At 63.4% G+C, this 115,343-nt stretch carries 102 protein-coding genes, 1 tRNA gene, 1 other RNA gene, 3 pseudogenes and 2 riboswitches (1 of these 109 running past the window's edge); of the genes and pseudogenes, 45 read left to right on the forward strand and 62 right to left on the reverse strand.

Translation table 11 applies throughout. The annotated features are described in order from the left end of the window. Positions 1-285 precede the first annotated feature (285 nt). Positions 286-1,518, forward strand: coding sequence for an N-acetylglucosamine-6-phosphate deacetylase (locus tag IWX62_RS12285; RefSeq protein WP_196841714.1), 1,233 nt, complete (start codon positions 286-288; stop codon positions 1,516-1,518). 261 nt (positions 1,519-1,779) lie between these two features. Further along, positions 1,780-1,983, forward strand: coding sequence for a cold-shock protein (locus tag IWX62_RS12290; protein ID WP_019481284.1), 204 nt, complete (start codon positions 1,780-1,782; stop codon positions 1,981-1,983). Positions 1,984-2,069: 86 nt separating this feature from the next. Here IWX62_RS12290 and IWX62_RS12295 read toward each other — a convergent pair whose 3' ends face one another. From IWX62_RS12295 to IWX62_RS12350, 13 genes are all read right to left on the reverse strand, one after another. Beyond that, positions 2,070-2,501: a DUF2550 domain-containing protein gene (locus tag IWX62_RS12295; RefSeq protein WP_196841715.1), complete on the reverse strand. Its 432-nt coding sequence runs from the start codon at positions 2,499-2,501 to the stop codon at positions 2,070-2,072. A gap of 11 nt (positions 2,502-2,512) precedes the next feature. Next, positions 2,513-2,797, reverse strand: coding sequence for a F0F1 ATP synthase subunit epsilon (locus IWX62_RS12300; RefSeq protein WP_196841716.1), 285 nt, complete (start codon positions 2,795-2,797; stop codon positions 2,513-2,515). Positions 2,798-2,802: 5 nt separating this feature from the next. Continuing rightward, positions 2,803-4,266 carry a F0F1 ATP synthase subunit beta gene (atpD, locus tag IWX62_RS12305; RefSeq protein ID WP_171584210.1) on the reverse strand — a complete coding sequence of 488 codons (1,464 nt, stop codon included), beginning with the start codon at positions 4,264-4,266 and terminating at the stop codon, positions 2,803-2,805. An 84-nt stretch (positions 4,267-4,350) separates the two neighbouring features. Continuing rightward, positions 4,351-5,244 carry a F0F1 ATP synthase subunit gamma gene (locus tag IWX62_RS12310; protein ID WP_196841717.1) on the reverse strand — a complete coding sequence of 298 codons (894 nt, stop codon included), beginning with the start codon at positions 5,242-5,244 and terminating at the stop codon, positions 4,351-4,353. An 89-nt stretch (positions 5,245-5,333) separates the two neighbouring features. Next, positions 5,334-6,968: a F0F1 ATP synthase subunit alpha gene (gene atpA, locus IWX62_RS12315; protein ID WP_196841718.1), complete on the reverse strand. Its 1,635-nt coding sequence runs from the start codon at positions 6,966-6,968 to the stop codon at positions 5,334-5,336. 100 nt (positions 6,969-7,068) lie between these two features. After that, positions 7,069-7,884, reverse strand: coding sequence for a F0F1 ATP synthase subunit delta (locus IWX62_RS12320; protein WP_196841719.1), 816 nt, complete (start codon positions 7,882-7,884; stop codon positions 7,069-7,071). Then, complete coding sequence (locus tag IWX62_RS12325) at positions 7,884-8,429, reverse strand: F0F1 ATP synthase subunit B (protein WP_196841720.1); 546 nt, start codon at positions 8,427-8,429, stop codon at positions 7,884-7,886. The genes IWX62_RS12320 and IWX62_RS12325 overlap by 1 nt, the downstream gene beginning before the upstream one ends. Before the next feature lie 46 nt (positions 8,430-8,475). Next, entirely contained in the window at positions 8,476-8,679 is a 204-nt protein-coding gene (gene atpE / locus IWX62_RS12330; RefSeq protein WP_009356484.1) for an ATP synthase F0 subunit C, read from the reverse strand. A gap of 83 nt (positions 8,680-8,762) precedes the next feature. After that, a complete protein-coding gene (gene atpB, locus IWX62_RS12335) occupies positions 8,763-9,584 on the reverse strand; it encodes a F0F1 ATP synthase subunit A (protein ID WP_196841721.1) in 822 nt (273 codons plus the stop codon). 85 nt (positions 9,585-9,669) lie between these two features. Continuing rightward, a complete protein-coding gene (locus tag IWX62_RS16310; protein ID WP_333483398.1) occupies positions 9,670-9,996 on the reverse strand; it encodes a hypothetical protein in 327 nt (108 codons plus the stop codon). Then, complete coding sequence (locus tag IWX62_RS12340) at positions 9,989-10,492, reverse strand: hypothetical protein (protein WP_196841722.1); 504 nt, start codon at positions 10,490-10,492, stop codon at positions 9,989-9,991. The genes IWX62_RS16310 and IWX62_RS12340 overlap by 8 nt, the downstream gene beginning before the upstream one ends. A gap of 126 nt (positions 10,493-10,618) precedes the next feature. Beyond that, positions 10,619-11,635: an MraY family glycosyltransferase gene (locus IWX62_RS12345; protein ID WP_333483399.1), complete on the reverse strand. Its 1,017-nt coding sequence runs from the start codon at positions 11,633-11,635 to the stop codon at positions 10,619-10,621. Beyond that, positions 11,628-13,457 (reverse strand): polysaccharide biosynthesis protein, encoded by a 1,830-nt coding sequence (locus tag IWX62_RS12350; RefSeq protein ID WP_196841723.1) that lies wholly within the window; start codon positions 13,455-13,457, stop codon positions 11,628-11,630. The genes IWX62_RS12345 and IWX62_RS12350 overlap by 8 nt, the downstream gene beginning before the upstream one ends. Positions 13,458-13,626: 169 nt before the next feature. On the opposite strand from IWX62_RS12350, the gene IWX62_RS12355 reads away from it, so the two are divergent. From IWX62_RS12355 to IWX62_RS12365, 3 genes are read left to right on the forward strand one after another with little or no spacing between them, the layout of a single operon-like run. Then, positions 13,627-14,526 (forward strand): glycosyltransferase, encoded by a 900-nt coding sequence (locus IWX62_RS12355; protein ID WP_196841724.1) that lies wholly within the window; start codon positions 13,627-13,629, stop codon positions 14,524-14,526. Position 14,527: 1 nt separating this feature from the next. Next, a complete protein-coding gene (locus IWX62_RS12360) occupies positions 14,528-15,499 on the forward strand; it encodes a glycosyltransferase (protein ID WP_196841725.1) in 972 nt (323 codons plus the stop codon). A 2-nt stretch (positions 15,500-15,501) separates the two neighbouring features. Next, entirely contained in the window at positions 15,502-16,467 is a 966-nt protein-coding gene (locus tag IWX62_RS12365) for an NAD-dependent epimerase/dehydratase family protein (protein ID WP_196841726.1), read from the forward strand. Here the strand turns inward: IWX62_RS12365 and IWX62_RS12370 are convergent. The 5 genes from IWX62_RS12370 to IWX62_RS12390 form a co-directional block, all read right to left on the reverse strand. Continuing rightward, the gene (locus IWX62_RS12370) at positions 16,391-17,125 is read right to left on the reverse strand and encodes an L-threonylcarbamoyladenylate synthase (RefSeq protein WP_196841727.1); all 735 of its coding nucleotides are present in this window, start codon (positions 17,123-17,125) and stop codon (positions 16,391-16,393) included. The two genes, IWX62_RS12365 and IWX62_RS12370, sit on opposite strands and share 77 nt — an antisense overlap. 4 nt (positions 17,126-17,129) lie before the next feature. After that, positions 17,130-18,041: a peptide chain release factor N(5)-glutamine methyltransferase gene (gene prmC / locus IWX62_RS12375; protein ID WP_196841728.1), complete on the reverse strand. Its 912-nt coding sequence runs from the start codon at positions 18,039-18,041 to the stop codon at positions 17,130-17,132. 11 nt (positions 18,042-18,052) lie between these two features. Beyond that, positions 18,053-19,129: a peptide chain release factor 1 gene (gene prfA / locus IWX62_RS12380; RefSeq protein ID WP_196841729.1), complete on the reverse strand. Its 1,077-nt coding sequence runs from the start codon at positions 19,127-19,129 to the stop codon at positions 18,053-18,055. Between the two features lie 164 nt (positions 19,130-19,293). After that, on the reverse strand, positions 19,294-21,570 hold the full coding sequence (gene rho / locus IWX62_RS12385; protein ID WP_196841730.1) for a transcription termination factor Rho: 2,277 nt from the start codon (positions 21,568-21,570) through the stop codon (positions 19,294-19,296). Positions 21,571-21,972: 402 nt separating this feature from the next. After that, positions 21,973-22,548 (reverse strand): TetR family transcriptional regulator, encoded by a 576-nt coding sequence (locus tag IWX62_RS12390; protein ID WP_196841731.1) that lies wholly within the window; start codon positions 22,546-22,548, stop codon positions 21,973-21,975. Between the two features lie 134 nt (positions 22,549-22,682). Between IWX62_RS12390 and IWX62_RS16455 the strand changes: the two are divergent. Next, positions 22,683-22,985 (forward strand): annotated as a pseudogene (locus IWX62_RS16455) (hypothetical protein); the annotation flags it as partial. Here IWX62_RS16455 and IWX62_RS12400 read toward each other — a convergent pair. The 6 genes from IWX62_RS12400 to argS all read right to left on the reverse strand — a co-directional run bounded on the left by IWX62_RS12400 (position 22,980) and on the right by argS (position 30,127). Beyond that, entirely contained in the window at positions 22,980-23,432 is a 453-nt protein-coding gene (locus tag IWX62_RS12400; protein WP_196841807.1) for a hypothetical protein, read from the reverse strand. The pseudogene IWX62_RS16455 and the gene IWX62_RS12400 overlap by 6 nt on opposite strands. A gap of 139 nt (positions 23,433-23,571) precedes the next feature. Continuing rightward, the gene (gene thrB, locus IWX62_RS12405; RefSeq protein WP_333483400.1) at positions 23,572-24,564 is read right to left on the reverse strand and encodes a homoserine kinase; all 993 of its coding nucleotides are present in this window, start codon (positions 24,562-24,564) and stop codon (positions 23,572-23,574) included. Next, positions 24,557-25,681, reverse strand: a complete 1,125-nt coding sequence (gene thrC, locus IWX62_RS12410) for a threonine synthase (RefSeq protein ID WP_196841732.1) — start codon at positions 25,679-25,681, stop codon at positions 24,557-24,559. Before thrC ends, thrB begins: the two co-directional genes overlap by 8 nt. Further along, positions 25,682-27,001, reverse strand: a complete 1,320-nt coding sequence (locus IWX62_RS12415; RefSeq protein ID WP_196841733.1) for a homoserine dehydrogenase — start codon at positions 26,999-27,001, stop codon at positions 25,682-25,684. Between the two features lie 49 nt (positions 27,002-27,050). Then, positions 27,051-28,481 carry a diaminopimelate decarboxylase gene (gene lysA / locus IWX62_RS12420; RefSeq protein WP_196841734.1) on the reverse strand — a complete coding sequence of 477 codons (1,431 nt, stop codon included), beginning with the start codon at positions 28,479-28,481 and terminating at the stop codon, positions 27,051-27,053. Then, a complete protein-coding gene (gene argS, locus IWX62_RS12425) occupies positions 28,478-30,127 on the reverse strand; it encodes an arginine--tRNA ligase (RefSeq protein ID WP_196841735.1) in 1,650 nt (549 codons plus the stop codon). Before argS ends, lysA begins: the two co-directional genes overlap by 4 nt. A gap of 160 nt (positions 30,128-30,287) precedes the next feature. Here argS and IWX62_RS12430 point away from each other — a divergent pair. Next, positions 30,288-30,360: transfer RNA gene (locus IWX62_RS12430), tRNA-Arg, on the forward strand. A gap of 44 nt (positions 30,361-30,404) precedes the next feature. On the opposite strand, the gene IWX62_RS16315 is transcribed toward IWX62_RS12430, so the two are convergent. Together IWX62_RS16315 and IWX62_RS12435 are read right to left on the reverse strand one after the other, a co-directional pair. Then, positions 30,405-30,596 (reverse strand): hypothetical protein, encoded by a 192-nt coding sequence (locus IWX62_RS16315; RefSeq protein WP_333483401.1) that lies wholly within the window; start codon positions 30,594-30,596, stop codon positions 30,405-30,407. Further along, positions 30,574-30,975 (reverse strand): hypothetical protein, encoded by a 402-nt coding sequence (locus IWX62_RS12435; RefSeq protein WP_333483402.1) that lies wholly within the window; start codon positions 30,973-30,975, stop codon positions 30,574-30,576. Before IWX62_RS12435 ends, IWX62_RS16315 begins: the two co-directional genes overlap by 23 nt. 61 nt (positions 30,976-31,036) lie before the next feature. Between IWX62_RS12435 and IWX62_RS12440 the strand changes: the two genes are divergently transcribed. Together IWX62_RS12440 and hrpA are read left to right on the forward strand one after the other, a co-directional pair. Further along, positions 31,037-32,005 (forward strand): helix-turn-helix transcriptional regulator, encoded by a 969-nt coding sequence (locus IWX62_RS12440; protein ID WP_196841736.1) that lies wholly within the window; start codon positions 31,037-31,039, stop codon positions 32,003-32,005. A 14-nt stretch (positions 32,006-32,019) separates the two neighbouring features. Next, the gene (gene hrpA / locus IWX62_RS12445; RefSeq protein ID WP_196841737.1) at positions 32,020-35,976 is read left to right on the forward strand and encodes an ATP-dependent RNA helicase HrpA; all 3,957 of its coding nucleotides are present in this window, start codon (positions 32,020-32,022) and stop codon (positions 35,974-35,976) included. 8 nt (positions 35,977-35,984) lie between these two features. On the opposite strand, the gene IWX62_RS12450 is transcribed toward hrpA, so the two are convergent. Together IWX62_RS12450 and IWX62_RS12455 are read right to left on the reverse strand one after the other, a co-directional pair. After that, entirely contained in the window at positions 35,985-36,416 is a 432-nt protein-coding gene (locus IWX62_RS12450; protein WP_196841738.1) for an HIT family protein, read from the reverse strand. Positions 36,417-36,446: 30 nt separating this feature from the next. Continuing rightward, entirely contained in the window at positions 36,447-37,277 is an 831-nt protein-coding gene (locus tag IWX62_RS12455) for a sulfurtransferase (protein ID WP_196841739.1), read from the reverse strand. Positions 37,278-37,414: 137 nt separating this feature from the next. On the opposite strand from IWX62_RS12455, the gene IWX62_RS12460 reads away from it, so the two are divergent. Both IWX62_RS12460 and IWX62_RS12465 read left to right on the forward strand, forming a co-directional pair. After that, positions 37,415-38,497, forward strand: a complete 1,083-nt coding sequence (locus IWX62_RS12460; RefSeq protein ID WP_196841740.1) for a PLP-dependent cysteine synthase family protein — start codon at positions 37,415-37,417, stop codon at positions 38,495-38,497. 46 nt (positions 38,498-38,543) lie between these two features. Continuing rightward, a complete protein-coding gene (locus IWX62_RS12465; RefSeq protein ID WP_196841741.1) occupies positions 38,544-40,208 on the forward strand; it encodes an alkaline phosphatase D family protein in 1,665 nt (554 codons plus the stop codon). Here IWX62_RS12465 and IWX62_RS12470 read toward each other — a convergent pair. After that, positions 40,205-40,864: an MBL fold metallo-hydrolase gene (locus IWX62_RS12470; RefSeq protein WP_196841742.1), complete on the reverse strand. Its 660-nt coding sequence runs from the start codon at positions 40,862-40,864 to the stop codon at positions 40,205-40,207. The two genes, IWX62_RS12465 and IWX62_RS12470, sit on opposite strands and share 4 nt — an antisense overlap. A gap of 110 nt (positions 40,865-40,974) precedes the next feature. Here IWX62_RS12470 and IWX62_RS12475 point away from each other — a divergent pair, with 110 nt between their 5' ends. Beyond that, positions 40,975-41,412, forward strand: coding sequence for a Fur family transcriptional regulator (locus tag IWX62_RS12475; RefSeq protein ID WP_196841743.1), 438 nt, complete (start codon positions 40,975-40,977; stop codon positions 41,410-41,412). Here the strand turns inward: IWX62_RS12475 and IWX62_RS12480 are convergent. The 6 genes from IWX62_RS12480 to IWX62_RS12505 all read right to left on the reverse strand — a co-directional run bounded on the left by IWX62_RS12480 (position 41,409) and on the right by IWX62_RS12505 (position 48,489). Continuing rightward, positions 41,409-42,296: a metal ABC transporter permease gene (locus IWX62_RS12480; RefSeq protein WP_196841744.1), complete on the reverse strand. Its 888-nt coding sequence runs from the start codon at positions 42,294-42,296 to the stop codon at positions 41,409-41,411. The two genes, IWX62_RS12475 and IWX62_RS12480, sit on opposite strands and share 4 nt — an antisense overlap. Positions 42,297-42,298: 2 nt before the next feature. Further along, a complete protein-coding gene (locus tag IWX62_RS12485; RefSeq protein ID WP_196841745.1) occupies positions 42,299-43,144 on the reverse strand; it encodes a metal ABC transporter ATP-binding protein in 846 nt (281 codons plus the stop codon). Positions 43,145-43,189: 45 nt separating this feature from the next. After that, on the reverse strand, positions 43,190-44,173 hold the full coding sequence (locus IWX62_RS12490; RefSeq protein ID WP_196841746.1) for a metal ABC transporter solute-binding protein, Zn/Mn family: 984 nt from the start codon (positions 44,171-44,173) through the stop codon (positions 43,190-43,192). A gap of 99 nt (positions 44,174-44,272) precedes the next feature. After that, a complete protein-coding gene (locus IWX62_RS12495; protein WP_196841747.1) occupies positions 44,273-45,367 on the reverse strand; it encodes a hemolysin family protein in 1,095 nt (364 codons plus the stop codon). After that, positions 45,364-46,710 carry a hemolysin family protein gene (locus IWX62_RS12500; protein WP_196841748.1) on the reverse strand — a complete coding sequence of 449 codons (1,347 nt, stop codon included), beginning with the start codon at positions 46,708-46,710 and terminating at the stop codon, positions 45,364-45,366. Before IWX62_RS12500 ends, IWX62_RS12495 begins: the two co-directional genes overlap by 4 nt. Before the next feature lie 315 nt (positions 46,711-47,025). Beyond that, entirely contained in the window at positions 47,026-48,489 is a 1,464-nt protein-coding gene (locus IWX62_RS12505; RefSeq protein WP_196841749.1) for a GuaB1 family IMP dehydrogenase-related protein, read from the reverse strand. A 196-nt stretch (positions 48,490-48,685) separates the two neighbouring features. On the opposite strand from IWX62_RS12505, the gene IWX62_RS12510 reads away from it, so the two are divergent. From IWX62_RS12510 to IWX62_RS12520, 3 genes are all read left to right on the forward strand, one after another. Continuing rightward, positions 48,686-52,621, forward strand: a complete 3,936-nt coding sequence (locus IWX62_RS12510) for a multifunctional oxoglutarate decarboxylase/oxoglutarate dehydrogenase thiamine pyrophosphate-binding subunit/dihydrolipoyllysine-residue succinyltransferase subunit (RefSeq protein ID WP_196841750.1) — start codon at positions 48,686-48,688, stop codon at positions 52,619-52,621. A gap of 131 nt (positions 52,622-52,752) precedes the next feature. Beyond that, entirely contained in the window at positions 52,753-53,352 is a 600-nt protein-coding gene (locus tag IWX62_RS12515) for a GDSL-type esterase/lipase family protein (RefSeq protein ID WP_196841751.1), read from the forward strand. A gap of 85 nt (positions 53,353-53,437) precedes the next feature. Further along, entirely contained in the window at positions 53,438-53,641 is a 204-nt protein-coding gene (locus tag IWX62_RS12520) for a hypothetical protein (protein WP_196841752.1), read from the forward strand. 7 nt (positions 53,642-53,648) lie between these two features. On the opposite strand, the gene IWX62_RS12525 is transcribed toward IWX62_RS12520, so the two are convergent. After that, complete coding sequence (locus IWX62_RS12525; RefSeq protein ID WP_333483403.1) at positions 53,649-54,617, reverse strand: zinc-binding dehydrogenase; 969 nt, start codon at positions 54,615-54,617, stop codon at positions 53,649-53,651. A 137-nt stretch (positions 54,618-54,754) separates the two neighbouring features. Here IWX62_RS12525 and IWX62_RS16460 point away from each other — a divergent pair, with 137 nt between their 5' ends. Next, a complete protein-coding gene (locus IWX62_RS16460) occupies positions 54,755-54,829 on the forward strand; it encodes a 50S ribosomal protein bL37 (RefSeq protein WP_116778527.1) in 75 nt (24 codons plus the stop codon). A gap of 77 nt (positions 54,830-54,906) precedes the next feature. On the opposite strand, the gene rsrA is transcribed toward IWX62_RS16460, so the two are convergent. Then, positions 54,907-55,167, reverse strand: a complete 261-nt coding sequence (gene rsrA, locus IWX62_RS12530; RefSeq protein ID WP_196841754.1) for a mycothiol system anti-sigma-R factor — start codon at positions 55,165-55,167, stop codon at positions 54,907-54,909. Continuing rightward, positions 55,164-55,943 (reverse strand): sigma-70 family RNA polymerase sigma factor, encoded by a 780-nt coding sequence (locus IWX62_RS12535; RefSeq protein WP_196841755.1) that lies wholly within the window; start codon positions 55,941-55,943, stop codon positions 55,164-55,166. The genes rsrA and IWX62_RS12535 overlap by 4 nt, the downstream gene beginning before the upstream one ends. 185 nt (positions 55,944-56,128) lie before the next feature. On the opposite strand from IWX62_RS12535, the gene IWX62_RS12540 reads away from it, so the two are divergent. The 11 genes from IWX62_RS12540 to IWX62_RS12590 all read left to right on the forward strand — a co-directional run bounded on the left by IWX62_RS12540 (position 56,129) and on the right by IWX62_RS12590 (position 66,347). Continuing rightward, entirely contained in the window at positions 56,129-56,707 is a 579-nt protein-coding gene (locus tag IWX62_RS12540; RefSeq protein WP_196841756.1) for a DoxX family protein, read from the forward strand. A 16-nt stretch (positions 56,708-56,723) separates the two neighbouring features. Beyond that, the gene (gene aroA / locus IWX62_RS12545; protein ID WP_196841757.1) at positions 56,724-58,055 is read left to right on the forward strand and encodes a 3-phosphoshikimate 1-carboxyvinyltransferase; all 1,332 of its coding nucleotides are present in this window, start codon (positions 56,724-56,726) and stop codon (positions 58,053-58,055) included. A 1-nt stretch (position 58,056) separates the two neighbouring features. Further along, entirely contained in the window at positions 58,057-59,190 is a 1,134-nt protein-coding gene (rsgA, locus tag IWX62_RS12550; protein ID WP_196841758.1) for a ribosome small subunit-dependent GTPase A, read from the forward strand. Positions 59,191-59,292: 102 nt separating this feature from the next. Next, on the forward strand, positions 59,293-59,496 hold the full coding sequence (locus IWX62_RS12555; protein ID WP_019483099.1) for a cold-shock protein: 204 nt from the start codon (positions 59,293-59,295) through the stop codon (positions 59,494-59,496). Between the two features lie 165 nt (positions 59,497-59,661). Continuing rightward, positions 59,662-60,471 (forward strand): histidinol-phosphatase, encoded by an 810-nt coding sequence (gene hisN / locus IWX62_RS12560; protein ID WP_026552802.1) that lies wholly within the window; start codon positions 59,662-59,664, stop codon positions 60,469-60,471. A gap of 54 nt (positions 60,472-60,525) precedes the next feature. Beyond that, positions 60,526-60,639: riboswitch (SAM riboswitch) on the forward strand. Positions 60,640-60,674: 35 nt separating this feature from the next. After that, positions 60,675-62,039, forward strand: a complete 1,365-nt coding sequence (locus IWX62_RS12565; protein WP_196841759.1) for an aminotransferase class V-fold PLP-dependent enzyme — start codon at positions 60,675-60,677, stop codon at positions 62,037-62,039. Positions 62,040-62,125: 86 nt separating this feature from the next. Then, entirely contained in the window at positions 62,126-62,884 is a 759-nt protein-coding gene (locus IWX62_RS12570) for a class I SAM-dependent methyltransferase (RefSeq protein ID WP_196841760.1), read from the forward strand. A gap of 47 nt (positions 62,885-62,931) precedes the next feature. Further along, entirely contained in the window at positions 62,932-63,840 is a 909-nt protein-coding gene (locus IWX62_RS12575; RefSeq protein ID WP_196841761.1) for a metal ABC transporter substrate-binding protein, read from the forward strand. Continuing rightward, positions 63,837-64,649, forward strand: coding sequence for a metal ABC transporter ATP-binding protein (locus tag IWX62_RS12580; protein WP_196841762.1), 813 nt, complete (start codon positions 63,837-63,839; stop codon positions 64,647-64,649). The genes IWX62_RS12575 and IWX62_RS12580 overlap by 4 nt, the downstream gene beginning before the upstream one ends. Positions 64,650-64,660: 11 nt before the next feature. After that, a complete protein-coding gene (locus IWX62_RS12585) occupies positions 64,661-65,605 on the forward strand; it encodes a metal ABC transporter permease (protein ID WP_333483404.1) in 945 nt (314 codons plus the stop codon). A gap of 1 nt (position 65,606) precedes the next feature. After that, positions 65,607-66,347 carry a metal-dependent transcriptional regulator gene (locus IWX62_RS12590; RefSeq protein WP_196841763.1) on the forward strand — a complete coding sequence of 247 codons (741 nt, stop codon included), beginning with the start codon at positions 65,607-65,609 and terminating at the stop codon, positions 66,345-66,347. Here the strand turns inward: IWX62_RS12590 and crcB are convergent. Further along, complete coding sequence (gene crcB, locus IWX62_RS12595; protein ID WP_196841764.1) at positions 66,344-66,745, reverse strand: fluoride efflux transporter CrcB; 402 nt, start codon at positions 66,743-66,745, stop codon at positions 66,344-66,346. The two genes, IWX62_RS12590 and crcB, sit on opposite strands and share 4 nt — an antisense overlap. Continuing rightward, on the reverse strand, positions 66,742-67,236 hold the full coding sequence (locus tag IWX62_RS12600; RefSeq protein WP_196841765.1) for a fluoride efflux transporter FluC: 495 nt from the start codon (positions 67,234-67,236) through the stop codon (positions 66,742-66,744). Before IWX62_RS12600 ends, crcB begins: the two co-directional genes overlap by 4 nt. 53 nt (positions 67,237-67,289) lie before the next feature. Then, a riboswitch (Fluoride riboswitch) is annotated at positions 67,290-67,361 on the reverse strand. 127 nt (positions 67,362-67,488) lie between these two features. Between IWX62_RS12600 and IWX62_RS12605 the strand changes: the two genes are divergently transcribed. Then, positions 67,489-68,589, forward strand: a complete 1,101-nt coding sequence (locus IWX62_RS12605; RefSeq protein ID WP_196841766.1) for a carboxylate-amine ligase — start codon at positions 67,489-67,491, stop codon at positions 68,587-68,589. On the opposite strand, the gene IWX62_RS12610 is transcribed toward IWX62_RS12605, so the two are convergent. From IWX62_RS12610 to IWX62_RS12625, 4 genes are read right to left on the reverse strand one after another with little or no spacing between them, the layout of a single operon-like run. Beyond that, positions 68,586-69,077, reverse strand: coding sequence for a YdeI/OmpD-associated family protein (locus tag IWX62_RS12610; RefSeq protein ID WP_196841767.1), 492 nt, complete (start codon positions 69,075-69,077; stop codon positions 68,586-68,588). The genes IWX62_RS12605 and IWX62_RS12610 overlap by 4 nt on opposite strands. 22 nt (positions 69,078-69,099) lie before the next feature. Next, on the reverse strand, positions 69,100-70,851 hold the full coding sequence (locus IWX62_RS12615) for an alpha-glucosidase (RefSeq protein ID WP_196841768.1): 1,752 nt from the start codon (positions 70,849-70,851) through the stop codon (positions 69,100-69,102). Further along, a complete protein-coding gene (locus IWX62_RS12620; RefSeq protein WP_196841769.1) occupies positions 70,848-71,009 on the reverse strand; it encodes a hypothetical protein in 162 nt (53 codons plus the stop codon). The genes IWX62_RS12615 and IWX62_RS12620 overlap by 4 nt, the downstream gene beginning before the upstream one ends. Next, complete coding sequence (locus tag IWX62_RS12625) at positions 71,006-73,162, reverse strand: alpha-galactosidase (protein ID WP_196841770.1); 2,157 nt, start codon at positions 73,160-73,162, stop codon at positions 71,006-71,008. Before IWX62_RS12625 ends, IWX62_RS12620 begins: the two co-directional genes overlap by 4 nt. Positions 73,163-73,330: 168 nt before the next feature. Here IWX62_RS12625 and IWX62_RS12630 point away from each other — a divergent pair, with 168 nt between their 5' ends. Beyond that, positions 73,331-74,479: an ROK family protein gene (locus IWX62_RS12630; protein WP_196841771.1), complete on the forward strand. Its 1,149-nt coding sequence runs from the start codon at positions 73,331-73,333 to the stop codon at positions 74,477-74,479. Between the two features lie 3 nt (positions 74,480-74,482). On the opposite strand, the gene IWX62_RS12635 is transcribed toward IWX62_RS12630, so the two are convergent. From IWX62_RS12635 to IWX62_RS12675, 9 genes are all read right to left on the reverse strand, one after another. Continuing rightward, positions 74,483-74,707 carry a hypothetical protein gene (locus IWX62_RS12635; RefSeq protein WP_196841772.1) on the reverse strand — a complete coding sequence of 75 codons (225 nt, stop codon included), beginning with the start codon at positions 74,705-74,707 and terminating at the stop codon, positions 74,483-74,485. Between the two features lie 104 nt (positions 74,708-74,811). Continuing rightward, positions 74,812-75,182, reverse strand: a transfer-messenger RNA (tmRNA) gene (ssrA, locus tag IWX62_RS12640). An 88-nt stretch (positions 75,183-75,270) separates the two neighbouring features. Then, positions 75,271-75,645: a hypothetical protein gene (locus IWX62_RS12645; RefSeq protein ID WP_196841773.1), complete on the reverse strand. Its 375-nt coding sequence runs from the start codon at positions 75,643-75,645 to the stop codon at positions 75,271-75,273. Positions 75,646-75,648: 3 nt separating this feature from the next. Further along, positions 75,649-76,122: an SsrA-binding protein SmpB gene (gene smpB, locus IWX62_RS12650; protein ID WP_196841774.1), complete on the reverse strand. Its 474-nt coding sequence runs from the start codon at positions 76,120-76,122 to the stop codon at positions 75,649-75,651. Positions 76,123-76,210: 88 nt separating this feature from the next. Beyond that, the gene (locus tag IWX62_RS12655) at positions 76,211-77,674 is read right to left on the reverse strand and encodes a peptidoglycan DD-metalloendopeptidase family protein (RefSeq protein WP_333483405.1); all 1,464 of its coding nucleotides are present in this window, start codon (positions 77,672-77,674) and stop codon (positions 76,211-76,213) included. Positions 77,675-77,750: 76 nt separating this feature from the next. After that, a complete protein-coding gene (gene ftsX, locus IWX62_RS12660) occupies positions 77,751-78,665 on the reverse strand; it encodes a permease-like cell division protein FtsX (RefSeq protein WP_196841776.1) in 915 nt (304 codons plus the stop codon). Further along, a complete protein-coding gene (gene ftsE, locus IWX62_RS12665) occupies positions 78,662-79,366 on the reverse strand; it encodes a cell division ATP-binding protein FtsE (protein WP_196841777.1) in 705 nt (234 codons plus the stop codon). The genes ftsX and ftsE overlap by 4 nt, the downstream gene beginning before the upstream one ends. A 160-nt stretch (positions 79,367-79,526) precedes the next feature. After that, positions 79,527-80,645, reverse strand: coding sequence for a peptide chain release factor 2 (prfB, locus tag IWX62_RS12670; RefSeq protein WP_196841778.1), 1,119 nt, complete (start codon positions 80,643-80,645; stop codon positions 79,527-79,529). A 17-nt stretch (positions 80,646-80,662) separates the two neighbouring features. Further along, positions 80,663-81,829 carry a carboxylate-amine ligase gene (locus IWX62_RS12675; RefSeq protein ID WP_196841779.1) on the reverse strand — a complete coding sequence of 389 codons (1,167 nt, stop codon included), beginning with the start codon at positions 81,827-81,829 and terminating at the stop codon, positions 80,663-80,665. A 241-nt stretch (positions 81,830-82,070) separates the two neighbouring features. On the opposite strand from IWX62_RS12675, the gene IWX62_RS12680 reads away from it, so the two are divergent. Next, positions 82,071-83,195: an NAD(P)-binding domain-containing protein gene (locus tag IWX62_RS12680; RefSeq protein WP_196841780.1), complete on the forward strand. Its 1,125-nt coding sequence runs from the start codon at positions 82,071-82,073 to the stop codon at positions 83,193-83,195. Here the strand turns inward: IWX62_RS12680 and IWX62_RS12685 are convergent. From IWX62_RS12685 to IWX62_RS12720, 8 genes and pseudogenes are all read right to left on the reverse strand, one after another. Next, a complete protein-coding gene (locus IWX62_RS12685) occupies positions 83,142-84,707 on the reverse strand; it encodes an FG-GAP-like repeat-containing protein (protein WP_333483406.1) in 1,566 nt (521 codons plus the stop codon). The two genes, IWX62_RS12680 and IWX62_RS12685, sit on opposite strands and share 54 nt — an antisense overlap. Positions 84,708-84,823: 116 nt before the next feature. Continuing rightward, positions 84,824-85,297 (reverse strand): Tad domain-containing protein, encoded by a 474-nt coding sequence (locus tag IWX62_RS12690; protein WP_333483407.1) that lies wholly within the window; start codon positions 85,295-85,297, stop codon positions 84,824-84,826. Continuing rightward, positions 85,297-85,740, reverse strand: a complete 444-nt coding sequence (locus tag IWX62_RS12695; protein WP_196841782.1) for a hypothetical protein — start codon at positions 85,738-85,740, stop codon at positions 85,297-85,299. The genes IWX62_RS12690 and IWX62_RS12695 overlap by 1 nt, the downstream gene beginning before the upstream one ends. Then, a complete protein-coding gene (locus IWX62_RS12700; protein WP_196841801.1) occupies positions 85,706-86,065 on the reverse strand; it encodes a TadE/TadG family type IV pilus assembly protein in 360 nt (119 codons plus the stop codon). The genes IWX62_RS12695 and IWX62_RS12700 overlap by 35 nt, the downstream gene beginning before the upstream one ends. A gap of 55 nt (positions 86,066-86,120) precedes the next feature. Continuing rightward, complete coding sequence (locus IWX62_RS12705) at positions 86,121-86,315, reverse strand: hypothetical protein (RefSeq protein ID WP_442859259.1); 195 nt, start codon at positions 86,313-86,315, stop codon at positions 86,121-86,123. Between the two features lie 87 nt (positions 86,316-86,402). After that, entirely contained in the window at positions 86,403-87,344 is a 942-nt protein-coding gene (locus tag IWX62_RS12710; RefSeq protein ID WP_333483408.1) for a type II secretion system F family protein, read from the reverse strand. Beyond that, a complete protein-coding gene (locus IWX62_RS12715; protein WP_196841784.1) occupies positions 87,341-88,198 on the reverse strand; it encodes a type II secretion system F family protein in 858 nt (285 codons plus the stop codon). The genes IWX62_RS12710 and IWX62_RS12715 overlap by 4 nt, the downstream gene beginning before the upstream one ends. Beyond that, positions 88,195-88,509: pseudogene (locus tag IWX62_RS12720) on the reverse strand (CpaF family protein); the annotation flags it as partial. The pseudogene IWX62_RS12720 and the gene IWX62_RS12715, both read right to left, overlap by 4 nt. Positions 88,510-88,586: 77 nt before the next feature. Here IWX62_RS12720 and IWX62_RS12725 point away from each other — a divergent pair. The 11 genes and pseudogenes from IWX62_RS12725 to IWX62_RS12775 all read left to right on the forward strand — a co-directional run bounded on the left by IWX62_RS12725 (position 88,587) and on the right by IWX62_RS12775 (position 110,323). Then, positions 88,587-89,960 carry a recombinase family protein gene (locus tag IWX62_RS12725; protein ID WP_196841785.1) on the forward strand — a complete coding sequence of 458 codons (1,374 nt, stop codon included), beginning with the start codon at positions 88,587-88,589 and terminating at the stop codon, positions 89,958-89,960. Between the two features lie 486 nt (positions 89,961-90,446). After that, positions 90,447-90,641, forward strand: coding sequence for a helix-turn-helix domain-containing protein (locus IWX62_RS12730; protein ID WP_196841803.1), 195 nt, complete (start codon positions 90,447-90,449; stop codon positions 90,639-90,641). A 50-nt stretch (positions 90,642-90,691) separates the two neighbouring features. Further along, positions 90,692-91,315 (forward strand): DUF1819 family protein, encoded by a 624-nt coding sequence (locus tag IWX62_RS12735; protein WP_196841786.1) that lies wholly within the window; start codon positions 90,692-90,694, stop codon positions 91,313-91,315. Further along, the gene (locus IWX62_RS12740) at positions 91,312-91,920 is read left to right on the forward strand and encodes a DUF1788 domain-containing protein (RefSeq protein WP_196841787.1); all 609 of its coding nucleotides are present in this window, start codon (positions 91,312-91,314) and stop codon (positions 91,918-91,920) included. Before IWX62_RS12735 ends, IWX62_RS12740 begins: the two co-directional genes overlap by 4 nt. Before the next feature lie 2 nt (positions 91,921-91,922). Then, complete coding sequence (gene brxC, locus IWX62_RS12745; RefSeq protein WP_333483409.1) at positions 91,923-95,438, forward strand: BREX system P-loop protein BrxC; 3,516 nt, start codon at positions 91,923-91,925, stop codon at positions 95,436-95,438. Positions 95,439-95,450: 12 nt separating this feature from the next. Beyond that, positions 95,451-98,876, forward strand: a complete 3,426-nt coding sequence (gene pglX, locus IWX62_RS12750) for a BREX-1 system adenine-specific DNA-methyltransferase PglX (RefSeq protein ID WP_196841788.1) — start codon at positions 95,451-95,453, stop codon at positions 98,874-98,876. Continuing rightward, positions 98,873-101,371: a BREX-1 system phosphatase PglZ type A gene (pglZ, locus tag IWX62_RS12755; protein WP_196841789.1), complete on the forward strand. Its 2,499-nt coding sequence runs from the start codon at positions 98,873-98,875 to the stop codon at positions 101,369-101,371. The genes pglX and pglZ overlap by 4 nt, the downstream gene beginning before the upstream one ends. Positions 101,372-101,380: 9 nt before the next feature. Beyond that, positions 101,381-103,519, forward strand: coding sequence for a BREX system Lon protease-like protein BrxL (brxL, locus tag IWX62_RS12760; RefSeq protein WP_196841790.1), 2,139 nt, complete (start codon positions 101,381-101,383; stop codon positions 103,517-103,519). 567 nt (positions 103,520-104,086) lie between these two features. Beyond that, positions 104,087-104,571, forward strand: a pseudogene (locus IWX62_RS12765) (integrase core domain-containing protein); the annotation flags it as partial. Between the two features lie 851 nt (positions 104,572-105,422). After that, complete coding sequence (locus IWX62_RS12770) at positions 105,423-106,820, forward strand: hypothetical protein (protein WP_196841791.1); 1,398 nt, start codon at positions 105,423-105,425, stop codon at positions 106,818-106,820. A gap of 170 nt (positions 106,821-106,990) precedes the next feature. Then, positions 106,991-110,323 (forward strand): hypothetical protein, encoded by a 3,333-nt coding sequence (locus IWX62_RS12775; protein WP_196841792.1) that lies wholly within the window; start codon positions 106,991-106,993, stop codon positions 110,321-110,323. 880 nt (positions 110,324-111,203) lie between these two features. On the opposite strand, the gene IWX62_RS12780 is transcribed toward IWX62_RS12775, so the two are convergent. Then, positions 111,204-112,313, reverse strand: coding sequence for a DNA methyltransferase (locus IWX62_RS12780; protein WP_196841793.1), 1,110 nt, complete (start codon positions 112,311-112,313; stop codon positions 111,204-111,206). 177 nt (positions 112,314-112,490) lie between these two features. Between IWX62_RS12780 and IWX62_RS12785 the strand changes: the two genes are divergently transcribed. The 4 genes from IWX62_RS12785 to IWX62_RS12800 form a co-directional block, all read left to right on the forward strand. Further along, positions 112,491-112,811, forward strand: a complete 321-nt coding sequence (locus IWX62_RS12785) for a hypothetical protein (protein ID WP_196841794.1) — start codon at positions 112,491-112,493, stop codon at positions 112,809-112,811. Positions 112,812-113,176: 365 nt separating this feature from the next. Further along, positions 113,177-113,644: a hypothetical protein gene (locus IWX62_RS12790; protein WP_196841795.1), complete on the forward strand. Its 468-nt coding sequence runs from the start codon at positions 113,177-113,179 to the stop codon at positions 113,642-113,644. A 171-nt stretch (positions 113,645-113,815) separates the two neighbouring features. Beyond that, complete coding sequence (locus tag IWX62_RS12795; RefSeq protein WP_333483410.1) at positions 113,816-114,388, forward strand: recombinase family protein; 573 nt, start codon at positions 113,816-113,818, stop codon at positions 114,386-114,388. A gap of 229 nt (positions 114,389-114,617) precedes the next feature. After that, positions 114,618-115,343, forward strand: partial view of a helix-turn-helix domain-containing protein gene (locus IWX62_RS12800; RefSeq protein WP_196841796.1) — the 5' portion only. It continues 396 nt past the right edge of the window; only the first 726 of its 1,122 coding nucleotides appear in the window; the start codon lies at positions 114,618-114,620; the stop codon falls past the right edge of the window.

Consider the following 115,343-nt stretch of genomic DNA (forward strand, 5'->3'; position numbering starts at 1 on the left):
CTCTGCGAAGCGTGCAACCACACCAAAGAAACACCCGGCTGGACAGCACAACCACACCCAGCACCAGATCCGGGCCCAGGCTCAGGCTCAGGCTCAGGAATAGGGTCCAGACACACCTTCCGGATTACCACCCCCACCGGCCACACCTACGACTCCACCGCCCCACCTTTACCTGGTATGTCCAGACCAAGGGCAACCGTCGGAAGCGGCCCTGATAAGGGGGCTGGACCGGATAAACACCTCGGTCCAGGGCGACTGTGGTCCGGCTGCGCATAGAATCGGGCTATGGCCAGCAGCGAAGATCCGGGACAACCTACCGCGCGCTACATTCGTGGACGCATTGCCACTGAGTCGGGCATTATCGAGGACGGGGTCCTGGCCTACGACGGCGACCGCATTGCCTACGCCGGCCCGGCCTCAGGGTTTAGCGGCCTTTCCACGCCGGCGGAGAGGACCTTTCCACCCGGAAGTATCCTCCTACCCGGCCTGGTAGACACTCATTGTCATGGCGCCAACGGAGGAGACTTCGCCAACGGGGATGTTGCCGAGGCGCGACGGGCGATCGACTTCCTGCATCGCAGCGGCACCACCACAGCCCTTGCCAGCACCATGACCGCGCCGCGGGCGGATCTGTTGAAGGCCCTGACAGTCCTTGCCGGATTGGCCGATGAGGGCCTCATTGCTGGTATCCATGCCGAAGGACCCTTCGTTTCGACAGCGCGCTGTGGCGCCCAGAATCCCGATTTCATTGTCGATCCCGAACCGGAGTACGTGGCGGAACTGATCGAGGCCGCACAGGGTCGCATGAAAACCATGACCTACGCGCCGGAACTCCCCGGTGCGGATGCCCTCATCGATGCCCTGACCACCCATGGGATCACACCGTCGCTCGGACACACTGACTGCGACACCGAGACGGCGGTTGCGTCGTTGGCGCTGGCACGGGAGGAGATGGAATCGACCGGATTCGACGGCTACAGCGGTCGCCCCACGGTTACTCATCTGTTTAACGGCATGCCGCCCCTCCATCACCGCTCCCCCGGCCCCGTCGCTGCCTGCCTCCGGATAGCCAAAGCCGGCAATGCCGTCGTCGAACTCATCGCCGACAACGCCCACCTCGACCCGCAGACAGTCCTCACCGTCTTTGACCTCGTCGGAAGCGACAATATTTCACTGGTGACTGACTCGATGGCGGCCACTGGCCTTCCGGACGGCCCGTATCATTTGGGTCCGTCGGCCGTGACCGTCAGGGACGGAATAGCAACGCTCGACAGCACCGGTTCCCTTGCCGGTGGCACCGCTGTCCTGCTCGACGTCGTCCGTCGGACTGTCTCCGCAGGGGTAACACTGGACGACGCCGTGGCCTCGGCCACTGCCGTTCCAGCCAACGTGCTGGGACTCGCCGACGAACTGGGCAGCCTGAGACTCGGGCTGAGAGCCGATGCTCTGGTGGTCACCGCCGATCTCCACCTCCTGGCCGTCCTGCGTGAGGGCAACTGGCTCGATCCCCTGACATAAAAACCGACGCACCGCCAAGCCCGGATTCAGCAAACTTTCCCCCAGAATCCGGCGAAAGTCCGTTGACCAGATCAGACCCCTATGTGATGCTTATTTCAGTCTTTGTGTACGTGTTAGAGCATGCTCGCAAGACCGAGTTGCGAGCGTGTAACTTCCGAACGGAACTGGATTTTTCAGGTGCCGAAAGGTTGTTTCCGTGGAGTGACCCCGGGCCTACGCACGGTGTGTGGGCCTGAACATTTCATTATGGAGGAGAAACAAATGGCACAGGGAACTGTGAAGTGGTTTAACGCTGAAAAGGGCTTCGGCTTTATCACACCGGATGATTCAGACGGTGATGTCTTTGTACATTACTCCGAGATCCAGACCGGCGGATTCAAGACCCTCGACGAGAACCAGCGTGTTCAGTTCGAAATCGGTCAGGGAGCCAAGGGCCCTCAGGCTACCGGGGTTACCGCCCTGTAGCGATTGAGCTCTCAGCAGCTTAACGGCAGAGGCCCCCGCGTGAAACGTGGGGGCCTCTGTTATGCCGTGGGATCATACCTTGGGCGTTAGCGCCAGGTACCGATACCGATCACCGGTCCGGCCTCCAACCAGGAAGATAGCCCGGCGTAAACATCAAACTTCATGGCCAGCAGTATTTCCTGGCCCTCATAGTCGAGACACACGACCACGGCGCCCGGTTGAATGCTGCGCTTCTCGGCTTCAGTAGGCTGTCGCCATCCCTTGAGTTCGAGGGAGCTACGCAGGTACCGATGACGGGGACGCGGGCTCAACGATGCCATCCTGAGCCACTCCAGATGATGGTCCGTATAACGACAAACCCCCATCTGCCATCCCTCGGGAGGGAAGCAGATGGAGGCGTCGAAGGTTCCAAGCGCTCCGCGGAGCTGGAAACGGCGTAACCCAAAAGCCAGAATGGCGAGCACCAGCAGCAGAAATACTGCTGCAAGCGTGATGAAGGCTATACCGAGACCGTCCATCACCGAATCTGTCAGCGAGTCTCCGCGGACACAGAGCCGCCGATCTTCGCGTTGTCGGCGACAATGACCACCCGGTTACTGTCGACAGAGAAAAATCCTCCGTCAACCGACACCAGCAAACGTTCGCCGGATACGGGTTCGATAGCCATCTCGCCCTCGGCCAGGATGGCGAGCATCGGAGCGTGCCCGGGCAGGATGCCAATTTCGCCATCACTGGTGCGGGCCCTGACCATGGTCGCTGCGCCAGACCACACGAAGTGGTCTGCCGCAACGATTTCTACTTCGAGTTCTGCCATGAGAATTACTTCCCGGTCTGCTCTTGGATCTTGGCCCACTGGCGCTCGACGTCGTCAAGCCCACCAATGTTGAAGAACGCCTGTTCAGCAATGTGGTCAAGGTCGCCATTGGCGATGGCGTTGAAGCCCTCGATGGTGTCCTTGATGCTCACTGTCGAACCCTCGACGCCGGTGAACTGCTTCGCCGTGTAGGTGTTCTGTGACAGGAACTGCTGAATGCGACGTGCCCGGGAGACAACAATCTTGTCTTCCTCAGAGAGCTCGTCCACGCCGAGGATGGCAATGATGTCCTGCAGTTCCTTGTTCTTCTGAAGGATCTGCTTGACGCGAACCGCGGTGTTGTAGTGATCCTGACCGATGTACTGGGGGTCAAGGATCCGCGAGGTTGAGGTCAGCGGATCGATGGCCGGGTACAGGCCACGGGAAGCGATTTCACGGGACAGCTCGGTGGTTGCATCGAGGTGCGCGAAGGTAGCGGCGGGTGCCGGGTCGGTGTAGTCATCAGCGGGCACGTATACGGCCTGCATCGACGTAATCGAGTGACCCTTGGTCGAGGTGATGCGCTCCTGCAGGAGGCCCATCTCGTCCGCAAGGTTCGGCTGGTAGCCCACTGCCGACGGCATACGGCCCAGCAGGGTCGACACCTCGGAACCGGCCTGGGTGAAGCGGAAGATGTTGTCAACGAACAACAGCACATCCTGCTTCTGGACATCCCTGAAGTACTCGGCCATGGTCAGCGCGGACAGGGCAACCCGGAGGCGCGTGCCTGGTGGCTCATCCATCTGGCCGAAGACAAGGGCGGTGTCCTTGAGGACTCCTGCCTCTTCCATTTCAACCCAAAGGTCGTTACCTTCACGGGTACGCTCGCCAACACCGGCGAACACCGAGGTGCCACCGAAGTTACGGGCAACACGGGTGATCATTTCCTGGATCAGCACCGTCTTGCCAACGCCTGCACCACCGAACAGTCCGATCTTGCCACCCTTGATGTACGGGGTGAGGAGGTCAATGCTCTTGATACCGGTTTCCAGCATCTCGGTGGAACCCTCAAGCTGGGCGAATGCCGGTGGCTTGCGGTGGATGGGCCACCGTTCGGTGATCTCCAGCGAGGACTCCTCGACGTCGAGCGGCTTGCCCAGGACGTTGAAGATGTGACCCTTGACAACGTCGCCGACAGGTACCGAGATGGCACTGCCGGTGTCGTGGACAACGGTTCCGCGGACCAAACCGTCAGTGGCCTGGAGCGAAATTGCACGCACCAGGTTGTCACCGAGGTGCTGCGAGGTCTCGAAGGTGATGGTGTGCGTCTCACCATTGAGAGTGATCTCAGTGGTCAGCGCGTTATAGATTGCGGGAATGGCGTCAGCCGGGAACTCGACGTCGACAACCGGGCCAATGACACGGGCGATTCGACCTGTGCCGCCGGATGCAACTGAGTCACTACCGTGCTCAATAGTCTGGGCAGTCATCTCTCTCACTTCACTTACGTAGATGGCGTGGGGCTAAGTCTAACTAGGGTGGAGCAGGTTCAGAAACCTGGGTGATGCAACCGGCTAGGAAGCGCTGAGCGCGTCCGCACCTGCCACGATCTCCGACAGTTCCTGAGTAATCTCCGCCTGGCGCGCAGTATTGCGGAGCCGGGTGTACTTCTTGATCAGGTCCGTCGCGTTGTCGCCTGCGGACTTCATTGCCCGCTGACGGGCGGCGAGTTCGCTGGCTGCTGCCTGCAGGAGAGCCGCGAAAATCCGAGACTCGATGTAGCGGGGCAACAGTGCGTCCAGAACCATTTCCGGCTCCGGCTCGTACTCGTACAACGGCAGCAGATCCGATTCGGATACTGCTTCCTCTTCGACGACCTCGAGCGGAAGCAGACGGATCACCGTAGGTTCCTGCAACACCATCGACCGGAAGCGGGTGTAGACCACGTGGATCTCGTCGACGCCGCCGTCGTCGAACTCCGTGTTGAATTCGGCGAGCAATGCCTTGCCGATCTCACGCGCAGTTTCGAACTCAGGGGCGTCAGTTCCACCAATCCACACGTTCTCGAACGGGCGGTTGCGGAAATCGAAGTAGGCCTGAGCCTTTCGACCGACAAGGTAGGTCTTGACTTCCTTGCCCTCTTCCCGCAGGAGCTCGATGAGTGACTCGGCCTGCTTCAGAACGCTTGCTGAATACGATCCCGCAAGACCGCGGTCCGAGGTCATGACCAGAACCGCCGACCGGCGAATCTGCTCCGGCTCGGTGGTCAGCGGGTGATCGATTTCCGACTGCGATGCCACTGCTGAGACGGCACGGGTGATCGCATTGGCGTACGGCAGGGACGAGGATACTCGTGCCCTGGCTTTGCCGATGCGAGAAGTCGCGATCAGCTCCATCGCCTTGAAGATCTTCCTCATCGACGTGGTCGACGTGATCTTCTGGCGGTAGACCCGGATCTGGGCTCCCATACTTGTCCTTTCCTTCGTAGTCCACCTGGGGATTACGGCTAAGGCCGGGGTGGCACCGGGGCGCTAGACGCGCCCCGGTGCCGGTTTCCCTAGCGCTTCTGCTTGACGATCTTCTCCTGGTCGACCTCGTCCTCGGAGAGGGCGCTGTACTCTTCATGCCCTGCAACCAGGCCGTCGTGGCCCTCGCCGAAGAAGCCCTGCTTGAAGTCGGTGATCTGCTTCTTCAGCTCGTCAACGGTGGAGTCTTCAAGGAGGTTGGTTTCAGCCAGGGTGGTCAGCACCGATGACTTGTGGCGCAGGTGCTCAAGGAACTGGCCCTCGAACTTCCTGACGTCCTCAACCGGAACATCGTCCAGGTAGCCGTTCGTACCGGCCCAGATGGATACCACCTGATCCTCAATGGGGAATGGCGCATACTGACCCTGCTTGAGCAGTTCCATCAGGCGTGCCCCACGGGTGAGCTGCTGGCGTGATGCGGCATCCAGGTCGGAGGCGAACATCGCAAACGCCTGCATGTCGCGGTACTGCGCCAGATCCAGCTTCAACGTACCGGAAACCTTCTTCATGGCCTTGACCTGTGCCGAACCGCCAACGCGGGACACCGATACACCGACGTCCACTGCAGGACGCTGGTTGGCGTTGAAGAGGTCCGACTGCAGGAAGATCTGCCCATCGGTGATCGAGATAACGTTGGTCGGGATGAAGGCCGAAACGTCGTTGGCCTTGGTCTCGACGATCGGCAGACCGGTCATCGAACCCGCTCCGAGCTCGTCGGAGAGCTTTGCACAACGCTCCAGCAGACGGGAGTGCAAGTAGAAGACGTCGCCTGGGTAGGCTTCGCGTCCTGGTGGACGGCGCAGCAGCAGCGAAACTGCACGGTAGGCCTCAGCCTGCTTGGACAGGTCATCAAAGATGACCAGTACGTGCTTGCCGGCATACATCCAGTGCTGGCCGATGGCCGAGCCGGCGTAGGGTGCAAGGTACTTGAACCCTGAGGGGTCAGACGCTGGTGAAGCAACAATCGTGGTGTACTCCAGGGCTCCCTTGTCCTCAAGGGTCTGGCGAACAGCAGCGATCGTTGAGGCCTTCTGGCCGATAGCAACGTAGATGCAGCGAACCTGCTTCTTGACGTCACCGGACTCCCAGTTGGCCTTCTGGTTGATGATGGTGTCCACCGCGATAGCCGTCTTGCCGGTCTGGCGGTCACCAATGATCAGCTGACGCTGGCCACGGCCGATCGGAATCATTGCGTCGATGGCCTTGAGGCCGGTCTGCATTGGCTCGTGGACCGACTTGCGCTCGGTAACACCGGGAGCCTGAAGCTCCAGTGCGCGGCGTCCTTCGGCCTTGATCTCGCCCAGTTCGTCAATGGGTTGCCCCAGTGGGTCAACTACGCGGCCAAGGAAGGCGTCGCCCACGGGCACGGAGAGGATCTCTCCGGTGCGGTGAACTTCCTGGCCCTCTTCGATTCCGGTGAAGTCACCGAGGATGACGACGCCGATTTCACGGGTGTCGAGGTTCTGGGCGAGGCCCAGGGTGCCATCTTCGAAACGCAGCAATTCATTGGCCATCACCGAGGGCAGACCCTCAACCTTGGCGATGCCATCGCTGGCAGTACTTACGCGGCCCACTTCAACGCGCTCTGCGTTGCCGGGTTCGTAGGATGCCGCAAACTCGTTCAACGCATTACGGACGTCTTCGGCGTTGATGGTCAATTCGGCCATCTGCAGTCCCTGCTCTCCTGTGTTGTGATCGCCACTACTTCGCGGCAACCGGTGTGTGATTGAAGTCTGTTGTGTGTCTGGGATAGGGCGGCGGACCGTCCTACACCGCAAGCTTTCGCCGCAGTTCAGACAGCCTGGCAATGACAGTGGAATCGACCACTTCATCGCCAACCTGGACGCGGACCCCGCCGATTAGCGACGGCTCCACGGTGACATTGGTCCTGAGCTCGCGCCCAAACAGAGAGTTGAGGCCCTGCTGCAACCGCGCGTACTGCTCATCAGTCAGCGGACGGGTGACGCTGACGTTCGCAATCCAACGGTCATGCCGCTTGGCAACGAGTTCAACGAACCGCTTCACCAAGTGGGTGGGCTTGATGCCGCGGGGTGCCTGCACTGCCTGACGCACCAACAGCCGTGCTTCGGCTCCGGCGTTCGGCACCAGTTTCAAAGCCAGGTTCACCCTGGCTTCGTCGCTGGCCTGCCGCTCGGACAGAGCACGCTGCAACTCATGGCTTGATTCAACGGTCCTGATGAAGTCGAAGAGATCGTTTTCCAGACCCTCAAGACTTTCGGCTCCGTAGCCCCGGTTCTCCGCAACAGCAATCGCTGCAGTGGCGCCGAGCGTTTCCAGCGCGTCTCCAAGGTCGCGGGCCGCGGCCCACCGCATGGAGACCAGCTCCCTGACCACCGACGCGGTCTGCTCCGATACCTTGCCGTCCACCAGGGTCGAGACCAAAGCGGCCTTGTCCCTGCCTTCGCGGGATGGGTCGGTCAGTGCGCGGCGGAGTCCGGCGTTGCTGTCCAGCATGTCAAGGACTCCGAAGAGTTCCTCAGCAAGGGTCAGCGGTGCGCCGGGCAGACGGGTTTCGAGATCTTTGAGTGCCGTTGCCAGGGACTGGCTGGATACACCTGCCATTACTTCGATGCACCTGCGCTCTGAGTTTCGAGGTCGGCCAGGAACCGGTCAACCACTCGTGCGGACCGCTGATCGTCTGAGAGTGACTCTCCGACGATGCGGCTGGCGAGGTCGGTAGCGAGCGTGCCAACTTCGGCACGCAGCGACACGACAGCTGCCTGACGCTCTGCTTCAATCTGGACGTGGGCCTGCTCAGTAATACGAGCCGACTCGGCTCCAGCCTTTTCCTTCAGTTCCGCAAGGATCTGCGCACCTTCGGCGCGCGCCTCCTCACGGATGCGGTTGGCTTCGGTGCGAGCATCGACCAACTGCTGCTTGTACTCGTCAAGCGCTGCATTCGCCTCGGCCTGTGCTGCTTCAGCCTTGGCGATGCCACCTTCGATGGCTTCGGTTCGCTCGGCAAACGTCTTCTCGAACGCCGGCATGACGAACTTCTTGACGATGAAAAACAGCAGTGCGAAGCCAGCGAGAGTAACAAAGAACTCCCACATGTTCGGGGCAAGGGGGCTATCGCTCCCCGCCGCCAGAATTACTGCGTTATCCATGTTTCACCCGTCTTTCTAATACTGAGGACCAACACCTTGCGTTCTACTAGAGAACGAAGGCGAAGACCAGACCCAGGATGGCGAGAGCTTCGGTCAGGGCCAGACCCAAGAATGCGATGGGCTGGAGAACGCGCTGTGCCTCAGGCTGACGAGCTACACCGTTGATGTAAGCGGCGAAGACGAGGCCTACACCGATACCACCGCCGATTGCGGACAGACCGTAACCTACGAGGTTGAGATTGCCTTCCATTTTCTTCCTTTCAAGATGCCGCTACGAGCGACAGGTTGTATGGGATCATCCCCGACGGGGAAGTCTTTTTACTACGTGGTGAATCAGTGGGCGTCGGCGTGAAGTGCGCCTTCGATGTAGATTGCGGCGAGCAGGGTGAATACATAGGCCTGCAGGACCATAATCAGGATTTCGAGCATGTACATTGCAAGCGCTCCGCCAAGAACCAGGACGCTGGTTCCTGCAAGGAGGATGCTTCCGCTTGTTGCCATGAACTCGATCGCGCTTCCAGCGAGCATCACGATCAGGTGACCTGCAAGCATGGTGGCGAAGAGTCGGAGGGAGTGGGTGACCGGCCGGACCAGGAAGTTCGAGATGATCTCGATCGGAACCACGATCGGCAGGATGTACCAAGGGACACCCGAAGGGACGACCGCAAGTTTGAAGTATCGCAGGCCGTGCTTCTTGATGCCGATCCCAACCCAGAGCAGGTAGAAGATTGCCGCAATGGCATAGGCACTACCGGGGTGGGAGAAGCTCGGCAACTGCAGGCCTGGAATGGCTCCGAAGAGGTTGTTCACGATGATGAAGAAGAAGGCGGTGAACAGCCACGGCACATACTTCAAGAACTCTTTGCCGCCGATAATGTCCTTGCCCACAGAGTTGCGGATGAAGCCGTAGGACATCTCTCCCAGGAACTGGGCCTTGCCTGGAACCATCTTTCCCTTGCGGGAGACGATCACGAAGAACGTCGCGATCAGGACCACCGAGAGGATGATCATCAGCATCTGCTTGCCGAAGCCAGCTTCGAACCAAATGCCGTATTCACCGCCCCAAGGGAGAATGTTCGGGTAGTGGGTGTCGCTGATAGTAGGGGGTACGAAACCCTCGTCCGTCGTAGTGGCCGGGAGCGCAAGCGCGATCAACGCGTTTCCTCTCTGCAGTGTCCATCATTGGGCATGTTCTGATCGGGCATGGAACCACTGCTCCGACTCGTTAAGTTTTCCGACATCACTTCGGGTTATCCCCAGCCTTCCCGCTGCTGCCCCGCGGCGTCGAACCGGGATCAGTTGTACTTTGGCGGGTGAGGTTATGCATATGGGAGAGGTAGAAACCCCCGGCTGCACCCAAGAGACCTCCTGCGAGCACTATCCATCGCGTCCCCAGGAGGTTGTCCAGCCCCCAGCCTATCAAACTCCAGACGACGATCCCGCCAATAATGTAGCTAAAGACTGCCAATCCGGCGTTGTAACCGCCCTCGCCGTAGCTACCGCGAGCGTCGGAGGTCCCCGCCGGGGAGGGTTGCTCTTGAGAATGATTTTCGGGCCGTTTAGCCACGGTCTGCCTCGTTTCCGGATATCCGATTCGGTGGCATTGGATCGTTGTAAAGCTGGTGCCTGCTCTTGGAGAAGACGTAGACCTCGACAATCTGCCAGAGGATCACCGTCCCCACGGCTGAAGCGAAGAACCAGTTTCGGTCGAGCCAGCCAGGGGTGCCAAGCACGAACAGAATCGCCGCGAATCCGACGACCTTGATGGCATAGGTGACCGCAAAGAGACCGATGGCACCCGATGGATTGTTGCGTCCCGCAAGATGACCAATAGCCAGACTGATTCCGAAGAAGGCCACCACTACCGCGAATCCGAACAGCGCACTCAATGCAGCGCCCGGTCCAGAGACAAAAGCAGCAACTGCAGCGGTCACGGCAATAGTTGAAGCAGTGACAAGAGCACATTTTTTCAGTATTCCCAGCCACAGAGACCCCGATGGGTCCGCGGCAGGATGGGTGGTGCCGCGACGGGCACCAACGCCTGCGGCGTCAGGTGTGCTCATAGGGAATCCGTCCGTAGATTCGATGTGAGGGAAGTCCCCGACTCAGACCGCGGGATGAATGCCACGGACTGAGGTTCAATTTTACCCTACATAGAAATAGTCCTGCGGTCGCCGGTGGTGTAGGCCCTACGGCGTCCGGTAAGCCTTCACCCGGCCGGCCAGGAGACGCGGAGAGTAGAGATAGATCGCCACGACGACGGCGGCAAGCAGGGAGAAGGCAACCGCCACGAGGGGTGGTGCGGTCGCGGCCACGAATCCTGCAGCACCGGTGAGCACCGAGGCGCCGGTGACCACCAGGGCCGATTGCACATGAGTCAACCCGGTGTCGATCAGACGCTGGTAGACGTGTTCCCGATGGGATGCATACCACCGGTCACCGGCCCTCACCCGACGCAGGAAGGTGGTGAAGGTGTCGGCGAGGTAGATCAACACGGGCGACAGCAGGTACTCGAGGTAGACGCCAGCTAGCAGGCCGGTAATGGCGATCGCTGCGATCGACGCACCCAGCAGGTAGCTGCCGACGTCGCCCAGGAAAACGAACCCCCTGCCCAGGTTCCAGGGGAGGAACCCGGCAAAGGCGGCCGCCACAACAAGGCCGGCAACAATCAACCACAACTGGCTACTGAGCACCCCGGCTACCGCATAGAAGATCCCGACGGCCACCCCGTGCAGGCCGGAGATACCGTTGATCCCGTCCATGAAGTTGGCTGCGTTGATATAGGCGGCAACGGCCAGCGCACCCACCGGAACCCACCAGAAGCTTTGCCCAATCGTCCAGGCAAGCGCTGCAGTGCCCACCGCTCCGATGGCCAACTGGAAGAGGGCACGCACCTGGATCGAGATCCCCCGGTAATCCTCGATCCAGCCCAGCAGTGCTGCGGCGGAGAGCATCGTAAGGATAATCAGGATCAGCGACCGGTCCACCGCCACGAGCCCGGTGGCCAGCGACAGTGCCAGTCCCCCCGCAATTCCTACGGCGACGGTGATGCCGACGCCTCGGATCACGACGACGGTGTGTGAGGAGCGCTCATTCGGAATGTCCAGCACCCCGAGGCGGGTCAGCAGCGGCTTCAGGGCAAACGGCAGGACCCCGCTCAGCACCAGCGCAACCCCAACCACCAGGACTAGCCGCAGGTCAATCACTGGCGATACCGCCCTTACGCTTCCAGTCGACCAGGTTGAGCTGGCCCGGGTCCAGCGTGGACACGGAGGTGTGCGAAATCTTTGGGTGCAGCGGGCGTGCGCCATCCTCACCGAAACCGACCAGATCCTCGTGCATCTTCTCCCCCGGACGTAGACCGGTGAAAATTACTTCGATGTCCTTGCCGGACATGGCGATCATCCGCTGCGCGACGTCGAGAATCTTGACTGCCTCGCCCATATCCAGAATGAGGACCTCGCCCGGACGGCCGATGGCCCCGGCCTGGATCACCAGCTGGCAGGCCTCCGGAATGGTCATGAAGAAGCGGGTGACCTCCGGGTCGGTCACCGTAATGGGACCGCCCACCCGGATCTGTTCGGTGAAGAGCGGCAACATTGAGCCCCGGCTGCCGATGACGTTGCCAAACCGGACTGATACGTAGCTTTTAGCGGTCTGGGCCGCCTGCCATGCTGTGAGCTTCTCGGCGACCCGCTTGGAGTGGCCCAACACGCTGGTGGGATTGGCCGCTTTGTCGGTGGAGATATTCACGAAGTGCTCGACCCCTGCGGCGGTAGCCGCGTTGAGGACGTTCTGGGTGCCGAGGACGTTGGTTTTCCAGGCCTCCTCAGGGTACTGCTCCAACAGCGACACATGTTTGAGCGCGGCAGCGTGGAAGACCACCTCGGGTTTGCGCTCCTTAAAGATGCCGAGCAGGGTGTCAGCGTCGCGGATGTCGGCGAGCACTGTGTCCTTGCCGGTCAGCAGACCGCGGCCGGTCATCGACAGCTGGGTGGTCTGCAACCCAGTTTCGTCGCGGTCCAGCATGATCAGCTCGGCGGGGCTGAATTGCGCGAGCTGGCGGCACAGTTCGGATCCGATGGACCCGCCTGCCCCCGTCACGAGAACCTTCTTCCCGGTGATGTACCCGGCCACCTCATCGGCATGGATGTCCACCGGCCGGCGACCGATCAGGTCCTCGACGGCGACCTCGCGGAAATCGGAGAAACCGGCACCCGCTCCCCCCGTGGCGAGCATGTCGCGGAGGGGCGGTAGCACCAGGACCCTGATATTAATGCCCGCCACCAGGTCCGAGACCTTCCGGACCTGGGCGGCTTCGACGTCGGCGAATGCGATCACCAGGACGGAGGCTCGGGTACGGGCAATGATGCTCGGAAGATCCTCGAGTCGGCCCAGCACGGGAACCGTCGCCAGGCGAAGGTGTTTCTTGGCGGGGTCGTCGTCGATCAGGCCGACCGGGAAGTACGGGGATTCGCGGTCCTGGCTCATTCGCCCCACCAGGGAGCTGCCCAGGAAACCAGCGCCGTAAATGAGGGTGCGCTGAGCGTCTTCCCCCGGTTTGGCTTTGCTTTCCACAAACATCCGCTTGAGGTACCGGGTGGACGCCATGAACATACAGGCGAAGGGGAAGGCGATGATGGCGATGCTGCGCGGAATTTCGATGATGGAGAAGAACACGACGCTTACGAGGAGCAGGATGACCGAGACAATGACCGTGACGATCACGAGCAGTTTCGCCTCATGGAAACTACCGAAGCTGTACCGCCCGCGGTAGAGGGCGAAGCTCAAACCGACTGCCAGCTGCGCGGCGAGAGCGACGGCGCAGAAGACGACGACGCCGGGCATGTTGATCTGGTTGATGAGCAGTTCGTATCGGAGCACCAGCGCCAGGAGAATGGCGACGACCCAGGCAACCGAGTCGAAAATGAACTGCGACCACAGCCAGAGGGCCGGCTTGTCCGAGCGGGTCGTGGTGCGGTTTCCTGACCCGTCCGGGGATGGATCCGCGCTGTCAGCGAGTTTCATGGTTCCTAACAACGGCTCGGCAATGATGGCAAACGTGTTGTTCGAGTCCTCACGGCAAAATCTCAGCTCGTGCTGGTGTAATAGACTCTCCCTACCCGAGAATACTAACCGCACTACCCGGCCCTGACCGCTTCCAAGGCGTGTTGTGAGTGGACCGGAAAGGACTGTTTTGCAGGATACCGTGGCCGTTGCGGCAGTAACATTTGACCGCCCCGACGACCTCCGTACCCTCCTGCTGGCACTGTCCCAGCAGAGTGTCCCCCTCACCTCGGTGGCGCTGGTGGATTCCGGAACCCAGAGCATTGAGGCAATCGCCGCCGAATCCGCAGCACCCGTCAACTACATCCGTTCGCTGAGCAACCTGGGCGGGGCGGGCGGTTTTTCCCTGGCCATCCTTTCGGCCATGGCGAGCGGCGCCGAATGGGTCTGGATCATGGACGACGATGCCCACCCCGAGGACCCCGAGGCCCTCGCCACCCTGATGGCCGCGGCGAAAGCCCACGGCCTCGACGTCGTCGTACCGCTGATTGTCGCGCCGGGCGAGCCGACCAGGCTGTCCTTCCCTTTCCGCGTGGGAGGCCGGTCAGTCCATGACCGGGCCGATGTGGAGAAGCTCGGCATCATTCCCGATGTGGGCCAGTTCTTCAACGGCGCGCTGATCCGCGCCGACGTGTTCTTCCGGGTGGGGCTTCCCGACCTCCGGCTGTTCATCCGTGGAGACGAGACCGACTTCATGTTGCGCCTGCGCCGCGCAGGAATCCCCTTCGGCACAGTGACCACCGTTGCCCTCAGCCATCCTCCCGGCTGGGCGGAGACGCAGCGGGTCATCGGCGACCGGTTGCACGTCCTGGTCCCCGAGACCGCGTTCAAACGGTTCTACTACTACCGCAACCGCGGCTACCTGACCCGCCGGTACGGCCGCGTGAAATCTCTGATCGCGGACGGCGTGGGCTACCCGCTGTACTTCCTCAAACGCCGCGACCCCCGCGGATTCGCGGCGTGGCTGACCGCCTACTCCACTGGAGTGCGCGGCCGCGGCTTCGGACCGCCGTCGGACCAAGGTTTTTGACATGCCTGTACCTGCCATCCCGGTGACGGTGGTGGTGACCACGTTCAACCGCGCTGGCTATCTCCGCGCACTATTGCAGACCATCGCGCGCCTGGACCCGGCGCCCAGCAGCGTCATCGTGGTGAACAATGCGAGCACCGACAACACCGACGAAGTGATCGCCGGGGCGAACCTCCCGGTTCCGCTGATCCACCACCGGCTGGAAAAAAACGTTGGCGGATCCGGCGGATTCTCGGCCGGAGCTGAGCGCGCCCTCGCCGAAGGTGCGCAATGGCTGTGGCTGATGGACGACGACGTCGAGGCGCTGCCCGACGCGCTGGCTGCCTTCCAGCCGTGGATGGACACCTACCGGTGCCTGCATGGCCGCCGCTACGACCACTCGGGCGAGCCGTTCTTCTGGCAGCACCGATTCAATGCCTTCCTGGGCGTACATTTCCCGGTCCGGGGAAACGTGTTCCGCCGCCGACCGGTGTTCCACACCAACGTGGGATGTTTCGAAGGCATGCTGGTGCACGCCGATGTGGTGCGCCGCGTGGGCCTGCCCGATCCGCGCTTCTTCCTCAACGGTGACGACACCACGTACGGCTGGCTGATTGCGCAGACGGAGCCTGTTGCCTATATCAACCGGTACGTGTTGAAGAAGGCCCGGCCGCAGAAGCAGATCGACCTTGGCGTCCGCCACCTCAACGATTCAAACGATCTGGGCCGCTACTGCGGCATGCGGAACCGTGGCCACCTGGCCCGGTATCTGGGCGTCAACGGCAAGTTCAACCGCTGGGGATTCGGGCTGGGAACACTGCTGACGGTGGCCAAGGAAATCCTGCGCCTGGTTGCTGTCGAGCACTCACTGTCCGGGTTGGCTCCGCTTTGGCGTGGCTGGTGGGAATCGCGGGGCATCCTGAGGGATCCCACCTGGCAGCCGATGCCGCCGATCGAATCCGATCGCTCCGAACAGTTGAAGGGAAGCCGCTGACCATGTCCTGGCTGATTCTCGGTGCCACCGGGTTCGTCGGTTCGGCAGTGCTGCAGGCCGCCGAAGCGGCAGGGATCGACGTCGTCGCCCTCCCGGCACCGCGCCTGACCACCGAGGCCACCACGGCCGCCAGCGTCGCCGGCGAAGCCGCCACCCATCCTGACCTGGCCGCTCTCACCACCGCGCTGACGGGCGCCTCGGTGGTGGTCAACACCGCCGGACTCGCCGCTCCCCGGAGCACCGACACGGCAGCCCTGCGGGGGGCGAACGCCCTGCTCCCAGCACTCCTGGCCCAGGCCTGCGCTGCGGCGGGAGTGGAGCGCCTCGTCCACCTCAGCAGCGCCGCCGTCCAGGGCCAGCGGGACCACCTCGACGAGACCCTGAATCTTTCGCCCTTCTCTGCCTACTCCAGGAGCAAGGCGCTGGGCGAACAGGCGCTCCAGGTTGCACCGCCTGGCCCCTCCGTTGTGGTGGTGCGGGCCACCTCAGTGCAGGGCCCCCATCGTCCGACGACGACGGCGCTGGCCAGATTGGCCGCGTCACCGCTGGCGTCGGTAGCGGCTCCCGGCACCGCCGCGACACCGGTGACGTCGGTTGAGTCGCTGGCCGATTTCGTCGTCGCGGTGGGCTCCTATCCGGGCGCCGTCCCGGCGGTGGTCCTGCAGCCCTCAGAAGGGATGACCGTCCGGTCCGTCCTTGAGGCCGCCGGCGGCACTCCCATCGTGTTGCCGCGACAGCTGTGCCGGGTGATCCTGCGGGCCGGCTACGCCGTGTCGTCGCTGGCCGGGGAACGGCTGCATGGCAGCCTGCGCCGGGTGGAACTGATGTGGTTTGGGCAGGCCCAGGAACCGGGTTGGGCTGAAGCCCACGGAATCCGGGTGGAGCAGAAGGTCAGCGCGGTACTGGAGAGTGCTGCGTCCCGGCGTCGTCAGGGTCGGGCTGGCCGTCAGCCTCAGTCGCCCCGGTAGCCTCCCCTGCATCATCGGCTGGATCCTTGAGGCCCGGCACAACTTCCCGCAACTGGTCACGGGTAATGCTCCCCGCGCGGACCAGGATCAGCTCCTCGCCGGTCGCGTCGACGATCGTCGATGCCGTGGCGCTACGGGGTCCACCCTCCAGGTAAACCTCCACCGAGTCAGACAATTGGCCGAACGCTTCAGCACCAGTAGTGGCCGCCGGAGAGCCGGTGCGGTTGGCGGACGAGACAGCCAACGGTCCGGTGAGGGCCAACAGGTCCAGAGCCATCCGATCATCGGGGACGCGCAGGGCCACCGTCCCGAGAGTGTCACCGAGATCCCAGGTCAGTGAAGGCTGCGCGCGGAAGATTAGGGTCAGCCCGCCGGGCCAGAACGCTTCAGCCAGCTTCCTGGCGTCGGGGTGAACCTCAGCGGCCAGTCCATCCATCGTCTGGATCCGGGGAATCAGCACCGGCGGAGGCATGCTCCTGCCCCGGCCCTTCGACGCCAGCAGGGTGGCGACGGCCTGGGGCGAAAACGCGTCAGCGGCGATGCCGTACACGGTGTCGGTGGGAATCACGACGCACTGGTTGGCCGCGACGGCGCGTTGGGCATGAGCCAATCCGTCGCTGCGCTGGGCTGGATCTGAGCAGTCGTAGCTGGTGGTCACTGCATTATTCTTTCACTGGTGCGCCAGGATTGGCACATTGGGTCCGCACGGCCGACGTGGACCGGTCACGACCGGTGAGATCCTGATGGGTCAGCACTGCTGACCACCGTGGATCGGATGTCAGCAGGGCAGCAATCGCCGGTGCCTGCACCTCGGCGTGTTCCATCACAAAGTACCCGCCGGGGACCAGCAGCCTGGCGGCGCTCAGCGCTGCGGCGGCCGGCAATTCAAGCCCGTCGTCGCCGCCTCCATAGAGCGCGATCCGTGGGTCGTGGTCAGCCACTTCCGGTTCCCGGGGCACCGCGGCCGCCGGAATGTAGGGCGGGTTGGAGACGACGACGTCGAACGACCCGTCCTCCTCCCCCAGTGCGTCCCGCAGGTCTCCGAGGATGAGCGTCACACCGCGGCTGGCCAGGTTGCGTTCGGCCCACGCGTAGGCCAGCGGGCTGTACTCGACCGCGTACACGTCGGCTCCGGGCACCTCGTCGGCGAGGGCGGCGGCGATCGCGCCACTACCAGTTCCGAGGTCAACCACCTTCGGCCGGGTGACCGTCAGCGCATGATCGATCGCAAGCTGCGCCACGGACTCCGTTTCCGGCCGTGGAATGAAAGCGCCGGGACCCACCGCCAACTCGACCCGCCTGAAGTAGGCAATTCCGGTGATGTGCTGCAGCGGTACCCGGCGGCACCGCTCGGCGACCAGATCGAAATAACCCTCCGGGGCTGCGGCCCCGACCAGGGAAAGGGTCTTGACGCGCCCCACCGCTTCCCCGAGCAGATGCGCGGCAAGGAGGTGGGCGTCGACGCCGGGACTGGGCACCCCGGCGTCGGCCAGCAAGGCGGTAGCCCGTCGGAGCGCGTCCTCAAGGGACTCGGCTGGGTCGGTGCTGCCGGACGCCTTTACATCAGGGTTCACCGGGCGCCCGTTCAGTCGTCCTCGCCGATCGCGTCCAGCCGGGACTGTTCATCCATCTCGATTCCCGCCTGGACCACTGCTTCAAGGTCCCCGTTCATGACTGCGTCAAGGTTGTAGGCCTTGTAGCCGGTCCGGTGATCGGCGATGCGGTTCTCGGGATAGTTGTAGGTCCGGATCCGCTCCGAGCGGTCCATGGTGCGGATCTGGGATTTACGGATATCCGAGTTCGCCGCATCGATCTGCGCCTGCTGATGGGCGAGGATGCGGGAGCGAAGCACCCTCATGCCTGCCTCACGGTTCTGCAACTGGGACTTTTCATTCTGCATGGCCACCACGATGCCCGTGGGAAGGTGGGTGATCCGCACGGCGGAGTCGGTGGTATTCACTGACTGGCCACCCGGGCCTGAGGACCGGTAGACGTCAATCTTGAGATCGTTCTGGCTGATTTCCACTTCCTCGGGCTCGTCGACCTCCGGCAGGATGAGGACTCCGGCCGCTGACGTGTGGATCCTGCCCTGCGATTCGGTGACCGGAACACGCTGGACCCGGTGCACGCCCCCCTCGAACTTGAGGCGGGCGTAGACGCCCTCCCCCGGCTCGTTCGAGGAGCTCTTGATCGCCATCTGGACATCCTTGTAGCCGCCGAGGTCGGACTCGTTGGCCGAGATGATCTCGGTCTTCCAGCCGCGCGACTCGGCGTACCGGGTGTACATGCGGAGCAGGTCGCCGGCGAACAGTGCTGCCTCGTCGCCGCCTTCGCCGCCCTTGACTTCGATGATGACGTCGCGGCTGTCGTTGGGGTCACGAGGAATCAGGAGGCGGCGCAGCCGTTCCTGGGCTGCGGCAAGCTGTTCCTCGAGTATGGGAACCTCGGCGGCGAACTCGGGATCATCGGCCATTTCCTGGGCGGCCTCAAGATCGTCCTTGAGCGCTTCCCACTTGGTGTGCGCGTCGACAATGCCGCTCAGCTCGGCGTACCTGCGGCCGAGCTTGCGGGCCAGCACCTGGTCTGAGTGCACTGCCGGATCGGAGAGCCGTAGCTGTAGCTCGGCGTGCTCGTCGAGCAGGTTCTGGATCGACTCAAACATCTGGAAAATACCTCTTTCAAACGAATTCCATTCAACACAAATAACCATTTTTGGGCGAATTACCCGTCATTTGTGTTGACTCGATTGGTTTAGCTCGATTGGTTAAGCACAGCCGCCCACGCACCGTCCGGCGAACCGGTAGGGCGTGGGCGGCTGGTGGCTAGCTAGTCGTCGTCGTTCTTGGAACCCAACGTGGTCTTCTGGACCTGCATCAGGAACTCGACGTTCGACTGGGTTTCCCGGATCTTGTTGGTCAGCAGCTCAAGCGACTGCTGCTCGCCCAGTCCGGAAAGGACCCGGCGCAGCTTCCACATGATCTTGACCTCGTCCGGGGAGAGCAGCTTCTCTTCACGGCGGGTACCGGACGCATTGACGTCCACCGCGGGGAAGATCCGCTTGTCGGCGAGGTTCCGGGACAGGCGGAGCTCCATGTTGCCGGTGCCCTTGAACTCCTCGAAGATGACCTCGTCCATTTTGGATCCGGTCTCGACCAGTGCCGTGGCGAGAATGGTGAGTGAGCCACCATTCTCGATGTTCCGTGCTGCACCGAAGAAACGCTTCGGCGGATAGAGCGCCGCCGAGTCGACACCACCGGAGAGGATACGACCCGAGGCCGGAGCCGCAAGGTTGTAGGCACGGCCGAGGCGGGTCATCGAATCGAGGAGCACCACCACGTCCATTCCCATCTCAACGAGGCGCTTGGCGCGTTCGATCGAGAGTTCGGCAACAGTGGTGTGGTCATCGGCCGGACGGTCGAAGGTGGAGGCAATGACCTCACCCTTGACCGTGCGCTGCATGTCGGTGACTTCCTCAGGGCGTTCGTCGACCAGCACCATCATGAGGTGGACCTCAGGATTGTTGATGGTGATCGCGTTTGCGATGGCCTGCAGGATGAGCGTCTTGCCCGCCTTGGGCGGGGAGACGATCAGGCCACGCTGGCCCTTGCCGATGGGTGCCACCAGGTCGATGACGCGGGGGCCAATCTTCTTGGCTTCGGTCTCGAGGCGCAGGCGCTCGGTGGGGTACAGCGGGACCAGTTTGGCGAACTCCACCCGGTCCTTGAGTTCCTCGGCAGGCTTGCCGTTGACCGAGGTCACCCGGATCAGCGCGTTGAACTTCTGGCGGGTGTTGCTCTGGTTCTCGCCGTCGCGGGGTGCGCGGATGGCGCCGACCACTGCGTCACCCTTGCGCAGGTTGTGCTTCTTGACCTGTGCCAGGGAAACATAGACATCGTTGGGGCCGGGCAGGTAGCCGGAGGTCCGCACGAACGCGTAGTTTTCCAGGACGTCCAGGATGCCAGCGACCGGCAGCAGGACGTCGTCCTCGGTGATCTCGACGTCGTCGACCTCGGGGTTCTGGGTGCGGTTGCGACGACGGTCGTTGCGGTCGCGGAACCGGCTGCCGCGGTCGTTTCCGTTGCTCCGGTCGTTGCCGCGATCGTTGCCGCGGTCATTTCCGCGATCATTTCCGCGGTCGTTCCCGCGGTCGTTGCTGTTGTTGCTGCCGTTGTCGTCACGGGAGTTGCGGTTGCGGCGGTTACGGTTGCGTCCGCGGCCGTCATCGTCCCGGTTGTCGTTACCCCGGTTGTCGTTGTTCCGGTTCTCTGAGTTCTCAGTCCGGTTGGTGTCGTTCCGGTTGTCGTTGCGGGTGCGCCCGCCACGATCGTTGCGGTTGCCCGAGTCATTCTGCTCGGACGAGTCAGTGGTTGAATCCCCCGCACCCTGGTTGGCTCGATCGCCACCACGAGAGGAATCGTCAGCCGACACCGTCTCGGCGGAGTCGTTACCTGCTGCGTCGGTGCGTTCCTCGCCGCGACGGCCGCGTCGGTTTTCACGGGGTGCGCGTCCGCGGGACCGCTCGCTGCCGTCACGAGCACCGTTGTCACGGCCGCTGGCGTCGCGGCTGTCGTTGTCCCGGTTGTCATTGTTGCGGGAGTCATTGTTGCGGCTGTCATCGCCAGCGGAGGCGTCAGCCGTCTCGGGCTGGGCGTCTGGGGCGGGCAGGCTCACGACGCCGTCGGAACCGGCGCGCCGGTTCCGGTTGCGGGTGCGTGATGGGCGTTCGGTCTGCTCCGGTGCGGCGGCCTCGCTGTCCTGCGCAGTGTCAGCGTCGCTGCTGGCTGCCCGGCCCGAGGACCGGCGTGAGGACCGGGTTGAACCGTTCGACTGGCCGGAATCCGCCTGGGCAGCTCCGTTTCCCTCGGCCGGTGCGGCGTCTTTGGGGCGGTCGGCAACCGCTGAACCACGCTGATGATCTGAGATGGCTGAGACCAGGTCGCCTTTGCGCATCCTGGATCCGCCGGTGATACCCAGCTGACCGGCAAGAGCTTGGAGCTGGGCGAGCTTCAGTCCGGCAAGGCCGGAGCTTTTGGAAGCGGGAGCGTCGGCAGTGCCGGCGTTTGATGTGTCCACACCTGACAACAGGTCAGTGGTTTCAGTCACGAAGGATCCTTCCCCCTCGTCGGGCGGTCCAACTCTGATGTGGACCGCGTTTGGTTAGCCCTGCCGACGTAGACGAACTGGTCGGAAAGGGTTCGGTCCTGCCGGAAGAGTCCGGCCTGGCCGTCTGTGCTAGGAACCTTCGGAAGTAAGTAGGCTTTCGGTTTATCTTCAAACCGCTGGTGCCTGTTAGTTTCTGGGAGGTTACACCGGAGGTGACGCGACTGCTGAAAACTATGCAGCTTTGCGGCGGTCAAAAGGAATTGACGGCCAGATCAGCAGGATACGGTTCATTCCGTTGGTGCATCTCCAGTTTAGCACCCTCAAAGACCGCATCCACCCGATGAACACGCCAGTGGGCCCGCACTTCGCTCGACAGCGAAGGGGGTCATCGGCTTCCAATCCTTACCGATTGGTGGATTCATCAAGCACGGTCCTCACTTTCGGGAGCGCACGCTTCACCCGATCAGCCAGGCTTACACCGTCCTCGGCCTCCAGCCACTCCAGCATCTGGCTCCGGAAGAGAGCAAACCCTATCGATGACAACACTGCGGAGGCAGTCGCCTCAAATCCCCGTGAGACGAGCGCCGCCGCTATCTCCTTCTGCCAGCGGGCTTGTTTGGCCAATTCCCGCCCGGTCAAGGACAGCTCTGAATCGATGATCTGCTGTCGGCGCCGCAACGAAACCCGCGCCGGCTCTATCGTCTGCGCCAATCCCACCAGGACCTGATCCATCAGCACCCCGGCTGACACCGGCCCCGTGGAGGTGGCGATGGTATCAAGCATCAGGGGCAGGAGCTCGTCGTCGTCGGCAAACAAGACCTCATCCTTATCCGGAAAGTACCGGAAGAAGGTCCGCGCAGTCACTCCTGCCCGAGCGGCGATATCGTCGACAGTCGTTGCCGTGTAGCCATCCTTGTCAAAGAGGACAAGTGCGGCGTCGACCAGGCGACGTCGGGAATCTTCGGGCCAGCGGGGCATCCACCCACCCTACCCTTGTGTTACAAACTGACATCATTTACCATGAAGTTATGACAGCTTCTGACATCACTTCTCCTGTCGTTCTACTGACCGGTCCTACCAGCGGGATCGGTGCAGCCATGCTCCACCACCTGATGTCACATCCAACCCGGCCCCAGATCCTCCTCCTCTCGAGGGACACTCCGGCCCTGAAGGATGCCGCCACCAAAGTACGCAGTGCCGGTCTCACCGCCCACAGCATTCCGGTCGACCTTGCCGACCTCGGCAGCGTTCGGCGCGCTACCGACCAGGTGGCAGCATTGGTTCGCTCGGGGGCCGTCCCACCAATCGACGCCGCCATCCTCAATGCCGGAGCACAGTTCAGCGACCGTCGGCACACCGGCGAGCAAGGGTATGAGCTGACGTTTACGATCAACGTGGTTGTCCAACATCTACTGCTCCTTGGACTCCAGCCACTGCTTGCCGCTGCGGGGCATGTGGTACTCCTGGGATCGTCCACCCATCGTGGCAAACGCGAATCCTTCAACCTGGTGCCCGATCCGCACTGGCAGGAACCCCCTCTGATGGCCACCGCGAGCCAGTCGTCGGCGGGAGACACCCACCCTTCGCTGGAGCGGGAGCAGGGTGGCGTCGCCTACGCCACCAGCAAACTTGCTCTTGTCACGCTCTCCCATCGCTGGGCCGCCCGTCTCGCGGAGGAAGGGCAACGGCTCAATACCTACGATCCAGGGCTTGTTCCCGGCACCGGGCTGGGCAATGACATGCCCGGGTACCGGTACTGGGTGTGGAAACATCTCATGCCCGCCATGAGTATCCTCCCAGGCGCGGCACGGCCGATCACCACGGCGCGGCATGCCGTCGCTCTCGCTCTCAGCGATGCTCACGCTACAGTCTCCGGCGGATACGTGGAGATCGGAAAGCTGGCACAGGCAGCCTCCCCACACTGGACGCGTCGAGGCAAGACGAGCTCTGGGATTTTCTTGGCCACGCCGTCGCGCCCCACGACGAGGCGCCGGCAGGCCGCTAGCTGTGCCCGGGGTGAAGGGTGGCGCCGTGGGACTCGACGGCCAGACGAAGGATCCGCCAGTCCTGGTCCTGTCCGGAGGCAGTGGTCAACTCGGCGATCAGCCGCTCGATCTCCGCCGCCTGCTGCTCGCCGACGGCAAAAGCCATCACGGTGGGACCGGCACCAGAGATGACCGCAGGGAAACCCTGCGCCCGGAGCTGGCGCATCAGCGTGGCGCTGGGCAGCATAGCCTGGGCACGGTAGTCCTGGTGCAGCGCGTCCTGGGTGGCATCGAGGAGGAATTCAGGCTGCCGCGACAGCGCGTGGACCAGCAGTGCAGCGCGGCCGGCATTCGCGGCGGCGCTTGAGTGGGAGACGGAGGCGGGAAGGAGTGCCCGCGCCGTCTCCGTCGACAGGCTGCTGGCTGGAATGGCTGCGACAGGGATAATCGACGGATCCACCGGCACCCTGGCGCTGTGGAAAACGCGGCCCTTCTCCCAGGAGATGGCGAGCGCACCCAGCAGGGCTGGTGCCACGTTGTCGGGGTGGCCCTCCAGGGTGGAGCACAGCTGGAGGAGCCCCGCCGGATCCATCCGGTCGGTGTCCGGCAGCAGGAAATTCGCGGCCAGGACCGCTGAGACAATCGCTGCAGCCGAGGAACCCAGTCCCCTGCCGTGCGGGATCAGGTTCTCCGCTTCGAGTTCAAGTCCCGGGCAGCCAAAGCCTGACCGTTCGAGCGTGTCCAGCAGCGTGCGCGCCACCAGGTGGGTTTCATCGGTCGGCAGGTCGCCAGCTCCCTCACCGGTGACCCGCACGGTGACGGCGCCGCTGGTGGTGGTCCGCACCGTGACGGTGTCGAAGAGTGAGACAGCGAGGCCCAGGGTGTCGAAGCCGGGCCCCAGGTTGGCGCTGGTGGCGGGGACCCGGATGGTGGCTGCCTGCCCGGCAGCCACCAGCCGGATACCGCCGGGCAGGCGGCTGATGTCCGGGGAGGGCACCAGGTCACTCACCGGCGGTGCCTTCAAGTCCCAGCGCCGTGGCGACGCTGACAACGTCGAAATCCACTGTGGTGGGCTCAACGTCGGAGCCGTCCGCAGCCTTCAAGGCCCACTGCGGGTCCTTCAGGCCATGGCCGGTCACGGTGATCACCATGGTCTTGCCGACCGGTGCCAACCCTGCGGCATGCTTTTTCAGAAGGCCCGCCACGCCGGCCGCGGATGCCGGTTCGACGAAAACGCCTTCGCGGGCCGACAGCCAGCGGTGCGCCTCGAGGATTTCATCATCGGTGACTGCTTCGATCAGCCCGCCGGACTCGTCCCGCGCCGCGATCGCCTGATCCCAGGACGCCGGGTTGCCGATCCTGATTGCCGTCGCGATGGTGTCGGGTTCGGTGACCGGGTGGCCCTTGACCAGCGGCGAAGCGCCTTCGGCCTGGAAGCCCCACATCACCGGGCGTTTGGTGGCCACCGGGGGGAGGGCAACGCCGTCGGGACCGTGCGGGTTGGTGTACGGCGTCGAGTACTCCTGGTAGCCCTTCCAGTATGCGGTGATATTGCCTGCGTTTCCGACCGGCAGCAAGTGGTAGTCGGGGGCGTCCCCGAGGACATCCACTACCTCGAACGCTGCAGTCTTCTGACCCTCGATGCGTGCAGGGTTCACTGAGTTGACGAGGAACACCGGGTACGCCTCGGCCAGCTTCCGCGCGACGTCGAGGCAGTTGTCGAAGTTGCCGTTGACCTGCAGCAGTTCGGCACCGTGGGCGATGGCCTGGCTGAGCTTGCCCATGGAGATCTTGCCCTCCGGGACCAGCACAGCGCAGGTAATGCCCGCCTTGGTGGCGTAAGCGGCGGCGGAGGCGGACGTATTGCCCGTCGACGCGCAGACCACAGCCTTCGCCCCCGACTCGATCGCAGCGGTGATGGCCATGGTCATCCCCCGGTCCTTGAAGGACCCGGTGGGGTTCATCCCTTCCACCTTGAGGTAGACCTGGGATCCGGTCAGTTCGGACAGGGCCGAGGCAAAGACCAGCGGCGTTCCGCCCTCCCCGAGCGTGATGATCTCCGTAGTCTCCGAAACGGGCAGACGGTCGGCGTATTCGCGGATAACGCCGCGCCATTGGTGAGCCACTTAGGCCCCTTCCACTCGGAGGACACTCGTCACCGAATTGATGACGGCGAGGTCCTGGATCTGTTCTACTGTCGCGGCGAGAGCCGCTTCGGTGGCGCGGTGCGTCACGATGCGCAGTTCCGCCGTGGCCTGGCCTGGAGTATCGGAGGGGTGAATGCTTTGGCGCAGGGTTTCGATGGAGACGCCCTGCTCGGCGAACAGCTGGGCGATCCGCGCGAGGACACCCGGCTGATCGGCCACATCGAGTCCGATCGAATAGCTGGTCCGCACGGCGTCGATGCCCATCGCCGGCACGTGACCGGTGGTGGTTTCGGTGCGGCCCGGCCCGCCCAGCACCATGCGGCGCGCAGCACTGACGACGTCGCCCAGCACCGCCGATGCGGTGGGTGTGCCGCCGGCACCCTGGCCGTAAAACATCAGTTCGCCGGCGTTCTCGGCCTCGATGAACACGGCGTTGAACGCACCGTGGACAGCGGCAAGGGGATGATCGCGGGGCAGCAGGGTGGGGTGAACCCTGACGCTGACACCCTCGGCGCCGGCGCCGTCGGAGTTGTCCCGGGGCAGGAGCTCGGCGATCGCGAGGAGCTTGATGACAAAGCCGGCATCCTTCGCGGCAGCGATATCGGCGGCGGTCACCTTGGTGATGCCCTCGCAATACACATCCTCCAGCGCAAAGCGGGTGTGGAAGGACAGCGACGCGAGGATAGCGCCCTTCGCGGCGGCGTCGTGGCCCTCGACGTCGGCGGTGGGGTCGGCTTCCGCGTACCCCAAACGCTGCGCCTCTTTGAGGGCATCGTCGAACTGGGCGCCGGTGGTATCCATCTGGTCCAGGATGAAGTTGGTGGTGCCGTTGACAATGCCGAGGACCCGGGTGATGCGGTCGCCGGAGAGGCTGTCCCTGATGGGGCGCAGGATGGGGATGGCCCCGGCCACGGCTGCCTCATAGGAGAGCTGGACCTGAGCGGCGTCGGCCTTCTCGTACAGGGTAGGACCATCGAGCGCCAGCAGTGCCTTGTTGCCGCTGACCACCGTTGCCCCATGGTCGATGGAACGCAGGATCAGCGACCGGGCGGGTTCAATTCCGCCCATCAGCTCAATCACTATGTCGGCGTCCTCAACCAGCGAGTCCGCGTCAGTGGTGAAGAGCTCCCGCGGCAGGTCGACGTCGCGGGGCGCGTCGATGGTGCGTACCGCGATGCCGGTCAGTTCCAGCCGAGCGCCGGTGCGGGCCGCAAGTGCCTCGGCGTCCTCGAGGAGGATCCGCGCCACTTGCGAACCCACGTTGCCGCAGCCCAGCAGGGCAACCTTCAGGGTGGACATGGCGCCGGTGTTCGAAGCTGTATCAGGTGAAATGGTGTCACTCCTGCAATCAGTTGGTGGTGCGGGGGATGTCGCGAGCCAGCAGGTCATCCTCGGTTTCGCCGCGCACGATCAGCCGTGCGCGGCCGTCCCGGACGGCGACCACGGGTGGCCGGGCCACCCAGTTGTAGTTGCTGGAGAGTGCCCAGCAGTAGGCGCCGGTGCCGGGAACAGCAAGGAGGTCGCCCGCGTCGGTATCCTCGGGGAGGTAGACATCCCTGACCACGATGTCGCCACTCTCGCAGTGCCGGCCCACTACCCGGGAGAGCACGGGGGTGGCAGCTGAGGTGCGGGAGGCCAGCGCCGCCGAGTAGTCGGCGTCGTAGAGGACCGGCCGGGGATTGTCACTCATACCGCCGTCGACTGACACATACCGGCGCGGCTGGGTGGCAGCACCGTCGACGTCGACCTGAACCGTTTTGGTGGTCCCGGCCGTGTACAGGCTGAAGGTTGACGATCCAACGATCGCGCGGCCCGGCTCGATGGAGATCCGCGGGACCCGCAGGCCCAGTTCCGCGCAGGTGGAGCGGACGACGTCGGCCATCGCCGCGGCAATCTCCGCCGGGGGGCGGGGCTTGTCGGTCTCGATGTAGGCAATGCCGTAGCCGCCGCCGAGGTCCAGTTCGGGGAGTTCGATCCCGTGACGGTCCCGGACCTGCGCGAGGAACGCCAACAGTCTGCGCGCGGCAAGTTCGAAACCCTCGGACTCGAAGATCTGCGACCCGATGTGGCAGTGGACGCCCAGCAGGTTGACCGACTGGTGATTCAGCGCCGCGGCGACGGCCTGCGTGGCGGGCGAGGCGCCGTCGTCGGCCAGGGACAGCCCAAACTTCTGGTCCTCGTGGGCGGTTGCGATGAACTCGTGGGTGGACGCGTGGACGCCCGGGGTGAGCCGGAGCATCACGTTCGCTGTGATCCTGCGGGCGGCGGCGAGAGCGGCGAGGCGTTCCAGTTCGGGGAGACTGTCCACCACGATACGACCCAGGTTCAGGTCGAGCGCCCGGCCCAGCTCGGCGTCGGATTTGTTGTTCCCATGCAGCCCAAGGTGTTCGCCGGGAATTCCGGCGCGCATCGCAATGGCGAGCTCCCCGCCGGAGCAGGTATCAAGGCGCAGGCCCTCCTCGGCAACCCAGTGGGCCACTTCGGTGCAGAGGAAGGACTTGCCCGCATAGTAGACGTCCACTCCCCCGCACAGGTCGGCGAAAGCAGCGTTGAACGCGTCCCTGAAGCTGCGCGCCCGGGTCCGGAAGTCGTCCTCGGACACGACAAACAGCGGCGTACCGAACTGCTCAGCGAGGTCACTGACGCTCAGACCGCTGATCGTCAGCTCGTCGCCGTGACGGTCCACGTCACGGGCCCACAGGTCACTGTTCAGCCGGTTGACGTCGTCGGGGTAGCTCAGCCAGCCGGGAGCCAGCGGCGAAGCCTTTCCCACGCTCACATCCGCTCCGGTGCCGACACGCCGAGGAGGCCCAGACCGTTGGCAAGGACCTGCTGGGTGGCGTTGTTGAGCCACAGCCGGGTGCGGTGCAGATCGGTGACCGGCTCATCGCCCAGCGGCGCGATCCGGCAGGCGTCATACCAGCGGTGGTAGGTGCCGGCGATGACTTCGATGTGGCGGGCGACGCGGTGTGGTTCGCGGAAGGCCGCGGCCTGCGCCACCATGCCGGGGAACTGGCCGAGCGCCGCCAGCAGTTCGCCCTCCGTGGGGTGGCTGAGTTCGGAGGCGTCGAACGCGCTGGTGTCCACCCCTGCTGCGGCTGCGTTGCGCTCCACTGCGTGGGTCCGGGCGTGGGCGTACTGGACGTAGAAAACCGGGTTGTCGTTGGTGCGCCGGGTCAGCAGGTCCAGGTCGATGTCGATGTTGGAGTCCGCCGAGAAGCGGGCGAGGGTGTACCGGGCGGCGTCGACCCCGACGGCGTCAACCAGGTCCTCCAGCGTCACGACGGTTCCGGCCCGCTTGGACATCCTGACGGGGACGCCGTCCTTCATCAGGTTGACCATCTGGCCGATGAGGACCTCGACAGTGTCAGGGTTATCACCGAGTGCTGCAGCGGCGGCCTTGAGCCGGGCCACGTAACCGTGGTGGTCGGCGCCGAGCATGATGATGTTCAGGTCGAAACCGCGGCGGCGTTTGTTGACGAAGTAGCCGATGTCGCCGGCAATATAGGCGGGGGCACCGTCGGACTTGATGACCACCCTGTCCTTGTCATCGCCGAACTCGGTGGACCGCAGCCACCACGCGCCGTCCTCAAGGAACAGGTTCCCTGAGGTTTTCAGCTGCTCCAGCAGGCCCTCGACGAAGCCGTCCTGGAAGAGGGAATGCTCATGGAAGTAGACATCGAAATCGACGCCGAAATCATGCAGTGACTTCTTGATGTCACCGAACATCAGATCGACACCCAGTTCGCGGAACCGCTCAACCGATTCGGCCTGGTCGAGCTCAAGGATCGCTGGATCGAGGACCAGGACGCGTGCCGCAATGTCGTCAATGTAGGCGCCGCCGTAGCCGTCCTCGGGAGACGGTTCGCCCTTGGCGCTCGCCCAGAGGGAGCGGGCGAACCGTTCAATCTGGGCGCCGTGGTCGTTGAAGTAGTACTCCCGGGTCACGTCGGCGCCCTGGGACTGGAACAGCCGGGCCAGCGCGTCTCCGACGGCTGCCCAGCGGGTACCGCCCAGATGAATGGGACCGGTGGGGTTCGCCGACACAAATTCGAGGTTGATTTTGGTGCCGCCCATGAGCGCGCTGGTACCGAAGGCGGTGCCGGCCTCGACAATGGAACGCGCCAGCTCGCCGGCGGCAGCGGCGTCGAGGGTGATGTTCAGAAAGCCGGGGCCAGCGATGGCGACACTCTTGACGCCGATGAGCTGCTCCAGGCGGCCGCTGAGAATCTGGGCAAACTCACGGGGGTTCATCCCCGCCTGCTTGGACAGCTGGAGGGCGATATTGGTGGCCCAGTCCCCGTGTTCCCGGCTCCTGGGGCGCTCAACCCGCACCTCCGACGGAAGGTCGACGTCGAATTCGCCAGCGGCGACCGCGTCTTTGAGGCAGGAGGAAATGGCGGCAGAGAGTTCTTCAGGAGTCACCCTTCCAGCATAACGGGGCGCGCCGCTGCGGCAGTTTCTGTGACGCCACGCCCCCGGGCGACCCCGCACACAGGGTCTGGTCCGGCGGGGTTTTCGTCGGAGGGCGCTTCCCTGATAAGCTCAGTGAGTCCCAATTCGGGGCCGGTCTAACCGGTTATCCGCCTTCGTAGCTCAGGGGATAGAGCGTCTGCCTCCGGCGCAGAAGGTCGTAGGTTCGAATCCTATCGAGGGCACAGAACAACCCCCAGATTTCAGCGAAATCTGGGGGTTGACTGCTTTAACCGAGCGGAATCCCGGCCGTCCGCCAGGCGTAGAGGTCCCTCAGCAGGGCAATCTCGGCCAGGTGATGGATCATTTCCCGGTTGATGTGAAGAATGAGGGATCCCATCGGCGCCGCCGCGAAATCGTGCTCCGCCGGTCCGACCGGCCGTTCCAGGCCGGCTGCATCAAGCGACGCGACGCCGGCCATCCACTGGGAGTACAACCCATCCAGCCGCTCCAGCGCCCCCAGCCGCGGTTCCGGGAAAGTCAAACGTCTCATAGTCAATCGGCTCACCTCCGAAGTGGTGTCCCACCCGCGCTCCGAGCACTCCCACCATCAGGTGACCCAGCCGCCAGGCAATGGTGGTCACCGGCGCCGGCACCGGTTCCGGATACTCAAAGTCAAGGGTGAGGGCACCGCCACCCAACTGCCGGGCGGCGGTGCCCGTGCCGCGGGTGCGGAGGCTCCAGCAGCCGGGCACCGGTTCCCACAGATATTCGTCGTCGGTCGGGCCCGCCAACCGTGGGCGTGCCTGCTCTTCCCAGTGCCACTGCAGCTGCTGCACGAGCTCGTCCTTGTGGTTCATGTGCCCAGTGTAGAAGCGATTCAGGACAGTTTCTGACCTCGTTGAGGAGTAGTTTGATGACATGTTGGAAACTTCGGCGCGGCTGCTCCAGCTGCTCTCCCTGCTTCAGTTGCGCCGGGAATGGACCGGTTCGGCGCTCGCGGACCGCATGGATGTCACCGAGCGCACCGTGCGTCGGGATATCGGCAAGCTCCGCACGCTGGGCTATCCCATCCATGCGTCGCCAGGGGTGGCCGGGGGCTACCAGTTGGGCGCGGGCGCGCAACTGCCCCCGCTGCTGCTCGACGATGACGAGGCGCTCGCCGTCGCCCTCGGCCTGAGCGCCGTCACGGCAAGCCCCGTGGCCGGGATCGGCGAGGCATCAGTGCGGGCCCTGACCAAACTGGAGCAGGTGCTTCCCAGCCGGCTTCGTCCGCGTTTCGCAGGGCTGCGCAGCGCTGTCACCCGGATGGCGGCCGTCAGCACCCCGGTCCGGCCGGAGATCCTTACCGCGCTCTCCGCCGCAATCACAGAACGGCGCACCGTGGTCTTCAGGTACGCCCGCCAGGACGGGGAATCGTCGCGACGGATCGTCGAACCCTATCGGCTTGTTGACACCGGCAGGCGTTGGTATCTGGTGGCCTGGGATGCCACGCGGGAGGATTGGCGGACGTTCCGCGTGGACCGGTGCCAGAGTGTGCCCGCCCAGCGGGACAGGTTCACCCCCCGTCCGCTCCCCGCCCGGGATCTCGCGCTCTATGTGCAGCAGTCGATCACGCGCTCGCCATACAAGTACGACGTCGTCGTCCGGCTCACGGGGAACATCAGCGAGGTGTCGCAGAAAGTGTCCCCGGACACGGCTGAACTGCAGAGCGACGGCGAGGAGCATACCCTCATGCGGGCAGGCTTTGATTCGCTCGACTGGCCGCTGATGCATCTTGTGGCACTGGACCTCGAATTCGAGATTCTCGAGCCCCCGCTGATGCGTGAGCGGGCACGGTTGGCGGCGGAACGCCTCACCCGGGCCTCGGGAGATAGTCCTACCGCCTAGAATTGGTACCCATCATGGCACTGACTATTTCCTATCCCCCTGAACTCCCGGTTTCCGAGCGCCGCGCCGACATTATGGCTGCCATCGCCGCCAACCAGGTGACGATCATTGCCGGCGAAACCGGGTCCGGCAAGACCACCCAGATTCCGAAGATGTGCGTGGAGCTGGGACTTGCCGACAGGGGTCTGATCGGCCATACCCAGCCCCGCCGTCTCGCCGCCCGCACTGTGGCCGAACGCATTGCCGAGGAACTTGGCGTCTTGGTGGGCGCCGAGGTCGGTTTCCAGGTGCGGTTCACCGGTGAGGTGAGCCGCAGCACCAAGATCAAGCTGATGACTGACGGAATTCTGCTGGCCGAGATCCAGCACGACCGGCTGCTGAAAAAGTACAGCACCATCATCATCGATGAAGCCCACGAACGCAGCCTTAACATCGACTTCATCCTGGGCTACCTGAAACGGATCCTGCCGCAGCGGCCCGATCTGAAGCTCATCATCACCTCGGCCACGATCGACCCTGAACGCTTCGCCGCGCACTTCGCCGCCGACGAGGCAGTGACCGTCAAGCAACCGGCGCCGATCATCGAGGTCTCAGGGCGCACCTATCCGGTCGAAATCCGGTACCGTCCGTTGAGCCAGCCAGCCGGCGAGGCAGACGACAGCGCTGATCCGGGTGACCAGGAGGAAGACCGGGACCCACTGGACGCCGTCTGCGACGCTGTCGACGAACTGGCCAGGGAAGCCCCCGGCGACATTCTGGTGTTCTTCTCCGGCGAGCGCGAGATCCGCGACGCGGCAGATGCCCTCCGCGCCCGGGTGCAGGTCAACCCACGGCTCACGGGGACGGCTATTCTGCCGCTGTTCGCCCGGCTGTCGCTGCAGGAACAGCACCAGGTCTTCAAACCATCGGGGCCGGGGCGGCGCATCATCCTCGCTACCAACGTCGCCGAAACCTCGCTGACCGTCCCCGGCATCAAGTACGTCATTGACACCGGAACCGCCCGCATTTCGCGCTACTCGCACCGCACGAAGGTGCAGCGGCTGCCGATCGAGCGCGTCTCCCAGGCTTCGGCCAACCAGCGCTCCGGCCGGTGTGGCCGCGTGTCGGACGGTATCGCGATCCGCCTGTATTCCCAGGAGGACTTCGAGGCCCGCCGCCCGTTCACCGACCCGGAGATCCTGCGCACCAACCTGGCGGCCGTCATCCTCCAGATGACCGCCATGGGCGTCACCCGCGGGCCCAAGGATGTCGCCGATTTCCCGTTCGTCGAACCGCCTGACTCCAAAGCCATCAACGACGGTGTGACCCTCCTGAAGGAGCTCGGGGCGCTCGAGGCGTCGGGCGGAATCTCCCCCGTGGGCCGCAAGCTCGCCCAGCTCCCCGTGGACCCCCGTCTGGGTCGCATGATTGTCGAGGCTGGCGAGCGCGGTTGCGCCAAGGAAGTGATGGTCCTCGCTGCGGCGCTCACCATCCAGGATCCGCGGGAGCGGCCGCAGGCGGATCAGGGTTCGAAGCTGCAGACCGCGACGGCGATGCACAAGCGGTTCCACGACGAGAACTCCGATTTCACCGGGTATCTGAACCTGTGGCGTTACCTGCAGGAGAAGCAGAAGGAACTGTCTTCCACCCAGTTCCGCAAACTGTGCCGCAACGAGTTCATCAACTACCTACGTGTGCGTGAATGGCAGGACCTGTTCGCCCAGCTCCGTCAGCTGGCCAAGCCGCTGGGCATCACCCTCTCCCCCGACCCGGTGGATCCGGTCGGCAACGACACTGCCATCCACATCAGCCTGCTCGCTGGGCTGCTGAGCCACATCGGGCTCTACGACCAGCGCAAGCGCGAGTACGCCGGAGCACGCGGCACCCGCTTCGCTGTCTTCCCCGGCAGCGCCCTCTTCAAAAAATCCCCGGACTGGGTGATGGCCGCCGAACTGGTGGAGACGTCCAGGCTCTGGGCCCGGGTGGCAGCCAAATTCGATCCGCTGTGGGCCGAGGAGGTGGCGCCGCACCTGGTCAAACGCAGCTACAGCGAGCCACACTGGTCCCGCAAGATGGGCGCCGTCATGGCTCACGAGAAAGTGACCCTGTACGGTGTGCCGATCGTCCCGCAGCGCCGGATCAACTACGGTCGGATCGACCGTGAGCTGGCGCGGGAACTGTTCATCAGGCACGCCCTGGTGGAGGGCGACTGGAAGACCCACCACAAATTCTTCCACCGCAACAAGGCGCGCCTGGCGGAGATCGAGGAGCTGGAGAACCGGCTGCGGCGCCGCGACCTGATGGTCGACGACGAGACCCTCTTCGAGTTCTACGACACGCGGGTGGGCCCCGAGGTGGTGTCCGAACGGCACTTCGACTCGTGGTGGAAGGACACCCGCCGCCTGCAGCCCGACCTGCTCGACTTCCTCCCCGGCGACCTGCTCGCGGACAACAGTGACCTTGACGAGTCGGCTTTCCCCAAAATCTGGCACCAGGGAAGTTTCGACCTCCCCCTGAGCTACGAGTTCTCCCCCGGCGTGCAGGGTGCGTCCGACGGCGTCACGGTGAAGATTCCGGTGGTGTTCCTGAACCAGCTCGACGCCAGGCCCTTCCACTGGCAGATTCCCGGGCTACGGGTGGAACTGGTGACCGCCCTGATCAAATCGCTGCCCAAGCAGGTCCGCAAGAACTTCATTCCCGCCCCCGATGTAGCCCGCAGTGCTGTCACCGCACTGAACGCCGACTTCGACCCGGCGAGTGACGATCTTGAGCACTCCCTTGAACTGGTGCTGCGCCGGATGAAGGGCCACATCATCGAGCCCGGGTCGTGGAACCGCAGCGTCCTGCCCGATCACCTGCTGATGAGCTTCCAGGTGGTCGACGGCAAAGGGCAGATCCTCGATGAGGGCACCGATCTGCCAGCCCTCCAGGAGCGGCTCGCGCCTCAAACACGCCGCGCCATCGCCGAGTCACTCGGTGCCACGCCAGCGTCCACCCGAACGGCGAAGGCCCCCGCTCGCGGGACGCCGGCTGCCGGGTCCCCGCCGGCGACGTCCGGGCCGTCCGGGCTGGCGAGCACCAGGGAGATCGGGATCACCGAACGCTCTGGACTCACGGCGTGGACCTTCGGCGACATCCCCCGCCACGTGGCAAGGAACGTGAACGGGCACACAGTGACCGGGTACCCGGCGCTGACCGATGAGGGAACCGCCGCGGGGCTGGCAGTCTTCCCCAATCCCGCAGAGCAGGGCGCCGCCATGCGCGACGGGGTCATCAGGCTCCTCGCCGTGCGTGTTCCCAGCCCGGCCAAGTATGTCCTGGAGCACCTTAGCAACGCCGAGAAGCTCACCTTCAGCCAGAACCCGCACGGCAGCGTCGCTGGATTGATCGAGGACTGCACGCTCGCCGCCGTCGACAAGTTGACGCCCGAAACCCTGCCGTGGACCGAGGCGGAGTTCACTTCCCTTTACGAGAACGTCAGGGCCGAACTCATCGACACGGTGTTCACGGTGACCGCCACGGTGGAGAAAATCCTGTCCAGTACCCGACGGATCGAAAAGCAACTCAAGGGCACCACCAGCCTCGCCTTGATCACCGCGCTGAACGATGTCCGAAGTCAGCTGGAACAGCTGGTCTACCCCGGCTTTGTTGCGAAGACCGGGTATGCCCAGCTGAGCCACCTGCCCCGCTATTTGTCAGGGATCGAGACCCGCCTCGCGAAGCTGGCCGGCAACGTCCAGCGCGATTCGTTGGGGACCGCCGCGGTCCAGCGCCTTGAGGACGAGTACGACGACGCCGTCGCCGCCCTCGTCCCAGGCAGCAGGAAAACCCCTCCCGCCCTGTTGAAGGTGCGCTGGATGCTTGAGGAGCTGCGCATCAGTCTGTTCGCCCAGGAGTTGGGCACCGCCTACACCGTGTCGGAGAAGCGGATCCGCGCTGCCATCGGCGAGGCGATGGCAGCGCGGACCGGCGTCAGCTCAGCGGCCAGGTAGCCTGCAGGTTAGCCGGCATCGGGAACAAACTCTCCGTGCCCGGCCGATCGGAGCGCGTCCCGCAGGGCGTTGGCGTTGGCATCGAGGGCGGCCGGGTCCGGGTTGTGGTCGACTGCATGCACGTCGAAGTCCTTGGCGCTCTGCGTGGGCCAGACGTGGACATGCAGGTGCGGCACCTCGTAACCCTCCATCAGCACGCCCACGCGCTTAGGGGCGAATGCTGCTGTCTGCGCCTTCGCGATGGTCTGCGCTACCGCCATCACCTTGCCCAGCAGTTCCGGTTCCGCCTCCACCCAGTGCGTCACTTCTTTGCGTGGCAGCACCAGGGTGTGTCCATCGGTCAGCGGCGCGATCGTGAGGAACGCGACGACGTCGTCGTCCTTCCAGATAAACCGGCCCGGAATGTCGCCGTCGATGATCTTGGTGAAGAGGGTACTCATTCACTAACTCCTTGCTTCTCGGGGGCTCGGTCAGGCGCCCGTGGCGACGGGTAGATCCGACCGGGAGGACCACTGCGACCAGGACCCCGGATAGAGCGCGGCGGAATACCCGGCAATCTCCAGGGCAGCGATCTGGTGGGCCGCGGTGATCCCCGACCCGCAGTAGACGGCGACGTCGACGCTGTCGCTGACCCCCAGCGCTTCGAAGCGCCGGCGAAGGTCGGCAGGAGTCTTGAACCGTTGGTCCAGGGCGAGGTTTTCCGTGGTTGGCGCACTGACCGCACCGGGAATGTGGCCCGCTTTGGGATCCAGCGGCTCGATCTCACCACGGAACCGCTCGCCAGCACGGGCGTCGAGCAGCACGCCGTGTTCGGCGATTGACCGGACCTGAGCAATATCGGTGACCGTCATCGACCCGGGATTCAGTGCCACTTCACCGAGGCAGTGCTGTTCCTCGCCGCCCTCAGTGCCGTAACCGGCACCGGTCCAGGCGGCAAGCCCGCCATCGAGCAGATGTACCGACTCCAGGCCTGCCCAGCGCAGCAGCCACCAGAGGCGGGCCGCTGAGGTGTTGCCTGAATTGTCGTACGCCACCACCACGTCGCCGTCATTGATACCCCATTGGCGGGCAGCTTCCTGCAACCGATCGATCGGGGGAAGTGGATGGCGACCCTCCCGGACCGACGGTTCACCACTGAGGGTAGCGTCGAGGTCAACGTACACTGCGCCGGGTATGTGGGCTGATTGGTAATGACCGTGGCCGTGGGGATCACCCAACGACCAGCGGACATCCAGCAGGACCGTCTGCAGGCCGGAGGTCATCCGGTGCTGCAGGGCCTGCACGTCCATCAGAGTCTTCATCAAGATCTCCTTTTGAATGTGACCGGCAACACTGCCGAGCCTTATGCGCACCAGTCCATCACAGCGCGGGCCGGTACTCCAATCCACAGCCGGACAAGTCTTCGGCCCCCGGAAAGGCAGGCCGGTAGGCTGAACCAGTGAACACCCTAAGCGCCCTCTCCGACCGGTCCTGGGCCGCGGAGGCCATCCGCCGGATCGAAGCCGAGAACAACAGGTCGGCTGACACTCATCTGTATGCGGTTCCCCTGCCGGAGCATTGGGGCGTCGAGCTGTTCCTGAAGGACGAGTCGACCCACCGCACCGGCAGCCTCAAGCACCGGCTGGCCCGCTCCCTCTTCCTGTTTGGACTGGTCAACGGGTGGATCACCGAGAACACCACCATCGTCGAGGCCTCCAGCGGCTCCACAGCAGTCTCCGAGGCCTACTTTGCCCAACTCCTTGACCTGCCGTTCATCGCCGTGATGACCCGGACCACCAGCACGGAAAAGATTGACCTGATCGAACAGTACGGCGGAGCCTGCCACTTCGTTGACCACGCCTCCGAGGTGTACGCCGCCGCCGCCGGTCTGGCGGCCACGGCTGGTGGCCACTACATGGACCAGTTCACGTACGCCGAGCGGGCCACCGATTGGCGGGGCAACAACAACATTGCGGAATCGATCTACGGTCAGCTCACTTTGGAACAGCACCCGATCCCCGACTGGATCGTCGTGGGGGCCGGCACCGGCGGAACCAGCGCGACCATCGGCCGCTATATCCGGTACCAACGCCACAGCACCCGCCTCGCCGTCGTCGACCCGGAGAACTCGGCCTTCTACCCGGCATGGCGTCACCCCGGCACCGCCGCCGCGGGCAGCCCCTCCCGGATCGAGGGCATCGGACGGCCGCGGTTGGAACCCAGTTTTGTGCCCGGCGTCATCGACCACATGATCCAGGTGCCCGACGCGGCCTCGGTCGCGGCAATGCGTCACCTCCGCCAGCTCACCGGCCTCCATGCCGGACCTTCCACGGGAACCAACCTGTGGGGGGTCTGGCAGCTGATCGGTGAAATGATCGCTGAGGGGCGCCGCGGCAGCGTGGTGTCCCTCATGTGTGATGCCGGTACCCGGTACGCGGGCTCGTACGACGACGACGCCTGGCTCTCCGCCCGGGGCCTCGATCCGGGACCGTACACCCGCCACCTTGAGCACTTCTTCGCCACCGGAACCTGGCGGGACTGAACCCGCGCAGATAGCGGCGGTGACGTGAACCGGGTAGAACTGAGTTATGAATGATTCCCTGGTGCTCGGTCCAATGATGCGGTACGTCGACCTGACCTCGGCCAGTATCTGGGTGGAAACCCGGGACGCTGCGCAGGTTAGCGTGACGGCCGGTCAGCAAACCTGGACTGCCCAGACGTTCGGCGTCCACGGCCATCACTACGCCCTGGTCGAAGCTGACGGCCTGGAACCGGGAACCGTCACCGCGTACACGGTGTCGATCGACGGCATCCAGGTGTGGCCCGAGCAAGGGTCAGGGTATCCCCCCTCCATGATCGCCACTCTGGCGCCCGGCAAACCGATCAAGATGGCCTTCGGTTCCTGCCGGACAAGTGTCCCTCACAACGCGGCCGGCAACAGCAAACATGGAGTCGATTCGATGCGCGCGTACGCCCTTAATCTGGCGGCCGGGGTCAACGGGGTGGCCTGGCCCGATTTGGTGGTTTTTCTGGGTGACCAGGTGTACGCCGACGTCACCAGTGACGCCATGCAGGAGTTCATCAAGGCCCGGCGGGATATCGACGAGGAGCCCGGCGAGGAGCTGAAGGATTACGAGGAGTACGCCCACCTGTACAACCTTGCGTGGTCCGATGACGCCAACCGGTGGTTGCTCTCCACCCTGCCCAGCGCGATGATTTTCGACGACCATGACATCCGCGACGACTGGAACACCTCCCTCCAGTGGAAGCACACCATGGAGGCGACTTCCTGGTGGCAGGGCCGCATTGTCTCGGGACTGGCCTCCTACTGGGTGCACCAGCATCTGGGCAACCTCTCCCCCGAGCAGCGTGCGCAGGATGAGATCTGGCAGCTGGTCACCTCGCACACCGGCGACGCCGAACTGGACCTGAGCGACGCCCTGGACGCCTTCGCCGACCGGACCAACCAGGAACCGTCAACCTACCGGTGGAGCTTCAGCCGCGAGATCGGCGACGTCCGGCTGGTGGTCCTCGACTCGCGGGCGGGCCGGGTCCTTGACCCCGCCAAGCGGTCAATCCTTGATGACAAGGAGCTGGAGTGGCTCGACGGCCAGATGCAGGGCGGCTTCCGGCACCTATTGATCGCCACCTCACTGCCGTTCCTGCTGCCCACCGGCCTGCATCACATCGAGGCCTGGAACGAGGCGCTCGCCGACGGTGCCTGGGGCAGTTTCGGGGCGAAGATCGGCGAGAAAATGCGCCGTACCGTTGACCTGGAACACTGGGGTGCCTTCCAGCGGAGCTTCAGGGCCGTGGCCGGCATGGCCGTCGAGGTGGCGGACGGCAAGCGCGGCCCGGCACCCGAGACGGTCACCTTCTTGTCCGGGGACGTGCACTTCTCCTATGTGTCAGAGGTGGAGCGGTCGTCGGGAAGCCGCATCATCCAGGCCGTCTGTTCACCGATCCGCAATCCGCTCCCCCGCGCCATGCGGTTCCTCACCGCCATCCTGTCCTACGGCGTCGCCAGCCCGGTGGGTGCGCTGGTGGCCCGCTCGGCGAAGGTCCCCGATCCGCCGTTCCGCTGGTCGGGGGTGAAGGGCCCCTGGTTCGACAACAATCTGGCGGGACTGCAGGACGGCCCTGATGGCCTGCGGTTCTGGTGGGAGCGTGGAGTGGTGGACGACGGCGATCACCTCTCGCCGCGCCTGGAGGAAGTGGCCACGGTGACGGTGTCGCCGCGGGCCACGCCCTAGAGCAGCACGCTTTCCCCCGGATCGAGATGGCGGAACTCGGTGCCGTAGAGTCCACCGATCCGCGCCACATGGCTCTCCACCAGCTGTAGCCCTCCGTCGTTGAGGAGTGCATCGTGGATCTGGAAGGCACGGGCCGCCCGGACCGACGTCACGAAATCGATCACCTCGCCGGTCTTGGACCAGGGCGCATGGACCGGTACCAGAAGCGTTGACACGTCGATGCCGTGCGGGACGATGAAGGAATCTCCCGGGTGGTAGAGCGACCCGTCGATGAAGTAGCCGATGTTGGCGACCATGGGTATGTGCGGATGGATCAGCGCGTGCTGGCCGCCGAAGGTCTGGACCTCGAACCCGGCGACGCTGTACCGCTGCTCCGGCTCGGCCGTGTGGACCCTGCCGGGTTCGTCGTCGCCGAGCCGCACGGAAAGCGCTGTGGCTACCGTAGCCGGCGCGTAGACCGCCAGGGTGGGGTCATCACGCAGCGCTTCCACCAGACGTTCCTCGTCGAAATGATCGGCGTGCTGGTGGGTGATGAGCACCGCATGCGCACCCGCTAATGCGGTCTCCACTTCGGAAAATGATCCCGGGTCGACGACGAGCACTGCGCCGTCCTTCTCCAGCCGGACACAGGCGTGGGTATATTTGGTGAGCTTCATCGCGTCAGCCTACCGTTGGGCCGCCCCAGCCAACAGAGCCCGGGCCCCACCGCTGGTAATCTTGGTCGCGACAGTCAGTACCACCCGAGCCGTCAGGAGGGGATTCATCAGTGCCACCAGTAGCAGAACCGGCCGCCCGCAAAGGCTCAGAGCAGCGGGTCACGAAGCAGCGTCTTGCGGTCAGTGCAGCGCTCGATGACCTCGACGATTTCGTCAGCACCCAGGAACTCCACCGCCTGCTGCACACGGCAGGACACGCCGTTTCGCTGGCCACCACCTACCGGATCCTGCAGTCGATGTCCGAGGATGGCCTGGTCGATGTGCTGCGGAACGGGGAAGGGGAAGCGGTGTACCGCCGGTGCGACGCCCCGCACCACCACCACCATCTGCTCTGCCGGAACTGTGGACGCGCCGTCGAGATCGAAGCGCCCGCCGTCGAGAAGTGGGCGGCCCGCACCGCCGAGGAGCATGGTTACACCGAGGTGGCCCACACCGTGGAGATCTACGGTCTTTGCCCTGACTGCACTGCCGAGCAGGGCCGGAGCTAGGCCGACTGCAGCTGGACGGGGCCGGATGTGGTGGCTGCTGTGCGGCGGCCACGCTGCCAGCTGATCCCCCGGCAGACCAGGTAGATCACGAAGGAAATGGTTGTCACGTAGGGGCTGATCGGGATTCGCCCGCCCAGAGCCAGCAGAATTCCGCCCACCACTGAGACACAGGCGAAGATTACGCTGAGGAGCACCACAATCCTGGGCGATGACGTCACCTTCAGGGCGGCCGCGGCCGGGGTGATCAGCAGGGCCAGGACCAGCAGCGCACCGACCACCTGAATGGACAGGGCCACTGATACACCGAGCAGGAACATGAACACGATGGAGAGCCCGCGGACCGGCACTCCACGTGCCTCCGCCAGGTCGGCGTCGGCGCTGGCGAAGGTCAGCGGCCGCCAGATTGCTAGCAGTGCCACCATGACGGCGACGGCACACCCCGTCAGGAGGGAGAGCTGGACGTCGTCCACCGACACGATCTGACCGGTCAGCAGGCCAAACTTGTTGGCGGCGCGGCCCTCGTAGAGGGCGAGAAAAAGGATACCCAGGCCCAGACCGAACGGCATGATGACCCCGATGATCGAGTTCCGGTCACGTGCCCTGATCCCCATCACGCCCAGCAGCAGCGCGGCAAGAACTGAACCCACCAGCGAACCGTAGATCACGTTGGCCCCGATGAGCAGCGCGAACGCCGCACCGGCGAAGGACAGCTCGGCGATGCCGTGGACGGCAAACGCCAGGTCCCTCATCATCACGAACGTACCAATCAGTCCGCCCAGCAGACCGAGGACGGCCCCCGCCCACAGCGAGTTCTGCACCAGGGGCAGCAAATCGGAGTAGTTCTCGAAATTGAACAGTGCGGTGAAGATCTCCTGCAGGTCCACTGTCAGTGTCCTTCCGCGTGGTGGTGGGTGGTGTCGTCCGGGAGCCCGACGACGATGATCCGCCCCTTGCTGTGCAGCACCTCAACGTTGCTGTTGTACAACTCGGACAGCACCTCACTGGTCATCACTTCATGCGGCGGACCAACCCTGAATTGTCCCCCCGCCAGGTACAGCACCCGGTCGACATAGTCGATGATTGGATTGATCTCGTGGGTCACAAAGACGACAGCCGAATCGTGGTGATGGCACTGATCGTTGATGAGACCGCTCACCGCCTGCTGGTGATGCAGGTCCAGGGACAGTAACGGCTCATCGCAGAGGAGCACCTGCGGGTTGGTCGCGAGAGCCTGCGCCGCCCGCAACCTCTGCTGCTCCCCCCCGGACAGGCGCCCCACCGGCGCGTCGGCGTAGGAGGAGGCGCCCACCTTATCCAGCAGGGCATCGACCGTGGCGTTGTAGTCCCTGCCGCGCCATCGCAGTCCCCAGCGGTGACCGTCGACGCCGAGCCCCACCAGGTCGCGGGCGCGCAGCGGGGTTTCCGGCGGGAAGGACTTCTGCTGGGGAATGTAACCGATGTCGCGGCTGCCCCGGCGGACCCCGGTCCCGTTGATGGTCGCCGACCCGGAGTCCAGCTGCTGGAGTCCCAGGAGCACCTTCAGGAGACTGGTTTTCCCTGACCCGTTGGGGCCGAGCACCGCAAAGAACTCACCCTTGTGGATATCGAAATCGAGGTCCCGCCAGAGGACCCGGTCACCGAACGAGAGGGACGCCGACCGCAGGCTGACCACCGGCTCGGCGACCGTGCGCTCCGCTGTGAAGGGGTGATGGGGCAAAGCCAGTTGGTTCATCTCCAGCAAGAAATAAGGTGGGCCGGCGGTTTCGCCAACCGTCGATCAGGGGTTGAGGACGGTTTCGATGCCGTCCACATTTGAGGTCATCCAGGACAGGAAGTCTTCCCCTTCAGGCACCGTCTCGGTGAAATTGACGACATCCACCCCTGCCGCGTCCGCTGCGTCGCGAACGGTCTGGGTTTGGGGACTCTCCGTCTGCTCATTATAGGCAAGGAACGCGAGCGATTCGTCCTCCATCAGGGTCATCATGTCGTTCAGGACAGCAACCGATACATCCGACCCTTCCTCGATTGCCTCGCTGTAGTCGCCCGGCGTCGAATTTTCCAGCCCAGCGGCTTCGAGCAGGTAGACGGGCACCGGTTCGGTGATTGCAACCGTCCGGCCCTCAGCAGTTCCGCTGATGTCGGTGAGCCTTTCGGTCAGGACGGTGATGCCAGCGGTGAATTCCCCGACATTGGTGTTGTACGTATCAGCATTGTCCGGGTCGAGTTCGGCAAGTTTGGAACCGATCTCCTCTGCAACGGCGCCCATTGCTTCGAGGTCGTACCACACGTGCTCGTTCACTTCATCATGGGCGTGGTCGTGCTCTTCCTCTGCCGGGTCCTCGGCATCGGAGTCCTCCGCATGTGCCTCCTCGAAGCCTTCGATACCTGATTCGCTGACGGCCGAGATGATGAACTCGTGGTCGAGTTCCACCTCGTCGGCCAGGCGGTGGAGGAACGGATCGTAGCCGCCGCCATTTTCGATCAACAGTTGCGCCTCGGAGACCACCAGCTTGTCCTGGACCGTCGCCTCGTAGGAGTGCGGGTCCTGCGACAGGCTGTCCACAATCGACGTGACCGACACGTTGTCGCCTCCAATGGTCTGGGCAATATCGCCGTAGACGTTGGTGGAGGCGACAATCTGGATGCCGTCCCCGGTGGCACCGGCGGCGGGGTTATCCCCCGCGGACTGTCCGCACCCGGTCAGTGCAAGCGCCAGGGCGGCAACTCCGACCAGGCCTGTCGTTGTGGAAAGGCGTCGCATCTGTCCCTCGATCTACGTGTGGATGAACCCGAATCAATAACTCTTGATCCTTAGTCTAACGCAAACGCGAATCATTCGCATATCGCCGGAGAGTGCCGCCTACCGGAGCCTCTGGTCCGCTGCGAGGTCCTCCACGCTGGTGCCGGTGCGACGATGGCCCTGATTCTGTGTCGCGTCGCGGATTTCGCCGATGAGCTGCTCGATCACGTCCTCGAGGAAGAGAACACCGTGGGTTGCCCCATCGGGACCCAGCACCCGGGCCAGGTGGGATCCGGTCCGCTGCATGGTGCTGAGAGCCGTCTCGATTTCGTCGTCGAGGTTCAGGTTCGCGAGGGTGCGCACCTTGTTTTCGGTGATGGGCTTGGAGTACATCTCCTCCGAGATGGACATGACGTCCTTAAGGTGCATGTAGCCGGTCAGGACGTCGTTGTCGTCCATCAGCACAAACCGGGAGAACCCGGTCCGCCCTACCGCCTTCTCAAACTCGGCGGGAGTGGAAGTAGTACTCACGCTCACCAGCTCGTCCAGCGGCACCATCACGGTCCCGGCTGTCTGTCCGGAGAACTCAAGTGCACCGGAGATCAGGCCGGAGCCATCGTCAACGAGACCGTGGCGGGTGGACTCCTGCACGATCGACTGAACCTCCTCAAGGGTGAAGGAGGAGGTCACCTCGTCCTTGGGCTCCACCCGCATGGCCCGCAGGATATGGTTCGCCAGCCAGTTCAATGACCCGATGATGGGGTTCACGATCCGGGCGATCATCACCAGGGGCGGGGCCAGCAGCAGAGCCGCCTTGTCGGCGACGGAGACCGAGATGTTCTTCGGCACCATCTCGCCGAATGTCACGTGCAGGAAAGTCACGATCAGCAGGGCGATGGCAAACGCGATGATGTCGGCCGGTCCCGCAGGGATCCCCACCGATTCCAGGGGAACCACGAGCAGGTGATGGATGGCCGGTTCGGCCACCTGGAGGATCAGCAGCGAGCAGACGGTGATGCCCAACTGTGCGCAGGCGAGCATCAGGGAGACGTGCTCCATGGCCCACAGCGTGGTCTTGGCCCGCTTCGAGCCTTCGTCAGCCAGGGGTTCGATCTGGCTGCGGCGCGCTGACATGATCGCAAACTCGGCGCCCACAAAGAAGGCGTTGCCGATCAGCAGAACAATCAGCCAGACAATTCCGGCCCAGTCGTTCATCGCTGACCTTCCATCGCGGCGGTAGTAACTCCGCCAGTTTCGTCTTCGGGGTGGACGGGGATAAAGCTGACCCGGTCGATCCGTCGACCGTCCATCCGCTCTACCTCAAGAACGCCGCCGGGGACGTCAACCCGGTCACCCGGGGTGGCGATCCTGCCCAGCTCGGCCATGATGTACCCGGCCACGGTTTCGTAACCTGCCTCATCAGGCACCGAGAGGTGCGGAATCTGGTCGGTGACCTCGTCGGGCCGCATCAGGCCCGGGAAAAACCAGTTGCCTGAGGCGCTCTGCAGCACTCCTGGTTTCAGCTTGTCGTGCTCATCAGCGACCTCACCGACAATCTCCTCCACCAGGTCCTCGAGGGTGACGACGCCAGCCGTTCCGCCATACTCGTCGAGGACCACCGCCAACTGGAGGTTTGCCTCGCGGAGCTCCGCGAGCAGGGAGTCCAGGTGGACTGTCTCCGGGACGCGCAGCACTTCGGTCATGATCGTGCCGGCCGGGAGGCCGGCGCGCTTGCTCCGCGGTACGGCTACAGCCTTCTTGACGTGGACCACGCCGCGGATGTCATCGGGTGAGTCGGCGATCAGCGGGAACCGGGAGAACCCGGTCCGCCTGGCAAGGTCGACGACGTCGGCCACACTCTGATCGGATTCGATGGTTTCCATCCTGATCCGGGGGGTCATCACATCGGCGGCGGTCCGCTCCGAGAAACTGAAGGTCCGCGCCAGGAAGTTGGCGGTGCCGGGGTCGAGGGTACCCATCTCCGCCGATCGGCGGACCAGCGACGAGAGCTCCGAGGGGGTCCGGGCACCGGAGATCTCCTCCTTCGCCTCCAACCCGAACAGGTTCAGGACGCGGTTGGAAAAACCGTTCAGGACAATGATGGCCGGCTTGAAAACGCCGGTGAAGATTAGCTGCGGGCGCGCCAGCAGTTTGCCAATCTTGAAAGGGAGCGCGATGGCGAGGTTTTTGGGGACCAGCTCACCGATCAGCATCGACAGCAGCGTGGCGAGGGTCATCGCGATGACCAGCGATACCGTCCCGAGGATCGCATCGGGAATACCGATCGCTGTCAGAGGACCCTGAATCAGGCGACCGACTGAAGGCTCCATCACGTAGCCGGTCAGCAGGGTGGTGAGGGTGATGCCGAGCTGACAGCTGGAAAGCTGGGTCGATAGGGACTTCAGGCATTTCAGCAGGGGTACTGCGCCCTTGTCACCGTTGTCGACCGCCCGCTGGACGTAGGTCTGGTCCAGGGCCACGAGGGAGAACTCAACGGCGACAAAGAATCCGGTGCCGAGGATCAGGAGGAGGCCCGCTATGAGGAAGTAGATTTCCATCTGGCGCTCACCGCCGTCCAGGCCTCACCGGTCGGGGCGCCCAGGCCCTGACGCAGATCAGTGGGTAGGCCCGGTCTAGAAGGCTCCGATAGCGGTTCGGTTGAGCGGCCGCCTGTCACGCGTGACGCGCTGGGCTCAGGATCGGCGGGGCTCATGAGTGCTGGGAGATGGTGATGGGCATTGGTGCGGGGTCTGCCGGCACAAGTCGACCGTGCTGCGGAAGTCCGCTGCGCACGCATCGAGGGCCGGCCCCTAGAGGAACTGTCCATAAGAGCTTCAGTTTACATCAGCAGCCGGCCCATACCAGTGCGGCCCCTACCAGCTTTGTGGGAGCGGCCTGCCCTCTTCGTAGCCTGCGGCCGACTGCACGCCCACCACAGCGTTTTCCCTGAACTCGGCGAGGCTGCGCGCCCCGGCATAGGTCATTGAGCTGCGGAGGCCGGCAGTAATCATGTCCAGCAGGTCCTCCACCCCGGGACGGGCCGGGTCAAGATACATTTTCGACGTCGAGATGCCTTCCTCGAACAACCCTTTTCTGGCCCGGGCGAAGACGTCGTCGCGCTGCGTCCGGTTCTGGACGGCCCGGGCCGAGGCCATACCGAAACTTTCCTTATATTGCCTGCCGCTGCTGTCCGTCTGCAGGTCACCGGGGCTTTCATAGGTTCCGGCGAACCAGGATCCGATCATTACCTGGCTGGCGCCGGCCGCTAGAGCGAGCGCAACGTCACGCGGGTACCGCACGCCGCCGTCGGCCCACACCTGTGCCCCCAGTTCCCGCGCCGCCTCGGAGCACTCCTGCACTGCCGAAAACTGGGGCCGCCCAACAGCGGTCATCATGCGGGTGGTGCACATGGCACCGGGGCCGACGCCAACTTTGACAATGTTGGCTCCCGCCGCCACGAGGTCTCGGACCCCGTCGGCGCTGACCACATTGCCCGCCACGATGGGCACCGGGCGGGATGTTCCGTTGGCGACGGCGCGGACTACCTTCAGCGCGTCGAGCATTTTGCGCTGATGACCGTGAGCGGTGTCGACCACCAGGACGTCCACGCCGGCCTCGAGCAGTTCCGCAGCCTTGGCTTCGACGTCGCCGTTGATCCCTACGGCCGCGGCGACACGGAGCGACCCGTTGGCGTCAACGGCCGGGCGATAGATGGTCGACCGGAGCGCGCCTTTGCGGGTCAGCACACCCAGCAATTCACCGTCACGGGAGACTGGAGCAAGACTGGTGCTGGAGGCGTCCAGTTCCTCGAAAGCGCGCTGCAATCCGGCCGCAGCGTCGCCGGTGAAACGGGATGATTCGAAGTTGATGAAGCTGGTGCGCATCACTGAGTCCAAAGAAGCGAACCGGTCAACTCCCTCGCAGTCTGCGGACCTGACAATCCCGATGCAACGGTTCTGCCCGTCAACCACCATGACGGCCCCATGGGACCGCTTGCTGATCAGGTGCAGGGCATCGATCACTGTGTTCCCCGGCTGGAGCTTGAGCGGAGTCTCGTAGACGGCGTGACGGCTCTTCACCCACTGCGTCACTTCAGCGATCACCTCGGAGGGGATGTCCTGCGGCAGAACAGCGAGCCCGCCCCGGCGGGCCACTGTCTCCACCATGCGACGCCCGGTCACGGCCGTCATGTTGGCCACCACCAGCGGGATGGTCGTGCCGGTCGAATCATCGCTCGAGAGGTCCACGTCGAAGCGGGACACCACCTCCGACGCGGACGGGACTAAAAACACGTCCGAATAGGTGAGATCGGTGGCGGGCTGATTGATAAAACGCATGGTGTTGCTCCTGGATCGGCTTCGTTAAAAGTCTAGGTGGTTCCCCTGATACTTAGGACATCCGAGGGATTGGCTTGTTACCCGCGACTGTCATTAGACTGGCAGCGGGTCTGTATACAGTTTTATTTAGCGTTGAATGAAGCTGCAGACTCTCCGCACCGGGCTCAGGGCAACTTACGGAAGAGGCGTATTACTAGTGCCAGAACAACCCAACCACCGTCTACCTGAAGAATTCGGCGGAAACGAGTGGCTTGTCGACGAGCTATATGAGCAGTTCCAGAAGGATCGGAACTCGGTCGACAAGAAGTGGTGGAAGCTGTTCGATTCGTTCGCGGCCGAGGACTCGCAGTCAGAAAACGGCCGCCACACCGCGCCGCGCACCGATGCGAAGACCGGCAGCACCAACAACAGCAGTGGCCCTAACAACAGTGTTCATAACAGCAGTGGCGAACTGGGCCACAACCCGGCCACCCGCGAGCTGCCGGTCGTCAACACCGAGACGAGCGCCCCCAAGTCCTCCGGTGAATCCCCCGCCAGCTTCGAGGAGTCGGCCAAGCCGCCGGTTCCCAAGGAGACACATACCCCGGCCGCCATCAAAGCCGAGGACAACGCTGACCGCGCCATGGAGAAGGCAGCCCAGGAAAGAGCCGAGAAGCCCGTGTCCAAGCAGCCAGACAATGCCAAGGCCGAGAAGCCGGCGACGACGCCGATTCCCGCCCAGCTTCCCAAGTCTGCCCGCAGCACCGACATGGACGACGACACGGTCAAGGTTCTTCGGGGGCCCGCCAAGGCGATCGCCACCAACATGGACGCCAGCCTGACCGTTCCCACCGCTACCAGTGTCCGCGCCATTCCCGCAAAACTCCTGATCGATAACCGCGTGGTCATCAACAACCACCTGGCCCGCGCCCGTGGCGGGAAGGTGTCCTTCACCCACCTGATCGGCTACGCCATCATTCGTGCGCTGGCACAGTTCCCGTCGCAGAACGTGTATTACGACGTCGTCGACGGCAAGCCCTCCGCCGTGCAGCCCGCGCACGTGAACTTCGGGCTCGCGATCGACATGCCGAAGCCTGACGGTTCCCGCCTGCTGGTGGTGCCGAACATCAAGAAGGCCGAGACGATGAACTTCTCGGATTTCTGGCACGCCTACGAGGACCTGGTCAAGAAGGCACGCTCCGGCAAGCTCGGCGCCGACGACTACGCGGGGACCACCGTATCGCTGACCAACCCCGGCGGCATCGGCACCGTCCACTCGGTGCCCCGCCTGTCCAAGGGCCAGGCCTGCATCATCGGTGCCGGTGCCCTCGAGTACCCGGCCGAGTTCCAGGGCTCCAGCGAGAAGACCCTCGCCCAGCACGCGATCAGTAAGACCATCACGCTGACCTCCACCTACGACCACCGCGTCATCCAGGGTGCCGGTAGCGGCGAGTTCCTGCGGATCATCCACCAGCTGTTGCTGGGTGAGCAGAACTTCTACGACGAAATCTTCGAGGCCCTCCGGATTCCGTACGAGCCGGTGCGGTGGAGTGCCGACATCCAGGTCGACCCGATGGATGAGATCAACAAGGTAGCCCGCATCCAGCAGCTGATCCACGCGTACCGGGTCCGCGGCCATCTGATGGCCGACACCAACCCGCTGGAGTATGTGCAGCGCAAGCACGCCGACCTTGACGTGCGGACCCACGGGCTGACCCTGTGGGATCTGGACCGGGAGTGGCCCACCGGCGGTTTCGGCGGCAAGCCGATGCTGAAGTTCCGGACCATTCTTGGTGTGCTGCGAGACGCCTACTGCCGCACCACGGGCATCGAGTACATGCACATCCAGGATCCCGAGGAACGCCAGTGGTTCCAGGACGAGCTGGAGCACTCCTACTCGAAGCCCAGCCGTGAAGAGCAGATGCGTGTGCTGCACCAGCTCAACGCTGCCGAAGCCTTCGAGACGTTCCTCCAGACTAAGTTCGTCGGGCAGAAGCGCTTCTCCCTTGAGGGCGGCGAGTCGCTGATCCCACTGCTTGATTCGATTATCTCCAACGCTGCCGACGACGGCCTCGACGAAGTGGCCATTGGAATGGCGCACCGTGGCCGCCTGAACGTGCTGACGAACATCGCCGGGAAGACCTACGGCCAGGTCTTCCGCGAATTCGAGGGCACCCAGGACCCACGCTCGGTCCAGGGTTCCGGTGATGTGAAATACCACCTCGGCACCGAGGGCACGTTCACGTCCGAGAGCGGCAACGAGACCAAGATCTACCTCGCAGCCAACCCCTCCCACCTGGAAGCTGTGGATTCGGTGCTCGAGGGCATCGTCAGGGCCAAGCAGGACCGCCTCGACCTGGGCGACGCGTTCCCTGTCCTCCCCGTCCAGATCCATGGCGATGCGGCCTTCGCAGGCCAGGGTGTGGTTGCCGAGACGCTGAACCTGTCCCAGCTGAGGGGCTACCGGACCGGTGGCACCATCCACATCATCGTCAACAACCAGGTGGGATTCACCACTTCCCCCACGTCATCGCGGTCCTCGGTGTACTCCACCGACGTCGCGAAGATGGTTCAGGCTCCGATCTTCCACGTCAACGGTGACGACCCGGAGGCAGTGGTCCGGGTGGGCCAGCTCGCTTACCAGTTCCGGCAGAAGTTCAACAAGGACGTGGTGATCGACATGGTGTGCTATCGCCGCCGTGGACACAACGAGGGCGACGACCCGTCAATGACCCAGCCCATGATGTACAACCTCATCGAAGCGAAGCGCTCAGTGCGCAAGCTGTACACCGAGGCCCTGATCGGTCGCGGCGACATCAGCCAGGATGAGGCGGAACAGGCGCTGCGGGATTACCAGGAACGCCTGGAGCGGGTATTCGCTGAAACGCATGCCGCCCAGACGTCACCGATTCCGATCGTGACCAAGGACGCCGCAGCAGTATCGGACATTGAGCGTCCCATGTCGCAGCAATCCGACACCGGTGTGGGTGTCCCGGCGAGCACAGCGATTACCCCGGAAACACTGGCTCACATCGGCAAGGTCCACACGGCGATCCCCGAGAACTTCACCGTTCACCCGAAGCTGAAGGCTCTGCTCGACAAGCGTGAACAGATGTCCCGCGAGGGCGGTATCGACTGGGGCTTCGGCGAACTGGCAGCCTTCGGATCGCTCCTGATGGAGGGCGTGCCGGTGCGCCTGGCTGGCCAGGACTCGCGCCGCGGAACCTTCGTGCAGCGTCACGCGGTGTTCCACGACCGGGCGACCGGCGAGGAATGGCTGCCACTTGACGACCTCAGCGAGGCCCAGGCGAAGTTCTGGATCTACGACTCGCTATTGTCGGAATACGCGGCGATGGGCTTCGAGTACGGTTACTCGGTTGAACGCCCCGACGCACTGGTCCTGTGGGAAGCCCAGTTCGGTGACTTCGTCAACGGTGCCCAGACCATCATCGACGAGTTCATCAGCTCTGCCGAGCAGAAGTGGGGCCAGCGCTCGTCGCTGGTGCTGATGCTGCCCCACGGCTACGAGGGACAGGGTCCCGACCACTCCTCGGCCCGTATTGAACGCTTCCTGCAGATGTGCGCCGAGGACAACATGGTGGTGGCCAACCCCACCACTGCGGCCTCCCATTTCCACCTGCTGCGCCGCCAGGCGTACACCAGGCCACGCAAGCCGCTGATCGTTTTCACGCCGAAGCAGCTGCTCCGGTTGAAGGCTGCGGCCAGCTCGGTGGAGGACTTCACCACCGGCACCTTCCTCCCGGTGATCCCGGACAAGCAGGACCCTGCTGCCAACGACGTCGATCATGTGATCCTCGTGTCAGGACGCCTGTATTACGATCTGCTGGCCTCACGCCAAAAGACCGATGACCAGAAGACCGCCATCATCAGGGTGGAGCAGCTCGCTCCCCTCCCGGTTGAGGAGATCAAGGCGGCCGTCGCCAAGTACCCGAATGCTGACCTCGTGTGGGCTCAGGACGAGCCAGCGAACCAGGGTCCCTGGCCCTTCATTGGCTTGAACCTTCCGGAGCATCTGGACCGGCCGCTGCGGTTGGCCTCGCGTCCAGCCTCGGCGTCAACTGCGACAGGTTCGGCCAAGCGCCACGCTGTGGAGCAGGAGATCCTGGTGAAGAAGGCCTTCGAACGCAAGTAGCAACTGTCGAGCTGGCAGTTACGTATGATGTTGGGTGGGGTGCGGTCGCGCCCCACCCAACAGTATTCTGAGCTGGGTTCGAAACGCGGATCACAGTGGCTAATCGATGAGCGGACAAAGGTAACCAACCAGTGGAACAACGCAGAATCCGGCTCGCAGCCGTAGGTGACGAACTGCTAGCAGGGCTGGGCGACCCGCGGGCGCTCGGCTGGTTTGGCCGTGTGCTCGCCCGGACAGCTCCCGCCGGCGTTGCGCTGCAGGCCTTCACCCTCGCTGCACCCCATGAGGGTACGGAGGCGCTTGCCAACCGGTGGTTACAGGAGACCGGGCGGCGCTTTGATGACGGATTCGAGAACAGGCTGGTCATCGGTCTGTCCGACCGGGACCTCGACCTGGATCTGTCCACGGCGCGCAGCCGGCTCAACCTTGCGAACATCCTCGACGGCGCCGCACAAATGAGCGTCAAGGTGCTCGTCGTGGGGCCTCCCCCAGGGCTCGACGCCGAACGGAACCGCAGGCTGGCGGACCTCTCGGCAGCGTTCGCCGACGTCACCACACGCCGGAAGCACGTCTACGTCGACACGTTCACCCCGCTGCAGGCCCACGAACAGTGGCGCAGCGACCTCGCAGCCAATGGTGGCGGGCCTGGTCAGGCTGGATATGGTCTGATGGCCTGGCTGGTCCTGCACCGTGGCTGGTTCCAGTGGCTGGACGTCCCGGCGCCAGAGTAGCACTCTCATTTTCGATGTGTAGCGTTGTTCACTGAACATACGTCCGGTTGGACGCCCGAACAACGACGAAACGGACATTGCGCCCATGAAAACCACCACCATGAAAAAGGCTTCGGCCGCCGCCTTCATCCTCACCGCCTTCTTCCTCGTCGGCTGCGACACCACGGATGGGGATGACCAGAACCAGGAGCAGCAGCAGGAAGACAGCGGCTCCGGGTTCGGCGACAACTCAAACGATGGCGACTCGGAAGAGTCAGAAGACGAATCCGAAGACGGCGACGACGACTAGCCCGGGGCTAGTGGCTGAAGACGATCTTCCCGAAGACCTCACCGTCAAGCATCCTTCGGAAGCCCTTTTCTGCCTGATCGAGGGGATATACCTCATCGATCAGGGGCCGGACGCTGGTGGCGACCAGGAACCGGGTCAGCCGGATCAGTTCCTCACGGGTCCCCATGGTGGAGCCCAGGACCTTTAACTGAAGGAAGAACACCCGGTTCAGGTCGGCGCTGGGAGCCGGGCCGCTGGTGGCCCCGCAGGTCACCACCGCCCCGCCGGGCTTCAGCGACTTCAGCGAATGTGACCAGGTGGCGTCGCCCACGGAATCGAAGACGACGTCGACCCGCTCCGGCAGACGCGCGCCGTCGTCGAACACTGCGGCGGCACCCAGTTCCAGCGCCCGCTCCTGTTTGTCCTTACTCCTGCTGGTCGCCCAAACCCGGAAACCTGCCGCACTGGCCATCGCGATCAGAGCGGTGGCGACTCCTCCGCCGGCACCCTGCACCAGTAGGGTGGATCCCGGGGCGGCGGGCGACACGGTGAACAGCATCCGGTAGGCGGTCAGCCAGGAGGTGGGCAGGCAGGCAGCCTCCTCGAAACTCAGCTCGGGGGGCTTGGGAACGAGGTTGCGTTCCGGGACCCACACGGTGTCGGCCATGGCGCCCGGCAGCTTCTCGGACAGCAGGGTGCGCCTGGGATCGAGGGTTTCATCCCCTTCCCATCCGGGGGTGGAGATGACTCCGTGGACCAGGACTTCGTTGCCGTCGTCGTCGACTCCCGCGGCATCGCAACCGAGGATCATGGGCAGTTTGTCAGCGCTGAGTCCCACCCCCTTCAGGGACCACAGGTCGTGGTGGTTCAGGGCGGACGCCCGGACGGTGACCCGGCGGTACCCGTCGGGCGGGTCGCTGGCGGCCAGGTCTCCGATGACCAAACCGTTCAGGGGGTCCTCGGCGGAAAATGAGTCGACGTATACAGCGCGGGTCACGTGGTACTCCTTCAGTTCGGGTCCTTCCATCCTAGGACGAAGCCCAGGGGCAACGACATGGGTGGTTTAGGGGCAGCCCTCCGAAGTGTGGGAGACTGGATGGTAGTCCAAAATACTTTAGAAGCAAGGAGGCAGCCATGAGCAAGCGAGCACGCAAGAAGCGCGACCGCAAGAAGGGCGGCGCTAACCACGGTAAGCGCCCCAACGCCTGAGCAGTCGGGCTAGCAGCAAAAAGGGAGCCTCCGCGCCGGTTATCGGCTGCAGAGGCTCCCTTTTTGCGTGTCGGGCGTCAGTGCTCGGCTGTTTTGATCTGGCTGATCCGATCCAGGATGCTGGTCTTCAAAGTGGTGGGTGCCACCTCGGTGCAGGACCGCTTGACCACTGAACGGATCACGCATTCCAGGTCGTGTTCTTCAGCGCACTCGGGGCAATCCTCGAGGTGGTTTTTGATCTCCACCAGGTCGTCATGCGACAAGGCTCCGTCGAGGTAGTCGTACAGGCGCTCGATTCTGGAATCGGCGCAGTCGCCGAGGCTCTCGCAATCGCTCATTTTCCACTCTCCTGTGTCTTGGCCGAGTCGCTGCCCGCCGCTACCTTCGCTGCACCCAGGCCGCGATCGTGGGCGTATTCGGCCAGCAGTTCCCGCAACAGCTTGCGCCCACGGTGCAGCCTCGACATGACCGTGCCAATTGGCGTGTTCATAATTTCCGAAATTTCCTTGTACGCGTACCCCTCGACGTCGGAGAAATACACCGCCAACCGGAACTCCTCCGGGATGGCCTGCAACGCCTGCTTGACGTCCGAATCGGGGAGATGATCCAGCGCTTCCACCTCAGCCGACCGCAGTCCGGTGGGGGTGTGCTCAGCCGCTTTGGCGAGCTGCCAGTCCTCGATGGTGTCCGAGTGCGACTGCAATGGTTCCCGCTGACGCTTCCGGTACAGGTTGATATACGTGTTGGTGAGGATGCGGTACAGCCAGGCCTTCAGGTTCGTGCCCGGCTTGTACTGGTGGAACGCTGAGAAGGCCTTGGTATAGGCCTCCTGGACCAGGTCCTCAGCGTCCGCCGGGTTGCGTGCCATCCTCATGGCAGCCGAGTAGAGCTGATCCACATACTGCATGGCGTCACGTTCGAACCGGATCTTGCGATCCGCGTCCGACTCTGTTGACACATCCAGTTGATCGTCTTCGACTGGGGCGCTACCCGCCGCGGCTGTTGTATTCATTGATGAAAAGTCTACGCGCCCGGCCCTGACTGGCCGCACTGGTGTAACTGTCAGCTGGAAATCAGGCGTCTTACTGACTGTTGAGGCTGGTGCCGTCATCATCCGCCTCCCTGTCGTGCTTGTGGTTGATCAGTCGTTTGATTGTCTGAGGGGTATAACCGATGGTGGTGTTTGGTTATTCCAACGAACCACCGGGGCCGTGCCGCAGATACCCGTGTCGCCTTACTAGTTTAAAAGTGCAAAACTAGGACTCAAGTTCCCCATCAGTCCACAGCCGGGAGGCAATCATGACCCTTGTTCGCGTAGTAGCCCGCCCCATGCTCGCCAGTTCGTTCGTGGCAGCCGGAATCGACCGGCTGCGGAATGCCGAAGCCGCGGGCACCCAGCTCCGCCCCACCCTTGACCTGATCAATAAGGCAGTTCCTTCAGCAGCCTCGGTGACCGCCAATGAGAAGGTGGTGGCGCAGGCGCTCGGTGCGGCCCAGGTGGGCGCCGCAGCGCTGCTCGGCATCGGTCGGTTCTCCCGGGTCGCCGCGCTGGTGCTGGTCGGCACCGCGGGTCTGAACACGCTGGTCGACTTCAAGTCGGCCGATTCCTCCACTGCCGAGGCCCGGAAGCACCGTCGGAACCAGCTCTTGAAGAACGTCTCCCTGATCGGCGCCGTGCTGCTAGCCTCCGTCGACACCAACGGCCGGCCCGGCCTCGCGTGGCGCGCCGAGCACTTCGCCTCCGATGCGAAGCGCAATGCCAAGGCGCTGACCCACGATACCCGCAAGAGCGCCAAGACCATTGCCCGGGACACTGAGAAGCAGCTGAAGAAGGCCAACAAGTCAGTCCGCAAGACCGCCTCCGATCTGGTGGGCTAGCACCACAGTGACCCACATGGAGCTGTCGCATTGGCGGGCACCCTACGCGACCTCACCGGTCGATGCGACAGTTCAGGTACCCGGCTCCAAGTCGCTGACCAACCGGTTCCTGATTCTTGCCGCACTGGCTGACGGACCCTCGCGGCTGAGGGCGCCGCTCATCTCCCGCGACTCGCTCCTGATGGTCAATGCGCTCAGGGCACTCGGCGCTGACTGCGAAGAGGTTGCCGGCGACGGGGCGTTTGGCCCCGATCTACTCGTCACCCCGGTCGACTTCTCCAAACCCCACGACGCGTCAATTGACTGTGGACTGGCGGGCACCGTGATGAGGTTCGTCCCGCCGCTTGCGGCCCTGCGGCGGGGAACCACGTCGTTCGACGGTGACCCCCATGCCCGGAAACGGCCCATGGGTGCCGTGATCGAGGCGCTCCGTGGGCTCGGGGCCAGGATCGACGGCGACGGCGCCCAGTCGTTGCCCTTCTCGGTCACCGGCACCGGGGAAGTCCCCGGCGGCAGGCTGGTCGTCGATGCCAGCGCCTCGTCGCAATTCGTTTCCGCCCTGCTGCTCGTAGGCGCACGCTTCACCACCGGGCTTCATCTTGAACATGTGGGACCCCCGGTCCCGAGCCTCGATCACATCGCCATGACCGTCAAGGTACTGCGGGAGGTGGGGGTGGAGGTGGATGACTCTGTTCCCAACCAGTGGCGGGTGTCCCCCGGTGCCATCACCGCCTTCGACGTGCGGATCGAGCAGGACCTCTCCAACGCCGGCCCGTTCCTCGCCGCTGCACTGGTCACCGGTGGCACCGTGCGGATCCCCAACTGGCCGGTGGGGACCACCCAAGTGGGCGACCAATGGCGGCAAATCCTGGCGACCCTCGGAGCAAAGGTATCCCTCACCGACAGCACCCTGACAGTAACGGGCGCCGCCAGCATCAAGGGGGCTACGTTCGCCGATACCAGTGAGCTGGCTCCAACCGTTGCCGCGCTCTGCGCGTTGGCGGATTCGCCGTCGGTCCTCACCGGCATCGCCCACCTGCGCGGCCACGAAACCGACCGCCTCAAGGCGCTGGCCACCGAGATCAACCGGCTCGGCGGAGATGTCACCGAGACCGCCGACGGACTGGCCATCACGCCCGCGCCGCTCCACGACGGACTCTTCAGGACCTACGACGACCATCGAATGGCCACTGCGGGTGCCATCCTCGGCCTCGCCGTCCCGGGGGTGGAGGTCGAGAACATTGAGACCACCGCCAAGACGATGCCGCAGTTCCCCGAACTGTGGGCCGATCTCGCCGCGACCGGACACCCCGTGTCCGCCCAGACCCACCCCGCCAGCGGGCGCTGACATGGCTACCGGGGGGAACCGCGGAGGATCGCGGTCCTGGGACGAATCCGACATCAGGGTCCGGCCCAACAAGAAGGGCAGCCGGCCCCGCACCAAGGACCGTCCCGCCTACGACGACGCCGTCACCGGGCGGATTGTCACAGTCGACCGGGGGCGCTACACCGCGGTGGTGGCCGAGGACGCCGACGGCGAACGGCTGGTCATTGCCGCCCGGGCCCGGGAACTACGCCGGACGCCGGTGGTTGCCGGTGACCTGGTCGCACTGGTGGGCGACCTCTCCGGTGGGCCCGACGCCCTGGCACGCCTGGTCCGGGTGGAGGAGCGCCGGACCCTGCTGCGCCGCAGCGCCGACGACACCGACCCGGTCGAGCGCGCCGTCGTCGCCAACGCCGACCAGCTGGTCATCGTGGTGGCGGCCGCCAACCCGGAACCGAGAACCGGATTCATCGACCGGGCCCTGGTGGCAGCGTACGACGCCGGGATCCAGCCGATCCTCTGCGTGACCAAAGCCGATCTGCGGGATCCTACCGAATTGCTCGACAACTACCGGCACCTTGACCTGCCGGTCATCATCAGCCGAACGGCCATCGACGATGAGGGGGTGGAAAGCACCTCGGACGACGGACTGTCCGCCCGGCTCCTCGGAGACGCGGTCAGTCAGTTGCGGTCGCACCTCGACGGGAAGGTCAGCGTGCTGCTGGGACACTCGGGTGTGGGCAAGTCCACCATGGTCAACGCACTGACCGGATCCAACCGGGCCACCGGCGGGGTCAATGCCGTGACTGGGCGCGGGCGGCACACGTCGTCGTCGGCGATTGCCTTGAAAGCCGGGGATTCCCTGCCGGGCACCTGGATTATCGACACCCCGGGTATCCGCTCGTTCGGTCTGGCCCATGTGGACCCGGATCGCATCCTTCAGGCCTTCCCTGACCTTGAGCCAGGGACAGCGGATTGTGCCAGGGGCTGCCGTCACGACCGGCTCGCCGTGAAGTGCGGCCTGGATCCCTGGGTCAGCGAAGGCCGTGCCGGCGTTTCGGGGCCCGTGCGGCTGGCATCGCTGCGGCGGCTGCTCGGTTCCAGCGTCCCCGAGCCCAAGGGAAATACTCAAGAAGCTAAAGAGCTCGGCGAACAGTAGACCTGATAGGCTTAAAGGAGTTGTGGTGTTGAGCACTAGTTTTCACCTCAACGAGAACCCCGAAGCACGGGGGGATTCTCACACACAAGGAATATGAAAAAAATGGCAACAGGTACAGTCAAATGGTTCAACGCTGAAAAGGGCTTTGGATTCATTGCTCCTGACGACGGCGGCGCGGATGTTTTCGCCCACTTCTCAGCAATCAACTCCAGCGGATTCCGCGCCCTCGAAGAGAACCAGAAGGTCAACTTCGAGACCACGCAGGGCCCCAAGGGACCGCAGGCCGAGAATATCACCGTTATCTAATCACCCAGCTACGTAGCCGTCCCACTGGACGGCTCCCCACAGGACACCGCAGCGGCCCGCCGCCGCCGGTGTCCTGTGGCGTTTAAGACCCTGGTACAGCAGCAGTGGTGCCACGACCTGGAGAGCGTCCCGCACTATGGCGACGTTAGGCGATAGGTTGAAGGTATGAACCACCGCCAAAGTTACAACGATGATCTGCGCCTTGCCCACGTGATGGCCGATTCTGTAGACGACCAGACCATGTCGCGATTCAAGGCCCTCGATCTGGTGGTGGAAACCAAGCCTGATCTCACCCCCGTCACCGACGCCGACAAAGCAGCGGAGGAGTCGATTCGGGGCCAGCTCTCCCGGGCCCGCCCCCGCGACGCAGTGCTCGGCGAAGAGTTCGGCAGCAGCGGCGCCGGTTCGCGGCGCTGGATCATCGACCCCATCGACGGCACCAAGAGTTTTGTGCGGGGCGTCCCGGTCTGGGCCACCCTGATTGCCCTCGTTGATGAGGGGCAGCCGGTTGTCGGTCTGGTCAGCGCACCTGCGCTGGGTAAACGCTGGTGGGCGGCCACCGGGACCGGCGCCTACATGGGTAAGTCGCTGGCGGCAGCGACCCGGCTCAAGGTGTCGAACGTGTCGCGGTTGGAGGATGCGTCGCTGTCCTATTCGAGCCTGTCGGGCTGGAAGGAACGCGGAAACCTGCCGGAATTCCTGACCCTGACCGACTCCGTCTGGCGCAGTCGCGCGTATGGGGACTTCTGGTCCTATTGCCTGGTCGCTGAGGGCGCCGTCGATATTGCCTGTGAACCCGAGTTGAACCTGTATGACATGGCGGCGCTAGTACCGATCATCACCGAGGCGGGCGGCCGTTTCACGTCCCTCGAGGGCACTGACGGCCCGTTCGGCGGCAACGCGCTGGCGACGAACAGCACACTGCATAACGATGTGCTGCAGATCCTCAACCCCGATGTGGATGACCTGCTTTAAGATTCCGTAACAAAGCTGACCAGGGCACTCCCCGTGCCCTAGGCTCTCCCTATTGGTCACGAGTGCCAGCGCTAAACCCCGGTTTGCTGGCCGGCAACCCTCCCGTCGCGGCGGGGTGCCCCGGGTGACGACCAGGCCGTACCTGAGCGGGTGCGGCAAGCGCGGACACCCTGGCGTGGGGTCCACACCCTTGGAGATCCCTCATGACTCTTGCACCCAGCACAGTGGCTCAGCATCCAGCCCGGACGGACGCCCCCTTGGCCGACGTCGTCGGGAGCGGCCTGCTAGTACCGGTCCTCGGGGGTGGTGAGGTCAGGTACATCAACCTTGACTACGCGGCGTCTACCCCTGCCCTCGCCGAGGTGCAGGATTTCGTTGCCATGGTCCTGCCCTACTACGCCAGCGTCCACCGGGGTGCCGGCTATACCTCCCAGGTGTCCACGTCGCTGTATGAGAATGCGAGGACAGCGATCCGGCGGTTCGTGGGCGGGCGTGGCGACGACACAGTGATCTTCACCCGAAACACCACCGATTCGTTGAACCTCCTCGCCGGGTGCGTCCCCGCCACGGGTGACGTGCTGTACCTCGACATTGAGCACCACGCCAATCTGCTCCCCTGGCAGCAACTACCGCATCGCAGCCTCACCGCCGGCACAACGCTCGCCGATACCCTGGACCGGGTCCGCGCTGAGCTGGCAACCGGCGGGGTGACCCTGCTCGCCGTCTCCGGCGCATCCAATGTCACCGGCGAGGTGCTCCCTGTCAGGGAGCTGGCGCGACTGGCCCATGCCCACGGCGCACGGATCGTCGTCGACGCAGCCCAACTGGCCCCGCACCGTCGGATCGACATCAACCGTTACGGTATCGACTATGTGGCGTTCTCGGGTCACAAGCTCTACGCGCCGTTCGGCGCGGGCGTACTGGTGGGCCGTTCCGACTGGCTGGACGCCGGCACACCCTACCTCGCCGGCGGCGGAGCGGTCCGCCAGGTCAGGGTTGATTCGGTGTCCTGGGCCACCGGACCGGCCCGGCACGAGGGTGGATCACCCAATGTGGTGGGTGCGGGAGCGCTGGCCCACGCCGCGGGGGTGCTAGCCTCCCTTGATCATCGCGCCTGGCAATCCCACGAACACACTCTCCGGTCGGCTCTGGTCACCGGCCTCACCGAACTGCCCGGGGTCACGGTTCACCGGCTCTTCCCTGACAGTGCCGAGCCGATCGGGGTCGTCAACTTCTCGGTTGCCGGGTACGACGCCGGGCTGGTTGCCGCCTATCTTTCGGCTGAGCACGGGGTGGGGCTGCGAGATGGCAGGTTCTGCGCCCACCCGCTGCTCACCCGGCTCGGACTTCCCTCAGGATCATTGCGGGCCAGTGTCGGACTCGGGTCACGGCTCGCCGATGTGGACCGCCTCCTTGACGCGCTCCGGTCCCTGCTGACCCATGGCCTGACGGCCGACTACGTAGTGGACGAGGAACGCTGGGTCCCGGCTGTCGAAACCCGCACCTTCCCGGAGTGGGCTCCCCATACGCCGGGGACGGCCGGTGCGGCGCCGTGCGCCAGCGACTAACTGCCTATCCGAACCGGCCCGCACCCCGGGCGCACGATACCCTAGGCTCAGGCCCACCCTGTCCCGGCTGCGAAGGAGAACCCACCATGCCCCGCGGCGGCCCACGTCTGCATGCCACCCGGCGGCTCCACCTTGCCGGGGGCTATCTCGATGGCGGTGCGCAGTATGACAGTGTCCGGCCCGGCTACCCGGCGGAGAGCGTCGACTGGGTCCTGGCTGCGGGAGCCCGGTCCGCAGCCGACGTCGGAGCCGGCACCGGGCTTTTCACTGCGGAGCTGGTGAGGCGCGGACTGGACGTTACCGCCGTCGACCCTTCCCACGACATGCTCGACGTTCTGCGGACCAAGCTCCCCCTGGTGACCACCGTGGTGGGGACCGCCGAGGCGACCGGCCTGGCCACGGCCTCGGTACAGCTGGTGACCATCGCCCAGGCCTGGCATTGGCTCGATCCGGCGGCAGCTACCCGCGAGGCCGCGCGGATCCTCGTTCCCGGGGGCCGTCTAGCGCTGCTGTGGAATCAGTTGGACGTCTCGATCCCGTGGGTGCACCGGCTCACCCGGATCATGCACGCCGGCGATGTCTACAAGCCCGATCATCGGCCGACCATCGGGGAGGACTTCGGGCTACCCGAACATCTGGCTATCCGCTGGACGCAGACACTGACCACGGCGGACATCGTGGAGCTGGCGAAATCCAGAAGCTACTATCGGCGGGCCACCCCGGTGATTCGCGCGAAGGTGGAAGCCAACCTCGACTGGTACCTCCACGAGCATCTGGGATTCACCACGGAGACTGCTGTGGACCTGCCGTACTTCACCCACGTGTGGCGGGCATTCACAGCCTGACGTTATGAAACCCTTCGTTTAGGGACCCCTTTGAGCTAGATTTAGGTATGCCGAAATTTCTGCTTCCGCTCGCTCTGCTGACGGTGCTGACGCTGGCCGGCTGCGGGGTGAGCCCCGCAGCGGAGGCCAGGCCCGCCGACAGCGATGACCGGCCTATGGTCCTGACCACCTTCAGTGTGCTTGCTGACCTCACCGACCAGGTCGGCGGCGGGCATGTCCGGGTCGAATCGATCACCAAGATCGGCGCCGAAATTCACGGTTATGATCCCACTCCATCCGACCTGGTCAACGCCCAGGACGCCGATCTGATCCTCGACAACGGGCTGGGCCTGGAGCGGTGGTTCAAACGCTTTGTCCTCTCCGTCGATGCCCCCCATGTGGTCCTCTCCGAGGGGGTGGAACCCGTGGACATCCGCTCCGGCGCTTACCGGGGCCTACCCAATCCGCACGCCTGGATGTCACCGGCTGCAGCGCAGGTCTATGTCGACAACATTGTGGCCGCCCTGACCGAGCTCAGCCCGGCGCACGCCGCCCAATTCGAGGGTAACGGCCTGCGCATCAAAGCCGAGCTGCAGACCATGCTCGAAGATCTACGGGCGGCCTTTACCGAGGCGTCGACCCCCGCCCTGGTCACCTGCGAGGGCGCCTTCTCCTACCTGGCGCGGGATGCAGGTCTCGACGAGGCGTTTATCTGGCCTGTCAACTCGGACGCCGAAGGAACTCCCCGCCAGATCAGGGAGGTGATCGGCTTTGTCGAAGCCAACGACGTGCCCGCCGTGTTCTGCGAGTCGACGGTCAACCCGTCCGCCCAGGAACAGGTTGCCCTCGCTACGGGCGCCAGGCTGGCAGGTCCGCTCTATGTCGACTCGCTGTCCGGGCCGGACGGGCCAGTACCGACCTTCCTCGATCTCCTCCGGTACGACATCGCCATGATCACTGAAGGGCTCACCTCATGACCTCGTTCGCCCCACCCCACCCCACCTCCGCGGACGTCGACCCCGTGGCAGCCATCTCCGTCTCGGGGCTCAGCGTCAGCTACAACGAGGTCACCGCGCTCTCCGACGTCGACCTCACCCTGGCAAGAGCGCGGATCTGCGGGCTGATCGGGGTCAATGGGTCGGGCAAATCGACGCTTTTCAAATGCCTGATGGGCCTGGTCCAGCCCCAGGCCGGCGACGTGGCCATCTTTGGCAAGGACCACCGCACCGCGCGGCGCAGTAACCTCGTGGCCTACGTGCCACAATCGGAGGACGTCGACTGGACCTTTCCGCTCTCAGTGGGCGACGTCGTCCTGATGGGTCGCTACGGCAGGATGCCGCAGTCCCGCCGCGCGAGTCGTGCCGACCGTGACGCCGTCGACGAGGCGCTGGAACGCGTTGGGCTGACCCAGCAACGCCACCGCCAGATCGGCGAGCTGTCCGGCGGCCAGAAAAAGCGTGCCTTCGTGGCCCGCAGCATTGCCCAGGACGCACAACTGTTGCTCCTCGACGAACCGTTTGCGGGCGTCGACAAGACCAGCGAGGCAACCCTGATCGGCCTGCTCCAGGAGCTCAGGGATGAGGGACGGACGGCGCTGATCTCCACCCACGACCTCGCCGGTATCCCGGAGCTGTGTGACGAAGCGGTGCTCCTGCACAACCGTGTCCTGGCCCATGGGCTGCCCGAAGACGTCCTGACACACGACAAGCTGGCGCTGGCGTTCGGCCCGACGCCGGCCGCCACGCCGCCCCCCGTTCCCCTGCGGCAAGCAGCCGACGAGAAATAAGGAAAGACGTCATGGACCTTCTGACCTTCATCACCGAACCGCTCCAGTACGGCTTCCTGACCCGGGCCCTGCTCGTGACGGTCTGCGCTGCGGTGGTCGCATCGGTGCTGTCCTGCTGGCTGATCCTGATGGGGTGGTCCCTGATGGGCGACGCCGTCTCCCACGCGGTCCTGCCCGGCGTCGCCCTCGCCTACATCATCGGCATCCCGTTCTCCATCGGCGCTTTCGTTTTCGGAGCGGGTGCTGTAGCCCTGATCGGGCTGGTGAAGTCGACCACCAAACTGAAATCGGACACCGTCATTGGGGTGGTGTTCACTGGCCTGTTCGCCGTCGGGTTGGCCATCGTGTCCCGAACTCCGTCCCAGGTGGACCTGATGCATATTCTGTTTGGAAACGTCCTCGGTGTCACCACCGGGGAGTTGTGGCAGGTGATCATCCTGGGTGTCCTGACCCTCGCCATCCTGCTCTACAAGCGCCGTGACCTCACCCTTTTCGCCTTCGACCGAACCCACGCGCACGTGATCGGGCTCAATACCAGGCTGCTGTCGGCGCTGCTGCTGGGCCTGCTGGCGTTGAGCGTTGTCGTCGGTCTGCAGGCGGTGGGGATCATCCTGGTGGTCGCCATGCTCATTACCCCCGGCGCGACGGCCTTCCTGTTGACCCGCAGCTTCGATCGGATGCTGATCCTGGCCGCGAGCATCACCGCCGTGGCGTCGGTGGCTGGAATCTATGCCAGCTACTACCTGGACATCTCCACCGGGGCGGCCGTGGTGCTGTCCCAGTCCCTGGTCTTTGTCCTGGTCTACCTGTTTGCGCGGCGGACCGGTGTCCTCTGGCAGGCGGGCAACCGGCGCCGGCTCAGGCGCGCCGCGGCGGGGCCTGCCCGCCCGGTCCTGGCCAGCCAGCAACCGGTCGACCAGCACCCGGTCGACCAGCACCCGGTCGGTGGCGCCTGAGATGGCACGCCGATCAGCTACCGCCCTCAGCGCCGGGTCATCGAGCGTCCAGGACTATGTGAAGGTCATCTACTCCTTCACCGAGTGGCAGGAGCGGCCGATCACTGCCTCACAACTGGCATCCCGGCTGTCGGTAGCCAACTCCTCGGTCTCGGAAATGGTGCGCAAACTCATGGATCTGGGGCTCGCCCGGCACGAGCCGTACAGCTCAGTGGAGCTGACCGAGGATGGGTTGCATCTTGCCCTGGCCATGGTGCGACGCCACCGACTGCTCGAGACCTTCCTGGTACGGGAGCTCGGGTACCGGTGGGACGAGGTCCACGACGAGGCCGAGCTGCTGGAGCACACGGTGTCCGACACCTTCATCGAGAGGCTGGACCGGAAACTCGGCTACCCATCCCGTGACCCGCACGGGGATCCCATCCCCACGGCGGACGGGAGAATCACTGTGCCGAGCGCTCATCCCCTGCAGGAGCTCGACGACGGGCACCGCGGCCGCATCACCCGGATCAGCGACGCCAATCCTGAACTGCTCAGGTTCCTCGCCGCGGAAGCCATTGATCTCGACGCGCCTGTGCAGGTGCTTGAACGAAAACCGTTCGGGGGACCCCTGGTGGTGAGGGTGGGCGATTCCGGCAGTACCAGAACCTTCGACTTTGGGGAGGAACTGACCGCCGCACTGTGGATCGAAACCCATGAGGTCCATGCAGGCTGCCGTCTCCCCGACGCCTCCGGGCTCTAGCCGCCCACCAGGTCGGCTCCCACCAGGACGGCGCCGACAACGATACCTGCCGCCGCGGCGACCAGGGCGAGCACCGCCGTCCCCAGGGCGTTGACCAGTCCACGACCGACCCGCCCGCTCTGGATCAGCCTCACCGTTTCGACACTTGCGGTGCTGAAGGTGGTGAACCCGCCGAGGAACCCGACGCCGGCAGCCAGCTGGAGCTCCTGCGGCACTCCCCCGCCCAGGGCCACCCCGGTGAGGAGCCCCAGCAGCCCGGAACCCACCACGTTGATGGTCACCGTCCCCCAGGGAATGGCCGTGGCAAACCGCGCCCGCACCACCCCATCAACCACAAAGCGGGTCACCGCACCGAACCCTCCCGCCGCACCGATCAGCAGGACCACCAGGACGCTCATCGGCTGGCCCTTCCCGCGGCCGGTCCCCTGCTGGCCCTGCGGCGGGTAAGCGCTGCGGCCAGACCGATTCCGGCGACACTCAGCAGGATGCCGCCCAGGAGGCTGGCAGTCACGTAGCTGGCCGCCAGCCAGTAGTCGCCGTCGATTCCCAGCCCTATCGCCTCGACCGCAAACGTACTGTACGTGGTGAATCCTCCCAGGAACCCTGTGCCTGCCAGTAGCCGCACCATGCGGCGTTTCCCCCGGTCCGGTCCGCTGCGCAGGTGGGCCTCCAGGAGGAGCCCCAGCAGAAACGAACCGCACAGGTTGATCAGCAGGGTGGGGAGGGGCCAGCCCTGGGGAGCGGGCAGCTCCCCGTCCAGCCAGAACCGGCTGAGTGTCCCGCCCATGCCTCCGAGGAAGACGAGGAGGATAAGCGTAGGGCGCCAATGGGGGCGCCGCTCGGCGGGAACAGGGGCGGCAGCGCTTGTGGTGGTTATGCCGGGCCGCATCAGGTGCCGACCCGGGAAGTGGAGTTAAACACAGCACCTGCCTCAATCGGGTGTCAAAGGCAGGAACCATCAGCCAGTGGGGCGGTTCGGGCAGTGCCCCGGCGGGATCCATCGCCGTAGCCTCGACTATATCGGATCCGCACCCTGCGGTTTGGAAACGTCACAGCATTAGCCGTCAGCATTTCGGGGGTGCGATGATCTCTAACAGCACCACACGCTCCGCGCCCGCACCCACCTAGGCAAAGGTTCCATATGACAACGCTGGGGATCGAAGAAGAGTACCTTCTCCTGGACCCGGCCTCCGGGTTGCCGGTTTATAAGGCCAATGAGGTGCAGGCCCTGCTGGAGCAATCACCCACTATCAAGGCCGACGATGTCCAGCGCGAACTTCTCAGCTGCCAGATCGAGACTGCCACCCCGGTGTGTTCAACCCTCACCGAGGCGGAAGAGTCGCTGCTTCACTTCCGGCGACGCATCTCGGCGGCGGCGCGGAAGGCGGGGGTGCGGGCCAGCGGTTCAGCGACGGCTCCCCGCATTGAGTCCGCCTACCCGACCCTGACCGACAATCAGCGGTATCACGAGCTGAAGGCGAGTGCGAGCGGAATTGTGGCGGATCAGTTTGTGAATGGCCTGCACGTTCACGTGGCGATCCCTGACCGGGAGACCGGAGTGCAGGCCCTGAACCGGATCCGGCCGTGGCTTCCGGCGATCACAGCGCTCAGCACCAATTCGCCGTTCTGGTTGGACCGGGACAGCGGCTTCGCAAGTTGGCGGGTGGTGCATTACCGCAGGTGGCCGGTGCAGGGGTGCCCGCCGGTCTTCGCCGACGCCGCCGATTATGAACGCCGCATTGAACGCCTCGTGGCCACCGGCGTGATCATCGACCGCGGTGTCCTGACCTGGATGGCGCGGCTGTCCGACACCTATCCCACGCTGGAAGTGCGGGCCGGCGACGCCCAGCTCGAAGCCCAGGATTCGGTCCTCCTGGCTGCCTTGATCAGGGGCCTGGTGTCCACCGCTGTCCGGGAGGCGGAGGCTGGCCTGCCGTTCCTGAACCCGGACCCCGAACTGCTGGACGCTGCCATGTGGCAGGCGGCCCGGCACGGACTGGCCGCCGACCTGGTTGATCTGGAGACCGGGAACCTGATCCCGGCCCGTGGACTGATGGACCGGTTACTGTCCTACACGGCGGCCGCGGTGGCAGCTGAAGGTGATGCCGAGTGGATTGCCGCGGGCCTGGACACGGTCTGGGAACGCGGCACGGGCGCCGAACGCCAACGCCGGGCCATGGCGGACGGCGGGATGGCTTCCCTCCTGGATCTCTACAGCGAGACGTTGACCGCCGAACGCTAACCCGGTTTTTGGTTTGCCCGGCCCTCGGCCAGCCGCTGCAGCGTCCTGGCGATCCGGGCATCCCGGGTGGCAGGACGCTTGGCGGAGGCAATCCACAGCGCATATTCGCGCTGGCGCGAGTACGACAGGGCCCTGAACAGCTCCACTGCACCCCCCGCCACCAGTGCCGCCGCCACATCATCGGCAAGTTCCACCACCCGTTCGCTGGTATCGAGGGTGAGAGACACCCGGACCGTGTCACCGGTGGCCTTACCGATTTCCGCTTGGACATCGGACCGGACCAGGAGGAGGTGATCGTCCCCGTGGCTCACCAGCGAACCGCGGTATCCGACGCCGTCGAAAGCGGCCCGGACCGGGACCCGGCCGCTTGCACCGAAGGTCTCCGGGACGCTGTGCGGGAACTTGACGAACGACGCCGCCCCGAATACGGGTGAGCGTTGAATGACTGCGTCGAACTCGATGGGGCCGGGATCTCGATAGTGGGCCATGCCTGAAGCTTAGCGAACCCGTCTAGGGCCTGGTGGTCCGAAGGACCCGCACCTCCCAGGGACGCAGCCGTCTGAAGTCCCCTGCGGCGTCCTCCGCGGAGCCTGGCGTGACGTCCGACGTCGGATCCGGGTAGTTGCCCAGCACGAGTTCCCCGCGGCCCACCCCTTCGGGCAGGACCAGGTCCTCGCCCGACACGTTACCGAGCACGGTGAGCGTCTCACCGTCCTGGGCGCGGGTGAAAGCGTACAGGCTGGGGTGGTCTTCCGGCAGTGGAGTGAACTCGCCGAGGCGCACCACGGCGCTACTGTGCCGCAGCCGGATCAGCTGCTGGTAGTAGCCGTAGATGGACCGATCGGAGGAGCGATCCGCCTGGGCGTTGATCGTGGTGTAGTTCGGGTTGACTCCCAGCCAGGGCTCTCCCGTGGTGAACCCCGCGTTGGCCTCGTCCGACCACTGGACCGGTGTTCTGGCGTTGTCCCGGCTCACGATGCGGATGCTCGCGAGGACCTGCTCCGGGTCAAGCCCCAGCACCGTTGTCGCTTCGGTGAAGTAGTTGATCGATTCCAGGTCGCGGAAGTCCCCCATGGCGGCGAACGGTACGTTGGTCATGCCCAGTTCCTCGCCCTGGTAAATGTAGGGCGTCCCCCGGTGCAGGTGGAGGAGGGTGGCCCACAGGGTGGCGGACTCGTATCTGAACTCCGCATCATCGCCGAACCGTGACACCAGTCGCGGCTGATCGTGGTTGTTCAGGTAGAGGCTGTTCCAGCCCGTGGTGGCGAGGCCCTGCTGCCAGCGGGTCCAGGACTTCTTGAGGTCGTCCAGATCCAGTCCGCGGTAATCCCACTTGCCGCCGGGCCCGTAGTCCAGTCCCACGTGCTCGAACTGGAAGATCATGTCCAGTTCGCGGCGGGCGGGGTCGGTGAAGAGTCGTGCCTCCTCGACTGTCGCGCCCGGCATCTCGCCAACGGTGATGAGGTCTGCCGACCGCCCGGCGAACACCTCGCGGTGCATTTCCTGCAGGTAGTCGTGGATCCGTGGGCCCGAGATGAAGTGCGGGCCGCCGTCACCCCACAGCCCGCCGGGTGGGACGACGCCGTCCGGCAGTGCGGGGTCCTTGGAAATGTAGTTGATGACGTCCATCCGGAAACCGTCAACGCCCAGGTCGAGCCACCAGTTCATCATCTCGTAGACGGCCGAGCGTACGTCACGGTTTTCCCAGTTCAGGTCCGGTTGCTGCGGTGCGAACAGGTGCAGGTAGTACTGCCCGGTCCGGGGGTCCAGGGTCCAGGCCGGCCCGCTGAACGCCGATCCCCAGTTGGTCGGTTCGGCACCGGGCTCGCCGGCGTCGAACCCGTCACGGGGATCCCGCCACCAGTACCAGTCGCGCTTGGGGCTGTCCACCGAGGCGGATGCCTCCCTGAACCACTCATGCTCGTGGGAGGTGTGGTTGACCACCAGGTCCATCACCAGTTTCATCCCCCGCCGGTGAGCCTCTGCCAGGAGCTCACCGAACTGTTCGAGGGTCCCGAACGCTGGGTCAATCCGGCGGTAGTCACTGATGTCGTAGCCATTGTCGTGATGCGGCGACTGGTAGACGGGGGACAGCCAGAGCACGTCGACGCCGAGGTCGGCCAGGTAGTCGAGCTTGCCGATGATGCCGCCCAGGTCGCCGACGCCGTCGCCGTTGGAATCGGCGAAGCTGCGGGGGTAGATCTGGTAGACAACTGCGCCTGTCCACCAGGCGGGCTGGGCCTGTTCCGTGTCGGTGCTCATTTGGTTGATCCTCTCATGAGCGGCAGGGTTTGCGCCGCGGGAACGTGGTTCTGCACCACCCGGATATCAGGATTCGCTGACTCGAAGACCAGGGCCGGGACAGCCCCGAGTCCCACCAGAGCCATCGTGGACTTCTTTCGTGCTGCACTCTGTTTCACGAGGGGTCCTTCCTGGCTGATGTTCGCCGTACTTCGATGAGTATTGACTGTTCGGGAAAGAGCACAGGTGCCTGGACTCCGACGGATCCGAGAAGACGACCTGACAGGACCGCCGGCGTGCCGCGCAGTGCCGCCTGGTACCAGTCCAATGGGGACTGACCGGCGCCCGGATGGTTGAGCGCTGCGGCGGCGGGGGCGATGGTGTAGAGGGCCGTGGGGTCCAGGCCCGGGAACCGGATCCGGCCAGGAGGGTAGGACGCACTGGATGCGGTGAGGGTGTACGCATACAGCGCAGCAGAGCCGTCCCCGGCCACGGTGCCGCGCACGTCCATGGCAGGGTCCGGCTGGTCCGCATGGACCACCCGGCCGCTGTGCAGCAGGCTTCGCCACTCTTTATGCACGGCAATCCATGCTGCGAGATCGGCCGACTCCTGCTCTTCCAGCTCGGAAATATCCCACTCAACCCCGTAGTGACCAAACACTGCAGTGCTTGCCCGGAGCGGCAGCGAGTGCGCGCGGTGAGTGGAATGGGAGACCGGCCCCCCGATGTGCATTCCCATCAGCTCAGGGGCCACCAACAGTCCGGTGTACTTCTGGATGACGAGTCGCTCCAACGGATCGATGCAGTCGCTGGTCCAGATGCGATCGGTGCGTGCCAGGATTTCCAGGTCCACCCGCCCACCTCCCGAAGCGCAGCTCTCAATTTCAAGTCCGGGGTGGCGTCGTTTGAGCTCGTCGAGGAGCCGGTAGAGGGCGGTCACGTTCCGGTGCACCTCGGGCACCCCCGAGATGGCACCTGCCGCCTCCACCAGGTCCCTGTTGTGGTCCCATTTGATGTACGCAATATCGTGACCCGACAGGATGGAATCCATCCGGTCAAGGAGGTATTCCCATGCCTCGGGGATGGCCAGGTTCAGTGCCTGCTGCTGGCGTGCCGACGGCGGTAGCCGCCCGTCGGCCTGCAGAATCCAGTCGGGGTGCAGCCGGGCCAGATCGGAGTCCGGGTTGACCATTTCCGGTTCGAACCACAGGCCAAATTCCATCCCGAGGGTGCGGACGTGATCGATGATCGGCGCCAGTCCATCGGGCCACACGTTGTCGTCGACAAACCAGTCGCCCAGGCCCGCCGTATCGTCGCGGCGCCCCTTGAACCACCCGTCGTCGAGCACGAAACGCTCGATCCCCACCGCTGCGGCCCGGTCGGCCAACTGGGTGAGGCGCTGGAGGTTGTGGTCGAAGTACACGGCCTCCCAGGTGTTCAGCGTGACCGGTCGGTCCCGCTGCGGGTGGGACGGTCGGCTCCGCTGCTCCTGGTGAAACCGTTGCGACAGCTCATTGAGCCCGTTGCCCCACGAGCCCAGAGCGTCCGGCGCGGCATAGGAGTCGCCCGGCTGGAGCACAATTTCCTGTGACAGGAGCAGCTCGCCTGCGGCAATGAAGGTTTCGCCGGAGGGCGTCCTCTCCACCAGGAGCTGGTGGTTCCCGCTCCACGCGGAGTGCACTGCATGAACCATGCCGGATTCGAAGCCGAAGGCCGCCTCGCCGGCGGCCAGGAGGAGCGTCGCGTCGAGTCCCGGTCGCCCGCGCCGGCTCTCTCGCCGGTAGGTCCCGGTGGTGAGGGTGTGGCGTTGCGGGCTGCGTTCCCTTAGATGGCGTCCGGTGGTATCCAGGATCTCCCCGGCAGTGGACGGAACGGGGAACACCGCCAGGATTGAACTGACTTCATAGGGGGTGTCCCCCACGTTCGTCAGCTGCACCCGTTGCCTGAACAATCCAGCGTCGGTGAGAACCAGGCTCCCCTCAAGACCGAGGCCGCTGTGCGGGTCCTCCGCTGTGAAGCGAAACTCAGTGCCCGACGCCGAAATGGTGGTGGTGGCGAACCGAGCGAAGTGGGCACCGCCGTCGCGATGACCCGTGATGCCCGGCGTGCCCTGCCACCCGAACGATTCCTGCGGGACAAGGGTCAGCCGTGGCGGTGAGTCAAGACCACCGGAGACCCGTTGCGGCCGGGACACGGCGGCGAAGTCATCGAGGCTCCCGGTCTCTTCCAAGGCGGACCCCCAGTAGAGAATGGCTGGCAGGCCCGCCGTGGTGCTGTCGACCACTACGCTGGTGCCGCCATTAGTGAGATGAAAAATCGTCGAAGAATGCATGACTTATTTTTACTTCAAAAGTAATTACTGCGTCAAGCATCGCAGTAAATTCTTCACCTGATCCCCAATTGGCCGTAAACCGCTCCAGCTATCTGGATAGCGGCCTCAATCGATTAGTAGTAAATTGACTTTAATATCGTACTGAAAATATTTGAGGGTGGGGGTCCAGTGAAGGCAGTCCGATCGCTCGCCGCCAATAGCCCTACCCGCGCCATCGCGCGGGAGGTGCTGATTCGCGGTCCCATCTCCCGGGGCGAGCTGGCGCGAAAGCTCGGGCTATCCGCAGCCAGCCTCACCCGTCTGAGTAGGCCCCTGCTTGAAGCCGGCATTCTGCAGGAAGGCACCGACTCCCAGGCGGGGACGGTGGGCCGCCCCACGAAGCCCCTCGACGTCCGCTCAGACTCCCACCAGTTTGTAGGCATCAAACTGACGGGCGATGCCGCCAGTGCCGTCCTGGCCGATCTCCGCTGCCGGGTCACCGCCTCGGCCACGCGGCCGCTGGTCAGCCACGAGGTGGAGGACGTGGTCGACGCCATTTGCGCCGTGGTGGCCGATCTTGGACCAGCGGCCGGCGTCAGCGGCATCGGCATCAGCCTGGGCGGCAAAGTGGGATCACCCACCGGTTCCGGGATGGTTCAGCGGGCGCCCTTCCTCCAGTGGCGCGATGTTCCCCTGGGCCGGCTTGTGCAGGAACGCACTGGGTTGCCTGTGGTGTTGGAGAACGACGTCGTCGCCCTTACTGTCGCTGAGCAATGGTTTGGCGCGGGGCGAGGGATCCCCCATTTTGCAGTGCTCACCATTGGGGCCGGTGTTGGCTACGGGCTGGTCATCAATGACCGGGTGATTGCTCCCCCGGATGCCGGGCTGGGTCTCGCCGGGCATTTTCCCCTTGATGCAGCTGGTCCGCTGTGCTTGGAAAGCCACCGGGGGTGCTCGACGGCGATGCTCACCATGCAGGGAATCTGCGCCCAGGTGACGGCAGCGACGGGCCTACCCCATCATTACGAATCGGTGTTGCAGCTGGCCCGCGAAGACCACCCGGTAGCTCTCCAGGTTGTTGAAAGTGCCGGCACCGCGTTGGGCACGCTGATCGCGGCGGTCGCCAACCTGACCATGGTTGAACTGGTCATTCTTTCCGGTGAGGGGATGGACCTCGCCGATGTGGTGCCAGCCCGGGTGGACGCGGCGGTGAGCATCCATCGTGACCCGGAAGCCCAACCCATCCGGCTGGTCCGCGAACACACTGACTTCAGCCAGTGGGCACGCGGTGCGGCGGCAGTCGTGATTCAGGAATCGATCATCGGAACGCTGAACTGACCGTCAGCGACCCTCATTCCGGCGCACCATTCCGACGATCAGCAGGATCAGGCCAAGCGCCAGGGGGATCAGGGTCACCAGGGTGTGCGTGCCACCGACAAAACTCATATAGAAAATGAAGATGAAGGATCCGATCACCAGGATCAGCCCGGTATTGATCAGCGCGCGGCCCCGGTTAGGCGGCGGCAGCGGTGGAAGCCACGGTGGCGGATCATCCGTCCAGTTCATGTGGCAAGTCTACGTCCGGGTACGGACCACCACTGCGCCGGCACCCGTTAACGACAAAACGTCCCTCCCCCAAAGGGTAAGGACGTTGCGCCGTCGAAGGTTTCTCGTGGAGATGGCGGGAATTGAACCCGCGTCCGATGCAGTGTAGTCAGGGCTTCTCCGGGCGCAGTTTGCGTCGGTTTTTCTCAGCTTCAGTCATCTTGCAAACAGGTGACTGCCAAGCTCAGTTACATAAGAGTCCCCCCGAAACCTGTAACGAGTTTCAGGAGCAGTGGCCCTCTAAATGACGCCAGGATCCGGGACGAGAGCATTCCCGGGCTGACGGACTTGGTCTTACTGCTTAGGCAGCGAGAGCGAAGTCAGTGCGTTTTTGTTCGGCACTTATATTTTTACAAGGAGCGTTAACGAGATAGCCTTGTAGATCCTCGGCCCGCTTCCCCTGTCGCGACTAACATCGTCGAAACCTGTCATCCCCGTGTGTAGTTATCAAGTACTGCTCCCCCGGAATACTCCGGATCTACCAGTGTAGCGCACCCGCTGAGGGACTCGAGCCTGACGGGCGGTCAGAGGGTAACGCCGAACATCACAATGGGTGATTGCCACAGTGTCACCACCACAAAAGACACCGCCACGAAGGCCAGGCCAAGCGCTGCCAGGGCGGTGGTTGCTGCCTGCTTGCGCTTGAAGCTCCACCAAAACACCAGCACGTTCATGAGGACCAGCAACGGTGCCACCCAGATGATGAGCTGCGCCAGATACAGGTAGATCAGGAAGAAGAAGGGGATCAACGCGAAAATCCCCACCGGTACGATCGCCAGCAGCAGGAGCAGGTCAATCAACGCCACCACCGTCACCCACCACGGGCGGCGGTACCGCAGCTCGGACTCCTCGGGTTCCTCCTCGCGTGGATCCTGGGCATCCCAGAAGACGTCACTCATCCCTTAGGCACCGCGGTTCTTGTCGCGCATATCGCGCAGCGCTTCACGGTTGTCCTGTTTTTCCCTCAGGGTCTGACGTTTGTCGTAGTCACGCTTACCGCGGGCGACGGCAATTTCGACCTTCGCGCGACCGTTCAGGAAATAAAGCTGCAGTGGCACGAGGGTGAAGCCGCTCTCCCGGATCCGCTGCGAGATGCGGGTGAGCTCGTCGCGGTGCAGCAGCAGCTTGCGACGTCGACGGGCCGCGTGGTTGGTCCAGCTGCCCTGGGTGTATTCGGGGATATGGATGCCCTCGAGCCACAGCTCGTCGTTGTAGAAGATGGCAAATCCATCCACCAACGAGGCACGTCCCGCCCTGAGGGACTTCACCTCGGTGCCCATGAGAGCGATCCCGGCCTCGTAGGTATCCAGGACCTCGTAATCGTGCCGGGCCTTCCGATTGGTGGCCACTACCTGTCGGCCACTTTCCTTGGGCACGGTACAACTCCTTTATTTCGTGTGATTCAGTTCCGCGGCTCAGGCCGGGGGAACCAGGAATGGTCCCTCCAGTCTACGACGTTGCTCGCTAGAGCAGGCCCAGCGGGTCGACAAGGCTGCCGTTGAGGACCGTTTCGAAGTGCAGGTGGCACCCGGTCGAGTTGCCGGTGGTGCCCGTGTGGCCGATCAGCTGGCCAGCGCTGACCTTCTGGCCGGGGGACACGGTGAAGCTGGAGAGATGGTAATAGTTGGTTGCCAGGGCGTTGCCCTGAATGACTCCGTGGTTGATGACAATACGGTTTCCCGCACCGGACAGTGCGTTGGAATCGGCGAACCACACTTCCCCTGCAGCAGGGGCGTAGAGCGGGGTGCCGCACCCAACACCGTAGTCCAGGCCGGTGTGGGTGTACCCACCGGATCCGTTGAAGTCGATGGTGCCGACCGGGGTGGCACGCCACCCAAATCCCGACGAAATAGGTCCGTTCACGGGCGCACGCAGACCGAAGGCTGATGGACTGCCGGACTGGACCGGAGCGACCGGAGCAACCGGGGCAGGAATGATCGGTTCGGGTTTCACCGGCTCGGGGGCTGGTTGCTGTGCCGCGGCGGCGGCAGCAGCAGCAGCCGCGGTAGCGGCAGCTGCAGCGTCGGCTGCCGCCTGGGCACGCCGTTCATTCTCGATCCTGGCCCGTTCCTCGGCCTCCGCTTTGAGCCGCGCCTCTTCCCGTTTGCGCGCCTCTTCGATCAGCCGTGCCTGGCGGGCGGCGATGTCCGCGGTGACCTGTTCGTGGGCGGTTTCCACTTCGGCCAGCTGGGCCTCGATGACTGGTTTCTGCTCCTGGAGCTGGTCCGATAGCTCTGAGGTGTCAGCGACCAGGGTGTCCACCTTGGATTTTTCGGTCGCCGCCTCGTCGCGGGCTACCTGCTCAGCGACGAGTGCCTGCTCCGCCTGAGCCTTCAGGTCAAGGATCTCGGTTTCCACGGCGGCGAGACGCGCCTCGGAGTTCACGTTCGTTGCGTTCTGCTGGGATAGCTGGTCCATGGCGGCGTTCTGGCTGCGCAACGCCTGATCCACCATGTCGATCGAATTGGTGAGGCTCGCCGTGCCTTCCGAACCAAACAGCAGGGACAGGTTGGAGGGTACTCCCCCGTTTTTGTAGGCCTGGGTGGCGATCTGCCCGATTACTTCCCGGGTTTCACCCATGGCTTCCCGGTCAAGTTCCATCTGTTCGTTGATTTTGTTCTTGGTTTCCTGCGCAAGATCGACGCGCTGGGTCAGGGCTGTCACCTGGCTGGTGGCGGTCTCGACCCGGCCCTGGGCATCGGCCAGGGCCTGCTGGGCTCCTGGCAATTGTCCCTGGTAGACGCGGAGCTGGGCGATGGTTTCGGAGATATCGGCGTCAAGGTATTCGATTGACTGCTGGACGTCCTGGATTTCCTGCTCAAGTGCGCTCTGGCGGTTATCCAATTCATCGGCAAAAACCGGGGCGCTGAAGCCTAGTGCGAGAGCAACAATCACCGCAACCGAGGTACCGGCTACGGCCTTGGTCATGACTGATTGTTTGGCCGGTGTGAACGACCAAGAATTTACGGCAGGCATATGCTCTCTTTCTTCCCTGGTCATCACTCTAAACCCTCAAGTAGCGTCTGAGGGTTAGGAGTGAGGACACCCCGGCGAGAACTCCGCCCAGCAGGATAAGCAGCGGCGCCAGCAAAAGTACCTCGGTGGATGAAATGAATGCGGTTTCCGGGTACATCTCGGCGAGCACACCATTGAGTGCGAAGTGGGCCACCGCCCACAGCGTGCCGGTCGCCAGAAGGCCACCAACCACTGCGGCGATCACCCCCTCCAGCACGAACGGGAGCTGGATCACTGCTTTGCTGGCCCCGACCAGCCGCATAATTCCGGTCTCCCGGCGCCGGCTGAACGCCGATAGCCTGATGGTGGTCGCCACCAGCAGCACAGCGCAGAGCAGCATCACCCCCGCTATGGTCAACGCAATCGCCGATGCCACGTTCATGTAGGTGAACAGGCGCTCCAGGAGTTCACGCTGATCGCTGACCACGTCAACCCCGGGGGTGGAGGAGAACGCCTCGTTGATGACTTCGTATTTCTCGGGGTCCACCAGATTGACCCTGAATGACTCGGGCAGCTGGTCTGCCGTGACCGAGTCGACGATGGGTGAGTTGGCGAACTGGTCCTGAAAATGACCCAGTGCCTGTTCCTGGGATTCGTATTCGACAGTCGAGACATATTCGCTGAAGGAATCGGATTCGAGGATGGCCTGGATGTCGTCGCGCTGGTCGTCAGTCACGGGTCCAGTCGCGCAGCTGGGCGAGGTGGAATTGTCTACGCACAGGAACACCGCCACCTGGACGCGGTCGTACCAGTAGCCCTTCATCTGGTTGATCTGCAGCTGCAGGAGCCCGGCAGCACCGACGAAGGTCAGGGAGATGAAGGTGACCAGAACAATGGAGATCACCATGGCAAGGTTTCTGCGGAGACCGGATCCCAACTCGCCGAGAACAAACGCGAACCTCATGGCGCTGCCACCTCGGTTTCGCCGATGTAGATGCCCTGGGCGTCGTCGCGCACTACCGAACCGTTCCGGAGTTCGACGACCCGTTTGCGCATGGTGTTGACGATGTCGTCGTCGTGGGTGGCCATCACTACTGTGGTGCCGTTCGAGTTGATGCGGTCCAGGACCTTCATGATTCCCATCGACGTGGTGGGATCGAGGTTTCCGGTGGGCTCGTCAGCCAGCAGGATTCCGGGCCGGTTCACAATGGCGCGGGCGATAGCGACGCGCTGCTGCTCGCCACCGGAGAGTTCGTGGGGCATCCTGTTGTTCTTGCCCTCGAGGCCCACCGTCTGCAGCACGTCCGGGACTGTTTCCCTGATCACTGCCCGGCTCTTCCCAATCACCTGCATGGCGAACGCGACGTTGGCGAAGACGGTCTTGTTGGGCAGCAGCCGGAAGTCCTGAAAGACCACACCAATTCCGCGGCGCAGCTTGGGCACACGCCAGCTGGGAATGTTGGCAACGTTTTGGCCGGCAACATAAACGGCGCCGCGCGACACCCGATCCTCTTTGAGGACCAGGCGGATGAACGTGGATTTACCGGACCCGGAGGCCCCCACCAGGAAGACGAACTCTCCACGATCCACTTCGAGGCTTACCGCGTCGAGTGCTGGTCGTGAATTGTTGCTGTAGACCTTGGTGACAGTGTCGAATCTAATCATGACTACTTTGCGCCCATATGGTGCTGCCAGTGCACGGGCATTTGCTGGGGGGAAGAAAGTACCGGCCACTAGACTATAACGAGGCCGCTGTGCGTTGCCGGCTCACCGCCACGGTGTGTCGTTGATCGCTTGGCCGGCCCCAGGGTCCGGCCCAGAACGCCTATTCCGCGGGTGCCGCGCGGTTATTGGCCCGCCAGCGGATGCCTGCGTCGATGAAGTCGTCGATCTCGCCGTCAAACACGGCCGAGGTGTTGCCCACCTCATGTTCGGTGCGAAGGTCCTTGACCATCTGGTACGGGTTGAGGACGTAGGAGCGCATCTGGTCGCCCCAGGATGCCTTCACATCCCCGGCCATGGCCTTCTTCTCGGCGTTCTCCTGTTCCTGCATCTGCAGCAGCAGGCGGGACTGCAGAACCCTCAGCGCCGCCGCCCGGTTCTGCAGCTGGGACTTTTCGTTCTGCATCGACACCACAATGCCCGTGGGGATGTGGGTCATCCGGACCGCCGAGTCAGTGGTGTTCACCGACTGGCCGCCGGGACCAGAGGACCTGAAGACGTCAACGCGGATTTCATTGTCCGGGATCTCCACTGAGTCGGTCTGCTCGATCAACGGGATCACCTCGACCGCGGCGAAGGACGTCTGGCGTCGGCCCTGATTGTCGAAGGGGCTGATCCGGACCAGCCGGTGCGTCCCCGCCTCCACTGAGAGAGTGCCGAAAGCGTAGGGTGCCTTGACCTCGAACGTGGCGGACTTCAGGCCAGCCTCTTCCGCGTAGGAGGTGTCGAGGACCTGGGTGGGGTAGCCGTGGCGTTCGGCCCAGCGCAGGTACATGCGGAGCAGCATCTCGGCGAAGTCAGCGGCGTCAACACCGCCCGCCCCCGAGCGGATGCTCACCACTGCCTCCCGCTCGTCGTACTCGCCTGCCAGCAGGGTCACGACCTCCAGCCGGTCCAGGGAGGCACTGAGCGAGGTGAGCTCTTTGGCGGATTCCTCGCGGGACGCCTCGTCATCCTCGTCCTGCGCCAGCTCCACCAGGACTTCCAGATCTTCAATCCGGGAGTACAGCGTTTCCAGGCGTTCCAGGGCGGACTGGCGGTGCGAAAGTTTGGAGGTGATCTTCTGCGCAGCGGCAGGGTCGTCCCATAGGTTTGGTTCGCCGGCCTGTTCGCTGAGCTCCGCGATGTCAGTGCGGATTGCCTCCACATCAGCTACCTGCTCGATGTTGGCGTACTTGGTGCGGAGCGCGCGGATTTCTGCGGGAAAATCGATGTTTGCCATGATGGAACCAGCCTACGTCATGGCGCTGACGGCGGCGGTGGGGGCTCCGGCCAGTCAAGAGGACTCAGCTGGGTGCAGTTCACGGCGTCGTCGACGACGGCGGCGGGACCCAGCCGCATCTGCTGCCGCTGGCGGTCGGCCCCGGTTCCGCGCTGCTCGATCTGGTTCAGGAGGCGGCGCACTGTCGCTTCGTCGCCGTAATCGCGCAGGGCTGGCAGCACCCGCTCGAACAGGAGGTGCATGGCGTCCGCCGCATCGCAGAGACCGCCCAACAACGGATTCACCAGCGGCCCGCGAAGCCCATAGCGGCTTGCCGTCCAGCTGGCAGCCCGCAGATCGGCCGCGGTGGCGACCGGGGCCGGTTCCCCGGCCTGCCAACTGCGCACTTCCTCTTCCACCAGTGCCCTCATCAGCGCCGCAATCAGGACGGCGTCGTCACTGTACAGGCAGACATCGCAGACGCGGACCTCCACCGTCGGGTGCTTGCGGGCCAGCCGTGCGTCGATGTAGATCATGCCCTCGTCGAGGATGACCCCATCGTTCAGCCGGGCACGCACCATTTTTTGGTACTCCCACGCGGACCCGAACGGCTCGTAGGTTCCTGAGGTTGGCCAGCGGAGGTTCATCGGGTAGCGGTAACTGGCGTACCCACTATCCAGACCGTTCCAGAACGGTGAATTGGTGCTGAGCGCCAGCAGGACGGGTAGCCACACCCGGATCCGGTCGAGGATCGCAACCCCCTCCTCGGCCGAGTCGATCGATACGTGCACATGGAACCCGCAGGTCAGGTGGTCCGCGAGCGCCAGCCCATACAGTTCCCTCATCCGGGCGTACCGCCCGTCGGGTGCCAGCCGGAGTGTCGCCGGGTGCACACTGGTGGCGAGCGCCGCGACGCGGGCGCCGACGTGCTGGGCTGCACGGTCCGCCTGGCGTCTGCCGCCGTGGATCGCCGCGGCGAGATCCCTCAGCTCGGTGTGCGGCCGGCTGATGACCTCCAGCTGCTGTTGCTGCAACTCCAATGAGAGCTCGCCGACGTCGTCGTCGGACGGCACGACGTCCGCGAGGATCAGGGGCGCAAGCGGCGCCGGGCGGCCGGTGTGCGCGTCGAGGAGCAGGAGCTCCTCCTCCACACCAAAGGTCCGTCGTGCCGTGGGCCCGCCGGAGGGCTCCGTAGCTGGCTGCACTGCCTGCCCCCTTCTGAGCCAAGGATCTACCGTCCTCCTCCCCTGTGTACTGGAGGTCAGTCAGGACTGCAGGATCGAGCGCTTACCGAGAAGGTTCCTCAGATCCAAATCGGGTGTCAAGTACAGGAAGGGCGCAGCGGTCCACGACGCGGCGGAATAAGCTGCGACGCCAGCCAGTTTCCACGGATACTGGGGCGTGTCACCGGACACCCAGGGCTGACGGGTGGAGTGGGAAGGCGCAATGCTGAAAACCGTGGTGATCGGCGCCGGACAGGCGGGGTTGTCCGCCGCGTACCATCTCCGGCGGCTGGGCCTGGAACCGGAGAAGGATTTCGTGGTCCTCGACGCCAACGACGGCCCAGGTGGTGCCTGGCGGCACCGGTGGCCGTCCCTGACCTTCGGGTCAGCACATAATATTCACGATCTCCCGGGACTTGCGGTGGGGGTGCCCGATCCTACCGAACCGGCGTCGTCAGTGGTGAGCCGCTACTACGGTGCCTACGAGCGGCAGTTTGGTCTTCCGGTGCACCGTCCCGAGGCAGTCACCGATGTGGTGCCGGGCTACCCCGGCGGCCCGCTCCGGGTGGTCAGCACCACGGGGAGCTGGGACACGGAGCTGATCATCAACGGCACGGGAACCTGGGACCGGCCCTACTGGCCGTACTATCCTGGCCGGGAACTGTTTCGGGGCAGCCAACTTCACACCCACGACTTCGTGTCTGCCGGGCAGTTCAGGGGTTTGCATGTGGTCGTGGTGGGCGCCGGAACCTCCGCTGTGCAATTCCTCCTTCAGCTTGCCGACGCCGGCGCCACCACCTCCTGGATCACGCGGCGCGCGCCGTCCTTCACCGGGCGGGTGTTCAACGCCGAGTGGGGCAGGGAGGTCGAGGCCCGGGTCAATGAGCGGACAGCGGCTGGTCTTCCCCCGGCGAGCGTCGTGTCGACCACTGGCCTGCCGCTCACCCGCCAGTATCAGGACGGGATCACGGCAGGAACACTCGTCTCGGTGGGACCGATGCGGGCGGTGACGCCCGAAGGCGTTGCGCTGGAGGACGGCACCGAGATCCGGGCGGACGTCATCCTGTGGGCCACCGGCTTCCGCCCGGCACTGGACCATCTGGCATCCCTGAAGTTGCGGGATCCCGGGGGTGGAATCCTGATGGACGGGGTGCACGTGCTCAAGGATCCCCGGGTGCTGCTGGTGGGGTATGGGGCATCAGCCTCAACGTTGGGCGCTACCCGGGCGGGCAGGGCGGCAGCGGTTGCGGCGGTTAAACGACTCAGCGACCCGGGCAACGCGCGGGGCGCGGCATCAGAAGATGAGGTTCAGCCCGTTCCATCCGGTGCCGACCTGCACCCGCGGTAGCCAGGTACCGGTTCCGCTCCGTGCGTACAGCCACAGGATTCCCTGGCTATCACGGGCCAGCACATCGGGAGTGCGGTCCCCGTTGAAATCGCCGGGGCTCATCACTGCTGTCATCGCGTTCCAGCCGGTGCCGACCCGGGTCCGCGGCAGCCAGCCGCCCCTGCCGTTGCCGGGGTAGAGCCACAGGTAGCCGGTTGCTGTTTCCCGCGCCAGGATGTCCGCAGTGCCGTCGCCGGTGAAGTCCCCTGGGCCGACGATGCTGTTGAAAGCATTCCAGTCACTTCCCACCCGGACCCGTGGCAGCCACCCTCCCGCACCGTTCCCCGGGTACAACCAGAGGTAGCCGGTGGCCCGTTCCCGGGCCAGGACGTCAACCGTCTGGTCCCCGTTGAAATCCCCCGGTCCCACGATGGCGTTGAACACGTTCCAGCCGTGGCCCACGCGGAGGCGGGGCCGCCAACCGCCGACGCCGTTCCCGCGGTACAGCCATAGGTAACCGGTCGCTGCCTCCCGGGCCAGCACGTCGGCGGGGCCGTCGCCGTTGAAGTCGCCGGGTGTTTCGAGCGCGTTCATCGGGGACCAACCGACGCCGATGCGGAGTCCGCTCAACGCCGTGCCGTTCCCTGTCCCCCGGTAGATCCGGAGGTCACCGGTCGCGGCGACGCGGGCCAGGATGTCGTTGTTCCAGTCCCCGTTGAAATCGGCGGTGGAACGGGACAGCGTCGAGGCGGGGATGGCCAGGGGCGTAAAAGCGTACGGCTCGCAGGTCAGGTCATAGTCGCGGGTGTCGTCATACCACTGGGAGAGGTAGACCCGACCGCCGGAGAAACTTGGCTGCCGGCACCGATCCAGCGCCTCGTTGGGGTAATCCAGCCTGCCGGCTGTGGCCCAGACAGGCACCCCTGGGAGCCGCCAGGATCCGGTGATCTCGGCCCACCCGGAGGCGTAGGAGTAGAGGCCGTAGGAGAACCCCGCGTCCCGGAGCCCCCGCATCAGCCCTTCAATGATGAGCCGGTTATCGCGTTGCTGCGCTGCCGTGCTGACGGGCCACGGCTGGGCTGGGCGAGGTTCAACGTCGATCCACACCACCGGAGGCCGGAAGCCGATCCGGTTCATGCTGGCCACGGCGAACTGCGCTTCGGCGTACCCGACATTCGAGAGCCGCCCCGAACGGGTGGTGCTGGCCCATGGCCCCCGGGCTCCGTAGGTGCTCAGTTGGGCGGTAGTGGGAAATCCTGCCATGGCGTAGCCGTGGCTCGCCTTGTTGTTGGTCCTGGTCCAGGTGACCTGGCTGGCCAGGCAGGGGTTCTCGGTGAAGGGCAGACCTCTGGTCAGGCCGATGACGACGAACTGGGTTGAGGTTGGCGGCATGGGCAACCCGAAACCGCCGACCGCTGGTGGGCACTGGGGCCAGGAGACGTCGTGACCGTACAGGGGGGCTGCCTGGGCGGGCGGCGCGACGGTGACGAAGCCGAACAGTAGCGCGAGCGCTGTGCCAACTGCTATTACCATCCGCCGGAGCGAGCTAACCATCACGCGAACCACCTCATCCAACGTGATCATTTTACCGCTGATACCGGGAAAGAGCGCTGCCTGCGTGGGTGGAATCTGCTGAATGAAATCTACAGTCAGCGGGTGAGCTCGGACCGGGCATCTGCCGTGACCACGATCGGGATTCCGTCGGGTACCAGGAAATTCACCACCGGCGGGTGCACGACGGCGGTGAGCACCACCCGTGCGGTCCTGCCGTCCGGCGCACCGGTTGCCGGGTCCACGGCCAGCCCGTCGAACCGGGTACCGGCCCCCGTCAGGTCGAGGTAGTCCTGCACCGTGGACCTGACGGTTCCCGGGGTGAGTTCCGGCACCGGGGCGGTTGCACCAGGTGCCGGCTCAGCCAGACTGTAGGTGTCCGCCGCGGTGAGCGCTGCGCCGTCGGCCACTGACAGCAGCTTCTGACGGTCAAGGTAAACGGCCGACGCGCCCAGGACCACGGTGATCATCAGCAGGGTCAACAGGAGGTAGCCGATGACCATGACCATCACCTGTCCGTCCTCCCGACCCGGGAAGGTGCTGTTCCACTGGGCCTGGCTGCGCTGACGCATCACCTGAATCGTTCCACCAGTTGTGTTGCTGAGGCCTCAACGGCAACCGCCGAATCCCCCACGCCGCGGGACGCGGGTAGGAATGGCAGGGTGACACCCAGCCGCACCTCGACCGTCACGCTTGAACCGGGCGTCAGGCAGTCACCGCTGCAGCGGATATCGATCTCGGCCGATGAGGGATCGAACCCGAAGTCATTCAGGACCAGGAGGGCTGCCTGACGCGCCCGGGCTGCGGCGTCGGGCGCCGACTCCTCGGTCACGTAGATCTTCGCCGCCTGGTCGGCGGCTCCGACCACTGCGAAGGAGCCTGCCTGGAGTTGGCCGACTGTCAGGACGAAGTAGATGACGGGGACCAGCAGGACGAGGCCAAGAAAGACGAACTCGACGACCGCGCTGCCGCTCTCCCCGTCATTCGCCTGGTGGCTCTCGGGGAAGTGCTGCATGACCAGTCACCTCCAACACTCCGGCTGGACCGATCAGGCCAATGACTGGAAGTGGGGCGCGCACGGTCACCACCAGCATCGACAGCCCGTCCCTGCTGACCTCGCCGACCGAGATGTCCTCGGCATAACCGTTGCTGAGGGCGGTGGAAATGATCGCTTCGGTCCGCTGCGCAGCATCACCAGCGGACCGGTCGGCCAACGTTCCGTATCGAGCGCCCGACGAAGCCGCGTCGACGAGCGTGTTGCGGACGTGGAGCACCAGGGTCAGCTGAATCACCGCAACGAAGATGACTGAGAGCAGCCCACCGATCAGGGCGAAGTCCACTACCGCCGCGCCCCGTTCCGCTCCGCGGCCATGCCCCGCGTGCACCACGGGCCGCTCAGGGATTGACGCGACTGATCGCGTCGTTGAACATGTTCTCCAACGCCGGTCCGGCAAGGGCGAGCAGCGCTGCCACCAGGACCGCCGACATGAGGGTGATCATCACCCAGCCGGGGACATCACCCCGCTCGGGTGGGTCGTCGGCGGGACTCGTCACTGCCCTCGCCACCCGAATCAGGACGAGCGCAAGGATCAGGTGGACGGCAGAAAAGATCCGTTGGGTGGGTGGGGTCGGTTTCACAGTGTTCCTCTTCCGTTGGCACTTGTTATGGCTGGACGATTACAGACCGAGGCTGATGAGCGCGATGCCGGGATAAACGGCGAAAAGTACTGTCAGGGGGAGTACGCCAAAAACGAGGGGAACCATCATGGCAATCTCCTTCTTCCCCGCGGATTCCATCAGTTCGCGCTTGGCCACGTCACGAACATCCTGCGCCTGCGCCCGGAGGACGTCGGCCAGCGGGGTCCCCCGTTGGACTGCAACGGTGATGCCATCGACAAAGCGCACCAACGGGGTGAGCCGGGTGCGGTTGGAGAATTCCTGAAGCGCTGTCATCAGCGGCATTCCGGCTCTGGTCTCAGCAAGTACCCGCTCAAACTCGTGGGCCAGTTCACCGTTTCCTGTGCGGCAGATCCGCTCGAGCGCTCCCGAGGCACTTTCACCCGCGCTGACGGCGAGCGCCATGAGCTCGGCGAGGCTGGGGAACTCGGCCAGCATTCTGGCCTCCCGACGCCTGATCTGCACGGACAGGACGTAGTCGCGGAGCACGTAGGCGCCCACTGTGCATCCAAGCACCACGAGCACCCCCGGGACTGGTCCGATGCCGCCCGACACCGCGAGCAACACCATGAGGCCGGTGGACCCGCCGAGGCCCACCGCCGCCCACAGGACTTGCTCGGCACGGAAATCGATCACCTGCTGTTGCTTCCCGGCCTGCGCCAGCCGCTTCGCCAGGACCGCCGAGGTCGGATTGAAACGTCCCAGCCAGCGCACGACGTCGTTCATCACCGGCCGAATGATCCGCTCGAGGGGTGCGAAGGGGGTGAGCGCCCCCCGCGGGCTGTCGAGCAGCCGGGAACGGACCTCCACGGACCGTAGGTGCGGTGCGACGCGGTCCACGAAGCGGGTTGGCCGTAGGACAGGAAGCCGCACCAGCATCAGCCAGAGACCCACTCCCAGGGACACACCAGTCAACATTGCGAGCGCCTGGATGTCGATCACCGCAACACCCGTTCGTCCTCGGGAAGAGCCCCGATCCTGAGCATCAACCGGTAACAGACCACCGACACCACCAGACCGCCGACCAGCACTGCGGCCCCGGTGGGCGTGTTGTAGGCCCTGACAGCCTCAGGGCGGGTCGCCAGCAGCATCAGGACCAGCCAGGGTGCTGCGACGGCGAGGCGCGCAGCGTTGATGGTCCAGGATTGGCGGGCGACGAGTTCGCTTCGGGTGCGGGCGCTGTCCCGGAGGAACTCGGCGAGGGTCCCCAGCAGCCGTCCAAGGTCGGACCCTCCCACCTCACGGGTCATCCTCAGCGCCTCGATGATGCGGTCCGCCACGGGGTCGGCGAGCCTCGCCTTCAGCCGCCCGAGCGCGTCGTCGAACCGTGCACCCGCCCGATAGTCGACGCCGAAGGTGGTGAACGCCGGCCGGAGCTCCACCGGGCCCTTCTCCCCCAGCTGGCTGATCGCTTCAGGCAGGGACAAGCCCGCGCGGATGGCCGAGCGCAGGTGATCGACGACGTCGGGCCAGAGTTCGCGCAGGGCCGCCGCCCGGCGACGCGCCCGCCATCGGACAATGCCCAATGGAACAAAGACCCCGAACAGACCGAAGCAGCCTGCGATAGGAGGAGACCCTGTCACCATCAGGACTGCCAGGAAGATCAGGGCGCCGACCCCGAGGGAGGATGCCACAAGGCCACCGACCGACACCGCTTCGATGCCGGCACGCAGGAGGAGCTCCTCGACCCGTTGGCTCCTGCCGTGGGTGCGCGTACCCCGGTCCGGTCGCGCCCAGCAGGACCACCAGACCAGGAACAGGCCAGTGCCGAGCACCGCTCCGACGACGACGGTCATGGGACAGCCTCCAGCAGACGGGCAACCTGGAATCCCGCGCTGGCGAACTTCTCCGCGGCGGGCATGGCTGTCGCGGTGACCGTCAGGTCGCCATCGATCCGCCGGAAGACGGTTGAGGATTCGATGATCCCGTTCTCGACCCGTCTGCCCAGGGACAGGATTTCGGTGACCCTCCGCCGACCGTCGCGGAGGCGTTCGCAGTGAACCACCAGGTCGATGCAGGAGGCGACGGTCGGCACCACAAACGCACTCGAAGTGTTGTCCCCGGCCAGGAGCGGGAGGGTACAAATCTTCGTCACGGCGTCAGGGGCACGTTTCAAACGACGTGTACAAAGACGAGCCTATCGCGCTGTCCCGGGTGCCGGCGTCAGCATCCTATTCTTAACCTGTGAATATCCGCGCCGCAATCTACACCCGGATCTCAAAAGACCTCCAGCACGAAGGCCTCGGCGTCGCTCGCCAGTTAAAGGACTGTCGGACCTATGCCGAAGATAATGGTCTGACCATTTTCGCTGAGCTAGAGGACAATGACATCTCCGCGAGCGGACTCAAGCAGCGGCCGTCGTACCTTCAACTGAAGCAACTTATGGATGAGCAAGCCGTCGACGTGGTTTTGGTCTATTCGATGGACCGTCTACACCGCAGCATGGCCGAGCTGGTCGAGTACATTGAGCTCTCACGAAAGACAAACGTCGCTATCGTGTCTATCACCGGCGGCAGGGTTGACCTTTCTACCGCTGACGGACGATTTCAAGCTCATATTTTTGGTGCAGTTGCAGCGAACGAACGGGATAAGAATCAGGAGAGAATCAAACGCAAACACCTCGAGTTGGCACAAAGCGGCGCTTGGCCGGGACAGCGTGTCTACGGTTACCTCAAAGATGCATCCGTTGTGAAGTTCGAAGCAGAGATCATCCGAGAGCTGAGCGAAAGAATCCTGAACGGTGAGGGCTTCAACGACATCGCCCGTGACCTGAACAACCGGGGAATTCCAACTCTCACTGGTGCTCAGTGGCGCGCCAGTTCCATCATTGGCATTGCTAGGTCGGCCCGGATTGCCGGTCACCGAGAGCACCATGGCGTCATCTCTGCACGAGACTGCTGGCCCGCGATCATCGATGAAGAAACCAGCATGCTTCTTCGCGCGCGGCTTGCGCCAGGAAGGTCAGGCGGCGTTTCCCGCGGCGGCCCTCGAAAGCATCTTCTGACTGGGCTGCTCAAGTGTGGCAAGTGTGGCTCGGGTTTGGTGCGGGGGCTTGCAGGAAAAACCAGGGTACCGAACTATCGATGTCCGAAAAATCAGGGCGCAGCGGCTTGCGGAAGCATCAGCATCAATTTGAAGTCCGTCGAGGGGTTCTTAGCCGAAGCTCTTTTCGCGGTTCACGATCAAAACAGCGACGAAGACGGTCCGGACGAGGACGAGCTGGCTGCCTGGGCGGAGAGACGCGCAGGGCTGGATGCCCGCAAGGCGAAATTGGCTGAACTTGTTGGCATGGGCTTGATGGAGACAGAGGAGTGGGTTTTGGCTTCTGGAGCTGTAAAGAAGGAGCTTGCAGAGATGCCAGAGCCACCACGAGTCAGGCCTCACCGGACTCGAAACACCGGCGCTGAACTCCGGGCCGCTTGGCCGACAATGTCTGCGCGGTCGAAGCGGACCTTACTCGAAGACGCCTTCGTGAAGATCACCGTCCACCCTCGCAGGATAACTACTGGGGCGAAAGTCTTCGATCCAAGACGCCTCCAGCCTGAATGGCGCCGTTAGGCAGCGACGGCAACAGCGGCCTTATCGACAGCCGCGAGAACACGCGAAGCTGCACCCCTGTCCTCTACTACGACCGACAAGCTCTGGGCGATCCGCGTCGATCGCACCCATTCCACAACCTTCGCATCTTGACTCATGGTTGTCATGTGTACGGAGCCGTAACCATCCGTCACCGCTTCGACGAACTGCTAAGTGGAACATTGTGAGCTCGTAGATCCCGGCCAGCGCGCAAATGGGCACGCATGTCGGGACTGCTTCGGCAGTTGTAGGAGGTACCGCGCGACCGTGGAGCAGTTCACAGCAAGTTTGATGGGAGCAGTCCGATCTCCTGGGTAGTAGCGTATTCGGCGATCTCCCGACCATGAAGCCGGCTGCCGATAAACATCACACGGCTAGGCCCGGTCAAACCGGGTTATACGGGTAACTTCAAGTAGGATCACAAGCGTGGTTCTACTTGAGGCCTCAGGAAGCTTTGGAGGGACCAACATGCCCGAGCCTTGGCTCTCTGCCGATGACATCGCTGGTCATCTAGGCATTACTAAGGACACCGTCTATTCATGGATTGCTGATCAAGGCATGCCTGCCCACAAGATCGGGCGCCTTTGGAAGTTTCAAGCAAGCGAGATTGACGATTGGGTCCGTGGTGGGGGCGCTGAAGAATCAGGATTCGGCTCAGGCTAAGGAGCCGACTTCTCCTGACCCACTGCCCAAACCCCGAGAGGAGGCGTCATTTGACCACAAGAATCCACTCACACGATCGCTATGCTCTGTCTTTCACCAGCGGGGGGCTCCTGGTGCGCGAGGCAGACGTGATCGTCGCCGAGTATCTTCGCTCGCGCGACTGGGTGACGGTACGTCATGCAGCTACTGTGCAAAACCTGCTGCAGGCGCGTACGACTTCATCGAGTGTTCGCCTGACGCGGGAGACGATACAGCGGCTGGGCGTCTTCGATGACTCGGAACTTGAACTTGTCGCGGAGTCGAGTCTCACCGAGCGGTGCCACTTGATGTGGGCCGCTGCATGCCGTCGTTACGAGCTAATTGGTGACTTCGCGGAAGAGGTGGTCCGCGAACGGTTCCTCCTGATGACCCCGACACTCGGAACCGAGGACTTTGAGCGGTTCATGACGGGCAAGGGTTTGTGGCACCCCGAGCTTGACGAGTTGAAACCCTCTACGCGCTCCAAGCTCCGACAGAACATCTTCCGAATGCTGCACGAAGCGGGGCTCCGCAGCGAAGAAGGCGCTATCGTTCCGGCGGTGCTCTCAGAGCGAGTCTACGGAGCCCTTGCTGCACGTGGCCCTAGTGACATCCGATTCTTCCCCACTACTCTGCCTATGGAGTCAACGCGATGAGTACGACCAAGCGAAGCCTCACGACGGATGAGAAGCACGTCTACGAGGTGCTGCGCAGTACGCGGTTCTTGAAGATGGAGGGCCTCTCCAAGGAGGTGCCGTTCTTCATCTATCACTACCCGCCTGCGTGGGCGCGTGACGTCGAAGGCCTCCGCGACCGCGTCATCACGAAACTCCGTAGTGACGACGGATTGAAGGTCGTGGAGATCAACCTCTACGATCTTGCCGTGCAGCTGCTCAAGGAACGTGGGGTGTGGGATCGCGTCTTGGCACTGGAACCGGATATGGACAAGGCCGAGTTCCGCGAGACGTTGCAGGGCATGCTTGACCCGCACGATCACCTCGCACCCGCGATCCGTGCCCGTGTCGACGCAGAGCCGAGCGACATGGTCTTCCTCGCAGGAATCGGCGAGGTCTTCCCCTTCATTCGAACTCACACAGTGTTGGAGAACCTGCAAAGTGTCGTGACGGGTCGTCCGATGCTGGCATGGTTCCCGGGGGCGTACGAGTTCACTCGGGCCAGTGGTCACCAGCTGCGCGCGTTGAACCTTGGCGCCAGCGATAGCTACTACCGGGCCAAGGACATTCTGGAACAGGAAGCATAAGCATGACCATGATCAACGAAATCTTCGCCAAACCGATCGATCGGGCCATCGAGGGAGTCATCAAGGCCGATGACACCTCACACCTCGCCACCGAGGTCGAGGAGTACGTCCTCACCAACGAGGCAGCCAAGGGCCTCGAACACGCCCTGGAGGCGTACACAAACTACACGAACGCCAACGGCGTCTGGATTTCGGGCTTCTTCGGCTCCGGTAAGTCACACTTGCTGAAGATGCTCGCGCACCTGCTCGGCGACATCGACGGCCACGACTACCAGCGGGCCAAGGTCTCTGAGCACTTCCGGGCCAAGGCCGACGACGCATTCCTGCCTGCGCTGATCGAAAAGGCTGACCGCATCGCCGCGAAAAGCCTGCTGTTTAACATCGACCAGAAGGCCACGCTGATCTCGAAGGATCAGAACGACGCCCTCCTCAAGGTGTTCGTGAAGATCTTCGACGAGTCCCGCGGGTATTACGGAAACCAGGGCCACATTGCCCGCTTCGAACGCGACCTCGATACTCGCGGACAGTACAACGATTTCAAGGCCGCGTTCGAACGGATCGCCGGTATCCCGTGGACCCGGGGACGTGAGCAGGCTGCGCTCGAAGCCGGGCACATCGATCAGGCCTTCGCCGCGGTAAACGGAACTGAGAGTGCCGGCATCATCCGCCAATACAGCACCAACTACTCAGTTTCGATTGAGGACTTCGCTGATGAGGTCGCAGCTTGGCTGGGCCAGCAACCCGACGGGTTCCGCCTTAACTTCTTTGTCGACGAAGTCGGCCAATTTATCGGCACGAACAACCAGCTGATGCTGAACCTCCAGACCATCGCCGAATCTCTGGCTACCAAGTGCCGTGGGCGGGCATGGATCTTTGTCACCTCACAGGAAGACATGGAGAAGGTCGGCGGTGACCGCACGAAGTCCCAGGCCAACGAATTCTCAAAGATCCAGGCCCGGTTCAAGAATCGGCTTAAGCTCACCAGCCAGGACGTCGAAGAGGTCATCCGTAAGCGTCTGCTCGACAAGACGGAGGCTGCCAAGACCGATGTCGCTGCGATCTACGCGACTGAGCACGCGAACTTCAAGACTCTCTTTGACTTTATCGACGGCCGACACTATCCGAACTACCGTGACGAGACCCACTTCGTCGGCACTTACCCGTTCGTAAGCTATCAATTCCCGCTGTTCCAGTCCGCGATCGAAGGCATCAGCGACCACGGTATATTCGAGGGGCGCAACAGCTCGGTCGGTGAGCGTTCCATGCTCGGTGTCGTCCAGGAAGTTGCCCGCACACTGGCCGACAAACCTCTAGGCCAGCTCGCCTCATTCGACCAGATGTTTGAAGGCATCCGTGCCTCGCTAAAGTCAGCGAACCAGCGCGCAATCACCGACGCGGAACGCAGCCCGTCCCTGCCGCCTCTTGCGATTCGCCTCCTCAAGGCCCTCTTCCTGGTCAAGTACGTTGATACCTTCAAGGCGACGCCGCGCAACCTCACCGTGCTGGTCTACGACCGTTTCGGCGCCGACCTGACGCAGCTCGGCAAGGACGTCAACGAAGCCCTTGCCGCGCTGGAAGCGCAGACCTACATCCAGCGCAACGCAGACCTCTACGACTACCTCACCAACGAAGAGCAAAAAATCGAGCAGGAGATCAAGAACGTCGACATCGACAATTCCGAGGTCTCCAAGAAGCTCTCCGACCTGCTCACCGGCTCGGTCATCAAGGCGACCAAGGTCGTCTACGGCAAGAACGGCCAGAACTTCCCGGTCGGGTTCAAACTCGACGGGCAGGCGATGAGCAAGCAGCACGAGCTCGCCCTGCACTTCACCAGCCCCGAGACCGAATTCAGCCTGGAGCAGATCAAAGCCCACAGTGCCGGTCTCGATGAACTTCGCGTTGTGCTCCCAACCGAGACAGACCGGATCCTCGCCGACCTGCGGCTCCTCCTGAAGACCGCGAAGTACGTCAAGCGCGCCCAAGGAGCCAGTCGTACCTCGATCGAGCAGACGATCCTGCAACTCAAGGGCACCCAGAACGCCGAGCGGGAGAATGAGATCGTCGAACGCCTCCGCACCGCTGTCGGCCGCTCGACCCTGATTCACAACGCCGGCATCCTTGATGTCACCTCGGCAGACGCCGTGACTCGGATAAACGACGGCTTTCAGAAGGTCATCGCGGCGACCTACACCAATCTCACCCTGCTGGGCGGCATGAGCTTCACTGAGCAGCAGCTGTCCACGTTCGTGAACCCGCCTGAGGGTGGCCTGTTCGGGGAGACCGCCAGCATCCTGGCAGTGCCCGGTGATGATGTTCTCGCCCACTTGGAGATGAGCGGTAAGCGCCACGTGCAGGTGACGATGAAGCACCTCATCGAGAAATACACGACCAAACCATACGGCTGGGACCAGTGGTCGATCGCCGCCGTGGTCGCCCATCTCGCCGGTGGATCAAAGATCGAGGTTCAGCTTAACGGCAAGGTGCTCGCGCGCACCGAAATATCCCCAGCGCTGCGCAACACCCAGAGCTACCCGAACATGGTTATCGTCCCCCAGCGGGTGTTCGACGCGAAGGTGGTGGGTGCATTCCGGAAATTCGTGATCGAGTTCACCGACGACGGCGCGATCACCAAGGATCCGCTGGAGCTTGCACGCGCAGGCAAGGAGCACCTTGACGCGAAACTTGTAGAATTGAAAGCTCTGCGCACTGGGTCCCGGTACCCCTTCATTGACCAGCTCGATGAGCCGATCCGGGTGCTCGATGAACTGTGCAGCAACACGGCCGAGCGGTTCGTCACCGACTTTGCCGGCGCCGACGACCTGCTCGACGCGAAAGAAAGCGTGATTGACCCGATCAAGGCGTTCTTGCATGGCACTCAACGTGGCATCTACGACACCGCCGCAGCCTTTATGCAAGCGAATCAGTCGAACCTCACCTACCTTCCCGCCAGCGCCACCGACCCTGCTGCGGACGCCCTCGACGATCCGCAGATCTTCAGGGGCACCAAGACCACACAGCTCGGGGCTGCGATCAAAGCCCTGCAGGAGCAACTCGGCCACGTGATCGAGGCGCACCGCGCTGCCGCCACGGCGGACATCAAAGCACGCTGGGATCAGGTGCCCCCGAGCAAGGCCTACGGCGACGCGACTGAGGCCGCACGACAGGCGGTGACGCGCACGGCCCGAAGCGTGCTCGACCGAGTACAGCACGAAACACAGATCCCCGCGATCAAGAATCTCGGCTCTCAGTTCGCGGACTCGATTTACCCGCAGATTCTCGATGAGCTGGATGCGGCACGAGTTGTCCCGGTGCCCGAGCCGCGGTCCCCCGGTACCGCCTCGGACGCTGAGCCGACACCGCGACCGACTGCTGTAAAGCAGACCGTCTCGATCAACAAGCTGGCGCTCCCCGGCGCCGGTCAGGTGCTCGAAACTGGGGCCGACATTGACAGCTACATCGATCAGCTCCGCGAAACGTTGCTCGCGACTATCCACGACAACAAGCGCATCACCCTCTAGGACGGTAACGACGTGGACACCAAACTTCTGGAGCGCTTTGCCACGCAGGCACGCCGTGATCTCATCACCGCCGTCGACGCCCAAGCCACCGCTGTACTCGCCGCCGGATCTGTTGCTCGCAGTGAGCGTGCCGAGGCGGTCAAGAAGCTCGAAGCCGAAATCTCTGCACATGGTCGCACGCACGTGATCGATAAGGTCGCCTACACCTGGTTCAACCGCATCGTCGCGCTGCGCTTTATGGACGCCTGCAGCTACACCGACGCTGGTATCGTTTCGCCCACTCAAGGCCAGCGGCATGGCCAGCCAGAGATCCTCGCGGATGCCAAGCGCGGCAACCTCAATACCGACGTTGTGATCAACAAGAACACGGCAGAGGCGATTCTCGGACTGCTTGACGGCACACGCCGGAGCACCGATGCCGAAGGTGAAGCCTACGCGCTACTGCTCACGGACTACTGCCGCTACTGGCACAAGTCGATGCCGTTCATGTTCGAACGTGAGGGAGACTACACCGAGCTGCTCGTCCCCACCGGGTTGCTCGCGGACGGTGCCATCCTGTCCCGGGCGCGCGAGGTGCTTACAGAAGATGCCTGCAATGATGTAGAGGTGATTGGCTGGCTCTACCAGTTCTATATTTCGGAGCGGAAAGACGAGGTCTTCGCCGGATTCAAAAATAACAAGAAGGCTGGCGCCGACGAGATTCCCGCTGCCACTCAGCTCTTCACCCCGCACTGGATCGTCCGCTACCTCGTCGATAACTCTCTCGGACGTCTGTGGATGCTCAACAGACCGACCTCTCGACTCATCGATCGGATGGACTACTACATCGCCCCGGTCGACGAGGATTCCGACTTCCTGAAAATCACTGGTCCCGAAGAGCTGACTGTGCTCGACCCGGCTTGTGGTTCGGGCCACATGCTGACCTACGCGTTCGACCTGCTGTACGCGATTTACGAGGAAGAGGGCTACGCCCCATCCGACATCCCTGGCTTGATCCTCGTCAACAACCTCTACGGCACCGAGATCGACCCACGCGCAGGTTCGTTGGCCGCTTTCGCCCTGACAATGAAGGGTCGTGCCAGACAGCGCACCTTCTTCAACAAGCGAGCCCAGCCGAACATCTGCGTGATGGAGCCGATCGCGTTCGTTCCCGACGAGCTGGACTTCCTCGTGAGGCCAAGCGGAGACCGCCAGGAGGAGACCGATTTCTGGAACCAGTTTTCTAAGGCAGATACGCTGGGATCTCTGATCCAACCTGATCCCGAGGTGACCGCAAGAGCCGCCCGTCATCTTGTGACCCTAGATGACGGGGGGGATCTCTACAGGGCCAACACGATCGAGCGCGCGCGGCGTGTTGTGTTTCTAGCCGATTTCCTTGGTCCAAAATATGCAATTGTCGTAGCGAACCCGCCCTACATGGGAAGTTCGAATCTGACCAAAGAGGCGCGCACAGCACTCTCATCTTCCTACAAGGTCACTCGCTCCGACCTTTATGTGATGTTCGTAGAGCGTGCGCTCATATTTGCGGTTTCTCGTGGATACGTTGCAATGGTGACCATGCAAGCCTGGATGTTCACAACCTCATACGAGCTGCTGCGTAAGCGCATTCTTGACGAGAACCGCGTGGTCGCGCTCGCCCAACTTGGACGCGGAGCGTTCGACTCCATCTCCGGCGAGGTCGTATCAACGGTGGCCTACATTGTGTCCCGTGTCGTGCCTGTACCCGGAACCTCCGGTCGCTATGTGCGGGCTGTCGAAGGTGGTTCAGCAGCGAAGTCAGCGGCCATTCGTGCTGGCGACGCCCTCACCGTCAAGCAGAACTTACTCCGCGAGATCCCGGGCTATGCGATGGTCTACTGGGAGGCGGAGTACCTGGCGGAGGCCTTCAAGGCGATGCGCCCACTCAGTACCTACGCCACGGTTCGCGAGGGAATCCACACCGGCGATAACGCAATTTACCTCCGCTACTGGTGGGAGGTGTCGCGTCGACGGCTCGTGCATGATGCCACTGATGTATCGGAGATCGACGCCCAAGGCGGACGGTGGGTTCCCTACAACAAAGGCGGTACGTACGCGCGGTGGTATGGCCACAACTACTGGGTTATCGCTTACGACGACGACTCGCGCTCGGCAATGGCTGAACTCTCTGGTCACGTTAGGCCGAGTCAGTCCCTCTATTTCAATGAGGGTGCCACATGGTCGGATGTCGGCTCCGCGGGGCTTGCGCTGAAGTACTTCCCAAAGGGCTATCTCTTCGACGGTGCGGGCCCCGTAGTGGTGACTGATGGGGCTCCGACGGAGCTCTTGGTCGCTGGCATGAACTCGAAGCCGTTTGGGCATCTCGCTGAACTTCTGATGCCAAATCTCCATTACAAGTCAGGGACTGTGCAGAAGATCCCGTTCCCGCGTCATGAGGAAGAAGCACGCTCGACGGAGCTGGGGAAACGTGCGATCGACCTTGTGCGAACGAACTGGGACAATCAAGAGGTCTCATTCGATTTTGGCGTTAACCAACTCGTGGGCCGGACGTCACGCCGTGACAGCCTGCGACGTCTCGTCGAGACGATTCAAGCTGGTGTTACGACTATAGCTGCTGAGTTGGCTGAGATAGAGGCTGAAAATGACGCGATCTACGGTCGCGCGTACGGCGTGGATCCGACTGCCATCGAGTTCAACCGACCTGAAGGCATCGCAGTGTCCGCCGCATCCGAGCTTGTGGTTGATCTCGTTTCGTACGCCGTCGGCTGCATGTTCGGGCGGTACAGCCTGGACGGGCCTGGCCTGATCCTCGCCGACCAGGGAAGATCGGCATTCGATTACCATGCAAAGGTTCCGTCCCCGACGTTCGAGCCCGACGCCGACAACGTGATCCCGTTCGTCGATGACGGCTGGTTCGAAGATGACATCGTCGAGCGGTTTCGTCAATTCCTGCGTACTGCGTTCGGGGCGGAGTACTTCGAGGAGAATCTCCGCTTTGTTGAGGAGTCGCTTGGCGTGAAGACGCTGAGAGATTACTTCATTACGAAGACTGGCAAGTCCAAGTTCTACGACGATCACGGGCAACGGTACAAAAAGCGTCCAATTTACTGGATGTTCTCCTCTCGGTCGGGCGCGTTCAACGCACTCATCTACATGCACCACTACACCGCTTCAACGGTCCCGACTGTACTGAACGAGTATCTACGCGAGTACAGAGCCAAACTAGAGGTCGCGCAGGCCAACGCCGAGCAAGCGGCTGCTGCTGGCTCTGCCAAGGACCAAAAGGAAGCTGACCGGCTGCGCAAGGTACTCTCGGAACTCCGTGACTATGAGCACGATGTTCTCTATCCATTGGCGACTCAGCAGCTCGCGATCGACCTCGACGACGGCGTGAGGGCGAACTATCCCAAGTTCTATCCAGCGTTGAAGAAGATCACAGGTTTGGAGGCGGCAGAGTGAGGAAGGCGTCTTCGATCTCAACCCATCTTGCGGCGCGCTTCGATCAGCACCGCCTGGTGATGTGGCACGACCCCGGTGCCAGTTACGCCAACGATGTCGCCTCCCAGGCGCCGACCGGTGTAGTGGTGCTGCGGGTCAAAAATGACGAGTTCGCAATCAAGCACCGCGTGCTGCGCGACGAGCCCAGCACGAAGTTTCTGATCTACCGCAGCGGCCGTATTGCTGAAGGGGCGGGAAACTGGCTGCTCGATCTCGACCTCGCGTACGGCGTCTTCACCGCAGATCGCAGCGCTCTCATGCGTGCAGAGTTGGGTCTTACTAGGCCTGGATCCGACGAACTGCTTGCTCAACACGCGACTTTCTTCGGCGATGTGAAGCTCGTTGCAAAGCTTGGGGAGTTGCTGCGCGATGACGATGATCTCGCCAAGGTGCAGGCGAAGATGTGCGCGGTTGTACTCGACCAGAAGGAACATAGTTTCTCCGAGCTGACACGTACACTGCTGGGACAGCACGCGGCGGGGGACAACGCCGGCTACGAGGCGCTCGTCAAACAGGGGCTTGCCGACTTCCATTGGGCAGGGGCCGCGAACATCTACGGTTACCACTCTGAGACGCCGGGCGTGGCCGGGTTCGTGCTGTGGATGTTCAAGCAAGCCCGGGGCGGGTTCGCGCCCACGACCTCGAATGCCGCACGCAACATTGAGATTGACTTTCGTAGCTTCCGGAATGACCGTCAGAGCCTGGTCGCCCTAAAGAAGCTCGCGCTTCAGGCCGAAACTGACTTGGACCACGTCGAGCAGGCTAAGGACGCGTCGCTTGCTGAGCTGGTGACCACCGACATTTTCGACGCGGGTGAAAGAGAGATTATTCGCCGCTTGATCGACGGCATTGCCGCCCAGACGATCCAGCGGAGTGATATTGCCGACATGATCCGCACTCGTCGCCGTGACAGCATTTGGTTTGACGACTATGCGACGCTTTTTACGGCGCTCGGGGCCGCGGCCGAGCTGATCCCGGCGATCCGTTCTGCCCGGACCGATGTGGCGAGTTTCGAAGATGGGTTCAGCCGTTACCGCGATGATCTCTTCCGCATTGACCAGCTCTACCGGCAGTACACGCTCGCGTCACAGACAGCCGAGTTCACGCAGCCGTTGGAAGCGCTGAACGAGCAGGTGGAGAACGCCTACGTCACCGATTTCCTATCCAAGCTCGGGATCAGCTGGCAACAACAGGTCGACCAGGTCGAGACATGGAAGTCGCTCGCGATTACCTCGCAGAGCTCTTTCTACCACCACTACATCGCCCCGCAGGTGCGAGGTGGACGCAAGAAGGCCGTCGTCGTCATCTCCGACGCGCTGCGCTACGAGGTCGCCGACGAACTGGCTTCCAGGATCCGCGGCGAGAACAAGTACGACGCCAAGATCGAGGCCATTCTCGGGGTATTGCCCAGCTACACCCAGCTAGGGATGGCGTCGCTGCTTCCACACAAGACACTCGCGCACTCCGAGAACGGCGACCCTGTGCTCGTCGACAATCAGCCCTCTAACGGCACGGCGAACCGCTCGAAGATCCTTGGCTCCGTCGGCGGCACGGCAATCCAGGCCACCGAATTCCTGAAGATGAAGCCCGCGGAGCGGCGCGATCTCTACGCAGCGCACCAGGTGCTGTACGTCTATCACGACACCATCGACGCAACCGGTGACAAGGCGGTCTCGGAGCACCGGACGTTCAAGGCCGCGGCCGATGCGATCGACGACCTCGTCGACATCGTCAAGAAACTTGCGAACGCGAACGCGACGAACATATTCGTCACAGCAGACCACGGCTTCCTATATCAGGAGTCGAAGCTGGCGCCACAGTTCAATCTGACCGTGAAGCCGCAGGGCGACAAGGTCGTGGTCGCGAACCGCCGTTACGTTCTTGGCCGAAGGTTGAAAGAAGATGACGCGTTCCGCCGTTTCTTGCCCGAGCAGCTTGGGCTGTCGAGTGATCTGGAAGTCCAGATCCCGAACTCGATCTGCCGGATAGTCAAGCCTGGTGCCGGTTTCCAGTTCGTCCACGGGGGCGCGTCATTGCAGGAGATTGTGGTGCCAGTCATCTCGATCAACAAGGGACGCTCCGACACCGTCGAGCCTGTGAACGTCGACATCCACCCGGAGTCCGACAAGATCACGACCGGTCAGATCGTGGTGAAGCTCTTCCAGCAGAGCGCTGTCACCGATCAGCGCACTGCAAGGAAGCTGCGTGCAGGCCTCTACTTCGGTGACCAGCTGATCTCCAACGAAGCTGAACTGCTCTTCGATGCCGAGAGCACAGAGGGGCGTGATCGGTTCCAGACTGTCCGTCTGCTGCTTAGCAAGGACGCTGATGAGGCGAATAACCAGAGCGTGGAGTTCCGGCTCTCCGAGCCGATCGGTGACACCGGCGAGTGGAAGAAGTACAAGAGCGTGCCCTACACGCTCAAGCGCTCCTTCACCACGGACTTCGACTTCTAAGGAGCACTCTTGAGCGAGAACATCGACCTAACCCAGGTAGCGCCCGTCGACGACACCGCGCTCACTGAGAGTGGCGCGCCGAGCGAGTTAGATCGCAAGATCAACGAACACTTCGCAGGCGCCGTGGTCCGGAAAGACCTCGTCAAGGCGGTCAAGGGCAACGCGATAGTGCCCTCATACGTGCTGGAGTATCTGCTCGGCCAGTACGCAGCATCGGACGACGAAGCCACGATCCAAGCGGGCATCGAAAAGGTACGTGACATCCTCGCGCAGCATTACGTGCATCGTAACGAATCCGAGCTGGTGAAGTCGAAGATCAAAGAGCGCGAGCGTTACCGGATCATCGACAAGGTCAGCGTCACTCTCAACGAGAAGGACGATGTCTACAACGCCTCGTTCGCGAACCTTGGGATCAGCAGCGTGGTCGTGGATTCCGCTACCGTCAATGCCCACCAAAAGCTACTTGTTGGAGGCGTATGGTGCCTGTGCGACGTCGAGTACTTCCACACTGAGGACGCGCGCGTCTCACCGTGGATACTTGGTTCCCTCAAACCGATTCAGATGTCGAACTTCGATTACGACGGGTATCTCGATGCACGAGTGAAGTTCACCACCGATGAGTGGATCGACCTGCTAATCCAGTCGATCGGATTTGACCCCGATAAATTCGGGCGCCGCGGCAAGCTGCTGCAGTTGGTGCGCCTAATCCCGTTCGTGGAGCGCAACTACAACCTCGTTGAGCTGGGCCCCAAAGGCACCGGCAAGTCGCACATCTACTCGGAGTTCTCGCCGCACGGGATGCTCATCTCGGGTGGAGAGGTGACCGTGCCGAAGCTGTTCGTAAACAACGCAAACGGTCGCCTCGGCCTCGTCGGGTACTGGGACGTCGTCGCTTTCGATGAGTTTGCGGGCAAGAAGAAGCGTACGGATAAGGCGCTGGTCGACATCATGAAGAACTACATGGCGAACAAGTCGTTCTCCCGCGGTGTGGAGACGCTTGGCGCCGAAGCATCGATGGTTTTCGTCGGCAACACCTCGCACACCGTGCCGTATATGCTCAAGCACTCCGACCTGTTTGACGAGCTGCCCGAGACCTACCACGACCCTGCATACCTCGACCGGCTGCACTTCTACATCCCCGGGTGGGAAGTGGACACGATCCGGAGCGAGATGTTCTCGACTGGATATGGGTTCGTCGTTGACTACATCGCCGAGGTCCTCAGGTCGATGCGCAATCTCGACTACTCTGACCGCTACCACAAGCACTTCACGCTCGGATCCGACATCTCGACACGTGATCGCGACGGCATCCACAAGACCTTCTCTGGGCTGATGAAGCTGCTCTACCCGCATGACCAGGCGACCACCGCAGAGATCGAAGAGGTACTACGCTTCGCAATCGAAGGGCGCAAGCGCGTCAAGGACCAGATCCTCCGGATCGACGCCACCATGACGGAAGTGAACTTCGGCTATGAGTCACTCGGCGGTCGCTGGTCAGCGGTAACGACGCTTGAGGAAGACGAATACCCGACGCACTACCATCGACGCCACTCGACCCATCCGGCTGGTGGGGCATTGGTCGAGTCGGACGTGCAGGTAGTCTCCACCGGTGCATCATCATCGCTTCCCGCACCCGAGGCCGGCTCCCTTCAGGCGGAACTGTTCCGAGGACAACGGGACTTCCTGGATAATCAGCGGGGTGCCTCCTACGAGACGCTGCTCATGCCGTACCTGCGAGACGCAACACAGATCGAGCTGCACGACCCGTACATCCGTATGGGACACCAAGGCCGCAATCTCGTCGAATTGCTCGCACTCATCGCCGCGGCGAAAGACCCGGCTGACGAGGTCACTGTCAACCTCTTCACCGTGCTCGACCAAGACCCCGAGCACCAGACGAAGCAACTTCAGATGCTCAACGACATCGTTCAAGGGGCTGCTCAGCAAGGCATCAAAGTCAACGTAGCGAAAGATCCCGGCGGCCACGACCGCTGGATCCGAACCGACACCGGGTGGCGCATCAACCTTGGACGCGGTCTCGACATCTTCCAGAAGTCAGACGGCGGCTGGTTCGACTTCGGCACGAGCCGCCAAGAGTTTCGGCAGGTCCGCGCCTTCGGGGTCACCTATATCCGCGAAGATGGGTAAGAAGCCCTATACCTGAGGTGCTTATAACCTTCGGACTCAGAACAGGCATGCGGTAATTTCATCCTTGTAGGAAATGGTCAATTCTGCCGTCAGGTGCGAGGTGAAGTCGTCGAAGTCGTTCGTGTCACTCGACCCAGCGCAGGGCATGTCCCTTGCCCTGGGTCCTGACAGTTGCTGGTAGTGGGAGTGCCGAGGGTGAGCGTACTGCTACACCAATCCGGCGCCGCTCCCCGGAAGGTGAGTCGATAGGTTCAGAACGGTAGTCAATGTACTAGGGGCGTTACACCGGCCCGCTGCTGGTGGCGCTGGCTCCTGCTAGGGCTGCCCACGAGTCCCTCTAGCCGCTCCGCGGCGTGTCGGGCCGGCGGTAGCCGCAGGTTCGGCCAGTAAAGCTGTGTTGTGCTGCAGTTGCAAGCTATATCAAGAAGACTCGGGACTCCGCCCAAGTCCCCATTGCCAGCAACCCGATTGCATCCTGTTCACCGTAGTGAGTTGTTGCTCCGGGACATGCCGTCACCGCCATGCCCAAGTGCGCTGCGTTATCGGGGGTTCGATACTGGGGTTTTAGGTGGACTCGCCCACGGCCGCTCCGAACAGGTCAAGGGGCGGGGTACCGGCTATGACGACGTGCACGTCGTCATCGATGACCACACCCGGCTGGGCTACGCCGAGGTCCTGCCGATGAGAAGGGCACCACCGCGGCCGGGGCCTTCACCCGCGATGCCGCGTACTTCACCCGCTCCGGCATCGACCGGATCGACCGCGTCATCACCGACAACGCGTTCGCCTACCGAAACTCCGCAGCCTTCAAGCAGACCGTCGCCGGGCTCGGCGCTTCCCAGCGCTTCATCAAACCCCACTGCCCCTGGACCAACGGCAAGACCGAACGCTTCAACCACACCCAGCGAACCGAATGGGCCTACCGCCAGATGTTCACCAGCAGCATCCACCGCCAACAAGCCCTTGCACCCTGGCTCGAGCACTACAACACTGAACGCATCCACACCGGCATCGGAACCACACCCATCACCCAAATGTCACCAACCTCATGACCCGGTACACCTAGGCGCGCCCCGGCCTCATTCACAATGTTGGATTCCCTTCTCTGTCCGGGCCTACAGTCGACTTCCAGTCGTAGTCAGTACCGTCATCCACAGTGTTTACACCAAGTTCATGCTGCATTCTTTGACAGTTCTCCATGTTGACGCGCTGCACGGGGCCCGAATCGACGATTGTTTGACCCACCATCGGACGTCCCGCCCATATCCGCCCATTGCAAATCTCTGAGGATGACTTCTTGCCCAGCAGGATGCAACAAAATGGTGCCCAACAATGCGCTAAAAATCCACACAGCCGTTATAGAACGAGTCAGAAACAGCGGCGACAACTAGGACGCAGGCGGAACCCCCAGCGAGGCTGAGATCAGCCCTCGCTATTCGCTGACCCCACACGTAAAGCGAGCGGTCAAGCGCCACGACGGTGACACCCTTTTGAGATGACCCGTAACTGAGGCACATACTCGGCACCTCGTACCGGTAATTTGCGGTGAAAGCGACAGGATTTCCGCTATTTGATTCGGCCGAAATCTAGGGTCTACCGTCGCGCCGCCGTGCTGCCGCTGTCTACGCATGTTTCAAAGTATGGAACATATACTCCGTCGGTTCGCCCACCCAGGCGTTACCTCACACAGTCGCACTACCACTCGTCAATTGAGGGTCGCCCTCGCTCACAGGGTCAGCCGCACCCGCGACACAACCTTGCACCGCCAGATAAGAATCGGCACTACTGCACGGTGTTGGATCCCGGGTCCACCGGCGCCGGTCACCGATCCTCAGTGTCCAGTTGTACAAGATCACCATGCCGCCAATCCTGCCTTGCGGGACAACAAGGCAGGAGTAGGACTATGACCATCAGCGTTGTCCCCCGCCGCCGTTCCGGCATTGATGCGATCCACGCCGAACTCGTCCCCTCCGCGTGCATCGACGACGAACTGTCCACTCAAGCCCGCCGCGATCCTTACTGGGACCGGCTCTGGGCACCGGGCTCCCAAGCAGCCTGGATCGACAGCCAAACCGCGCGTCACCATTGGAAGTACAAGCTGGGCCGGGTCAACCAACGCAAAGTCATAGACGAAGCCGAAGCGATACGCTACCTCACCTCCAACCGCGGGCGAGCACCCCGTCAAGCCCTGTGGGGCGTGCTGGATTCCTGGCACACGGTCTCCGCCGAACAAGCCGCCGCACTTACCGGCTACCGGCTGCTGCTGGACCCGAACTTCTCACAAGTTAGCGCGTCCTTTGCGATGAACGTCTTGGACATCGGCGCGTACACCAGTCCCTCGATGATGGCACCGGGACTCACACGCAGCAGCCTCTACCGGCCCAGCAACTCCACTGTGTTCGAGTGCCAAATCAAGGACACACTCACCTGGCCGGAGTGGGTTTCGATCACCGGCGGTTACCCCTGGAGTGCAGGCGGTCAGTACGATCGGCACAACCTCCTAGCCGTAGAGTTGGCTCTTCGCGCCGCTGAGTACCTACCCGTAGGAGCCATCATGGGCGAGAAATTTTCCAATGTGGACCTGCTCGCCGGATCAGGGCTGGGCAAGAAATTGAAAAAACCGGACAACCGCCGCGCCGACGGGACTATCGTCCGAGAGGACGGCATGCGAATCGCTTACGAACTAACCGCGTCAGCCACAAGAGGGTTTGAGAACAAGGTTCGGCGCTGGGCACAGCTCATCAGTGAGAACCCTCTGGAAACCTCCGGGCTGACCGTCGTGTTTGTCGCCGCACCCCACCCGAACCTCGGCTTGGGCAGCCACGCCGACCCTCGCCCGGAAATCTACCGCCGCCTCGCCAAAGTACTGCGCGAATTCCCCGGCTCGGGAAAAGATTCACCCGCTGCCCGCATCGGTGTCACCTCCTGGGACGAATGGTTCCCAGCACGCCACGAGATGAGCGAAGCGTTCTTCCGCCTGAGTGCCGACTTCGCAATTAAGAACGGCAAAGGATCAGAACGCTGGGTGCCACGCAGCCTCCTCGATATGGATTTCGTTCCGTGGCATACCTTCGACGCGACTGCCCTCGTCGACAACTCGAAGCTGCTCACCGCCACCCCTCACTGGCTACGCAAGGGAGAACACACCCACCTGATCGGCACCCCAATGGACCGCGCCGGCGTGCAAGTCCCCCACCCGGCACCTGTGCGACCGGAGCTGGTCAAGGGCCGCCCGCTCGGAGCAGGCGTCGGCGTCGCCGGAGACACTCAACCGCCGGCACGGCTACAAATAATCGGCTGACCACAAGGCCCCGCCGCCGGGCTTGTCATACGGACATATCAGGAGTCGAGGCCCTGCGCATGGGGCGGGAAGAGTTCAGCGGGACGCCGCACACATGACTGTCACGGCCTGATAGTAACGGCCCATAGCAACACCTATCCACGACAGCGACACCTATGAAACGGAGCATCATGCCCCCCGAAAGTTCGAACCGCCACGAGGTTGATTCCCATGATCGCCTGGTGCATGCGGAGCACATCTTCCAGCTCGCCCAGGATGACGGACCGAGTGAAGACGACTTCGCGCCACTGCGCGACGAAGTCGCCTCACCATCGACCGCCACCCAGAATCCATCCGCAAGGAGGTACTTCATGAACGACACGAATCCGACAGGACTAGCCATCAGCGAGTCCACCACCGGTACAGAGGATGTTGCGGCGCCTGCAGGCCCTGGGACACCGAAGCGGGCTACGAGAGACGCCCTTGTTCACACGATTCCCGACCTTCCGCAGTGGACCGCCGCCGACTACTCCTCCTTCATTACCGGCTCTGGAGCAGACAAGCTCGCAGACTCCGCTGTGGCGCCGTTGGTCGCAGCAGCTCGCGGTTACAGCCGGATTCACGAAGCGAACTTCACCGCCGAACTGAAGACACTGGGCGTGAAGTCCACCACCCGCCAGGGTCGACAGCTGAAGCGCCTCGTGGGCGAGATCCACGGCCGGGACGGAATGACGATGCCCTGGTATTCGCCCGCCGACATCCAGATCGCCTCCCGCGATGTAACCTCACCCTTCCCCTCCCCGTTCACGCACCAGATCAGGCCTTCGCACCCGGTAGAGAATGGCCACGACAAACCCATCGAGTACGAGTTCGTCGCAGGGATTGGCCCATCGCTCGATGTCCACCCGGCTACCCCCGTCGAGTGGATCGACACCACCCCGGTCGTCATGATCGCCGAAGGCATGCTCAAGGGTGACTCCGCGCTCAGCGCGTACCTGCGCGACTGCGGGGTGCCCTGGGATGACCTGCGCAGCGAGGGCGTCGATGACCCCGCAGCGAAGCTGCGTTCCGTCATGAAAGCTATCCCGGCCGAAAAGCACGTTCTGATCATCTCCATCGGCGGGATCCGCAACGCCATCCAGAACCGGGTCGACTGGCGCGAGATCAGCCTCAAGGACCGGATCGGCTGGATTGCCTTCGATGCTGCGCTAGCGTCCAACCACCACGCCCACAAGGCGGCCAGCAATCTGTTCGAACGCCTCATCGAGCGGTCCAAGATGAGCAAGGTCCTGTTCCTGAACCCCCAGGTTGTCCGTGGCGATGACGGCACTAAATCCAAGGCAGGCGTCGATAACTACCTCGCCAAGACCGGAACTTGGAAGGACCTGATCGGTCAACTCACCAAGACCATGCCCGCTGCGCCTCCACGCGACCGGCAGGAGGGCTCCGGCAAATGGAGGATCTCCAGGAGCGGACAGACAGCCGAGGAGTGTGTTCCCGTCATGAACGGGCCCGGAGGAACCATCGGTGGCTACCGGTGGGAGGAGCGGGTGCCCCTGGGCGGCCGTGTCGTGTGGGTGGAGACTTGGCGCCAGCCTACCCCCCAGGAACTGCTCACCGGCACCTTCGACGCCAACGTGAGTGCCGACGACATCGAGGACTCGCAAGTCGCGATCGAGGTCAGTTGGATCGACCATGGGCAGGACCGCTCGGCCCTCGTCACCGGCCCGGAGACCATCCTGCACTACGCCCCGGCCGACTGGGTGCGCGAAAAAGCGGTCATACCGTCGAATCTGCTGTGCCACCCCGCGTGGCCACCGCGCGCCGCCAAGGGCGAGTCATGGCTCTCCGCCATGAAGGAGCACCGCGCCGACGAGACGGTCATCAAGACCAAGTGGATGCAGATGGGATGGGTGCCCGTCGAAGGTGGTGACCCGGTTTTCCTGATCGGCAACCAGATCATCGGCGACACCGACAGCACTGAGCTCGCCTCCTGCGGTGTCGATGCCAAGGAAATTCCGGTGGCATCCCACTACGGTGTCCAGTTCCCCTCCAAGGATGAGGACGGCGACCTCGAGGATGAGAAGTACCGGGACCTGGTGCGCCAGGACTTCCGCAAGGTCATGGAAGCCTACATCACCGGTCTCGAAGGGGTGGGCCCGGCCTGGACCGAGCCCGCCACCGCGGCGATCGTCCTATCCGCGGGCCTGCGGCCGGCCATCCCGCTGCGCCCACGCTCCACCGTCTTCTTCTGGGGCCCGCCGAACGCCGGCAAGTCCTGGAGCGCCAGGTGCTCCATGTATTTCTGGGCCAGGGACGGCTCCGACTGGCAGGACCAGCTCCCCGGAGCAGCCAAGGACACCGTCGCCTACCTCGAGCACTGCGTTGCCCATACGCCCATTTGGGTCGTCGACGACCTGGCACCCTCCGCTCTACGCAGGCAGGCCGAGTCAGAATCAGCGAAGCTGGCAGACCTGACCCGGTCCATCTTCAACAACGCAGCCAAAGGCCGCATGAACGCTGACATGACCAGCCGCAGGGTCAACAAGCCCATCGCGCAGCTGATCATCACCGCCGAAAATGAGCTGACCACCCCGTCGGCGAAGGAACGCCTCATCCCGGCCTACATCGGTCCCGGCAAGTTGAACCCCTCACGAGTCTCCACCGACCGCATTAGCGATATGTCCAGGAAGGACCGGGTGCAGGCCCGGTTCACCCTGCACCTGCTGCGCTTCATTCGCCACACGGCGATCAACCACGAGGGCGGCTGGGCGGCCTTCATTGAAAGCCTGGGTAAGATCCGCGACAGCGAAGCCAAGGCCGCTGCGGACATGATGAAGCAGATGAACGCAGCACCCGGCTCGCTCGAGCGCACCTCAAAGCTCGTCGCGGACCTGCTGCTGACCTTCCAGATGCTGCGGCAACTGGCGGCCGAGTTGGACATGGAAAGGGAGTTCGTCGACCAGCTCTCTCTGGAGGGCATCGGCCAGGACCTCGTACGCCTGATCACCAACGCCCACGCCGAGAACAAGGACGCCTCCCCCGGCCGGTCGCTGGCTTCCGCGCTGGCTGCGCTCATGGCCTCCGGGCAGGGGCACATCATCAGCGCTGACGACCCCACCCGCCCTCCCCTGCTCGGCGAAGTGAATGGTGCAGCGTTGGACAACCACCGACTGGGCTGGGTAGCCAGCGGCAGCGGGGACGGAAGCCTCCGACCGTCCGGGCCGAACATCGGAACGCTCGTGACGGTCAAGGACGTAAGCGTGATCCTCTTCTCAACGGAAACCGCTTTCGGTGAAGCCCAGCGCAAATACCCGTCCCTGATCCAGCCCGGCCAGGGGCAGTCCTCGGCGTGGGCTGCGGTCTGGAATGAGGGCCTCGCACCGGTCTTTCTCAAGCACCCGAAGAACAGCCGCGGCAATCCCATCAACACCTGGCGGGCGCGCCGAGGATCGATCGCCATCACGGGGGTACCGGTGCCCCTAGCCGTCATCCTCAACGACGGCCATCCGGGCCCTCGATGATGGACGCTAGGGAGGCCGCTGCCGCTGGTTGATACCTCGTCCAGGGCCTCTAGGTTCGACCACGAAGGGCCGCTCATACCGGAGCGGCTCTTCGACGTTCCCCGGCTCCGGGCTGTGTAGGGCTCGAAACAACCCGGTCCGCAGCGCCCGGACGGGGTTCGACAGGAGTCTTTTCGGCAATCCGACCGTGTCCGCGCTTGTCCAACTGGCTGGTCGGACATTAACTTCCGCGCCGTTACTGGGCAAAAGGATATATCTATCTATCTGTCCTACTTAACCTCACATAATTTATATACTCCACACATAAGGGCCCTATATATGCTTCTACCCTCCTCGGAAACATATATACCCCTTCTCCCTTGAGTATCCTGTTTTCGCGCCGGTCTGGTCGGACACCGGCTGAGAACTGCCTTAAAAGTTGCTCTCACTAGGTGTTATACCGTCCGACCACTGACTCTTTTTTGGTCGAACGTTGCCGGACACGGTGGGACAGACCCGACCCGAAACACCGTTCTCGGTCACCTCCCATCTCGACCCGCGCTTTTCAGCCTAGGCTTGGCATCCGGCGTTCTTCCGCAGCAAGCTCCCGACCTCCCGAAACGGCTTCAAGCACCGCCTCTGCCGGATGCCCGATACTGCCTCATCCGCCAGCCCCGGCGCTGACCTCCCATACCAGAGCGCAAGCCGCAATGGCCTACAAATGATCCCGGAAGCCGTCGCTTCCACTTTCGTGCAGCGGGCATGGAAAGGAGCTCCCGTAACGGTCAGTGGCTCTGTCGTGTGAGCCGCCGCTTGCGGTCAAGGACGTGCTTCCGCAGCAAGCTGCACCGGGACACCCGGATTACCCCGGCTGCGAAGCGTGAGGCGTCGGTTCGAGTGCTCAAAGATGAACCTCCGTCCGGACTTCGGTCTCCGAGCCGTTGTCCAACAGATTGGACATTCTTGGCCGAAGGTAACCGTCCAAGGTCTGACGGTTCTCTTCGACTGCAATCCAACGCCGCCCCAGCTGTTGGGCAACGGCAGCCGTCGTGCCCGACCCGGCGAAACAATCAAGGACGACATCGCCCGGCTCAGAAGCCAGGCTCAGAATGCGCCGGAGAAGGCCTTCCGGCTTCGCACTGGGAAATGGTCGGCCCGGGAATAGCTCTTGCTGCTGACGGGCAGCGTCTTCATTGGTTTCCATCCCGCTGAGTTGCCACGACCAGAGGTTCGTTACCAGCTTCGGCCTCCCACCAGGAGCAACATAGCTGATCCGGAACGGCACTTTCGGAATTACGAACTCGGCGCCGTCGGAGATCAACAGGTCCACCTTGGCCGCCGAATAACGCGAGGGGAGCGTCATATGCAGCCAGGTCGTGTTGCGGCCGCCCGATACATTGACGTCCTTGACGAGATGGGCATCAATGCCCGGAGATGAGTGATTGCCCGCCATGTAGGTTCCGTCGCTGCAATTGAACCTGACCGTATTAGGTGGGAAGGTGAGTTCCACGACCCGGTTTCCCCTGTGGGCGAGCGGAGTCCGCGTGCCAGGTTTCGTGATTCCCTCTGTGAAGGGTGGAAGCTTTGAGCGGTCCTTTGCGTAAACCAAAATGAAGTCCGTCACGGAGGACATCTGTCCATGCAGGTAGGCCGGGCGCCGTGTGCGTTCCCAGGTGATGATCCCGGCGGAATTGTCCGCGCCGAAGAGTTCGTCGCATAGCACCCGCGCTGTGCCGAGTTCATTCGCATCCACGTGTAGCCATAGTGACCCGTCCTCTCTAAGCAAGGAGTGCACGCTCCGCAGGACTTCGCGCATCAGGCCCGCCCATCCGCCGGTTGTTCGATGGTCACGATAGTGGCCACGGGTCGATTGCGACCCGCGGGTGTTGAACGGCGGATCGAGGTAACAAAGCTTCACGCTGCTTTTCAACCCGGTGGCCAAAAATTTTGGCAACACGTGGCGGGCATCCCCGAGATGGACCGAATTGGCAGAGATCCCCAAAAAACTCATCCGCCAATTATCTCCTATGAAGAAAGCCCATCTGAACCCTGCGTACACGCCAAGAACGTATCGAAGATAGTGGCCCTGCAGTTGGGGCGGGCAGGGTTCGGTCGGATGCCGCACACATGACTGCCACGGCCGGAAGGCGACCGCCCCGGGCGACATCACCAACAGGAAGTGAACACTATGGCCACCGCAAGTTCGAACCTTCAAGACATTTCGACCGCCCACGAATACCTGGTGCAGGCGGAGCGCAACTTCTACCTCAGCCAGGAGAGTGGTCTGGGCGAGGACGACTTCTCACCGTTGCACGACGGAGATGTCCCAGACGCGTTCTGGCTAGGCGCCGTCGCGATGTTCATCACTGAAGACGGCATCGACGGCATCGACGGCAACGCCATCGTTGCACGCAACCAAGGACCCATTCTGGCCGCGCGAGCAGCCGGATACACGGTCGGGGAAATCGCCGAATACGCCGTGCTCAAAGAGCGCGGCCGACACCGCTAAGAGAAGGTAACGGACCCCTTTGGCGGTAGTCGGACCCTCGACGCGTGCGGCCACCCCATGGAAAGACCATGACGTGTGGTCGTCACATGAACAAACGTTCGCAAACCACCTCACCACAGGTGTCCCTACCCAGTCCCCGAACACCGCGGCAGGGTGGTTATCAGCCAGGCCGCTTGTCGAAGGGCGCCAGTAGGGACCCAACACCCTGTGGAAAGAGGCTAGCTCAGCTCGCGGTTTGGCACTCGACACCTTTCGGAGCCGGTCCGTGCCGTCCCCGTCTCAATCTCCGTCTAATCGCGGTGAGAGTTCATGGGTGATCCGTACACATGACGAACTGTGAAGATCATCTACCGGAGGAGAAGCGAATGTACGAGCCCTACCACTATTGCGCGGAAGCAATTCAGCAGGCATATGACGGGATTCAGGGTGCGCCACTCGGCGTCATCGAGGAATTGCTGGAGGACATCTTATTCCTCGGTGCCGTAGCTCTCAAACTCGAAAACGCTGTTCCGGATCCCGTCCGTTGGGTTGAGGAGCACCAGCAACTGATCCTGGCGAACCGCGATGACGGTTACTTGTTCGTCGAAGTCACCGAACGGGCGCAGGATTTGGCAGCGGCGAAGGACTGGATCTCCCGGTTCTGTGACGCGGTCTATCCTCACGAGGACAACCCGAGAGTGAAGCTGCTCGAGTTCGCGGGGGAATTAGAGGCGCTCTCCTTCTCCCGAGCGGTGCAGGTTGAATTCGTCGCCCTCGCCTTCCTTCTGACCGACCCCGCCTGGCGCGCGCAACTGTTGATCAATCTCGCCGCCGAGTCGAGGAATAAGCAATGACATGCCAAGGGCCTGTGTGCACTGTTCTGAAGGTTGGAGTCACCGTGGCTGAACTGTCCGTATGGGGATCGTCCAGCGGAACGAGGACTTTCACAAGAACACGCCTCAGTAGGAGCGTCCGTTAGACCCGTCCGATGAACTGTCCGGATAACGGACGCTATACAGAACACGATGGAGAAGAGCATGAAGATCGGATATGCACGGTGCAGCACGGTGGAGCAGGACCTCGCAATTCAACGAACCCAACTACGCGAACTTGGCGCCACACGAATCTACTTCGATCATGGGCTTACCGGAACTACCAGGGATAGGCCGGGCCTTCGAGAGGCACTGGCTGCGGTCCGCGAGGGGGACGTGTTGATCGTCGCCAAGCTGGACCGGCTGGCAAGATCCTTGCCTGATGCCCGCAACATTCTGGAGGAGTTGAACACGCTGGGAGTGAGTCTGCAGTTAGGAAACTCGATCCACGACCCGAAGGATCCAATGGCTCGTCTGTTGTACAACACACTAGCTATGGTGGCCGAGTTCGAGGCGGATCTGATCAGGTCGCGGACACGTCAGGGTATGCAGCTGGCGAAAGAAAAAGGGCGACTCCGCGGCCGGCAACCGAAACTGCGCCCTAGGCAGGAGGCACATCTAGTGTCGTTGCATGCTGCAGGTGAACACACCATCAGCGAGCTCGCCGAGCTTTTCTCAGTATCCCGAGGAACTGTCTACCGCTCCATCGAACGCGCCCGTACCTGAGGGGAGCTGGGCCGGGGCTGAAAACAGGCTCAGTACGGTTCGGGCAGAAGCCCGGTTCCTGAACTTCCAGCCCACCTATTCGGCTAGGCGAGCGGGCGAGTTTTTCAGGGATGTGAAGGGGCCGGCCCGGCCGCAGTATCAAGTTCGGCCCGCTTCGTATGTGGAAGTCAGCAGGTTCCCAACCTTTAAAAGAGTTGGGATTTTCCCAATGTTTCCGTATGGTTGAGACATGCAAGGGCCAATTGGGGCGCGCGTGAAAGCGCGCCTTCAGAACTTAAACGCCAAGCAGTCCGAGGTGGCTGCTCGAGTTGGCATGTCCCCCGATGCCTTCAGCAGATCAGTAAACGGCCAGCGATCCTTCAGCGCGTTGGAGTTGATCGATCTTGCCGAAGTACTCGGGACGTCAATGCACTGGCTCGCAACTGGTGAACCGGATCCTTACGAGCTGAAGCTGAGTGCACGCCACACATTCGATCCGGAGACTCGCTCTCATATAGCTCACGATTGGCGGCAGGCAAAGGAAGTAGTCGAAAGCGCTGCTCTCGCTATCCGACAGGCCGATTACAAGCCCAAGCAGGACCTGGTAGACCTGTCGTCCAGGTCGCCAACTGATGCGGCCCTGATGGCCAGACGAACCTTGACCGGTTCTGCGGGCGCCGACTTCGTGAACAGTTTCCCAGATGCGATTGAGGCGGCCTTCGGTGTTCCGATATTCGTATATGGGCATCAACACAAGTTCGACGCGTATGCCGCTCTTATCAACGAAGTTGCCTTCATCGTCGTGGAGGAGTCTGGTACGTGGTATCGGATCAATTGGGCCCTAGCTCATGAACTCGGACATATCCTGCGAAAAGATCTGCTCAGTCCTGACACGGCAAGAGACGACAGCACTGCTGAAGCCTGGGCAAATGCTTTTGCTGCTGAGCTTCTGATGCCTGCCAACCGAATGCGGGAG

Source organism: Arthrobacter sp. CAN_A1 (assembly GCF_015751665.1).
Lineage (GTDB): Bacteria > Actinomycetota > Actinomycetes > Actinomycetales > Micrococcaceae > Arthrobacter_D.

Coding starts and splice junctions, on each gene's coding strand:
- IWX62_RS12285 (WP_196841714.1), top strand. CDS start 286: ATGGCCAGCAGCGAAGATCCGGGACAACCTACCGCGCGCTACATTCGT.
- IWX62_RS12290 (WP_019481284.1), top strand. CDS start 1,780: ATGGCACAGGGAACTGTGAAGTGGTTTAACGCTGAAAAGGGCTTCGGC.
- IWX62_RS12295 (WP_196841715.1), bottom strand. CDS start 2,501: ATGGACGGTCTCGGTATAGCCTTCATCACGCTTGCAGCAGTATTTCTG.
- IWX62_RS12300 (WP_196841716.1), bottom strand. CDS start 2,797: ATGGCAGAACTCGAAGTAGAAATCGTTGCGGCAGACCACTTCGTGTGG.
- atpD (WP_171584210.1), bottom strand. CDS start 4,266: ATGACTGCCCAGACTATTGAGCACGGTAGTGACTCAGTTGCATCCGGC.
- IWX62_RS12310 (WP_196841717.1), bottom strand. CDS start 5,244: ATGGGAGCCCAGATCCGGGTCTACCGCCAGAAGATCACGTCGACCACG.
- atpA (WP_196841718.1), bottom strand. CDS start 6,968: ATGGCCGAATTGACCATCAACGCCGAAGACGTCCGTAATGCGTTGAAC.
- IWX62_RS12320 (WP_196841719.1), bottom strand. CDS start 7,884: ATGGCAGGTGTATCCAGCCAGTCCCTGGCAACGGCACTCAAAGATCTC.
- IWX62_RS12325 (WP_196841720.1), bottom strand. CDS start 8,429: ATGGATAACGCAGTAATTCTGGCGGCGGGGAGCGATAGCCCCCTTGCC.
- atpE (WP_009356484.1), bottom strand. CDS start 8,679: ATGGAAGGCAATCTCAACCTCGTAGGTTACGGTCTGTCCGCAATCGGC.
- IWX62_RS12340 (WP_196841722.1), bottom strand. CDS start 10,492: ATGAGCACACCTGACGCCGCAGGCGTTGGTGCCCGTCGCGGCACCACC.
- IWX62_RS12350 (WP_196841723.1), bottom strand. CDS start 13,457: ATGAAACTCGCTGACAGCGCGGATCCATCCCCGGACGGGTCAGGAAAC.
- IWX62_RS12360 (WP_196841725.1), top strand. CDS start 14,528: ATGCCTGTACCTGCCATCCCGGTGACGGTGGTGGTGACCACGTTCAAC.
- IWX62_RS12365 (WP_196841726.1), top strand. CDS start 15,502: ATGTCCTGGCTGATTCTCGGTGCCACCGGGTTCGTCGGTTCGGCAGTG.
- prfA (WP_196841729.1), bottom strand. CDS start 19,129: ATGTTTGAGTCGATCCAGAACCTGCTCGACGAGCACGCCGAGCTACAG.
- IWX62_RS12390 (WP_196841731.1), bottom strand. CDS start 22,548: ATGCCCCGCTGGCCCGAAGATTCCCGACGTCGCCTGGTCGACGCCGCA.
- IWX62_RS12415 (WP_196841733.1), bottom strand. CDS start 27,001: ATGTCCACCCTGAAGGTTGCCCTGCTGGGCTGCGGCAACGTGGGTTCG.
- IWX62_RS16315 (WP_333483401.1), bottom strand. CDS start 30,596: ATGGCCGGCGTCGCGTCGCTTGATGCAGCCGGCCTGGAACGGCCGGTC.
- IWX62_RS12435 (WP_333483402.1), bottom strand. CDS start 30,975: ATGAACCACAAGGACGAGCTCGTGCAGCAGCTGCAGTGGCACTGGGAA.
- IWX62_RS12440 (WP_196841736.1), top strand. CDS start 31,037: ATGTTGGAAACTTCGGCGCGGCTGCTCCAGCTGCTCTCCCTGCTTCAG.
- hrpA (WP_196841737.1), top strand. CDS start 32,020: ATGGCACTGACTATTTCCTATCCCCCTGAACTCCCGGTTTCCGAGCGC.
- IWX62_RS12450 (WP_196841738.1), bottom strand. CDS start 36,416: ATGAGTACCCTCTTCACCAAGATCATCGACGGCGACATTCCGGGCCGG.
- IWX62_RS12455 (WP_196841739.1), bottom strand. CDS start 37,277: ATGAAGACTCTGATGGACGTGCAGGCCCTGCAGCACCGGATGACCTCC.
- IWX62_RS12465 (WP_196841741.1), top strand. CDS start 38,544: ATGAATGATTCCCTGGTGCTCGGTCCAATGATGCGGTACGTCGACCTG.
- IWX62_RS12470 (WP_196841742.1), bottom strand. CDS start 40,864: ATGAAGCTCACCAAATATACCCACGCCTGTGTCCGGCTGGAGAAGGAC.
- IWX62_RS12485 (WP_196841745.1), bottom strand. CDS start 43,144: ATGAACCAACTGGCTTTGCCCCATCACCCCTTCACAGCGGAGCGCACG.
- IWX62_RS12490 (WP_196841746.1), bottom strand. CDS start 44,173: ATGCGACGCCTTTCCACAACGACAGGCCTGGTCGGAGTTGCCGCCCTG.
- IWX62_RS12495 (WP_196841747.1), bottom strand. CDS start 45,367: ATGAACGACTGGGCCGGAATTGTCTGGCTGATTGTTCTGCTGATCGGC.
- IWX62_RS12500 (WP_196841748.1), bottom strand. CDS start 46,710: ATGGAAATCTACTTCCTCATAGCGGGCCTCCTCCTGATCCTCGGCACC.
- IWX62_RS12505 (WP_196841749.1), bottom strand. CDS start 48,489: ATGCGTTTTATCAATCAGCCCGCCACCGATCTCACCTATTCGGACGTG.
- IWX62_RS12520 (WP_196841752.1), top strand. CDS start 53,438: ATGAAAACCACCACCATGAAAAAGGCTTCGGCCGCCGCCTTCATCCTC.
- rsrA (WP_196841754.1), bottom strand. CDS start 55,167: ATGAGCGATTGCGAGAGCCTCGGCGACTGCGCCGATTCCAGAATCGAG.
- IWX62_RS12535 (WP_196841755.1), bottom strand. CDS start 55,943: ATGATGACGGCACCAGCCTCAACAGTCAGTAAGACGCCTGATTTCCAG.
- IWX62_RS12540 (WP_196841756.1), top strand. CDS start 56,129: ATGACCCTTGTTCGCGTAGTAGCCCGCCCCATGCTCGCCAGTTCGTTC.
- aroA (WP_196841757.1), top strand. CDS start 56,724: ATGGAGCTGTCGCATTGGCGGGCACCCTACGCGACCTCACCGGTCGAT.
- rsgA (WP_196841758.1), top strand. CDS start 58,057: ATGGCTACCGGGGGGAACCGCGGAGGATCGCGGTCCTGGGACGAATCC.
- IWX62_RS12555 (WP_019483099.1), top strand. CDS start 59,293: ATGGCAACAGGTACAGTCAAATGGTTCAACGCTGAAAAGGGCTTTGGA.
- hisN (WP_026552802.1), top strand. CDS start 59,662: ATGAACCACCGCCAAAGTTACAACGATGATCTGCGCCTTGCCCACGTG.
- IWX62_RS12565 (WP_196841759.1), top strand. CDS start 60,675: ATGACTCTTGCACCCAGCACAGTGGCTCAGCATCCAGCCCGGACGGAC.
- IWX62_RS12570 (WP_196841760.1), top strand. CDS start 62,126: ATGCCCCGCGGCGGCCCACGTCTGCATGCCACCCGGCGGCTCCACCTT.
- IWX62_RS12575 (WP_196841761.1), top strand. CDS start 62,932: ATGCCGAAATTTCTGCTTCCGCTCGCTCTGCTGACGGTGCTGACGCTG.
- IWX62_RS12580 (WP_196841762.1), top strand. CDS start 63,837: ATGACCTCGTTCGCCCCACCCCACCCCACCTCCGCGGACGTCGACCCC.
- IWX62_RS12585 (WP_333483404.1), top strand. CDS start 64,661: ATGGACCTTCTGACCTTCATCACCGAACCGCTCCAGTACGGCTTCCTG.
- IWX62_RS12590 (WP_196841763.1), top strand. CDS start 65,607: ATGGCACGCCGATCAGCTACCGCCCTCAGCGCCGGGTCATCGAGCGTC.
- crcB (WP_196841764.1), bottom strand. CDS start 66,745: ATGAGCGTCCTGGTGGTCCTGCTGATCGGTGCGGCGGGAGGGTTCGGT.
- IWX62_RS12600 (WP_196841765.1), bottom strand. CDS start 67,236: ATGCGGCCCGGCATAACCACCACAAGCGCTGCCGCCCCTGTTCCCGCC.
- IWX62_RS12605 (WP_196841766.1), top strand. CDS start 67,489: ATGACAACGCTGGGGATCGAAGAAGAGTACCTTCTCCTGGACCCGGCC.
- IWX62_RS12610 (WP_196841767.1), bottom strand. CDS start 69,077: ATGGCCCACTATCGAGATCCCGGCCCCATCGAGTTCGACGCAGTCATT.
- IWX62_RS12615 (WP_196841768.1), bottom strand. CDS start 70,851: ATGAGCACCGACACGGAACAGGCCCAGCCCGCCTGGTGGACAGGCGCA.
- IWX62_RS12625 (WP_196841770.1), bottom strand. CDS start 73,162: ATGCATTCTTCGACGATTTTTCATCTCACTAATGGCGGCACCAGCGTA.
- IWX62_RS12635 (WP_196841772.1), bottom strand. CDS start 74,707: ATGAACTGGACGGATGATCCGCCACCGTGGCTTCCACCGCTGCCGCCG.
- IWX62_RS12645 (WP_196841773.1), bottom strand. CDS start 75,645: ATGAGTGACGTCTTCTGGGATGCCCAGGATCCACGCGAGGAGGAACCC.
- IWX62_RS12655 (WP_333483405.1), bottom strand. CDS start 77,674: ATGACCAAGGCCGTAGCCGGTACCTCGGTTGCGGTGATTGTTGCTCTC.
- ftsX (WP_196841776.1), bottom strand. CDS start 78,665: ATGAGGTTCGCGTTTGTTCTCGGCGAGTTGGGATCCGGTCTCCGCAGA.
- ftsE (WP_196841777.1), bottom strand. CDS start 79,366: ATGATTAGATTCGACACTGTCACCAAGGTCTACAGCAACAATTCACGA.
- prfB (WP_196841778.1), bottom strand. CDS start 80,645: ATGGCAAACATCGATTTTCCCGCAGAAATCCGCGCGCTCCGCACCAAG.
- IWX62_RS12680 (WP_196841780.1), top strand. CDS start 82,071: ATGCTGAAAACCGTGGTGATCGGCGCCGGACAGGCGGGGTTGTCCGCC.
- IWX62_RS12685 (WP_333483406.1), bottom strand. CDS start 84,707: ATGGTAATAGCAGTTGGCACAGCGCTCGCGCTACTGTTCGGCTTCGTC.
- IWX62_RS12690 (WP_333483407.1), bottom strand. CDS start 85,297: ATGCGTCAGCGCAGCCAGGCCCAGTGGAACAGCACCTTCCCGGGTCGG.
- IWX62_RS12695 (WP_196841782.1), bottom strand. CDS start 85,740: ATGCAGCACTTCCCCGAGAGCCACCAGGCGAATGACGGGGAGAGCGGC.
- IWX62_RS12715 (WP_196841784.1), bottom strand. CDS start 88,198: ATGACCGTCGTCGTCGGAGCGGTGCTCGGCACTGGCCTGTTCCTGGTC.
- IWX62_RS12730 (WP_196841803.1), top strand. CDS start 90,447: ATGCCCGAGCCTTGGCTCTCTGCCGATGACATCGCTGGTCATCTAGGC.
- IWX62_RS12740 (WP_196841787.1), top strand. CDS start 91,312: ATGAGTACGACCAAGCGAAGCCTCACGACGGATGAGAAGCACGTCTAC.
- brxC (WP_333483409.1), top strand. CDS start 91,923: ATGACCATGATCAACGAAATCTTCGCCAAACCGATCGATCGGGCCATC.
- IWX62_RS12770 (WP_196841791.1), top strand. CDS start 105,423: ATGACCATCAGCGTTGTCCCCCGCCGCCGTTCCGGCATTGATGCGATC.
- IWX62_RS12775 (WP_196841792.1), top strand. CDS start 106,991: ATGCCCCCCGAAAGTTCGAACCGCCACGAGGTTGATTCCCATGATCGC.
- IWX62_RS12780 (WP_196841793.1), bottom strand. CDS start 112,313: ATGAGTTTTTTGGGGATCTCTGCCAATTCGGTCCATCTCGGGGATGCC.
- IWX62_RS12785 (WP_196841794.1), top strand. CDS start 112,491: ATGGCCACCGCAAGTTCGAACCTTCAAGACATTTCGACCGCCCACGAA.
- IWX62_RS12790 (WP_196841795.1), top strand. CDS start 113,177: ATGTACGAGCCCTACCACTATTGCGCGGAAGCAATTCAGCAGGCATAT.
- IWX62_RS12795 (WP_333483410.1), top strand. CDS start 113,816: ATGGAGAAGAGCATGAAGATCGGATATGCACGGTGCAGCACGGTGGAG.